Consider the following 114630-nt stretch of genomic DNA (forward strand, 5'->3'; position numbering starts at 1 on the left):
AGGTGTCCTGGACGGGCTCATTGACGATCATGGTGTGGATGACCCTCCGATCAACGGTGAGGACGGTCGCAGGACCGTGAGGATGTGCGCGGGGGCGCGGCCCGGTTCCAGACGCACGTAGTTGGCCCTGCCCCAGTGGTAGGTCTCGCCGGTGAGCTCGTCGCGCACCGGCACGGACTCGTGCCATTCCAGGCCGAGTTGCGGCATGTCCAACGAGACCGTGGCCTCCTGGGGGTGGTGAGGGTCGAGGTTGGCGACCACCAGAACCGTGTCCTGTCCCGCGCGCTTGCTGTAGACGATGACCGCGTCGTTGTCGGCTTCGTGGAAACGAAGGTTCCTGAGCAGCCGCAGAGCCGGGTGATCGCGCCGGATCCGGTTGAGCGCCGTGATCAGCGGGGCCAGCGAATGGCCCGCACGCTCGGCGTACTCCCAGTCCCTGGGCCGAAGTTGGTACTTCTCCGAGTGCAGGTAGTCCTCGCGGCCCGCCCGGGCCGGGGTGTTCTCGCACAGTTCGTAGCCCGCGTACATGCCCCAGCTCGGCGCGAGCGTCGCGGCGAGCACGGCCCGCACCTCGAAGGCGGCGCGGCCGCCGTCCTGGAGGTACCCGGACAGGATGTCCGGCGTGTTCACGAACAGATTGGGGCGCAGGTACGGGGCGGTCTCGACGGAGAGCTCGGTCAGATGTTCGGTGAGCTCCTGCTTGGTGTTCCGCCAGGTGAAGTACGTGTAGGACTGCTGGAAACCGGCCTGCGCCAGGGCTCGTACGACGGGCGGCCGGGTGAAGGCCTCCGCGAGGAAGACGACGTCCGGGTCGCGCCCGTTGACCTCGGCGAGCACCCGGTCCCAGAACGCGACGGGCTTGGTGTGCGGATTGTCGACACGGAAGATGCGCACGCCGTGCCCCATCCAGAAGCGCAGCAGCCGCACGGTCTCCGCGATCAGCCCCGGCAGATCCTTGTCGAAGCTGATCGGATAGATGTCCTGGTACTTCTTCGGCGGGTTCTCCGCGTACGCGATGGAACCGTCGGGGCGATGGGCGAACCACTCGGGGTGCTTCTCCACCCAGGGGTGGTCCGGCGAGCACTGCAGCGCGAAGTCCAGGGCGACTTCGAGGCCGAGGTCGGCGGCGCGGCGCACGAACGCGTCGAAGTCGTCGAGCGTCCCCAGATCCGGGTGCACGGCGTCGTGGCCGCCCTCCGGCGAGCCGATCGCCCAGGGCACGCCCACGTCGTCAGGACCGGCGGAGAGCGCATTGTCCTTGCCCTTGCGGAAGGTGGTGCCGATGGGGTGGATCGGCGGCAGATAGACGACGTCGAAGCCCATGGCCGCCACGGCGGACAGCCGCTCGGCGGCGGTGTGGAAGGTCCCGGGAACGGGCGGCGCCCCCTCCTCCACGCGGGCGCCCTCCGAGCGCGGAAAGAACTCGTACCAGGCCCCGTAGAGAGCCCGCTGCCGCTCCACGAGCAGGGGCAGTGCCTGCGAGCGCGAGAGCCGTTCGCGCAGAGGGTGCCGCGCAAGGACCGCGTCCACCTCCGGAGCGAGCGCGGCCGCCAGACGCGCGGCCGGGAGCCGATCCTCGTCCTGCAGCGCGGCGACCGCGGCCAGCAGGGCCTGCCTTCCCGCGCCTGCCGACGCCGCGAGCGCCGCCCGCTCGTACAGCAGCGCACCCTCTTCGAGCATCAGCCCGGCGTCGACACCCGCAGGGACTTTGATCTCGGCGGCGCGCCGCCAGTCCGTGACGGGATCCGCCCAGGCCTCCACCCAGTAGGTCCACCGTCCTTCGGCGTCCGGAGCGACCTCCGCGCCCCAGCGGTCACTGCCCGGGGAGAGCTCGCGCATCGGGGTCCGGGGCCCGGGGCGTCCGCCGGGCCCCCGCAGTACGACGTCGGCGCCGACCGCTCCGTGCTCCTCGGTGAAGACAGTGGCGGTGACCTGGAAGATCTCGCCGGGGACGGCCTTCGCGGGGCGACGCCCGCAGTCGACGGCGGGCCGGACATCCAGGACGGGTACGGGGACGGGCTCGGGCACCGGCATGGACGGATCAGGGGGGCCGGAGGTTATCTCCGAAGCTGACGTCATCGGTCCCTCCTACGCCGGGTTCGTGTGGTGCGCGTGGGCGGAGATACAGCTCGGCCGCGTCGGCGGCCTCCCGTGCTTTGCACTCGCCCATCACCACGCACAACGTGTGCGCGGCGTCCTCGAAGTGCATCCGCGCGGAACGGTCGGCGGGGTGGGCGAGCAGCAGTCGCTGCCAGGCCCGGTACTGGCGCAGATGCCGTGCGACGTCAGCTCTGGCGGGAGGCAGCTTCACGCTGGTCACCCCTTACCTCTGCGACGGCGTGCGGTGCACCTGACTCATCGTGCACGCAGGGGCACGCAACGTCCTGTTAGAGATTCAACTACTGGGGGCTGTCGGGGTGCGGTGCGTTCGAGCTCGCCTGTGCCTCGTGTTGCGCAAATGGAGTAGCGCTCTCACGCTGAGAATGACTCAGTAGTGATCAGTGCTCACGTTTCGTGTTCGGGGCTCGGCCGGTCGAGGCCGAGGTGGAGCGGCCCAGCTTCGCCGAGAGGAGCCAAGAGCAATGAAATCCGCGATCCCCTGCTACTACCACCTCGACGTCGAGGTAAGCCCGGAGCGGATCGACCAGGTCAGGCGCATTCTGACCGCGCATCTACGACACTGGGGGCTGGGGGTCCTCAGTGACTCCGTCTGCCATTGCACCGGGGTTCTGCTCCATGAGGTCGAGGAGCACGGAGCCGACAAGAAGACCGTCGTGGAGATGTGGTGGAACGGCCAGCACCTCATCACCGCCGTGTCGGACAGCAACCGTGACCTCCCCCGGCGGCACTACGGGCCGCAGGGCTGTCTGACGCAGATCGCCGCCCTCAGTGACGGCTGGGGCAGCTTCCCGGCGACCCACGGCAAGATCATCTGGTTCTCGCGCCGCGTCCGGGCGCCCGAACGCGCCCCGCTGGCCCCCACGACGCCCGCACCCAGCCTGCGCGAGGCACTGGAGCTGCCCCGCGAGGCCGCCCTCGCCGCCTTCGCGGGCCCCGTCGATGCGGATGCCCGTGCGGATGCGGATGCGGAAGCCGACGCTGAAGCTGCGGTTGCGGCCGCCACGGCCGAAGCGGAGGGCCCTGTCGCGGTCGTGTGACCGTCAGTCCCGCGTACCGGCCCCGCGCATCGGCCCCGCGCGGCGGCGCGACGCACCGGTTGCGGCCCCCGAACGGGCGGCCGCGACCGGCGCAGCGTGTCCGGCCCGATCCGCAATCCCCTTCCGTACGGAGGCAGTCGCGTGCGCACCTGGACCGGCACCCCTTTTCCCCTCGGCGCCACCTACGACGGCGAGGGGACCAACTTCGCCCTGTTCAGCGAGATTGCCGAGCGCGTCGACCTGGTGCTCTTCGACGACGACGGCACGCACCGCAGCGTCACCCTCTCCGAGGTCGACGGCTTCGTCTGGCACTGCTACCTGCCCGGAGTGGGCCCCGGCCGACGCTACGGCTACCGGGTGCACGGCCCCTGGAACCCCGCGGCAGGCCACCGCTGCAACCCGGCCAAGCTGCTCCTCGACCCCTACGCCAGGGCCGTCGAGGGCCAGATGGACAACGACGCGGCGCTCTTCGAGCGTGCGGCCGACGGGCCGGGGCGGGCCGACAGCGCGGGCCACACCCCGCTCTCGGTGGTGACCGACCCGTTCTTCTCCTGGGAGGGCGACAGGGCGCCGAGGCGCCCGTACGCCGACACGGTGGTGTACGAGGCACACGTACGCGGACTGACCCGGACGCACCCCGGCGTGCCCGAGGCGCTGCGCGGCACGTACGCGGGCCTCGCGACCGAGCCGGTGATCGAGCACCTCACGTCCCTGGGGGTGACCGCGATCGAACTGATGCCGGTCCACCAGTACGTGCAGGACGGGTTCCTGCGCGACCGCGGCCTGTCCAACTACTGGGGCTACACCTCCATCGGTTTCTTCGCCCCGCACAACGCCTATGCGGCACACGGCTCGCGCGGCGAGCAGGTCACCGAGTTCAAGTCCATGGTCAAGGCGCTGCACCAGGCCGGGCTCGAAGTGATCCTCGACGTGGTCTACAACCACACCGCCGAGGGCAACGAGAACGGTCCCACCCTCGCTTTCCGCGGCATCGACAACGCCTCGTACTACCGCCTGGCGGAGGACGATCCGGCGCACTACTTCGACACCACCGGCACCGGCAACAGCCTGCTGATGCGCCACCCCAACGTGCTCCAGCTGGTCATGGACTCGCTGCGGTACTGGGTCACCGAGATGCACGTCGACGGGTTCCGCTTCGACCTGGCGGCCACGCTCGCCCGGCAGTTCCACGACGTGGACCGGCTGTCGGCGTTCTTCGACCTGGTCCAGCAGGACCCCGTTGTCAGCCGCGTCAAACTGATCGCCGAGCCCTGGGACGTCGGCGACGGGGGATACCAGGTCGGCAACTTCCCGCCCCTGTGGTCGGAGTGGAACGGCAAGTACCGCGACTCCGTACGGGACTTCTGGCGCGGCGCCGACCACACGCTCGCCGAATTCGCCTCCCGGCTGACCGGGTCGTCGGACCTCTACCAGCACGACCGCCGCCGCCCGCGCGCCAGCGTCAACTTCGTCACCGCGCACGACGGGTTCACCCTGCGCGACCTGGTCTCGTACAACGACAAGCACAACGAGGCCAACGGCGAGAACAACCAGGACGGCGAGAACGTCAACCGCTCCTGGAACTGCGGCGTCGAAGGGCCCACCGAGGACGAGGGGATCCGTCGGCTCCGCGCGCGTCGGCAGCGCAACTTCCTGGCCACCCTCATGCTCTCGCAGGGCATTCCGATGCTCGCCCACGGCGACGAACTCGGCCGCACCCAGCAGGGCAACAACAACGCCTACTGCCAGGACAGCGAGCTCTCCTGGATCGACTGGGACCTCACGGACGAGCAGCGCGACCTCATCGGCTTCACCCGCCGGGCCATCGGGCTCCGGCTCGCCCACCCCGTCCTGCGCAGACGCCGCTTCTTCCGGGGTGACACGGCCACGCACCGGGGCCAGCCGCTCCCGGACCTGGTGTGGCTGCGGCCCGACGCGCTGGAGATGAGGGACCAGGACTGGCGGCGCGCCGACGCGCACGCCGTCGGCGTCTTCCTCAACGGCGACGCCATCGCGGAGCCCGACGCCCACGGCAGGCCCGTGGTCGACGACTCCTTCCTGCTGTTGCTGAACAGCTACCGGGAACCGGTCCTCTTCGTCCTGCCGGACGCCGCGTACGGCGAGCGCTGGACCGCGCAGATCGACACCTCGGAGCCACTGGGGGTGGCGGACGAGGTGGAACACAAGGCAGACGCCGAGGTCTGCCTGGAGCCCTACAGCCTGCTCCTGTTGTCCCGCCCCGCCCGCGTCACCGCTGTCAGCGCACGGTCACGTTGAAGACGGGGGAGGCCGTCGACTTGTTGACGACGCGCAGATCGTTCTTGCCCTTCAGGCCGAGCTTGACGCCCAGGGAGTAGGCGCCGTTGCGGGCGACGGGGGCGGAAGCGGGCAGGGAGACCCACTGGCCGCGCTGCTTCTGCTGCAGGGTCACCTTGCTGCCCGGCTTCAGGCCGGTCGCGGTGCCGGTGACGCGGAACAGCTGCCACGCCTTGACGGACTTCACCGAGGGCTTCGCGGTGATCTTGGCCGTCGCGGCCGGGGCCTTCTGCGCGACGGAAGCGGGGTGCGTGGCCGGGGTCGCGGCCGTGGCGGCGGTGCTCGCCATGGCGACGGAGACCGCGCCGATGATGCCCACGGCAGCGATGCGCAGGGAGTGCCGCTTGGTGACGATCATGGAGATGCCTTTCCGTAAGGACATGGGGAGTTCACGCAGAAGGTGCGCTATTTCCCATTGGGGCCAATCACGACTGATTAGACGGCTGAACTCCCGTTTGCGTTGTCCTCGCAATGTCACCGTCCTGCAACAGGCGCTGCCCCTGTCACCGCCGCCGGTGCGGCGATCCGCATGGGCCGTTGGCTTGGTCGTGGTCGGAGGCGGCGCGATTGAGTGGGCCAATGGACCAGCCGTGAGGGGCTCGGTTGAGCCAGATGGTGATGAGATGGTCTGATGGACCTGTCGATGGCGCTGCGGATCTCCGCGGCGCCTTTTTCATGCGGGCAGATCGAGACGGGCACGGAAGGGGCGGCGGAGTTTTGCTGAAGAAGGTGTTCGTGGCACCGGATCCGGGAGGAATCCGGTGGCGCTTCGCTTCGAGGGCCGTACTCGGCATCTCATTGGCAGTGGTCGTGTGCGGTCTGGCCGGACACTCGCTCGTCGCCGCGATCACGGGTGGGCTCGCCGCGCTCCTCGCCCTCTTCACCGTCACGGACACGACAGTGCGGGGGCAGGCGATCACCACGGCGCTGCTGCCCGCCGTCGGGTTCCCCGTGCTGGCCATCGCGGCGTCACTGCACGCCATTCCGGTGGCGCGGGACCTCGCCTTCCTCGCCGTGATGGGCCTCGGCGTGTACGCACGGCGGTGGGGGCCGCGCGGGCACTCGCTCGGCGTGTTCGCCTTCATGACCTTCTTCATCAGCCAGTTCCTCCACACCGAGCCGGCGCAGCTGCCCCAGCTCTTCGTCGCGGTCCTGCTCTCGCTCGCGGCTTCATCGACCGTGCGCTTCGGTCTTTGGTGCTACGAGCGCAGGCTGCCGCCCGGCGCCGTACCGCCCGCTCCGCAGGCCGCCGGGGGACTGGCCAGGGCCACCACCCGGCAGGCGATCCAGGCGGCCGCGGGCGGCGCCTTCGCGCTGGCCGTGGGGCAGCTGCTCTCCGGTGAGCGCTGGTACTGGGCAGTGGGAGCCACATGGTGGGTGTTCGTCAACACCACCTCGCGCGGCGAGACGGTCGTGCGCAGCTTCCGGCGAGTGCTCGGCACGCTGATCGGGATGGCCGCGGGCCTCGTCCTCGTCGTACCCCTTGAGGGCTCGCCCGTTCCCAGCGCCCTGCTCGTGGCGATCGGCGTCTTCGGCATCTTCTACACGGCCGCGGTGTCCTACACCTGGATGATGCTCTCGGTGACGGTGCTCGCCGGGTCGCTGTACGGCCTGCTCGGCGTGCTGGACGCGAGCCTGCTCACGCTGCGGCTCGCCGAGACCGGCATCGGCGCCCTCGGCGCGGTCATCGCCGTGCTGCTCGTGCTGCCGATCACCACGCACGCCACGACCGAGGCCTGGATCGAGAAGGCGCTCCGCTGCGTGCACGACTGCACCAAGGAAGCGGCCGCACGGCTCGCGGGCACGGAGTCCGCCGACCCGGCCCGCCGCATCACCGAACTGGAAGCGATCCTCGGGCGCGTGCGCATGTCCCTCGCGCCGCTCGTGCATCCGCTCAGCCCGCTGAAGACCCGGAAGGGGCGCGCCCTTCAGGTGGTCGCGCTGCTCGACAACTGTGCGCGCGAGGTACGGGGGTTGGCCGCCGTCGCCGCCGATCCGGAGGCGTCGCACGACGCCCGGCTGGCCGCCGCGTGCCACCGTGTCGAGGTCGCGGTCGAGGCCCTGACCACGCAGCAGGCGGCACCCGCCGAGGTCAGCGCCGTCGCCGACCTGCCGCACGCCGTCATGGAGCCCGCCCTCGCGCATCTGCACAGCCTGGAGCGGGCCCTGGTCGACCTCGCCACCCCCCTCCAGAGGTCGGGACGCGCTCCGTTGCTGGGGGCCTGACCCCGAAACCTCAGGTCCGGAGCGGGCCGCCGGTGTCCGGGTCGCCGCCGTTCTCGAAGGCGTGGCGCAGGCGCAGCAGGCCGCGCCGGGCGTGACTCTTGACCGTGCCGAGGGGCCAGCCGGTGACGACGGCGATCTGGGGCTGCGTGAGGTCGTCGTAGAACGCCAGGCGCAGGACCTTGCGCTGCGGTGACGGCAGGCGGGCCAGTTCGTGCTCGACGAGCAGCTGGTCCAGCACGCCGTCCAGGGAGTACGCCTCCTCGGTGCGCACGGCGAGCGCCGCGCCCGCGGCGTCCACCAGGGCGGCCCGACGGGTGCGCGCGGACAGCGCGTCGGCGACCTTGCGCCGGGTGATGCCGATGAGCCAGCCCGCCAGGGTGCCGCGGCTCGGGGAGTAACCGGCCCGGCCGCGCCAGGCGGCGATGAACACCTGCTGCGTCACGTCCTCGGCCTCCCGCGCATCCCCGAGCGAGCGCCGGGCGACACAGTTCACCAGCGCGGCCCACCGGTGATGGACGACGGCCAGGCAGGCCTCGTCCCCTGCCACGAATCCGGTGGCCAGGTCCTCCTCGTCCCGGTCGGCCGCGCGGCCCGGCAGGGGGGCGGGACGGCTCTCGGCGACCGGTCGGCTGGCGATCATGGGCGGCGGCTCCTTCTGCAGGGGCACCGCTTCTTCCGCCCCGGGGTGGTCCGGCGCGGGCAGGCGGCTTGGTGCCGATCCTTCGCGCGGGCAGCGGGTCGAGCAACGTGCATCGATTCTGCGTCGTATTTTGGAGGGCATGAACGATTCAGCAGGCACGGAGCCGCCGGGGCCGCCCGGGGCCGCGATGACCTCGGGAGCCGTCGCCCGGCGCCTGGGCGTCTCGCCGACGACGCTGCGCAGCTGGGACCGCCGCTACGGCCTGGGGCCCGCGGTCCGTCCGCAGGGGCGCCACCGGCGCTGGGCGCCCCAGGACATCGCCATGCTGGAACACATGTGCAGGCTCACGGCGAGCGGCATCCCGCCCGCGGAGGCGGCACGCCTGGTCAAGAGGTCCGCACCGGCTGCGCGAGCCGTACCTGCCACGGGAGCCGTAGCTGCCCCGGCTCCTGAGCCGCCCCCTGCTGCCGCAGCGCGAAACGATTCTCCGGAGGGAGGAGAGGGACCCGAGGGACCCCAGCCGTCGGCCGGGTTCGGAGCCCCGCCGCTCCGACGGCGCCACCGCAACGCCAGCACCGCGCTGCCCCTCGGTCACGTGCGTCAGGAGTGCCGCGGCCTGGCCCGCGCCGCGGTCCGGCTGGACGCGCACGAGGTGCAGAGCAGGCTGAATGCGCTGGTCGGTGAGCACGGTCTCGTACCCGTGTGGGAAGAGGTCATGGTGCCGACGCTGCGGGCGGTGGGGCGCAAGTGGGAGCTGTCGGACGACCGCTATGTGGAGGTCGAGCACCTCCTGTCCTGGCACATCTCCACCACCCTGCGCAGTGCCCCGCTGCTCCGGCCGCACACCGCACCCCTCATCGACAGTTCCCCGGTCCTGCTCGCCTGCATGGCGGACGAGCAGCACACCCTGCCTCTGGAAGCGCTCAACGCTGCCCTGGGTGAGGAGGGGGTGCCGACCCGCATGCTGGGTGCGGCCGTTCCGGCGGAGGTGCTCGTCGCCGCGGTGCGGCGCACCGGGCCCGCGGCCGTCGTGCTCTGGTCGCAGGCCCGTCGCACGGCCGGGGAGGCGGTCGCCCGCCGGGTGGCGGCCATGGAGTGGGGGCCCGCGGGGGCCCGCAGGCGCGCCCTCGTGCTGCCGTCGGGGCCGGGCTGGGGACGGGCCGCGCTCACCGGGCTGGCCCGCTGCACCAGCCTCCGGGACGCCGTCACCCTCCTGAGCACGCCCCACCGCACGGCCGACGCCCTGCCCTCGGCCCGCGAGGTCCTCGCCGACCTGCGCAACGGCCGCGCCTAGGGACCTTCCTTCGGGACCCTCCGACGGGACGTCCGACGGATCTCCGCGCCGTCGGTGCATCCAAGTGGCGGTCCCGTGCGGAAAGCTGGGCATGGGCGGACGACCGGCGAGGGGCTTCATGCAGGACACGGACATCGCCATCGTGGGGGCAGGTGCGGCGGGCCTGTCGCTCGCCTACCGGCTGGCTGTCGGCCGTCCCGGTGGCCGGACGCCGTCGGTGGTCCTGGTCGACGCGCCCGCGGGGCCGCTGAAGCCCGCGGAGCGCACCTGGTGCTTCTGGGAGGAGCCGCACGGCGAGTTCGACGCCGCCCTGACCGCCGTCTGGGACACCCTGCGCGTCCGCGCCCCCGACGGCGCCGCCGTCGCCGCCTCGCCCGCCCCGCTGCGCTACAAGATGCTGCGCTCCAGCTCCTTCGAGTCCCTCGTCGGCGACCGCCTCGCCGACGAGTCGAACGTGGCACGCCTGGAGGCGGTGGTCGAGGAGATCCGCGACGTCGGCAACGGCGCCGAGGTCCACACGCGCACACCCGGCGGGCGCCCCCTGACGCTGTGCGCCCGATGGGTGTTCGACTCGCGCCCGTTGAGAGTCCTGCCGCCGGGCAGGACCACGCTGCTGCAGCACTTCCACGGGTGGTTCGTCACGACCGACCGGCCCGCCTTCGACCCCCTGGTCGCGGACCTGATGGACTTCCGCACCCGCCAGCCCTCGCACGGCCTCTCCTTCGCCTACGTGCTGCCCACCAGCCCGCACCAGGCCCTGATCGAGTACACGGAGTTCTCCCGCCAGGTCCTCGACGACGAGGCGTACGACGAGGCGCTGAGGCAGTACCTGACACACGAACTGGCCCTCGGCGCCCACGAAGTCGTCCGCGTGGAGCACGGCGTGATCCCCATGACCGACGCGCGCTTCCCGCGCCGCGCAGGACGCTCCGTCTTCCGCATCGGCACCGCGGGCGGCGCGACCCGGCCCTCGACCGGGTACACCTTCGCCGCCATCCAGCGACAGACACGCGCCATCGCCGCCGCCTACCACCGGGGCCGCACCCCACAACCGCCCCCCGCGCACTCGGCGCGGTCACGGGCCATGGACGCCGTACTGCTGCGTGCCCTGGACACCGGCCGGGTGAGCGGGGCGTCGTTCTTCACCCGCCTCTTCCGCCAGGTCCCCATGGAGCGGCTGCTCCGCTTCCTCGACGGGCGCACCAGCGTCCGCGAGGACCTGACGATCGGCCTGCACACCCCCGTGGGCCCGATGCTGTGCACGGCCGCCGAGCTGCCCCGGCTGCCCAAGTACCGGGCCCACGCCCCCGCTTCAGCCCCCACCCCCACCCCCGCGCCCGGGTCGGCCGACCGGAAAGAGAACTGAGATGACCGTGCTGCGCGACGACACGCTGTCCGCCGCGTTCGACCACGCCGCCCGCACCTACGACCGGCTGGTCGCGGCCAACCCCGGCTACCACGCGCACCTCCGCCGCTCCGCCCGGCGGCTGCAACTGCCAGGTGCCGGAGCCGGGTTGCGGCTGCTCGACCTGGGCTGCGGCACCGGCGCCTCCACGGCGGCGCTGCGCAGCGTCGCGCCGCTGGCCGAGATCGTCGCGGTCGACGCGTCGGCGGGCATGCTGGAGCGCGCCGAGGCCAAGCCCTGGCCGCCCACCGTGACGTTCGTGCACGCCCCCGCCGAAGGGCTCGAACAGGCGGGCGTGGAAGGCCCCTTCGACGCGGTCTTCGCCGCCTACCTGTTCCGCAACCTCGCCGACCCGGACGCCGTACTCGCCACGGTCCGCGCGCTGCTCGCCCCGAACGGCCGACTGGCCGTGCACGAATACACCCTCAGCGGGCGCCTGACGGACCGTCTGGTGTGGACGGCCGTCTGCAAAGCGGTGGTGCAGCCCGCGGGCACCCTGGCCGGTGACGGCGCCCTCTACCGGCATCTGTTCCGCAGCGTGTCCGGCTTCGACACCGCCGACGCGTTCGCCGCACGCACCCGAAGGGCCGGGTTCACCCGCGTACGCGTCCTGCCGATGCCCGGCTGGCAGACCGGCATCGTGCACACCGTGCTGGCCTCGGCCGACGACTCCGGCGAGGCGGCCCGATGAACCGTCACGTCACGGCACCGGCCGCGGCGGCCCGCCGCGGCCGCGACCGCCGCGCCCGGGTGTGGCAGGCCCCGTCAGGACTCGCGCGCGTGCCGCAGGGCCAGACCCGCACGACGGCCGTCGTGGGCGGCGGCCTCGCCGGTCTGGCCGCCGCCACGGCCCTGGCCGAACGCGGCGTCGAAGTGACCCTGTACGAGCGCGAGTACCAGCTGGGCGGCCGCCTCGCAGGCTGGCCCATCGAGCTCGCCGACGGCTCCACGGCCACCATGACCCGTGGCTTCCACGCCTTCTTCCGCCAGTACTACAACCTGCGCGGCCTGCTGCGCCGGGTGGACCCCGGCCTGACCACGCTGACCGGCCTGCCCGACTATCCGCTGCGGCACAGCGCGGGATTCCGGGACAGCTTCGCGAAGGTGCCGCGCACCCCGCCGTGGAGCGCACTCGGCTTCGCCGCGCTGAGCCCCACCTTCGGCGTGCGCGACATGGCCCGGATGAACCCCCGCGCCGCACTGCCCCTGATGGATGTGCGCGTCCCCGAGATCTACCGGCAGCTCGACCGCACCAGCGCGCAGGAGCTCCTCGAACGCATCCGGTTCCCCGAAGCGGCCCACCACCTGGCCTTCGAGGTGTTCTCCCGCAGCTTCTTCGCCGACCCCCGCCAGCTCTCGGCCGCCGAACTCGCCCTCATGTTCCACATCTACTTCCTCGGCTCCAGCGAGGGTCTGCTCTTCGACGTACCGCAGGAACCCTTCCCGGCGGCCCTCTGGGAGCCGCTGGCCGACTACCTCACCGGTCACGGCGTCGACATCCGCACCGGGGACCCGGTGGAGAGCCTGCAACCGGCACCGGGCGGCGGGTTCCGCGTCACCACCGAGAACGGCGGAACACAGCACGACACCGTGGTGCTCGCCCTCGACACGGCGGGCCTGCAACACGTCGTCGCACGGTCGCCCCGGCTGGCCGACCGCCAGTGGCGGGAGCGGATCATGCGGCTGCGCACCGCCCCGCCCTTCCTCGTCTCCCGGCTGTGGCTCGACCGCCCCGTGGCCGCCGACCGCCCGGGGTTCATGGGAACCAGCGGATTCGGGCCCCTGGACAACGTCAGCGTGCTGGAACGGTGGGAGGGCGAGGCCCTGCGCTGGGTCGCCCGCACCGGCGGCTCGGTGGTCGAACTGCACGCCTACGCGGTGGAGTCGGGCACCGACCGGACAGCGGAACAGGAACGCCTGCGGGTGCAGTTGCAGCGCCTCTACCCCGAGACGCGCGACGCCAAGATCGTGGACGAGCGGCACGAATGGCGTGCCGACTGCCCGCTGTTCGAGGTGGGCGGCTACCAGGACCGGCCCACCGTGCACACCGCGGACCCGGCCCTGACGGTCGCGGGCGACCTGGTCCGCGCCGAGCTGCCCGCCGCCCTGATGGAGCGTGCCGTGACGACGGGATTCCTCGCCGCGAACGCGCTGCTCGCACGCTGGGGGCTGAGCGGCCAGACACTGTGGTCGGTCCCGGACCGGGGGCGGGTGCGGGCGCTGCGGGCACTCAACCGGCTGGTCGGCACATGAGAGCCTGAGGCCGAGAACGCCGCCCCAGTGATCACGCGACCGGGTGATCACCCGATCCGACATCCAGACGACCGGTGGAGAGTGTCCGCATGGCAGGCAGCGTTCCGGAGCCCGACGACCTGTTCGTCGGGCGGGCGGCCGAGCGGGAGCGGCTGGTTCCGGCCCTCACCACGCATCGGCTGACCACCCTCACCGGACCGGGGGGCGTGGGCAAGACCCGGCTCGCCTCCCACACCCTCCGCTTCTTGTCGGACCCGGAGTCCGAGGCGCTGGGCGAGGCCCGCTGGGCCGATCTGGGAGCCCTGCCGGACGAGCGGCGGCTGGTCGAGACCGTCGCGGAAGCCGTCGGGTTCGCGGACCACACGCACGGCAGACCGCTCGAGGCGCTCTGCGGCTGGTTGTCCGACCGGCGGATCCTGCTGGTGCTCGACTCCTGCGAGCACCTCGTCGCCGCCTGCCGCGAGTTGCTCGGCGAGCTGCTCACGGTCTGCCCGCGGCTCACCGTCCTGGTCACCAGCAGGCAGCGGCTCGACATGCCCGCCGAAACCGTCATCGAGGTCGACCCGCTGCCCCATGAAGGGGACGCGTTCGCGCTCTTCATCGACCGTGCCGTCGCCGTGGCTCCCGCCCTGAGCATGCGGACCGCGCAGCAGGACGAGGACGCCGAGGAGGTCTGCCGACTGCTCGACGGCGTCCCCCTCGCCCTGGAGCTCGCCGCCGGACAAGTCATGCACCACACCCTCAAGGAACTGCGCAGCCGTCTGCACGCGCAGGAGCCCACGCTGACGGCCGTGCGGCCCGTCTGGCCCCGCCGCCATCGCTCCCTGCGCACCGCCATGGGGTGGAGCCACGAACTCTGCGATCCGCTGGAGCGGTTGCTCTGGGCGCGTCTTTCGGTCTTCCGGGACACCTTCGACGAGGACTCCGCCCGCAGCGTCTGCTCAGGGGGGCCGATGTCCGCGGAGGCGGTCGGGATCGCGCTGCGCGGGCTCACGGCCAAGTCGGTGGTCACCCGCAGGCCGGACGGCCGGTTCCGGCTCCTGGGCAGCGTCCGCGACTACGGCTGGATGTGGCTCGGCGAGCTCCAGCAGCGCGAGACCGTCCGGAACCGCCACGCCGCGTACTTCCTCGCGCTGGCCCGGTCCGCCGACGCGGGCTGGTTGGGCCATGACCAGGCCGCCTGGTACCGGACGATCGGGGAGGCCCACACCGATCTGTGCGCCGCCCTCGACCACCTCATGGACACGGCGCCCCACCGGGCCGTGGAACTCGCGGGCCTGGTCGGCTTCTTCTGGAGCTGCTGCGGCCACCTCCGCGAGGCACGCGCCTATCTGACCCGGGCCCTGCCCCTCTCCCCGTCCCACACCCCGGAACGGGCCAAGGCCCAGTGGGCGCTGGGGGTGGCCGTACTGTTGCAGGGAGACCACCGCACGGCCACGGACCTCGGCCGCCGGTGCGCACGGGACGCGGCACGTTCGGACGACGCGGAAGGACGCCTCGCGGCCGCCTATCTGCTGGGCATCACCCACCTGTTGTCGGGCCGGGCCGACAAGGCGCACACGGTCGCCGTCGACGCGCTCCGGCAGGCACCGGCATCACCCTTCGCCTCGCCCTCGGTCCTGCGCTGCCATCTCGTCGAGGTGTTCGCCCTCACCGGTCTCGGCCGGCTGACGGAGGCGGCGAGCAAGGCCGCCTCGCTGCGGGCGGGCTGCGCGGCGCGCGACGAGTGCTGGACGCGGGCCTACAGCGATTACCAGCTGGCGCTCATCGCGCTCATCCAGGGCGAACCGGAGCGGGCCACCGAGTGCGCCCGCGCCATGCTGGCGGGCAAACGCCGGGTCGGGGACAGCTTCGGCATCGCGCTCGGCATGGACCTGCTGGCCGCGGCGGCCGCGGCACAGGGCCAGGGGGAGACGGCCGCGCTGCTCTCCGGTGCGGGCGAGTCGTGCTGGCGCTCGGTGGGACACACCCAACGGGGCATGCCCGAACTGCGCGACGTACGCGAGACGTGCTGGCAGACGGCCCGCGCCACCGTGGGCGAGACGCTCTTCGAGCAGGCGTTCCAACGCGGCATGGAGGCCGACACCGGCGCCGTCGTCACCCTGGCGGTCGAAGGGCGCCTCTCCAGCGGGGTGTGACGCGCCCTTTCCCGTACGCAAACGACGCTCAGCCCGGAAACCGGCCCGAGCTGCGCAGGGTCCAGCGGCGCTCCGCGTACGCCAGGTCGTCGCGCCACAGACGGCCCGCCGCCGCCCGCATCAGGGGCCGCAGCGCGGGCGCGGCGGCCTTGGCGGCGAGGAAACCGGGGCGCCCGGACGTGGCGATCACCGCTTCGACGACCGCGGTACGGGGGTGCCCTGCCCGGTCCGTGCCCAGCGGCGTCGCATGGGTCTCCACCACGGAACCCGCGCCTTCGCCATGGGTGATGTGCATGATGACGGTCCGCGGCTCCGGGGCGGTGAAGACCGCCCGCACCGGCACGACCGCGCGCCCCGCCACCTTGAAGGACACGTCGACGGTGAACGCGTCGTGCTGCGGGTCGTCCTGGTCGTCGTCCGGGAGGGGGGCCACGGTCAGATCGACGAAGGAGTACGGGTGGAACCACGCGCCGTGCCAGGGGTCGAGCCGGTTGGCGACGACGTCCTCGGGCTCGCAGCGCCCGCCCACCGTCATCACGGCCGCCACGCTGTGCGCGGGGTCGGGGCGCGGGGGGAGGACGGGCCGGTCCAGCGGCCGTTCGCCGCCGATGTCGTCGAGCCTGACCCAGAGCAGTACGCCGTCGTCGAAGGCCGGGTAGGGGCTCCAGCCCGCGAACGGCTGCCCGTCCAGGGACATGCCGTGCCAGTGACAGATCAGCGTGCCGCAGCGCACCGGGCTGTCCTTGAGCGGTGCGCCCAGGTGCGGGCAGGCGCCCGGGCCCGCCCGCAGCACCCCCTCGGCGTCACGCCACAGGACGAGCTCCCGCCCTGCCACCGTGCGGCCCAGCGGACGGTCGTCCCTGAGCTGCCGGGTAGCGCCCACCACGTACCAGTTGCCGGAGGGGCGGCTCTGGGCGCGCTTCAACGCGGCGGCGATGACGGCCGGTCGGGCTTCGCGCCACGTCGGGCGCTGGTCCTCCCAGGCGACGGGGCGACGGCGCAGCCGCAGGGGGTAGCGCCCGGGCTCGGGGGAGCGGCTGCCGCTCATACCGGTTCCTTCCGGGACGGTGGGGTGCACGCGCCGTCGGGCGACGGCGCGTGTCCGTGCGGGGCGGGCGGCAGCGCGGGGCCGCCGTCCTGACGGTGCCTCAGCCGTGCGGCGGCCACCCGGACCAGGCCGTCGCAGGCGACCATGGCGCGGCGGCGCCGGGCGACGACCGCCCGTCGGTGCAGGACGGCGTATCCGTCGTCGGCGATCGCGTCCAGGATCGCGCCGTACAGCACGAAGGCGGTGCGGATGCAGGGGCGTGCGACGGGATCGAGCATGGCCAGGCCCGGTGCCGCCGTGCGGTAGACGCCGCGGGTGAAGGAGGCGGCTGCCCGCAGCGCCTCGGTGACCCTGGGGTCGGTGCGTCCGGTGGTGCGGCTCCAGTGCAGCAGCGCGCGGTCGACGCCGTGCGCGGCGAGCAACTCCTGCGGCAGATAGGTCCGGCCGCGGTCCAGGTCCTCACCCACATCCCGCAAGAAGTTGGTGAGCTGGAAGGCGACACCGAGGGCGGCGGCGTGCGGGGCGGCCTCGGCACGGGGGACGACGGTGCCGAGCACGGGCAGCATCTGCAGACCGATGACGGCGGCCGAGCCGTGCATGTACCGCTCCAGATCCTGATAGGTGGGGTACTCGGTCACCTCCAGGTCAAGCCGCATGGACGTCATGAAGTCACTGAAGTGCTGCGGGTCGATGGCGTACCGGCGGGCGGTGTCGGCCAGGGCCGTCACGACGGGTTCGCTGCTCGACCCGGTCCGCATCCCCCGCTCCAACTGGTCCTGGAGCCGCCGCAGTGCCAGGGAGCGCTCGGCGGGTGCGGTGGTGACCTCCAGGTCGTCGACGATGTCGTCGGCCCACCGCGCGAAGCCGTACAGGGCGTGCACGGCGGGCCGTCGCTCCGGCGGCAGCAGCCGGGTCGCCAGGAAGTACGTCTTGCCGTGGCGGGCGTTGAGGCGTCGGCAGTGGCTGTAGGCGGCGCGCAGCACGGGGTCGGTGATCGCCGCCGCGTCCAGCTCCCGGGCGCTCATCCGTTCCCTGCCGTGATGCGCGCGGCGGCCAGCTTGCCGGAGATCAGGACCGTGGGCACGCCCACACCGGGCGTGGTGCCGCAGCCCGCGAGGACCGCGTTGTCCGTGCCCCGCACCAGGTTCCGGGGCCGGAAGGGGCCGGTCTGCGCGAAGGTGTGGGCGGCGGAGAACGGGGTGCCCGCGGCATGGCCCTGGGCTGTCCAGTCCGCGGGGGTCACCAGGCACTCCTCTTCGATGGCCGCGCCGATCCCGGTCAGTCCGCGCCGCTCCAGTTCGGCCAGGAGGCTGTCGCGGTAGCGGGGCGCGAGGTCGGTCCAGTCCCGTGCGGCGGGACCGATGGCGGTGTTGGGGCAGGGGGCAAGCACGTAGTGCAGATGGCGGCCCGGCGGGGCCAGGGCGGGATCGGTGGCCGTCGGCCGGGTGATGAGCAGGGACGGGTCGGACATGAGGTTCCCGGTGCGGGTCAGTTCGTCGAAGGTGCGTTTCCAGGCCGACCCGAAGGAGATCGTGTGGTGGGCCAGTCGGGGCCAGGTGCGGTCGGTGCCGAGGTGCAGGACCACGGCGGACGGCGAGTGCCGCAGCGGCGTCGGACGGCGCGGTGCGCGGCCCAGGAGTCCGTACGCGACGGGGAGGTCCGGGGTGAGGACCACCGCGTCGCAGGGGATGCGGTCCCGGTCGGTGACGACGGCCGTGATCCGGGAGCCGGACCGCTCCAGGTGCTGGACCGTGTGCCCGTACCGGAGGTCGGCGCCCGCGTGCGCGGCGGCGTCCGCCATGGCCCGCGGCAGGGCGTGCATGCCGCCCCGCGGGAAGTACACCCCGGCGACGGTGTCCATGTAGGCGATGACCGCATAGGCGGCCAGGGCCCTGGCCGGTGGCACGCCCGCGTACAGCGCCTGGAAGGAGAAGACCCGCCGCAGCCGCTCGTCGGAGATGAACGAGGCGATGCGTGCGTCCAGGCGCCCGAAGCCGCCAAGGGCGGCGAGCCGGGCCAGATCGGGGGTCAGCAGTTGCAGCGGCGAGTCGAAGTTGGCGTCGATGAACCGGCGCATCTGGAGGCGGTAGAGCCGCGTCAGCCAGGCGCGCAGCCGCCGGTACCCCACCGCCTGCCGGGCACCGGCGAAGCGTTCGATCTCGGCTTCCATGGCCTCTGGGGAGGTGTGCACGTCCAGTGCGCTGCCGTCGGCGAACCGGGCCCGGTAGGCGGGGTGCAGCGCCACGAGGTCCAGCCGGTCGCGCAGGCTCTCGCCCACCGCGGCGAAGGCGTCCTCGACGAGTTCCGGCATGGTCAGGACGGTGGGGCCGGTGTCGATCCGGTAGCCCGCCCGCTCCATCAACCCGGCCCGGCCGCCCGGGTGGTCGGCGCGTTCGACCACCGTGACCGCGCGGCCCGAGCCCAGCAGGTGCAGGGCGGCCGACAGGCCCGCGAGCCCCGCGCCCACGACGACGACATGGTCGGTCCGCCCAGGAATGGTCCTCATCGGCTCCCGCTCTCGGTCCGGGGGATGTGCAGGGCCGCCGTACCCTCGGCCGCGGGCAGACCGGCCACCCGGAGGAAGAGGTCGTGCAGTCGCCGTTCCGCGTGGGGGACCAGGACGCCGGAGGCGAGGTGGCGGTGCGCCTGCCGGACCAGACGGCGGATCTTGTCCTCGACGATCTGGCGGGCCCCGGTCGAAACGAACGCCTCCCGCACCCTGTGCACGTCGTCGTCGTCCAGGTCGGCCCGGCCCACACAGCGGGCGAGGAGCGCCAGCACGTCGTGGTCCGCCGCGGTCTCGGCCCGGGCGGTGGCCACGGCCAAGAGGTACGTTCCTTTGCCGTCGCGAATGTCGTCCCCGGAGGGCTTGCCGGTCTCCCCGGGCTCGCCGAACGCGCCGAAGAGGTCGTCCCGCAGCTGGAAGGCGATTCCGGCACAGCGACCCGCCGAGCACAGGGCGCGAGTCGCCGCCTCGTCGGCACCGGCCAGCGCCGCGCCGAACGCCAGCGGGCGTTCCACCGAGTACAGGGCGCTCTTGAGTGCGGCCGTCCGGACGGATCTGATCATCGACCGCGAACCGGTGGCCTGTGCCTGGAGGTCGAGGTACTGGCCCGCCACCATCTCCGCCCGCATGGCCTGCCACAGTCCGCGGACCCGGGGCGCCTGCGCCGCGTCGAGACCGGTCGCGGCGACCACGTCGTCGGCCCAGCTGAGCGCCAGATCACCGGCGAGGATCGCGGCGGCCACTCCGAAGGGCTGAGCCTGCCGTATGGAGGGGCCGTACTGATTCTGGAGTTGTACGTGGATGGCGTCCCGGCCCCGGCGCAGCGGTGAGCCGTCCATGACGTCGTCGTGCACCAGAGCGCACGTCTGGATGAGTTCGAGTCCCGCGGCCAGCTGCAGGGCCGCGTCCGCCTGACCGGGCCCGGCACCTCCCGCACACGCCCGCAGCCCCCACCACAGGAACCGGGAGCGAATGCGCTTTCCGCCGCGCAGGGTGAACCGGGCCACGCGGGCCGCGATGTCCCCCGCGAAGGTGGGGTCGATGGCCCTGGCTTCCTCCAGCCGTTGGTGGAGGATCTCCTCCAAAGTGCGCTGCACCGCGGCGGACACGTCGGCGTCGATGGCATGTGCGCCCTCGCGTGCGCCCTCGTGTGTGCTCTGCCGTGCGCCGTCGTGTGCGCCCTCACCACCCAGGGTGTTCTGCTTCGTCCCCTCTGCGGATCCCGAGCGCATGGAGCGTCCTCCCAGCCGTGGCACTGATCGATACGGGCTACAGAACGCTTCGGCCGCCGAGGGCCCCCCGGATGCACCCGCATGCCATGAACCGGCCCGTCACCGCCACGGCACGGGCGGAGGCGCCGCTACCGCCGCGCCCGCCCTCAACCCGCCGACATGGCCGTGGATTTGGCCATTTCATTACCGAATTTGGGTCGAAATCGCGTCACGCATCCGGACGTCGGCACGGCGGCCCCGACTCCGGGTCGTGGGTGCCCGCGAGCGGGGGGACCCGCATATGCCCTGGTCACAGGGCGTGTCCTCACCGTTACAGACGTGTGAGCGTTCACGGAATCGCCGATCCGGCGCCAAAGGGTGGCCACAAATTCCACACATCCCCTCTCCATGTCCGTCCCCATGCTCTAGATTGTCCGTGCTTCAGCTGTTCGGGCACGAGGCGACCATTAACTGATCAATAAGTCCGGCGCTACGGACGGCGAGCAGTCGCGTCTCCGGTGCCAGACGTGGGGGTGATCAATTTCCGGGGCCCGATTAGGGGCCTTGGGTGCGGGGAGCATCCGGGGTTTCGACGGGTTCCGGCACCGGTTCGAGAGTCTGGCCAGGCGTGCATTCGGTTGCCGCCAGGGGTGGGTTTTTCAAATAGCGCTGGAATAGCCGGGAAGTCATGCGCGTGGGGCGCGGTCTTCCCGCGGGGAGGAACGGCGCGGTGCGGGAGGCGGGGGCCTCCCGTGGGGAGGAAGAGAGCGGGGGGCGGGGGCCTCCCGGGGGGAGGGGACAGTGCTGGGCGAACACGTCGAACCACTGGGGACCTGGGGGGTTCTGTGCGGCAGGGGGGATTAGTCAGCCCGTTTCCGTCGGCGCGCAATCGTCTGACGAATGGAACAATCAACCAACCCGACCAACCCGCGACCGAATGGGAGCAGCGGTACCGACGTGCCGTGATCATCAGCGATACCGTAGCCACCGCTTTCGTAGTGGCGGGAATCGGTATCTTCTTCGGGGCCCGGGACGCGGCCAACTGGCACGAGAAGTGGGGCATTCTCGCATTCGGCACCGAGTTACTGGTGCTGGCAGCGCTTGCTATGAGCCGTGCGTGGGCTCCGTCCGTGCTCGGTCAAGGCGCCGAGGAATTCCGGCGGCTCGGACGCTCGCTGTTCACGGCCGTTGTCGTACTCGCGCTCGGCGGAATCGCCCTCACATCGCGGAACATCAAGCTCTGGATCTTCGTCGCGATCCCCGCGATCGGGCTCCTCACGATGACCGCGCGGTATCTGCTGCGTCTGCGGCTGCACAAGCAGCGGCAGGACGGCCGGTGTCTGCGACCGGTGCTCGCCGCCGGGAGCCCGGCCACCGTGCTGGACCTGATCAGCAGGGCCCGCAAGTTCCCGCATCTCGGCTGGCGGGTGGAGGCGGTGTGCACGGCGGACGGCCTCGGGCCCGACGGCGACCATCTGGACGGCGTGCCGATCGTCGGCGGCCTCACGGACGTCGCGGGCCACGTGCGCCGCGACGGCTACCGGGTCGTCGCGGTCACACCGGATCCGCACTGGTCACCTGACCGGCTCCAGCGGCTGGCCTGGAACCTCGAAGGCAGCGATGCCGAGATGGTCGTGGCCCCCGTCCTGATGGAGGTGGCGGGACCGCGGCTGCACGTCGACGCGGTGCTCGGCATCCCGCTGCTGCGGGTCAGCATGCCGACCTTCACCGGCGGCCGCCGGGTCGTCAAAGGGGTCGTCGACCGGATGGGCGCGGCGATCCTGCTGATGCTCTTCGCGCCGCTGATGGTGCTCGTCGCGCTGTTCGTCCTGGCGGACAGCCGGGGCGGGGCGGTCTACCGGCAGCGAAGAGTCGGCAAGGACGGCCGCGAGTTCACCATCTTCAAGTTCCGCACCATGGTCACCGGGGCACACAGCGCGCGTGCCCAGCTGGCCGACAGCAACGAGGGCGCAGGGCTGCTGTTCAAGCTCCGCCGTGACCCGCGGGTCACCCGGGTGGGAGCAGTGCTGCGCCGGTACTCGATCGACGAGCTCCCGCAGCTGTTCAACGTCCTCACCGGATCGATGTCGCTCGTCGGGCCGCGGCCTCCGCTGCCGGAGGAGTCCGCCGCGTACGGCCCGGACATCCGGCGGCGGTTGCTGGTCAAGCCGGGGCTCACCGGACTGTGGCAGATCAGCGGGCGCAGCGACCTGCCGTGGGAGGAGGCGGTCCGCCTCGACCTGAGGTACGTCGAGGACTGGTCGCTCGCACTCGACACGGTGATCTTGTGGAAGACACTGCGCGCGGTGATCCACGGGCAGGGGGCGTACTGATGCGCGGGGACCGGCGTCCGACAGGGGCGCGTACAGCAGGCCGGTAGGGCCTGCCTGGGGGGAGTAAGCAGTCATGAAGATCAGCGTTTTCGGGCTCGGCTATGTGGGCTGTGTGTCGGCCGCGTGCCTGGCCGGTATGGGGCACGAGGTCATCGGTGTCGACGTGAACCAGGTGAAGGTCGACCTGGTCAACGACGGCAAGGCCCCGGTGGTCGAGGAGCGGATCGGCGAGCTCACCGCCGAGGCCGTGCGGACCGGTGCGCTGCGCGCCACCGCCGACGTCCGCGAGGCGATCATGAACAGCGAGGTGTCGCTGATCTGCGTCGGCACGCCGTCGGAGCCCAACGGCAGCCTGTGCACCACGTACTTGGAGCGCGTCACCGAACAGATCGGTGCCGCGCTGGCCGAGCGGGGCGGACGGCAGACCGTCGTGTTCCGCAGCACCATGCTGCCCGGCACCTGTCTGAACCTGCTCGTGCCGATCCTGGAGAAGCACGTCGGTGGCACGGCAGGGGCGGACTTCGGGGTCGCGGTCAACCCGGAGTTCCTGCGCGAGGGCACGAGCGTGCGGGACTTCTTCGACCCGCCCAAGACCGTCATCGGCGAGCTCGACCCGGCGAGCGGCGACGCGGTGGCGGCACTGTACGAAGGGCTGCCCGGCGAGGTGTTCCGGGTGCCGGTCCCGACGGCCGAGGCGATCAAGTACGCGGACAACGCGTTCCACGGCCTGAAGATCGGCTTCGCGAACGAACTGGGCGCGGTGTGCCAGGCGCTCGGTGTGGACTCGCACCAGGTCATGGACGTGTTCATGGCCGACCGCAAGCTGAACATCAGCCCCGCCTACCTGCGGCCCGGCTTCGCCTTCGGCGGCTCCTGCCTGCCCAAGGACCTGCGCAGCCTGGTCCACGCCGCGCAGCGGGCCGACGTCTCGGTGCCCATCCTCGCCCATGTGCTGCCGTCCAACGCCGACCATCTGCAGCGCGCGGTGGAGCTGGTCGAGCGCACCGGCAAGCGCCGGGTGGGCCTGTTCGGCCTCTCCTTCAAGCCCGGCACCGACGACCTCCGCGAGAGCCCACTCGTGGAACTGGCGGAGAGACTCTTCGGCAAGGGTTACGACCTGCGTATCTACGACGCCAACGTAAGCCTGTCCCGGCTGATCGGCGCGAACCGCGAGTACATCGAGACCCGGCTGCCGCACCTCGCGCAGCTGCTCGCGGACTCCGTCGACGAGGTGCTGGAGCACGCCGACGTATGCCTGGTCGGAACCAGGGATCCCGCCGTGCTCTCGGCCCTGCCTCACGGCGAAGGACCGGTTCTCATCGACCTCATCCACCTTCCCGACGCCGCTGCGCGCCGGGCCGAACCTGGGTACGTGGGCCTTGCTTGGTGATGCAACACATGGCGGCCGGACCGGCCGCCGAGCGCTGATTCTGGTGGAGAACCTGTCCGTCCCGTTCGACCGGCGGGTGTGGCAGGAGTGCACGACGCTTCGCGACGCGGGATGGACGGTGCACGTCATCTGTCCCCAGGGGAGCAAGCGGGACACCGAGCCGGAGGCGGTGATCGACGGGGTGCGGATCCACCGCTACCCGTTGCGCGCCGCCACCGGAGGACCGGCCGGCTATCTGCGGGAGTACGGCTCGGCGTTGTGGCACACGGCCCGGCTGGCCCGCAAGGTCGGCCCGGTCGATGTGGTGCACGCCTGCAACCCGCCCGACCTGTTGTTCCTGCCTGCCCTGTGGCTGAAGCGGAGCGGTGCGCGGTTCGTGTTCGACCAGCACGACCTGGTGCCCGAGCTGTACCTCTCCCGGTTCGACCGGGGCGAGGACCTGCTCTACCGCGGTGTGTGCGCGCTGGAACGGATGACCTACCGGGCCGCGGACGTCGTGCTCGCCACCAACGAGAGCTACCGGGACGTCGCGGTGCGCCGCGGCGGCAAGAAACCGGCGGACGTCTTCGTGGTGCGCAGCGCGCCCCAGGTCGACCGGTTCCAACCGGTGCCGCCCGAGCCGGAGTTGAAGCGCGGCAAGCCTCATCTGCTGTGCTATCTCGGCGTGATGGGCCCGCAGGACGGCGTCGACTACGCCCTGCGGTCCCTCGCGAAGCTCCGCGACGACCTCGGCAGGACCGACTGGCACGCGGTGTTCGTCGGCGCGGGCGACGCCTTCGACGCGATGGTGGAGCTGTCCGGGCGGCTCGGACTCTCCGAGCAGGTGCAGTTCACCGGGCGCATCCCGGACGCCGACCTGGTGCGCTACCTCTCCACCGCGGACGTCTGCCTCTCGCCCGACCCGCGCAATCCGCTCAACGACGTGTCGACCATGAACAAGGTCCTGGAGTACATGGCGATGGGCCGCCCGATCGTCTCGTTCGATCTGCGGGAGGCCCGGGTCTCCGCCGGTGACGCCGCCGTCTACGCGCCCGCCAACGACGAGGCGCGGTTCGCCGAGCTCATCACGGTGCTGCTCGACGACCCGGAGAAGCGGGCCCGGATGGGCAAGATCGGCCAGGAGCGGATCGGCGGACAGCTCTCCTGGCAGAACTCCCAGCGCTCGCTGCTCGCCGCCTACACCGCCGCCTGCCGTGACCGTGCTTCGGTGCCGACGGGCGCCCCGGGACGTATGGGGAGGAGGCCGCACCGTTGAGCGACGACACGATACGCCTGGCCACGATCGGCCGGATCCTCCGTCGGCGCTGGCGGCTCCTGGCCGTACTCGCCGTGGTGGGCGCGCTCTTCGGTTACGGCACCTCGGTGCTGCTCTTCCCGCCGCGGTACACGGCGTCGGCATCCGTCCTGCTGCCCGGGCAGTGGGAGGAACGCGAACTGCTCACCCAGGCGCAGGTCGCAACGAGTTCGTCGGTGGTCGACCGCGCGGCCGCCGAGCTCGGCTGGAAGGGCGTCAGCGCCGCCGAGCTGAAGGACAAAGTGAGTGCCAAGGCCACCGACGGGAACATCATCAAGATTTTGGGTACGGCCGAGAGCCCGGAGCGCGCACAGCAGCTCTCCGACCGCATGGCCCAGCAGTTCGTCGCCTTCTCCGCACGGCTCACCGGCGGCAACACCGACAGCGGAGCGGACACCGGTCCCGAGGCGCTGCGCAAGAAGATCGAGGCGACCAACCGCCGCATCAGCGACCTGGCCGAGGCGGCCGACCCGGGACGGACCGTGGAAGGCGTCCAGGCCCGCACCTCGCTCGAGAAACTGCGCGCCTCGCTGGAGGAGGCCATGAAGAAGCTGGACCAGGCCGAAACCGTGTCCAGCAAGGCAGGCATGGTCGTCATGGGGCCCTCGCCCCGGCCGACCGGCGAGGCACCACCGACGAGAAACCAGCTCATGATCGGCGGGGCGGCGCTGTTCCTGGTGGCCGCCGTCATCGGCCACCTCGCCGCCGCCCGCATGAACCGCAGGCTGCGCACGGAACCCGAGATCGCCGCGGCGCTGAGCACGGAGCTGCTCGGCACCGTCGACGTACCCGGGGACCGGCACATCCACGCGGAGGGCGGCGGCATGCGGGCCCGAATCCGCCGAATCCTCGGCACCGACACCCGGTGGGACACACCGGTCCCGCAGCGATCGGGCGACGAGGCGAGCAGACGGATCCGCTACCGGCGCGTGTGCGCCCGCCTTCGCAACAAGCTGCCCGCCCCCCGGCGCCTGCTGGTCGTCGTCCCCGACGGCGACGAGATCGCCCGCCGGGCCGCGGACCAGCTCGTCACCGAGGCCGCGAGTGACCCCTCGGCCACCGGCGCGAACAGGGGACACCCCATGCTCCGCGTCGTCGAGGTCCCGGTGACCCGGCCGATGGTGCCGGACCGCGACACCGAGTCCGGTGCCCTGGTCGTGCTCAGCGCGGGCAGCTGGACCGCGGGCGAGCTCGCAGGCATAGCCGAGGCGTGTGCGGACGGCAGGCACGAGGTCGTCGGCGTCGTCGTCGCCGGCGCCGTCCGGGCCCGACCGGCACGCTCCGCCGACCAGCCTCCGGAGAAGGCCACCCTGGCCCTCGCCGTGCGCGGCGACGCGACGGGAGGTTCGGCGTGATGACGAGCGCGACCGCGGACGCGCCGACGGCCACTCCGCTCTTCGACCTCCAGGCGCTGGTGGTGTCGGTGCGCAGGCGCCGCCGCCTCTGGTGCTCCCTGGCACTCCTCGGACTGCTGATCGGCGCGGTGCTCGCGGTCGCGATGCCGCCGCCGCCCAGCGCGGCGACCAAGGTGCTTGTCGCGCACCAGGAGGACCAGCCCAACGACACCGGAACACTGATCCGCACCGACGTCCAGCTGCTGGGGACCACCCGGATCGCGGGCGAGGCCCTGAAGTCCCTCAAGTCCTCCGAGAAACCGGCAGACTTCCTCCGGGACTACCGGGGCACCGGCCTCACCAACAACCTGATGCAGATCGATGTGACGGGTGCGAGCGAAGCCGACGCGGTGGCCCGGGCCAAGGCGCTGGCCGACGCGTTCGTCGCGGACCACGTGCGGCGGATGCAGAAGGCCGCGAAGGCAGAGGCCAAGGCCCTGCGCGACCAGCGTGACCGCATGCGGGAAGAGCTCGCCCAGGTCAACAAGGCGATAGGAAACAGGTCGCCGGAGAGTGCCCCGCAGGACTCGGCGAGCATCGAGTCGCTCTTCTCCCGGCGGGCCGAACTCACCTCGCGCATAGCCGACTTCGGCCAGCGCGCCGAGGAAGCGGGCATGGGCACGCCCAAGCTCGTCGCCGGTACGCAGATCGTGGACGCCCCGCGCGCGGTGCAGTACTCCATGCCCAGGTCCGTCGCCACCAAGGCCGGGATCGGGCTCGTCCTCGGGCTCGTCCTCGGTCTCGCGGTCGCCGCCGTCAGTTCGGTGGTGGCGGACCGCCCCGTGCTGCGCAGGGAGATCGCGGCGAACCTGGGCGCCTCGGTCATCGCCGAAATGCGCAGGGTGCACAGCAGGCCGGGCGGACTGTGGCCGTTCCGAAGCGCCAGGGCGGCCCGCGAACGGCTCACCGTGACCCTGGCCCGCACCGCACGCCGGTCCAGAGAACCGGTGTCGCTGCTGGAGCTGGGCTGTGCGCGCAGTGCGAGCGCCATCGCCCTGGACGTCGCGGGGGAACTGGCGACGGAGGAACCCGTGGTCGTCATCGACGGCCTGCCCGGCACGGAGCTCGCCAACAGCCGCCGGACACCGGGGGACGTGACCGTGGTCAGCGGCGCACGTGCCGCGGGCGTGTCGCACCAGACGCGCAGGCTCGGCGTCGGCTCGGTCGCGCCCGGCACCGCGTGGACCGACCTCCAGTACCTCGGCAGCCAGACCGTGCTCGTCGTACGGGCCGGGCACGGCAGCGCCGCATGGCTGCACACCGTGGCGCGGCAGCTCGCGGACCAGCGCATTCCGGTGATCGGTGTGGTGCTGATCGACCCCGATCCGCGTGACCGGTCCGACGGCACGCTGTGGGACGGGCTGCACACCGCGCTGCGCGGCCCTCATGAGCGGCCGGTCCGGCAGAGCGGGACGAGCCAGCAGCGGACGGAACGGTCGTCGATGTCGGCCGCACGGGTCCCGTACAGCGATCAGGAGGCCAGGTAGACATGTGCGGCATCGCAGGGACTTACCTATGGCCGGACGGGAAGGCCGTGACCGACCGGCTCACCGACGTCCTGGCCCACCGCGGTCCGGACGCGGCGGGCCGGTACGGCCACCCCGTCGGTGACGGCGAGGTGCAGCTCGGGCACCGCCGTCTCTCCATCATCGACCTGACCGAGACCGGCGCCCAGCCGATGGTCTCGGACGGCCTCTGCCTCACCTACAACGGCGAGTTGTACAACGCGCCCGAACTCCGCGCCGAACTGGCGGGCGCCGGGGTGCGCTTCCGCGGCACCTCCGACACCGAGGTGCTGCTCGAGGCCTGGCGGCGCTGGGGCACGGACTGCCTGCCCCGGCTGCGCGGCATGTTCGCGTTCGCCGTCTTCGACGAGCGCACCGGTGAACTGGTGCTCGTCCGCGACCAGCTCGGCATCAAACCGCTGTTCCTGCTCAGACGCGGCGGGGGCCTGGTGTTCGCCTCCGAACTGAAGGCGCTCGCCGCCGTCACCGGCGGATCGCTCGAGGTGGACCAGGCGGCGCTGGTGGCCTCGCTGCTCTACTACTGGGTGCCGGACTCGCGCTGCGCGTACCGCGAGGCGGAGAAGCTGCCGCCGGGCAGCTGGCTCAAGGTCGGGCCCGACGGGCGGGTGGAGCGCGGCAAGTTCTGGAACCTGAAGGACGTCGCGGCCGAGGGGCAGGAGCGGGCCCGCGGCGGCGAGTTGCCGGACCTGGCCGCCGTCGTCGAGGAGTCGACGAAGCAGCACCTGCTCTCCGACGTCCCCGTGGCGACCTTCCTCTCCGGCGGTCTCGACTCCAGCTACCTGACCGCGCTGGCGGCCCGCCACCAGCCGGGGATCTCCGCCTACACCATCGGATTCCGCGCCGAGGACGCCAAGTTCGAGGCGATGCCGGACGACCTGCGCTACGCCCGGCAGGTCGCCCGACGGTTCGGCGTCGACCTGCACGAGATCGAGATCGCGCCGAACGTGCTCGACCTGCTGCCGCAGATGACGCACTCCCTGGACGAGCCGATCGGCGACCCCGCCGCGATCAACACCTATCTGATCTGCACCGCCGCCCGGGAGGCCGGGGTGAAGGTGATGCTCTCCGGGATGGGCGCCGACGAGCTGTTCGCCGGGTACCGCAAGCACCTCGCCAACAAGATCGCGCTGCGCTACCAGCGCGTCCCACGGCCGCTGCGGCGCGGGGTGTACGCGGCCGTGGACCGGCTGCCGGTCGCCACGGCCCGCCGCGGGTACCGGTCGGTGCGGTTCGCGAAGCGGTTCCTCTCCTTCGCCGAACTGCCGGAGGAGACCGCGTTCCGGCGCAGCTACACCATGTACGACCAGGACGAGCTGCTCGCCCTGGTCAATCCGGACCTGGCAGGGACGGTCGACGACGTACTGACCGAGCACGCGGACATCTACGCGGACAACGAACTCGACGACTTCGTCAACCGCATGTGCCTCGGTGACTCCAGGATGTTCCTGCCGGGCCTGAACCTCACCTACACCGACCGCTCCAGCATGGCCGCATCGACCGAGGTCCGGGTGCCCTACGTGGACGTCGAGGTGGTCAGGGCGGCGTTCGCGTTCCCCGGCGCCCGCAAGATCGCCGGGCGGCAGGGCAAGGCCGTCCTCAAGGAGGCGGCCACCTCGATCCTGCCCAAGGAGATCGTCTATCGGCCCAAGGGCCTGTTCAGCGCCCCGCTGCGGGCCTGGATGAGCCGGGACCTCGCGCCGCTGGTGCGCGAGGTGATCAACGAAGGCGAGCTCGTCAAGTCCGGTTTCCTGCGCCGCGACGCGCTTCGGCGGATGGTCGCCGAGGACGCCGCCGGGCAGCAGGACTTCTCCAAGCATCTCTGGCATGTGCTGACCCTCGAGTACTGGTACCGCGCTGCCGTGTCCAAGCAGTCCAAGGAGTTCGTGTGAAGCAAGTGGTGCAGAACTACAAGAGCGGCGAGCTGGCGCTGCTCGACGTGCCCGTGCCGGGCTGCAAGCCGGACGGTGTGCTGGTGCGGAGCGCCTACTCGCTGATCTCCACCGGAACCGAGCTCATGAAGGTGTCGGAGGCCGGGATGTCGATGGTGGGCAAGGCCCGCTCCCGGCCCGACCAGGTGGCCAAGGTGATGCAGAGCGTGGCCACCAACGGGGTGCCCGCCACGTACCGCAAGGTGATGGGCAAGCTCGACTCCTACACGCCGCTCGGCTATTCGCTGTGCGGGGTGGTCGAGCAGGTCGGCGCCGGGATCGACGACGTGAAGGTCGGCGACCTGGTGGCCTGCGCGGGCAACGAACACGCGTTGCACGCCGAGCTGAACTGGGTGCCGAAGAACCTCTACACCCCGGTGCCGGAGGGCCTCGCGCCGCGGCACGCGGCCTTCGGCACCGTCGGGTCGATCGCGATGCAGGGCGTCCGCCAGGGCGAGCCGCAGCTCGGCGAGGTGGCACTGGTGATCGGCCTCGGGCTGATCGGCCAGCTGGTGGTGCAGCTCCTCACCGCCGCGGGGGTCCGCGTCGTCGGGGCCGACCCCGACCCGGCGCGCTGCGAGCTCGCCGCCCGCCTCGGCGCCGCGGCCTGCGGCGATCCCGCGTCCGCGGCCGTGGAGGCCGCCGTCGTCGAACTCACCGCCGGGCACGGAGTGGACCAGGTGTATCTGGCCGCGGGCGGCGGCAGCAACCAGCCCGTCGAGCTGGCCGCCCACCTCAGCAGGGACCGCGGCCGGGTCGTCGACATCGGCAAGTGCCGCCTGGACCTGCCGTGGAACGCGTACTACGAGAAGGAGCTCGACGTCCGGTTCTCCCGTTCGTACGGCCCCGGGCGCTACGACCCGGCGTACGAACTCGAAGGGCGGGACTACCCGATCGGCTATGTGCGCTGGACCGAGCGCCGCAACCTGGCGTGCTTCCTCGACCTCGTCGCCCGCGGCAGCGTCGACGTGGAGCCCCTGATCTCCCACATCGCCGACTTCGACGACGCCGTCGCGACGTACCAGCGCCTGAAGGACGGCGACCTCAAGGCCGTCGCCGTGCTGTTCCGCTACCCCGAACACACGGAAGAGGCGCAGGAAGCGGCGGCCCCGGCGGGGGCCGTGCCCGCGGTGAAGCTGCGCAGCAGCTCCGTGCCCGCATCGGCCCGCGCCCTCAAGTCGCCGGTGCGGCTCGCGTTCGTCGGCGCGGGCAACTACGCCACGTCCATGCTGCTGCCGCACCTGACCGGGCGCGACGGCGTCAAACTGTCGACCGTCGTCACCACGACGGCGCTCTCCGCGGCCAACGCGAAGCGCAAGTTCGGCTTCGACGAGGCGACCACCGACCTCGACGCCGTGCTCGGCGACAAGTCCATCGACGCGGTCTTCGTGGTCACCCGGCACAGCTCGCACGCCGAACTGACCAAGAAGGCGCTGCACGCGGGCAAGGCCGTGTTCGTGGAGAAGCCCCTGGCCCTCGGCGAGGACGAGCTGGCCGGTGTCCTCGAAGCGGTGGAGGAGTCCGGCAACGACCGGCTCCAGGTGGGCTTCAACCGCCGGTTCGCACCGCTGCTGCAGGAGGCCAGGAAGCGCTTCGGCGCCCGCACGGGACCGGCCAGCGTCCGCTACCTGGTCAACGCGGGCCGTCTGCAGCACGGCAGTTGGTACCTCCAGCAGGGCAGCGAGGGCACGCGGTTCGCCGGTGAGGGCGGGCACTTCATCGACACGGTGAGCTGGCTGCTCGGGGCCGATCCGATATCGGTGTACGCGCTCGCCACGCCCGGCAACGAGGACCTCCAGGTCGTGCTGAGCTACCCGGGCGGGTCCACCGCCACCATCAGCTATGTGACCTCGGGACCTGCCAGCCTCCCCAAGGAGACGCTGGACCTGGTCGCGGACGGCAAGGCGCTGCGGCTCGACGACTTCGTCCGCGCCTCGGTGTTCCTCGACGGCACGGCAGGCCGCAAGCGGTGGGTCAGCTCGCGGCTGCCCAAGGCCAGGGACAAGGGCCAGGAGGCCGAACTGGCCGCGTTCATCAGGGCCGTGCGGACCGGCGGGCCGATGCCGGTGCCGCTGGAGTCACTGGTCGCCACCACGGCGGCCACCCTCGCCGTGCAGGCCGGTCTGGCCGCCGGTGCGCCGGTGACGCTGGCGGGGGCGCGATGACCGTGAGTTCGGGAGGTCCAGGCTGGTACCTGCGGCGGCTGTCCCGGATGGGGCCGCGGGAGATCGGCGGCCGCGTCGGTGACGCGGTGCGCAGGCGGCGGTGGCGGTCGGCGCCGCCCGCCTGCCCGACCCTGGCAGACCCCCGGTTCACCTCGGTACTGCCCGCGGGGGCGCTCGCCGCCGTGCCGCCGGAGGCCGCGAAACGGCTCGTCGCCGAGGCGGACCGGCTGATGGCAGGGCACGTCACGTACTTCGGTGTGGACCGCGACGACCTGACCGAGCCGGACTGGTGGTACGACCCGAAGACCGAGCGCCGCGCTCCGTGGGGCTACGCCTTCGACGTGCCGTACCGCAACGAGGACGCGGTCGGCGACATCAAGCAGATCTGGGAGCTGTCCCGGCACCAGTACCTGACCGTGCTCGCCGCCGCCTACGCGATCACCGGGGAGGAGCGGTACGCGGAGCGCGTGGCCGAGCACCTGCGGTCGTGGTGGGCGGCGAACGCGCCGCTGCGCGGGGTGCACTGGATCAGCGGCATCGAGCTGGGGATCCGGCTGCTCTCCTGGGTGTGGATCCGCAGGCTGCTCGACGCCTGGCCGGGCGCGGCCGAGTTGTTCGAGAAGAACCCGGTGGCGATCAATCAGATCTGGCACCACCAGCGCTGGCTGGCCGCCTTCCCGAGCCGCGGGTCGTCGGCGAACAACCACATCATCGCCGAGGCCGCCGGACAGGCGGCCGCGGCCTGCGCGTTCGACTGGTTCCCCGCCTCGGAGCGCTGGCGCGACGGCGCGCTGCGGTCGCTGGAACGGCACCTGCGCAGCAACACCTTCCCCTCCGGCCTCAACCGCGAGCTGGCCAGCGAGTACCACGGGCTCGTCCTGGAGCTCGGCCTGGCCGCGGTGGCCGAGGCGGATGTTGCAGGTGTGCCGGTCCCCGGGGCCACGCGCCTCGTGCTGCTGCGCATGACCGACGCGCTCGCGGCCGTCGTGGACAACCGGCTGCGGCCGCCGCGGCAGGGGGACGCCGACGACGGGCACGGACTGATCGTGGACGGCGCGGGCACCGACCGCTGGGCCTCGCTCCTCGCCACCGGCGACGCCGTGTTCGGATCCCTCCCTTGGTGGCCGGAGGCGACCGGCTCCGATGTGCGCACCCCGCTCCTTGCCGCGCTGATCCGGCCGTACGCGAAGGGGGGAGCCGCGCCGACGGTGACCCGTCCGGCCGACAGGCCCGCCCACTTCGCCGACGCGGGCATGACGATCCTGCGCGGCCCGGCGGGGATCTGGTGCCGCTGCGACGGCGGTCCGCACGGCTTCCTCTCCATCGCCGCGCACGCCCACGCGGACGCGCTGTCCGTGGAGGTCCGGCACGACGGGGTCGACGTGCTCGCCGACCCGGGGACGTTCTGCTATCACGGGCAGCCCCATTGGCGGCAGTACTTCCGCTCGACCCTCGGCCACAACACCCTGGAGCTGGACGCCGCCGACCAGTCCGTCTCCGGCGGCCCGTTCCTGTGGACCCGGCAGGCCCGCAGCCGCGTCCTGGTCGCGGACCCCACCGGTGAAGGAGCGGCCCGCTGGTGCGCCGAGCACGACGGCTACCAGCCCTCCGTGCACCGCCGCCGGGTGGAACTGGCCGCCGAGAGCGGGGAGTTGCGGGTCGTCGACGAGGTGCGCGGTCCGCACCGGGCCGTGCGGCTGGCGTTCCACCTCGGCCCTGCGATCACCGCGGAGCTGGCGGGGAACCGGGCCGCGCTCACCTGGACCCGGGACGGCGAGGAGCGCTCCGCGGTGCTCGACCTGCCGGGGCAGCTGCACTGGCGCGAACACCGCGGCGAGAGCGACCCGCCGCTCGGCTGGTACTCCGCGGGCTTCGGGCGCAAGGAACCCTCCACCACGCTGATCGGCACCGGTTTCGCCGACGGCGTGCAGGGGTTCACCACCGTACTCAGGTTCCGTGGTTAGGAGGGGACGAGTGGCGATCAAGTGGCGGCACTGGGCGCTGCCGGTGGCACCGGTGGCGCTGGCCCTGCTGGTGGCGACCGGCTGCGACAGCTCGTCGAGCGCGCCGGGCACGTCGAGCGCGCGGCCGAAGTCGACCGGCGGTCCTGCCGCGTCCGTGGCCCGGGTGTGCGCCAAGCCCGCCGCCGGTCCCGAGAAGGCACCGGCGGGCGCGGTGAAGGTCGACGCCTCGGTCGTCGGCGACCTGGTGGCGAAGACCAAGAGCAGCCCCCCGAACACCACGTTCTGGCTCGGCCCCGGCAAGCACAGGCTCGAGTCGGACCGCTACGCCCAGGTCATGCCCAAGAAGGGCAACCGCTACCTCGGCGCGCCCGGCGCGGTGCTGGACGGCAGGAAGAAGAACCAGTACGCGTTCAGCGGCGCCGCCCGCAACGTCACCATCAACGGCCTGACCGTGCAGCACTTCGTCGCGCCGCACAACGAGGGCGTGGTCAACCACGACATGGCCGACGGCTGGGTGATCGAGCACGCGAAGATCCAGTACAACTCCGGCGCCGGGCTGATGGCCGGGGCCAGCCAGCAGGTACGCGACAGCTGCCTGCGCAGCAACGGCCAGTACGGGATGAACGCCTACAAGACCGGTGACTCGATCAAGGACCTGGTGGTCGAGGGCAACGAGATCGTGGGCAACAACACCGGCGACTGGGAGCGGCGGCGGTCGGGCTGCGGCTGCACCGGAGGCATCAAGTTCTGGGCCGTCGACGGCGCCGACATCCGCGGCAACTGGGTGCACGACAACCGCGGGGCCGGACTCTGGGCGGACAACAACAACAACGACTTCCGCATCGAGGGCAACGTCCTCGAGGCCAACGACGGCGCCGCGCTGATGTACGAGACCAGCTACAACGCGGTGATCCGCAACAACACGTTCCGGCGGAACAACTGGGTCGAGGGCCGCAGGTACGCCGACCGCGGGGACGACTTCCCGTACGCGACCATCTACGTCTCCGAGTCCGGCGGCGAACCGCGCGTCCGGGCCCGCACGGACAAGATCGAGATCTCCCGGAACGTGCTGGAGAACAACTGGAACGGGATCACCCTCTGGGAGAACGCCGACCGGTTCTGCAACAGCCCGGCCAACACCTCCACCGGCTACTGCACGCTGCTGGTGAAGGACACCGACCGCTGCAAGCGCCCGGCCATCACCAAGGAACCGCTGTACGCCGACTGCCGGTGGAAGACCCAGCGCGTCGACATCCACGACAACCGCTTCGTCCTCGACCCGTCCGTCGTCAAGTGCGCGGACGAATGCGGCCGCATGGCGGTCCTCGCCAACTACGGCACCTACCCGAAGTGGTCGCCGTACAAGGGCAAGGGCGTGTCCGAGGCGATCACCGACAAGCAGGGCAACCGCTGGCGCGACAACGACTACCGCGGCCCGTGGAACTTCGTCGCGGGCGACCAGACCCGGAAGCTCGACTCGGGGCAGTGGCAGGACACGCCGCACCGGCAGGACGCGGGCAGCACCTTCGTCCGACAGGCCGGTGATTGAGATGGAAGGGGACCTGCGGTACGGCGGACCCGGCGGGACGGACACGGCAAGTGCCCAGCCCGGCAGGGAAGTTCGCCCTGCCGGTACGCCGAGGGCCGTCGGGATCTCCTGGGCGCTGCTCGGCCTCAACACGCTGGGCTCCGCCGGGGCGAAGACCATCGTCACCCTGCCCCGCTCCCTCATCCAGATGGCCACCATGGGCGCGCTGGTCGCCGCGTTCGCGCTGGCCCTCGCCCTCAACCTCCGACTGCGCATCCGGCCCAGCGCCTTCGTGTTCCTGCTCACCCTGCTGCTCATACCGAGCGTGATCGCCAGCGCGCACCTGGAGGTCGGGTACGGCGCGCTGTTCCGCTGCGCCAGGCTCGCCCTCTTCGTCGGCACTCTGTGGCTGCTCAGCCGCTGGTGGGACGGGAGCATGACGTTCGTCCGCTACCACATCCGGATGTACTTCGTGGCGCTCGGCACAGTCGCCGTCGGCCTGGCCGTCTCACCGGGCACGGCGATGCCCGAGTACTACGGCGGACGCCTCGTCGGCGCGCTGTGGCCGCTCACGCCGCCGCAGATCGGACAGTACGCCGCCGTGATCATCGGGCTCACCGTGCTGCTCGTCATCGGCCGCAGGACCACCGGAGGCAGCGCGGCGCTGGTCATCCTGCCGTCGCTCTTCCTGCTCGCCCTGACCCACACCCGCACGGCCACGGTCGGCATGCTCATCGGCCTCACGCTGGCGATCGGCTCGCTCGTCCTCACCAGCGCCGCCGCCCGCCGGTTCTTCGTCTGGACGGTCGTCTTCACCACGGTGGCCGGGGTGGTGTTCTACTCCGCGCTCCAGTCGTGGTTCCTGCGCGGCCAGAGCCAGGAGAGCTTCTCCAACCTCACGGGCCGGGCCAAGGTCTGGGACGCCCTCCTCGCCGCGCCCCGCACGGGCGGCGAGAAGTGGTTCGGCGTGGGCCTGAGCGACAAGTCGTTCGGCGGGCTGCCGATCGACAACAGCTGGCTCGCCGTCTACCAAGAGCAGGGTCTGATCGGCGTCACCATCGTGGCGGCGATCATCCTCGTCCTCGGCGGTGTCGCGCTGCTGCGACCGCCGTCGCTGGCGAGGGCCTGCGCGATTTTCCTGATCAGCTACTGCGCGATCTCGTCGTACACCGAGGCCGGTCTGGGTGACGCCTCGCCGTACCTGCTGCATCTGGCCCTGGCCGCCGCACTCCTCGCGGCACCCGCCACGGCCACGCCCGCCCCGGCGGCCGCAGTACCCGGACGACATGTCCCGCGATGGGCACGGAGGTGACTTCACACATGCACGACATGCGCGTCCTGGTGGTGCACAACCGCTACTCCTCGGCGCAGCCGAGCGGGGAGAACAGGGTCGTCGACGAGGAGGTGGCGCTGCTGCGCGCGGCAGGCCACCATGTCGACCTGTTCGAGCGGCGCAGCGACGACATCGCCGCCCGGTCCCTGCTCAGCAAGGCCACGGTGCCGCTGCTCGTGCCGTGGAACCCGGCGGTCCGCGGGGAGCTCACCAAGCGGCTCCGCGCCGAGCGGCCGGACGTGGTGCACATCCACAACGTCTTCCCGCTCCTGTCGCCCGCGGTGCTCGCCGCCTGCGCCGACGCCGGGGTGCCCGCCGTCGCCACGCTGCACAACTACACCCAGGTCTGCGTGCCCGGCACGCTGCACCGCGACGGCCTGCCGTGCAACGAGTGCGTCGGATCGAAGACGTCGCTGCCCGCCGTCCGGCACGGCTGCTACCGCGACTCCCGCCTCGCGACGGTGCCGCTCGCGGTCAGCCTCTCGGTCAACCGGCGGCGGTGGTGGTCCGGCGTGGAGCGGTTCTTCTGCATCTCCGCGGCGCAGCGCGACATCCTGGCGCGGTCCGGCATGCCTGCCGAACGGCTCGTGGTGAAGCACAACTTCGTGCCCGACCCGGAGGCCCGCCGCTCGGGCGACGGGGAGCACCTGCTCTATCTCGGCCGCCTCGCGGAGGCCAAGGGGATCCGGCTGCTGATGGCCGCGTGGGACGAGCTCGCCGCGGCCGGTGGGGTGGGCGTACCGCTCGTGATCGCCGGTGCCGGGCCGCTGGCGGACGAGGTGACCGCCTGGGCGGCGGGCCGGGACGACGTGCGGTACGTCGGCCTGTGGGACGCGGCGAAGTGCCAGGAGGCCGTCGCGCGTTCGATCGCCGTGGTGGTTCCCTCGACGGCTCTGGAGACGTTCGGTCTGGTGGTCGCGGAGGCGATGGCGGCCGGGGTCCCGGCCGTCGCCGCCGCGCACGGCGCCTTCGTCGAACTCGTCGAGGACGGTGTGACCGGGCTGCTGCACCGGCCGAGCGACTCCGGCTCGCTCGCGTCCTGCCTGCGGCGGGTCGCGGCCGAGCCGGGCGCCAACCGGGAGATGGGCCGGGCGGCCCGGCGCCGGTACGAGCAGGGGTTCAGCCCGGCCGTCGGCCTCGAACGCCTGGTGGAGGGGTACCGGACCGCGATCGCGGGCCGGTCGGGCGGCGGGGAGAGCCCGTCGCCGACAGGAAATGGAAGCACTGGCTCGCGGTGGGGGACACGCGCGAGCAGATATGGGGGGAACCGATGACACGATGCCGACTCTGCGGTTCGGCGACGCTGGCGAGCGTCGTCGATCTGGGGGCGACACCGCCGTGCGAGAGCTTTCTCGCCGCGGACGAACTGGACCGGCCCGAGCCCGCGTACCCGCTGCACCTGCGGGTCTGCACCGACTGCTGGCTCGCACAGATCCCTCCGCTGATCACGCCGGAGGAGACGTTCACGCAGTACGCGTACTTCTCCTCCTTCTCCACCTCCTGGGTGGAGCACGCGCGCACGTTCGTCGCCGACGCCGTGGAGCGGACGGGGCTCGGCCCGGACGGCTTCGTGGTCGAGGTCGCCAGCAACGACGGATATCTGCTGAGGCACGTGGTGGACCGCGGGATCCGCTGCCTCGGCGTCGAGCCGTCCGTGAACGTCGGCGCGGCGGCGCGGGACGCGGGCGTGCCCACGCTCACCGCGTTCCTCTCCCCGGACACCGGCTCCGAGGTCCGCGCCGAACACGGCCCGGCGGACCTGGTCGTGGCGAACAACGTGTACGCGCACATCCCCGACGTCGTCGGGTTCACCCAGGGCCTGCGCGCGCTGGTCGCCGACGACGGCTGGGTCTCCATCGAGGTGCAGCACCTGCTGACCCTGATCGAGGAGAACCAGTACGACACGATCTACCACGAGCACTTCCAGTACTACACGGTCGCCTCCGCGATCCGGGCCCTCGCCAGCGGCGGACTCGCCCTCGTCGACGTCGAGTTGCTGCCCACACACGGCGGCTCCATCCGGCTGTGGGCCCGCCCGGCCGAGGTGGCGGGCGAGCCGAGCCGCGAGGTCGCCGACGTACTGGCCCGAGAGAAGGCCGCCGGACTGCAGGAGCTGTCCGGGTACACCGAGTTCTCCGCCCGGGTGGCCAAGGTGCGCAGGGACCTCCTCAAGTTCCTGATCGAGGCGGCCGAGCGCGGCGAGACGGTCGTCGGCTACGGCGCCCCCGGCAAGGGCAACACCCTGCTCAACCACTGCGGCATCCGGCCCGACCTGCTCGCGTACACGGTCGACCGCAACCCCTACAAGCACGGCAGGTACACCCCGGGCACCCGCATCCCGATCCTGCCGCCCGAGCAGATCGCCGCGGACAAGCCGGACTACGTCCTCGTCCTGCCGTGGAACCTGCGGACCGAACTGGTCGAGCAACTCTCCTTCGTGCACGACTGGGGCGGCCGCCTCGTCTTTCCCATCCCGGAACTGAGCATCGTCGAGGTGCCCGCGAAAGAGGTAACAGCATGAAGGTCGTTCTGTTCTGCGGCGGCTACGGGATGCGGATGCGCAGCGGTGCCGCGGACGACGTGCCCAAGCCGATGGCGATGGTCGGGCCGCGGCCGCTGATCTGGCACGTCATGCGCTACTACGCGCACTTCGGGCACAGGGAGTTCATCCTCTGCCTCGGATACGGCGCCCACCACATCAAGAACTTCTTCCTCAACTACGAGGAGACGACGTCCAACGACTTCGTCCTGCGCGGCGGGCAGACCGAACTGCTGTCCACCGACATAGCCGACTGGACGATCACGTTCGCCCAGACCGGCATCGAGTCGCCGATCGGCGAGCGGCTGCGCCGGGTGCGCCACCACCTGGACGGCGACGAGATGTTCCTCGCCAACTACGCCGACGTGCTCACCGACGCCCCGCTGCCGGAGATGATCGACAAGTTCACCCGGCGCGACGCGGGCGCGTCGATGATGGTCGTGCCGCCGCAATCCTCCTTCCACTGCGTGGAGCTGGGCGACGACGGCCTGGTGGGCGGCATCACCCCGGTCAGTGAGCTGCCCATGTGGGAGAACGGGGGCTACTTCGTGCTCCGCCAGGAAGTCTTCGACCACATCCCCAAGGACGGCGACCTGGTCGCCGACGGATGCGCCCAACTGGCCAAGAGCGGCCGCCTGGTGGCGCACCAGCACCGCGGCTTCTGGAAGCCGACCGACACCGTGAAGGAGCGCGCCGCGCTCGACGACGCCTACACCCGGGGCGACCGCCCGTGGGCCGTGTGGGAGCGGGACAACGCCGGGGTGAGTGCGTGATCCGGCTCGGGACAGGGTCCCTGGAACGGATCGTCGCGGTGGGCGCACACTGCGACGACATCGCCATCGGCGCGGGCGGCACCCTGCTCGCGATGTGCCTCGCACGGCCGGGCGTCCGCGTCGACGCGCTGGTGCTCTCCGGCGGCGGCAGCGAGCGGGAGCAGGAGGAGCGGGCCGCGCTCGCCGCCTTCTGCCCGCGCGCCGACCTGCACCTGACCGTCCTCAAACTGCCGGACGGGCGGATGCCCGTGCACTGGGACGAGGCCAAGGCCGCGGTCGAGGAACTGCGCGCGCGCACCGAGCCGGACCTCGTCCTCGCCCCGCGCACCGACGACGCGCACCAGGACCACCGCGGCCTGGCGCAGCTGATCCCCACCGCGTTCCGCGACCACCTCGTACTCGGCTACGAGATCGTCAAGTGGGACGGCGACCTCGGCCGCCCGGTGGCGTACCAGCCGCTGTCGCCGGAGATCGCCGAAGAGAAGGTGCGCCTCCTCCAGGAGCACTACCCCTCACAGCGGCACCGGCCCTGGTACGACCGGGAGGCCTTCCTCGGCCTCGCCCGGATCCGCGGAATCGAATGCCACGCGCGCTACGCCGAGGCGTTCGCCGTCACCAAACTCACTCTCGACCTGGGGGATTGAACCTTGCGCGTACTGCTCACCGGACACCAGGGCTACCTGGGCACCGTGATGGCCCCGGTGCTCACGGCCGCCGGCCACGAAGTCGTCGGCCTGGACTCCGGCCTGTTCGCCGACTGCGTCCTCGGCCCCCGGCCCGCCGACCCGCCGGGACCGCGGGTCGACCTGCGCGACGTCACGGCCGAACACGTCGCCGGGATCGACGCCGTGATCCACCTGGCCGCGCTCTCCAACGACCCCCTGGGAGCGCTGGCGCCCGACCTCACCTACGACATCAACCACCACGCCTCCGTCCACCTGGCCCGGCTGGCCCGCGACGCCGGAGTGCAGCGCTTCCTGTACGCGTCCACCTGCTCGGTCTACGGCGCCGCGGGCGGCGGCGAGCTGGTGGCCGAGGACGCCCCGCTGCGTCCCGTGACGCCGTACGCGGAGTCCAAGGTGCGGGTCGAGGACGACCTGCACGAGCTGGCCGACGGCGACTTCAGCCCCGTGTACATGCGCAACGCCACCGCCTTCGGCTACTCGCCCCGGCTGCGCGCCGACATCGTGCTGAACAACCTGGTGGGCCACGCCCTCCTGTCCGGCCAGGTGCTCGTCCTCTCCGACGGCACGCCCTGGCGCCCGCTGGTGCACGCCGTCGACATCGCGCGGGCCTTCACCGCCGCGCTGGCCGCACCCCGCGACGCGGTGCACGACCGGGCGTTCAACATCGGCAGTGAGACCAACAACGTCACGGTCGCCGAGATCGCCGAGCAGGTCGCCGAGGCGGTGACCGGCGCGGAGGTGGTGATCACCGGGGAGACCGGCGCCGACCCGCGGTCCTACCGGGTGGACTTCTCCCGGTTCCGCGCCGCGATCCCCGGCTTCGAATGCGAGTGGACCGTCAAGCGGGGCGCGCTCGAACTCGCCGACGCCTACCGGAAACACGGGCTGACCCGGGAGGACTTCGAGCAGCGCTTCACCCGCCTCGCCGTGCTGCGCGCGGCGACCGACGCAGGTACCGTCGACGAGACCCTGCGGTGGCGCCGATGACCGAGGCAGGTCGGCAGATGCACGAGCTGGTGGAGCGGCTGTACCCGCTGTGCCGGAGCATCACGGGCGACGGAGTGCGCGCCACCCTGAAGATCGTCGACGAGTACGTCCAGCTGCGGATGCACGAGGTGCCGACTGGGACGCAGGTGCTCGACTGGACGGTGCCGCAGGAGTGGAACATCCGCGACGCCTACATCGCCGACCCCGCGGGCAACCGGGTCGTCGACTTCGCCGCGTCCAGCCTGCACGTGCTCGGGTACAGCGTGCCGGTGGCGACGACCATGCCGCTGGCCGAACTCCGCGCCCACCTGCACACCCTGCCCGACCACCCGACCTGGGTGCCGTACCGCACCAGCTACTACAAGCCGGAGTGGGGGTTCTGCCTGGCCCAGGAGACCCTGGACGCGCTGCCGGACGGCGACTACGAGGTGCGCGTCGACTCCACACTCGCCGACGGCCACCTCACCTACGCCGAACACGTGGTCCCCGGGCAGGTCCCCGAGGAGGTGATCGTCTCCTGCCACGTCTGCCACCCGTCGCTGGCCAACGACAACCTGGCCGGTATCGCGGTGGCGACGTTCCTGGCCAGGGAGCTGGCGGAGCGGACGCCGTACTACACCTACCGGTTCATCTTCGCGCCCGGCACCATCGGGGCGATCACCTGGCTGGCCCGCAACGCGGAACGGATCGAACAGGTAAGGCACGGGCTCGTGTTGGCCTGTGCGGGCGACTCGGGCGACCTGACGTACAAGCAGAGCAGACGCGGCGACGCGGAGATCGACAAGGTCCTCCGGCACGTGCTGACCGCGTCCGAACGCCCGCACACCGTCAACGAGTTCACGCCGTACGGCTACGACGAGCGGCAGTACTGCTCGCCCGGGTTCGACCTCGGCGTGGGCTCGCTCAGCCGGACCCCGTACGCGGGCTATCCCGAGTACCACACGTCGGCGGACAATCCGGACTTCGTCTCCCCGGAGGCGATGGCGGACACGCTCGCCGTCTGCCGCGAGGCGTTCGCCGTCCTCGACCGCAACCGGAGGTACCAGAACCTCAGCCCTTACGGCGAACCGCAGTTGGGGCGGCGCGGGCTGTACGACGCGCTCGGCGGCCGCAGCGACACCAAGGAGGCCCAGATGGCCATGCTCTGGGTGCTCAACCTCTCCGACGGCGAGCACAGCCTGCTGGACGTCGCCGAGCGGTCGGGGCTGCCGTTCGACACCGTCGCCGTCGCGGCCGACGCCCTGCACGACGCAGGGCTGCTCAAGGCATGACGCCGATGACCACCGAGGGGGAGAAGACGACAGCGGCCGGAACCGCAAGGCCGAGCGCCCGGCGGGCCATCGCCGGGCGGCTGTCCTGGGGCCTCGCCGACCAGGCGGCCTCCAGCATGACCAACTTCGCGGTGGGCATCTACGTCGCACGCTCGCTCGGGCTGACCGCCTTCGGCGTGTTCAGCCTGGCCTGGGTGACCTACGGCGTGGTGCTCAACGTCTCCCGCGGAGTTGCCACCGACCCGCTCGTGGTGCGCTTCAGCGGTGTGCCGGAGGACTCCTGGCGCGCGGCGGTGGCCAGGTCGTCGGGCACCGCGCTCGGCGCGGGTGCCGCCCTCGGCGCGGTGTCCGTGGCGGCCGGTCTCGCACTCGGCGGCCGCATGGGGCCCGCGTTCCTCTGCCTCGGGATCGTCCTGCCGGGGCTGCTGCTCCAGGACGCGTGGCGGTTCGCGTTCTTCGCCGCGGGCACCGGGCGCAAGGCGTTCGTCAACGACCTGGTTTGGGGCGTCGCGCTCGTCCCCGGCATGGTCGTGGCGGCCCACGCGGGCAGCGTGGCCGCCTTCGTCCTCGCCTGGGGCGGGTCCGCCGCGGTGGCCGCGGTGTACGGCTGCTTCCAGTCGGGCATCCGGCCCCGGCTGTCCGGCGCGCGCGAATGGCTCCGCACGCACCGCGACCTCGGCTCCCGGTACCTGATAGAGAACGTCAGCAACAGCGGCGCAAGCCAACTGCGGGCGTACGGGCTCGGCGCGATCGTCGGGGTCGGCGCGGTCGGCGTGATCCGGGGCGCCGAACTCCTGCTCGGCCCGTTCATGGCCGTGCTGATGGGGCTCTCCCTGGTCACCGTCGCGGAGGCGGCACGGGTCCTGCGCAGGGCCCCGCACCGCCTCGGCACGTTCTGTCTCATGCTGGGCGGCGGACAGGCCGCCGCCGCACTGCTCTGGGGCGGGGCGCTGCTCCTCGTCCCTGACCGGGCAGGCGAGCTCGTGCTCGGCGACGTCTGGGGCGCCGCGTCCGAGCTCATCGTGCCGGTCACCCTCGGCGTCGTGGGCGCGGGCCTCGGCACCGGCGCGGCGGCGGGACTGCGCGCGCTCGGCGCGGCCCGGCGCAGCCTGCGCAGCCAACTGATCGCCTCCGCCTGCTACGTCACGGGCGGGCTCGGCGGGGCGGCCGCGGGCGGCACGGTCGGCTCGGCCTGGGGCGTCGCCGCCGCGACCGTCTGCGGCTCCGCCGTGTGGTGGCTGTACCTGCGGGCGGCCCTGCGCGAGCACCACCAGAACACCCTTCGTGAAGTGAGGACGTCATGACGGCAACTCAGGGCAATCCCCGGCTGAGCATCGGCCTGCCCGTGTACAACGGCGAGGAGTACCTCGCCGAGGCGTTGGACGCCCTGCTCGGCCAGACCTACGAGGACTTCGAGCTGGTCATCTCCGACAACGCATCGACCGACACGACCGAGGACATCTGCCGCAAGTACGCGGCGCAGGACCCGCGCATCCGGTACATCCGGCTGACCAGGAACATCGGCGCCGCACCGAACCACAACTACGTGTTCACCGAGTGCCGCGGCGAGCTCTTCAAGTGGGCCTCGCACGACGACCTGTACGCCCGCACCCTGCTCGAGCGCTGCGTGGACGCGCTGGACGAGCGGCCGCACGTGATCCTCGCCCACGCCGACCAGGCGGTCATCGACGGCGACGGCCAGGTGAAGGTCCCGTACGAGTACACGCTCGCCACCGACTCGCCGCGCGCGCCCGAGCGCTTCCGCAGCATGCTCTTCGAGCCCGGCGGCGACGACTTCTACGGAGTGATCCGGGCCGACGCGCTGCGCCGGGTGAAGCCGCACGACAGCTACCACCACGCGGACCGCACGTTCGTCGCCGAGATCGGTCTGCACGGGCCCTTCCACCAGGTGCCGGAGCTGCTGTACTTCCGGCGCGACCACCCCACCCGCGCGGAGCGGGCCAACCCCTCCAAGCGCTCCCGGTGCGTCAACCTGGACCCGCGCAGGGCGGGCCCGCTGCACCCGACGCCCCGGCTGCTCGCCGAGTACGTCCTGGGTTTCGTCGCGGCGATCCGGCGGGCGCCGCTGTCCGCCGCCGACCGGCGTGCGTGCTACGGGCACCTGGCCGCCTGGATGACCAGCCGGGCCCGCCCCGGCGCGGGCGAGCGGGTCGAGGACCGCGCCCCGGTCGACCCCGCCAAGCTCACCGTCTCCCTCGACGACATCGTCGCAGGCCGTGAGGGGAGGCGGGGATGACTCCCGCACGCGTCGGGGTGTTCGGCCTGCTCGGCTCCGGCAACCTCGGCAACGACGGGTCGCTGGAGGCCGTGCTCGGCTACCTCCGCGCCGAGCACCCGGAGGCGGCCGTGGACGCGCTGTGCGGCGGGCCCGAGGCCGTCGCCGCCCGGTACGAGATCCCCGCGACCCGGCTGCACTGGAACCGCGGGGAGTACCGGACCGCGTCCCGTGCGCGCTCGATCGCGGCGAAGGGCCTGGGTAAACTCGTCGACGTCGCCAGGACCGCCGCCTGGGTGCGTCGGCACGACGTGGTGATCGTGCCGGGCATGGGCGTCCTGGAGGCCACGCTGCCGCTGCGGCCGTGGGGCTTCCCGTACTCGCTGTTCCTGCTCTGCGCGAGCGGCCGTCTGTTCGGCACCCGGGTCGCGCTGGTCGGCGTCGGCGCCGCCCCGATCGCCGACCGGCCGACCCGGGCCCTGGTGCGCTGGTCGGCGCGGCTCGCCACGTACCGCTCGTACCGGGACACCCTGTCCCGCGACGCCATGCGGACGATGGGCGTGGACACCGCGCGCGACGAGGTCTACCCGGACCTCGCGTTCGCCCTGCCCACACCCCCGGCGAGTGCCGCATCGGACCCGCCGGGCCAAGTCTGCGTCGGCGTCATGGACTTCCACGGCGGCAACGACGACCGCGCCCGCGCCGAGGAGATCCACCGGCGCTACCTCGAAGGGACGACCCGGTTCGTCCGCGCACTGGTCGAGGACGGCAGGCCGGTCCGGCTGCTGACCGGTGACGCGTGCGATGCCGTGGTGGTCGACGCGATCCTCGACGCGGTGGACTCGCCGCTGGTCACCGCCGCGGAGACGGACTCGCTCGCCGACCTGATGAAGGAGATGGCGGCCGCCGACACCGTGGTGGCGACCAGATACCACAACCTGGTCTGCGCGCTGAAGGCCGGGACGCCGACGCTCGCACTCAGCTATGCGGCCAAGAGCGACGCGCTCATGGACCGGATGGGCCTCGGCGCGTACTGCCACTCGGCCCGCGAGGTCGACGCCGACCGGCTCCTCGAACAGTTCCGGGCGCTGGAGAAGCAGTCCGCGGAGCTGCGGCGGACCCTCACCGAGCGGAACCAGGTCGCCGCCCGGCAACTCGCCGACCAGTTCGCCGAGTTGACCAGAACCCTGTTCCCGAAGACCGACCACACCCACGCCCACGCCCTGCGGGAGACCCCTTGAAAGCGACCGAAGTCCCGGAGATCGACGGCGCGTACCTGTTCGAGCCGACGCCCTACGGCGACGAACGCGGCTTCTTCTGCCGCACCTTCGACGCCGACGTGGTCCGCTCGGTGGGCATCGACCCGAACGCCTTCGTCCAGGACAGCCTGTCCCGCTCCGCCCGGGGCGTCCTGCGCGGCATGCACCTGCGCTCCGGCGACGGCGAGGCCAAGCTGGTGCGGTGCTCGTACGGAAAGGTCTTCGACGTGGTCGTGGACCTGCGGAAGGACTCGCCGACGTACCGCAACCGCGCCTTCTTCGAGCTGTCCGGCGAGACGCAGCTGACCCTGTACATCCCCGCGGGGTGCGCACACGGCTTCCAGGCACTGACCGAGACCGCCGACACCTCGTACCGGATCGACCGCCCGCACGATCCGGCCGAGGACGTGACGATCGCCTTCGACGACCCGGAGCTCGCCATTCCGTGGCCGCTGCCCGCCGCGTCGGTGTCCCAGCGGGACCGGGAGGCGCCGAGCCTCGCCGAGGTCCTGAAGCAACAGGAGAGTTGAGGCCGACGTGGACACCGAGCACACCGAACACACCATGGGCGCCGACGAGTTGCTCCTGCCCCGGTCGCAGGAGGCGAACGAGCGGCTGCACGCCATGATCCCCGGCGGCGCGCACACCTACGCCAAGGGCGACGACCAGTACCCCGAGAACCTGGCCCCGGTGATCAGCCACGGCCGCGGTGCCCACGTGTGGGACATCGACGGCAACCGCTACATCGAGTACGGCTCCGGTCTGCGGTCGGTCAGCCTCGGCCACGCCCACCCCCGCGTCACCGAGGCGGTGCGGCGCGAGATCGACCGCGGCAGCAACTTCGTCCGGCCGTCCATCGTGGAGGCCGAGGCCGCGGAACGCTTCCTGGCCACCGTGCCGACCGCCGAGATGGTGAAGTTCGCGAAGAACGGCTCCGACGCCACCACCGCAGCGGTGCGCCTCGCCCGCGCCGTCACCGGTCGGCAGCGGGTGGCCATCTGCGGCGACCACCCGTTCTTCTCCGTCGACGACTGGTTCATCGGTACGACGCCGATGCCCGCGGGCATCCCGGGGGCGACCACCGAGCTCACCGTGGCGTTCCCCTACGGGAACCTGGCCGCCACGGAGGAACTGCTCACCCGGTACGAGGGCGAGATCGCCTGCCTGATCCTGGAACCGGCCGGTCACACCGAGCCCCCGCCCGGGTACCTGGCGGGCCTGCGCGACCTGGCCGACCGGCACGGCTGCGTACTCGTCTTCGACGAGATGATCACCGGCTTCCGCTGGTCCGAGGCGGGCGCCCAGGGCCTGTACGGCGTCACCCCCGACCTCTCCACGTTCGGCAAGGCGCTGGGCAACGGCTTCGCCGTCTCCGCGCTCGCCGGGCGCCGCGAGGTGATGGAGCGGGGCGGGCTGCGACACTCCGGCGAGCGGGTGTTCCTGCTGTCCACCACGCACGGCGCGGAGACACACTCCCTGGCCGCCGCGATGGCCGTGCAGACGGTCTACGGGGAGGAGGGCGTCACCGCGCGACTGCACGGCCTCGGCGAGCGGTTGGCCGCCGGTGTCCGGGACGCCGCGGCCAGCATGGGTGTCGGCGACCACGTCGTCGTACGGGGTCGGGCCAGCAACCTGGTCTTCGCCACCCTCGACGAGAACCGGCAGCCGTCGCAGCAGTACCGCACCCTGTTCCTGCGCAGGCTCCTCGCGGGCGGGGTGCTGGCCCCGTCGTTCGTGGTGAGCAATGCGCTCGACGACACCGACATCGACCACACCGTCGACGTGGTGGCCCAGGCGTGTGCGGTGTACCGGAAGGCACTGGACGCCGCCGATCCGACGCCCTGGATGGTCGGGCGACCGGTGAAGCCCGTCTTCCGCCGCCTGGCCTGATGTGACGTCCTCTCATGTGGTCTGGGCAGGCGCTGTCCCCGAACCCGCACCGACCTGACCAGACCGCACGAGTGCTGACAAGACGAGCTACACCGCTCCAGCCCATCTCATACATGTCATCTATGCACCAATAGGCAGAAGAGGGCTATTCAGATACTTTTGCGCCAAATAACCTCCTCAGATCTAGGGCTCCACAAGATCGAGGAATCATGCGTTTCAAGAAGATGGCTCACGCCGCTGCGGACGAGCCACTGGTTCAGGGCGAGCCCGGCGACAGGGATCAAGAACCTCAGGGCGGGCAGGCCGCCAGCAGTCTTCCTCTTGTGTCTCTGGAGCCGTCCCCGGGCCCTTTGGTCCTGGCAGGACGTACAGCCCAGATGACTGGCGAACTCGCGCACACCGGTGCCAAAGCGACCAGTAATTGGATTCTCACATGAGACGCAAGGCGGGACGCCCCGGCCTGGGCGTGTGGCACGGCCCCATGTGGGAGGCAGGTCGGCCCAGTTGGCGCGGGCGGGATGTGGAGGACCGGGCCATGGGGCCGGGATCATGGATGAAGGATGGAGAGAATGTTCGACCGGTGGGGCGTGTGGGATGTGCTTCCGGACAGCGGGCGGCGGCGTTGGTCGCTGGAACCGTTCGAGAGTGTGGGGCCGCTGAGTTTCGGGATGCGGCCCGAGGAGGTCACCGCAGCGCTGGACGGCATCGTGCGTAACCCCCAGCGGCACACGCGTGCGGCACTGTCACCGGGCCGGTACGGCACGGTCAAGGGGGAGTGCTGGGGGCTGGGGCTGACCTTCTACTACGGCTTGGAGGAGCGGCTGCGGGGCATATCGGTCGACGCCCTGAAGGGTCCTCAAGTCCATGCGGACGGCGTCGCGTTGGTCGGCCGGACGCCCTCGGATCTCGAGCAGTGGATCGTCGACCGAGCCGGGGTCCGCGAGCCCTTCTCCGAACTGTTCTACGCGAACCTCGGTGAACCCGGATCGCGAAGCCTGGGCGTGGTGATCGGCGTCCAGCGGGCGGGGGACCGCCTGCTCACCCGACCGGTGTTCCTCCCCGCAGACGCGATCGACGCACCGGTGAGTTTCCTCCCTTCCGAGGCGTGGGCAACCCACTGAGATTGTCCTCTGACCACGAACGCGGCTGCGTACTCCTTGAGTGAGAGCTTCGGCAGCCGCATCACCCGGTCACCGCGGATCCGTGCGACCAACTCCACGGGCAGAGCTCGCAGGACCCAGGCCAGACGGGTGACGTCATAGCTGACATCCATGACGATCGTGATGTCCGGGTCACCGGGCGTCCACTGACCGGCTGCATGAGCCGCTCGCCCACGGCGCGGAGCTGGACGGCCCGCGCCAGCAGCCCGCGGCCGATATCAGTGCCAGGAACTCCGTCGCCCGCGCTCGCTACGGGGTGCCGTCGGGTTGAGGCGGCATGGCGCCGTCTTGTTCCCGGACGAGCTCCATGCCGAATCTGCAACTCCCCCTTCCCGCCGCCCTCGCTCTGCTGCGCGCGCTGAGCGTTGTTGGCCGCGCCCACCGCACTCTCGTCCGGTTCGACCGGGCCGAGGATGCCGTGTTCCTGGCGGCCTCCGTTTTCCCGGCTCCTGAACTGAAGGACACCACATGGTCCATAGACACCTCTGCCGGTTCCTGATCATCATCGCGGCCGTTACGTTCGTCGTCTCCGTCCTCGTGGCCTGGCTCCTTCTCCGCGACTCGGAGTCCACACGGCCCACGCTCGTCAAGGGTGAACGGACCTGGTCCGGCCTCGCCCGCAACCATGTGACCACCAAGGTCAGTTACCCGATGAGCCCGCCTGTCGGCGGGGACCACCACCCGGTGTGGCTCGACTGTGACGCGAAGGTCTACACGAAGGAGGTCCCGAACGAGCACGCCGTGCACTCGCTGGAGCACGGCGCGGTATGGGTCTCGTACAACGACAAGGCGTCACCGCGCGACGTGCAAGCGCTCAGCGCAAAGGTCGCCACCACCCCGTACTCCTTCATGAGCCCCTACAAGTCCCAGGACGCGCCCATCATTTTGACCGCGTGGGGCCATCAGCTGAAGTTGGACACGGCGTTCGACCGCCGGTTCGGGGAGTTCATGGAGAAGTACGTCCTGGGCGAGCAGACTCAGGAACCCGGTGCCCCATGCGCCGACGGAATGACCCCGTGAGCCATGCGGACACCGGTGGCAGGTCGTGGCGGTCTCGCCCCTGCTTCGCAGCCCGGTGTTCCGTGTCGGGCGCGGCAGCTCACCCGGCGTGGCTCTGTTCACGAGTCGGGAATCCGACACGGTCGCGTGGGCCACCGTCTGCGGGATGGCAGGGAGTCGTCCTTCCTCGACGGTCCAAGGTGCAGCCTATGACTGCATAAGTAGGTACAGGGTAGTGAAAAGTTGGACAACTGTGAAGGATGGGTGACTACACCTCACAGCGACAGATTTGGTTTTCCCTTGAAGCGCATACGTATGGCAGTCCTGGCCGCTGTCTCGATGGCCACCCCGACGCTGTTGGCCGCTGCACCCGCGGCGGCGGCAGAGGTCAGCCCGCCGGCCCTCTCCATGCCAGAGCCTGACCCGGAGGCCGGGAACCCGGAGCCCCCGACAGGGGAAAGAGGGCCGTCGGCTGGCGATCTGGCCAGCCCCCGTGTTGCGAAATCGTCCCGGGCCCCTGTGGCGCCCGAGGCAGGAACGAGCCCGGCAACGCCCCCCGCCAGTGGTCCCGCCGGGTCGACGCAGGGCCCCGTCGGCCCGGAGCGGGACGACGTCCCCACCGCCCAGCCCGGAACCCCCGGCACCCATGACGAGACCACCCCGGACGGCACAACCGAGCCGACCAGGGGTGCCGAGCCCACCGCCGAGCCGACCCACGAATCCGAAGAAGAACCGGACTCTGCTCTTCCAGCGGACGGAAACCTCATTACTACGCTGTACGGGCTGCCCCACAAGGTCGTGGCCGGCTCCGGCTGGAACAACTTGACCTTGCGCGTCTACAACATCTCTGGCACAACGATGAAGACGGTCGCCCTCGCCATAGATCGGACATTCAGCGACCATCCACACCTGCTCACCGTGCAGTGGTACGACGAAGAGGCCAGTGCCTGGAAGACGGTCGACCCCATGAGTGGTGTATTGGGTGAATTCACCGTCCTCGACGGTGTTGCGTCCGGTCGGTACGCCGAAGTCGCCTTGCGCCTGAAGGTCGACGTCAGCGCGCCAAATGGCGAAGGCACGCTCACCACGGCCGCCTCGTACTACGACGACGAGAACGACGACTGGCCCAGGTCGTCGGATTCTTGGTATGACTTCGACATCGTGGCCGCGGGCAGCGAGCCGGGCAGTAAGCCGGGCAGCGAGCCGGGCAGTAAGCCGGGCAGCGAGCCGGGCAGTAAGCCGGGGAGCGAGCCGGGCAATGAGCCGCCGACCAAGGGCAAGCCGGACACGGGCAACAAGCCGGATCCGCACGGGGACTTGAAGGAGCGTCCGGACACCGGCACCAGCAAGCCCACCGGGAGCGGGAACGACAAGCCCAGCGCCACCGGGACCGGGAGCGGCGACGTCAGGCCGGTCGCCGGGAGGTCCGGTGCAGCCGATGATTCCGCCCGCCGGACCGACCCGGACGCCACCTTGGCCGAGACCGGCAGCGATGCCGCCTCCGGCTGGATGCTCGGGGCCGGTGGCGCCTCGATCGCCCTGGGCGCGACGCTGGCCGCCGCCGCCCGCAGGCGTCACCGTCACACCTCCTGACCGGCGATCGACGTGGAGACCGGGAGGGACCGGCACGTGGCCGGAACCCTCCCGGCAGCCAGGGTCTTGGACGGCCCTGGCTGCCGGGGTTGGTCGACGAATCCTGTTCCGGGGGCGGTATTGGGTACTGGTACGGGGTGGACACCACCGTTCTCCCGCCCTTCAGTACGCGTAGAGGACCTTGCCCCCCCGCACCGGGACCGCATGGGGTTCTCGGGCCGGCTCGTGGGGCAGGTGTCCGCACGATGGGAACGGGCCAGCATGCACCGATGGCCCTCGGCTGGACCGAACTGGACGGTGGGACGGGACAGTTCACCTGCCTGCACTGGATGTGGAAGGACAGTCTGGCCTGAACGGAGCGGACGAGGGGAGTGCTGCCCGACCGGGCGGCCCCCTCGCGGGTGCGTGTGTCAGGCGGCCCCATCGCTGCCGCGGCGGCGGCCGAGGGCGAAGACGACATCTGTGCCGACGAGGATCGCCACCCCGCTGATGGTTGCGGTGAGGGGCAGGTCGAGTCGGAGCCGGTCTGGGCGAGGGTGCCCTCGGGCTTGATCTCGGTGTTGCCCACGGGCTTCTCCGGGAGCGGCTTCTTGTCGGCTTCCTGGGGCTTAGCCTCGTTCGGGGCGCCGACCTCGGTGCCTGTGGCAAGGACGTCGAAGTCGTAGAAGCCCGGGCTGCGTCCGGAGAGTGAGGTCCGCAGGTTCTTGTCGACGTCGTGTTCGCTGTCCTCCTCGCTGTCGCAGATGTCTACCGGCAAGGGGGGCGGGCCGGGGATCGCGAGGGCGGCGGGGGCCGTGAGGAGTCTGGGTGCACCAGTTCTTCAGGCTCTGGGCATTTGGGCTCGGGACGCGATGGCTGCAAGGTCGCGGGCAGGGCCGGAAAGAAGCTGCCCTGTGGGCCATATCGCCCGCAGGGTCCGCCGCATGTCCAGTTCGCGGACCGGTACCGAGACGAGAGTCCTGTCTTTGAGTTCCTTGTCGACGGCCAGGGAGCTCAGTACTGCGGGACCGATCCCGCCCGCTGCCGCGGCTTTGATCGCGCTGGTGGAGGAGAGTTCGAGCAATGACGCGGATCGCCAGCCGGGCAGACGTGCGGTCATGGCTTGCTCGAAAGCCAGCCGGGCCCCCGATCCCGGCTCGCGCTGGACCAGGGCTGCCTCTGCCAGCTCGTCGGGCGTGATCGTGCTGCGGCGTGCCCAGGCGTGTCCGGGGGCGACGACCACCAGCAGCCGATCGCGTGCGACTGCCGTGCTGTCCACCCCTTCGGGTGCCGCAGGGCCCTCGATGAAGCCAAGATGGGCGCGCTGTTCCAGTACGGCTGTGCACACCTGCGCGGAGTTGCACGCTGCCAGCGAAACGGCGACGTTCGGATTCCGCGCCCTCAAGGCAAGGAGCCACTGGGGGAAGAGGCACTCCACGATGGTCTGGCTTGCCGCCACATGTAGCTGCGAGTCCCGCCGATCGCGCAACGTGGTGATGCCGGAGTCCAGTTGCCCCACCGCCTCGAGTACGTCACGCGCCCAGGCGGCGAGCAGCGTTCCTGGCGGGGTGGGTCTGGAGCCGAGGGTTGTGCGATGCAGTACGGGAACGCCTACCAGCCTCTCCAGGCTGCGGATCCGAGCGCTGGCCGAGGGCTGACTGATTCCGTGGGCCTGTGCGGCCCTGCCCAGGCTGCCCAGTTCGATGACACTGAGCAGGAGATCGAGAGCCTGCAGATTGGGGATACGGGATGAGGGGCGCACGCAATTCACCTACTTTGATTCTGGCTGTCTGCTCGCTGAGCCTCGTGCCTCGTGCGGGGGCAGAAATTCCCCCGCCCGAGGTTACGCAGTGATTCAGATGACCTCATTCGCCTGGATTCGCTATGGCGTCATCATGTCGGAGGGTGTGGTTTCGGTGCTCAGCTGTTCGGTACGACGGCAAGAACCCGCCAGCCTCCCTCCCTCGTGGGGCCTGCGGAAATACTTCCGCCCAGGAAGCGGATCCGCTCCTCCAAGCCGATGAGGCCGAACCCTCCGCGCGGATCTGTCCCTGATCTGAAGCGGCTCGCCTGTCGTCCTGTCTTCTCGTTGGTGATGCAGACGGATACCTTTTCGTCAATCGTCAGATGCACGGACACCGGCGATCCCGGAGCGTATTTGAGGGCATTCGTCAGTGACTCCTGGGTTATCCGGTATATCGCGAGAAAGACTTCCGCATCTGCACCTTCTTGGGTCTTCTGGCTCGTGAGGGTGAAGGTTATGTCGGAGCCCGACACCCTGACGGTGTCGATAAGTTCCTCAAGGTCGCTCAGCTTGCTCCCGATCAAGATGGTCTCGGAAGGGTCCCGAAGAGTGGAGAGCACCTCGCGCAGGTCTTGCATGGCGGCTCGTGCCGTATCGCCTATGGAGCGGGCCAGTTCTCCCTCTTTCGGCTGGCATTCCCTCGTCACTGCCTCCAGCGCTCCGGCATGCATGGCGGTGATGGCGATGCGATGGCCCAGAACGTCGTGCATATCCCGCGCCAGTCTCAGGCGCTCGGCCATCTTCTCTTCATCCGCACGGCGCCGGTTCTCCGCCGCCAGGACCTTTTCCCGCGCATGCAGGGTACGGATGGTTTTCTCGTACGCTGCCGCTCCCAGCCCGGTGAGGACGGGTAGCGCCATCAGGACCGATGTGGACAGGAGGTCCTCGGTGTCACTTTCGGTGGTTACCAGGGTTGATATTCCCATGCCGCCCGGAATGAAAATAGTCAGTGGCACATAGGCGGCCACGCAGAGAAGAATCGCGGTGAAACGGTGGCGTCCGCCGTACTTCGCCAACGCATACAGGGCGAAGAATACGGGCACGCGAGCCCCATTGAATATGAGCCCAGCCAGCGACAGCAAAGCCACCGCGCAAGGTGCATGCTGACGCCAGAGGAAGGAGGCGGCCACCACCGTCCCAACAGCCGCGCTGGGAAGGACGGCGGACAGGATTCCTGGTGTCCGTTGAAAGGCGACGTACAGGGTCTGGGCGATGAGTGCGGTGACGATCAGGACGTCGATACCGCTCCACCGCGATGCGCGCAGGGGTGCCCGGACGGCAAAGTACAGCCGCTCGAACGTATCGACCGGACGCCACCCGGTGAAGTCCCTGTCGTGCGGGAAGTCTTCTGCGGACATGCTCCACCGCCTCCAAGGTGTGGTCAGCGGGATTCGCTCCCGACCCGGCACGCCGGGGCGGGAGCGGCGTGTTCGTTGAGCAGTCCGGCCTGGTGGGCGAGGACCGCCGCCTGGGTGCGGTTGTTGAGCCTGAGGGCGGCCAGCAACCGGGATACATACGTCTTGACCGCACTTTCGCTCACGTACAGCCGATGCGCGATCTCAGCGTTGGACAGCCCTTCGCCGAGATGCCGCAGGACGACACGGAGGTTCTCGGGCAGGTGGTCCAGGCGGTGGCGCTGCTCGGTCGGTATCCGGCCCGCCGGATGCGTGCCATCGGCCCTCGGGGCGTTGACCAGGCGGGTTGCGGACGTTGGTGCCAACACGGTGCCACCGGCGGCGACCGCACGGATGGCACTCACCACCTGCTCCGGGGGCGCATCCTTGAGCAGGTACCCGCTCGCTCCCGTCTGGAGTGCTTCGATCACGCCCTCGTTGGTGTCGAACGTCGTCAGGATCAGCACGGCGGGAGGGTTCGGCAGCTCCAGCAGGCGGCGGGTTGCTCCGATGCCGTCCAGCCGGGGCATCCGCAGATCCGTGAGCACAAGGTCCGGGACCAACTCGCCCGCGAGGGCCAACGCTTCCAGACCGTCACTCGCCTCACCGACCAGCTCGACGCCGTCTGTGGCATTCAGCAGTGCCCGCAGGCCGAACCGCATGAGTGGCTCGTCGTCGGCCACCACGACCCTGATCATCTTGCTCCTTGTTGCCTTCACGGGTGCCCGGCGTCACTGAGGGGGCGGCACGCGCCTGGTCGACCGCATCCGCGGCAGCGTCCGGGTGCGGATGCTGCCGGTGCGCGACCGCGCAGGCCCCGCCTGCGGGCACAGGCAACTGGACCTGTCAGTCCTCACCATGCCGCCAACCTCTCATCTATCTAGACATGACTCACCTAGATGGGTCAAATCGGGATCCCTTTGGGGTCAGGTTCCAGTGCCAAGGTCAGAGACCCTTACGTATCCGCCGACGCAGTGGCGTGCGCGGACCGCCCGCCGCCCGCCGCTGGCCCTTTCCGCGACGGCCGCCGGCGGACCCGCGCGGCCGCGGGGGCGGGCCTGCCGGGGGCGTTTCTTCAGCGCCCCGCAGATCCTTTCCGTGGGCGCGTGAGTAGCGGTCCACGTGGCCGTACCAGCCCCGCAGGCAGGCCGGTTGATTGATCACCTCACCTGAGGGGCGCTGTCCACGCTAGCGAGCACGATCGTCCAAAGCGGCGACCGGACGTCTCGGATGCTGCAACTTTCGTCCTCGACATCACCACCGAAAGCAGTGCGGCCTCCCGCCTCCCTGGCGCGGGCGGCACTTGCGGATCCAGCCGCCAACGGGGCGGGCTGCCGGTCATGGGCCCGCCCGCCCAGGCGTGCCCCTGGATGACGGCAGATGTCGGGCAACCAGATCTGTCAGATCTAGCCGTGTAGGGTCGGGGTATGGATGAGACACCCCTCTGGCTCGGGGAGCTGGCCGACGACGCACCCGGGGACGGCGCCTGGACCCGCACAGAGATCGCACACGGCAACTTCGAGGTCTGGTGCCGATTCCGCGTGGACTCCGCCGCCATGGCCCCCACCCATGTGGTCATCCGCCCCGTCGAGGGGGGCGACACCGCCGCACAGGCCCGTGGGATCACCACCACAGTGCTCAGAGAACTCAACCCGGCCAAGGAGATCAGAGACTTCCAGCAGCAGCGCAGGGAGCTCGACGAACGGGAGAAGTACCCCCTCTCCGAGCAGGTCGACGCCCACTTGACGGGCTCGAACCGCCCCACCGACGCCTACCTGGCCGCCCTGGCGCTCAGATACGAACGGCTCGCCGAGTCGGGTGAGCGCTCGCCCGTCCGGAAACTGATGACCATCACTGGACGAACGCTGGGCACCGTGAAGTCCCACCTCCAACTCGCCAGGAAGAAGGGCTTCCTCGAAGCAGTGGGCAGCAAAGCAGGAGGCCGGGCGACCGACAAGGCAAAGCGAGCCGCCGCCGAAACCACGTCAGCCCCGAGCGACGAGAGCATCGCCGAGTAGTACTGTCCCCGGCTGCCGAATCGAGCGTCCAGCCTCGTGGGGTTTGGGCAGCAGAAGGTATGGGTGACCGCGACGAGTGTGACGTGGTGGTGCCAGCCCGGCCAGGTCCCGCCTTCGAAGTGAGCCAGGCCCAGGGCCTGTTTCAGCCGCTGCCCGGCCTTGAGCCCTTCCGCCACTGACGTGACAGGACGTCAGTGAGGTTCCCGGCGACCGGCGTCGGCCGTTCGATCGGCCCGCCGGTCGGCTGCCCGGTCGACCAGCCACGCGGTCACCGGGACCACCGCCAGCGCCGTGCACCAGCCACCGAGGACGTCGGTGGGATAGTGCGCGCTCAGCGAGACCTGCGCCCAGCCCATCGCGGCGCCGACGACCAGCGCCGCGCCGAGCACGAGTGACAGTCCTGCCGCCCTGCCGAGGCCGAGCCTGCCGGTCGCGAGCAGCGCCACCGTGACGGCGAGCGCGGTGGCGAAAGCGGTGTGCCCGCTCGGGTAGGACAGGTTGTCGTCGCCGTGAATGGTCCGTCCCACCAGGGACTTGACCACCATGGTCGACCCCACGGCCACGGCGGCGCCGGCCACGATGAGCACCGCCCCGCGAGGAATCCGGAGCACGAGACAGCCTGCGACGGCGGCCACGACGAGCAGCGCCGATCCGGCGGGCTCTCCCCAGAAGTCCATGGCCAGCGCGACGTTCCGCCACGGCGGTCGCACACTGTCCGCCGTCGGGTCGATGAACCACCTGTCGACCCGGCCGGCCTCACTGTGACCGGCGTACTGCGCGCCGATCACGACGACCACCAGTGCGGCGAGGGCCGAGAGCAGCCCGAGCCACCCGCGCAGGGGCGAGGGCAGCAGTGGGGGCGCCACCGGTCGGCCGGTCACGGGCCCGTTCGAGGCAGGGCGATGCACCTTCCCCTCCTGTCAGGGCCGTTGACGCCGCTCTGCCCGCCACCCTAGCCAACATCTGTGCCTGCGCCCCCGGTTGGCGGGGGAAAGGCCTGTTCGGTCCAGATGGTCTTGCCGGAGCGGGTGTAGCGCGTGCCCCATCTCTGGACGAGCTGGGCGACGATGAGCAGGCCGCGCCCGCCTTCGTCGTCGTCGGCGCTGTGGCGCAGATGCGGTGAGGTGTGGCCCGTGTCCGCGACCTCGCACAGGAGGGTGCGGTCACGGATGAGGCGTACTTGGATGGGCCCCGCGGCGTATCTGACCGCGTTGGTCACCAGCTCGCTGACGACGAGCTCGGTCGCGAACGACAGCTCTTCGAGGCCCCATGCGTGCAGCTGCCGGGTGGCCAGCTCCCGTGCCCGGCCCGCCGCGACCGGCTCCGCGGGCAGCTCCCATTCGCTGACCTGCGCCGGGTCGAGTTCGCGGGTGCGGACGAGCAGCAGGGCGGTGTCGTCGGCCGTCGGGCCGCTCGGCAGGAGTTCCGCCACGGCACGGTCGCAGAGTTCTTCCAGCGACGCGTCCCGGTCGCCGAGCACACGGCCCAGCGAGTCGAGTCCGTGGTCGATGTCGCGGTCGCGGGCCTCGACCAGGCCGTCGGTGAAGAGCGCAAGCAGGCTGCCCACCGGCAGCTCGATCTCCAAGGACTCGAACGGCAGGCCGCCGAGGCCCAGCGGCGGTCCGGCCGGTAGGTCAGGGAAGGAGAGACGGCCGTCCGGGTCGACGACCGCGGGCGGCAGATGCCCGGCCCTGGCCATGACGCAGCGCCGCGACACCGGGTCGTAGACCGCGTAGAGACAGGTCGCCCCGGTGGTCACGTCGGCGTAGGCGCCGTCGCCCGCCCCGGGCCCGCCCCACTGCTCCTCCGCCGACTGCCCCACCAGATCGTCGAGCCGCGCGAGCAGCTCGACGGGGTCCAGGTCCATCTGCGCGAACGCACGTACGGTCGTGCGCAGCCGTCCCATGGTGGCGGCCGCCTGCAGCCCGTGACCGACCACGTCCCCGACCACGAGCCCGACCCGGGTCCCGGAGAGCGGGATGACGTCGAACCAGTCACCGCCGACGCCTGCCACATCGTCCGTGGGCAGGTAGCGGTAGGCCAGGTCGACCGCCGACTGCTCCGGCACCTTCTGCGGCAGCAACTGACGCTGGAGGGCCAGGGAAGCGGTGCGCTCGCGGGTGAAGCGGCGGGCGTTGTCGATGGACACGGCCGTCCGCGCGACCAACTCGTCGGCCAGCGCCACTTCGCCGCCGTCGAAGGAGGCGGAACCGGTGCCGCGCAGGAAGGTGACGAGCCCCAGCACGCTGTTGCCCGCCCGCAGCGGCACGACGAGCGCCGAGTCGTCGAGCACGAGGCCGCCCGAGGAGAGGGTGCGGTCCTGCGGCGAACCGGGCGGGTACCGCACCGGTGCCGGGTCCCCGGGGCGGTCGGCGTCCTCGGCCGGGCAGCGGGCGACCCGCACCAGCGACGTCGCCGCCTCGCCGCCGGTGGCGGGCACCTCGCCCTCCAGCACCGCCTTCACCAGGTCGACGGTGACCACGGCGGCGAACTCAGGCACCGCCACCTCGGTGATCTTCTCTGCGGTGACCTGCACGTCGAGGGCGGTCCCGATTCCGCGGCCCGCCTCTACGAGCAGGGCGAGACGCCGCTGGGCCCGGTGGCGATCGGTGATGTCGAAGGCGTCCTCGCACACGCCGATCACGCGTCCGGCGGCGTCCTGGAGCCGGTAGTAGGCGCAGGACCAGAGGTGCTCCGTCTCCGGGTCGCTGGGCGGGCGGGCCTGGAAGTGCAGGTCAAGGAAGGGCTCGCCGGTCTCTAGTACGTGGCGCATGACCGCGTCGAGCGTGGGCGGATGCCCCCTGGTCACGAACTTCCCTTCGGAGTACAGCTGATCGGCCCGAAGGCCGCGGAACTCGGCGAACGGCCGCCCTATCTCCCGTTCGTACGCCGTGTTGCACCAGGTCAGACGGAGGTCCGTGTCGTAGATGCCGAGGCCGACGGGCGACTGGGTGGCCAGCCCGTGCAGCAGGGCGAGGCGGGACTCCCACAGCCGGAGCTCCGTCAGCTCCGTCACGACGAGGACGCGCACCGCCGCCCCGGCGCCCGGCAGGGCGCACACCGCGGTGGCGACGGTCAGCTCACGCCCGTCGCGGTGCCGGGCGACGCGGATCTCGTTCCCCTGGAACTGGAGCGGCGGCCCGGCGGCTGTCGCGCCCGGCACCAGGAAGGCGGCCACCGGCCGCCCGACGATCTCCTCCGCCTCATAGCCGAGGAGCCGCACGGCCGCGGGGCTCCACCCGATGACCGTGTCCTGGGCGTCGATGACCGCCGTGGCCGCCCTGGTGACGTCGAGGGGACCACGAAAGTCGGCTTCCGCCGGGTTCCCTGCAGTCATCGCGCCACACCAGCCCCGTTCGTCTCCTACAGAATCCGCTGTCACCAGAGCGTGCACAACCGCGGCACGCCCACCCGGCAGAGCGGACGGGAAAAGACGAACGCGGTCCGGCCCCCTCTTGGTCTAGACCGACTGCTAGCGTCAGCCGCAGAGCGGCGTGACGGATGTGGCGCCCGGGTCGAGAGGGGACAAGACGTGGTCGTCGGCAGGCAGGCGGGGCGGGCGGGGCGGGCGTACATCGGATCCTTCACCGCGGCCGGAGGGGCCGGTGTGCTCACCGCGGCCGTTGCGCCCGACACCGGGGCCCTCACCGTGCTCGGCGCCACGGACGCGGTCGCCGACCCGTCCTACCTCGCGCTCTCGCCCGACGGCGGGACGCTCTACGCGGTCAGTGAGACCTCCGACGGCGGCGTCGCGGCGTTCCGCACCGCGGGGGACAGGGCCGAGCTCACGGGGAAGCCCGTCGCGGTCGGCTCGGCGCCGACCCACCTGGCCCTGTACGGCGGGCACGTGCTCACCGCCAACTACCGCTCGGGCAGCGTCACCGCGGTGCAGGTGCGCGCCGACGGCAGCCTCGCCCCCACGCCGTCCAGCGAGCTCCGGCACACCGGCTCGGGCCCGCACCCGCAGCGGCAGCAGGGTCCGCACGCCCACCAGGTCCTCGCGGACCCGAGCGGCCGCTGGGCGGTCAGCGTCGACCTGGGCACGGACTCCGTGCGCGTCTGCGCGTTCGGGGAGGACGGACTGACCCTGCATCGCGAGGTGGCGCTGCGTCCGGGGTCAGGACCGCGGCACCTGGTGTTCCACCCGCGCGGCGACCGTGCGTACGTCCTGAACGAGCTCAGCCCCACCCTCACCGTCTGTGCCTGGGACGCCGTCGAAGGATCGCTCAAGCCGCTCGGCGAGCTGCCCGTCCTGGCGGAGGCCCCGGAGGGCGACACCTACCCCTCCGAGGTGGTCATCGCGCCCGACGGGCGGTTCCTGTGGACCGCCACGCGCGGCCCGGACGTCATCTCGGTGATCGCTCTCGACGAGGCGGGCGACGCGCCGAGCCTCACCGCGACCGTGCCGTGCGGCGGGAAGTGGCCGCGCGACTTGGCGATCGACCCGGCGGGACGGCACCTGTACGCGGCCAATGAGCGCTCCGGGGACGTCACCTGGTTCACGATCGACCGGCAGACGGGCATCCCGAGCCGGGCAGGCTCCGTCGCGGCGCCCGCGGCCTCCTGCGTGGTCTTCGACTGACGCGCCCGGACAGCCGTACCCGTACGACGACGGGCCCGCCCCCACATCGGGGCGGGCCCGTCCTCGTACGCGCGAAACCGGTTCAGTGCACCGGCGCACCCGAGGGCTGCTGCGGCGTGATGCCGAGGGTCGTCGTGTACTTGGCGAGCGCGAGCTTGCCGATCGCCGGGTAGGGGCCGAGCGGCTCGGCGACGGAGCAGCCCGCCTCCTTCGCGGCCGCGTCGAGCAGGGCGGAGTCGAGCTCGGGGCCGATCAGGTACGGCGCGAGGGCCAGCTGGGTCGAGCCCGAGCCGCGCAGCTGCTCGGCGGTCGCGGCGATGGCGCCCTCCTGGTCGAGCGCGGCGGCCATCACCGGCACCGCGAGGCGCGCGGCGAGCAGCATGCCGGTGATCCCGGCGGCCTGCACGGCCTCCTCGCCGCCGACCGTGGCCAGCACGATGCCGTCCGCGGCCGTCGCCACGGTGAACAGGCGGGCGCGGTCGGCGCGGGCGAGACCGGCCTCCGAAAGGCGCACGTGCAGGGCCTCGGCGAGCAACGGGTGCGGGCCGAGGACGTCCGTCAGCTCGGCGGCGGCACGGCTGTCCATGACGGCCTGCCGGATGCGGCGCATCAGCGCGGCGTCGGGGCCCGCGAGCAGCGGCACGACGACGGCGACCGGGCCCTCGGGGTCGGCCACCTCGGCGCCCGCCGCGCGCGCACGCTCGACGCGGGCGATGCGCTCGGCGGCCGCGTGCGCGAGCACGGAGTGCAGCGAGGGGAACTCGGGGAAGGACGTGACGGTGGCGTCCTCCTCACCGTCGACGTAACCGATCCTGGCGTCGAGGCCGGGCAGCTCGGAGCGGGCGATGCTCACGACTTCCTCGGCGAGGCTGCGCGTGGTGGTGCTGGGGGCGCCCGGCACGGCGAGAACAAGTGCGGGCGCGCCTTCAGGAGCCGCGACGGGCTCCGGACGGCGGTGCCGGCCCGGCTGACGGGGGCGCGGCATTCGTACAGGCAGGCCGGATGCGGGCCCAGTGGGGGAGCTCATGCGCCCGCATGCTACTGGCTTGCGGGCCATCCCTGTTCGGGGAGGGTGCAGGTGGGCGGTATAAGTCCGTTTTTGTCTGATGAATTACGAAGAGGTCAACTGTCACCTTCTCCGTGGACGGAGAGCATGCGTGAGTCGAGCGGCAGCCGCAACCGGCCCGCGGCGATATCAGCCGCTATGCGCAGCGCCCCGTCCAGCGGGTCGCCCGCCGCGGGAACGGGCCGCGCGTGCGGCAGCTGGTCCGCGACTTCGGCGCGCAGCGGGGCGAGCAGTGGCTCGCCGAGCCGGAACAGACCGCCGGTGAAGGCGACTTCGCAGGCGTCGGCGGAGGGGCAGACGGCAGCCGCGGCCTCGGCGATGTGGCGGGCCGCGGCCCGCAGGATGCCGTCCGCCACGGGGTCGTCCGCGGCGCAGGCCGCGACGTCGGGTGCGAAGGAGGCGAGCACCGCGGGCCGGTCGGTGCGGGGATAGAGCTGTCCCGGCAGCCCGGCGGGCGGACCGAACACAGTCTCGGCGCGTTCGAGCAGCGCCCGCGAGCCGCCGCGTCTGCCGTCGTGCGCCCGCATCGCCGCTTCGAGCCCCGCGCGGCCGATCCAGGCGCCGCCGCCGCAGTCCCCGAGCAGGTGCCCCCAGCCGTCGGCGCGGTGCCAGGCGGTCAGGTCGGTGCCGATCGCGATCATGCCGGTGCCCGCCGCGACGACGGCGCCCGGACGGTCGCCGAGCGCCCCCGCGTACGCGGTGACGGCGTCGGCGGCCAGCGCCGTGCGGCGTACGCCCAGGGTCCGGCCGAGCGCGGACGGCAGCGCGGCGCGGAGGTCGTCACCGAGGGTCGCGAGGCCCGCGGCGCCGACGGCGACGGCCGTGATCCGGCCGCCGCCCGCCTTCTCCAGCAAGCCCCGCGCCATGGGCAGGAGTTGCTCCATGAAGTGCCCGGCGTCGATGCCGCGCGGCCCGGTGCGCACCGGCTCGGCGGAGCGCACCGGGTCGGGGCGGCGCAGTCCCGGCGGCACGAGCAGGGCCGCCCGCAGCCCCGAACCGCCCGAATCGACACCCAGCACGCACTCCCCGGACTCCCCGGGCTCCTCCGATGTCACGGCAGTCGCCAGTCCACCGGCTGTGCCCCCTGCTGGACCAGCAGGTCGTTGGCCCGGCTGAAGGGGCGCGAGCCGAAGAAGCCGCGGTCCGCCGACATGGGGGAGGGGTGCGAGGACTCCACCGAAGGCAACTGCCCGAGCAGCGGCCGCAGATTGCGCGCGTCACGCCCCCACAGGATCGACACCAGCGGCTTGCCGCGCGCGGCAAGCGCCCGTATGGCCTGCTCCGTGACCTCCTCCCAGCCCTTGCCGCGGTGCGCGGCGGGCTTGCGCGGGGCGGTCGTGAGCGCTCTGTTGAGCAGCAGGACGCCCTGCTGGGTCCAGGGGGTGAGGTCGCCGTTGGTGGGCGCGGGCAGGCCCAGGTCGCTGTTCATCTCGCGGTAGATGTTGATGAGGCTGCCGGGCAGCGGCCGCACCTCGGGCGCGACCGAGAACGACAGGCCCACCGCGTGACCGGGCGTGGGATAGGGGTCCTGGCCGACGATCAGGACGCGGACGTCGTCGAAGGGCTGCTGGAAGGCGCGCAGGACGTTCGCCCCCGACGGGAGATAGGTGCGTCCCGCGGCGATCTCCGCGCGCAGGAAGTCCCCCATCGAGGCGATCCGTTCGGCCACCGGTTCCAGGGCCTCGGCCCAGCCGGTCTCGACGATTTCATGCAAGGGTCGTGGTGCCACGGCGTCACCCTACTGCCGTAACGGCAGGGGCGATCAACCGATGGCCGCGGCCCGCACGCAGAGCACGTCCGGCAGGTGCGAGGCGAGTTGCTGCCAGCTGTCGCCGTCGTCCGCCGATGCGTACACCTCCCCGTTGCGATTGCCGAAGTAGATGCCCGCCGGGTCGCAGTCGTCGCTGCACATGGCGTCGCGCAGCACCGTGCCATAGTGGTCCTCGTGGGGCAGGCCCGTGTTGAGCGGCTCCCAGCTCAAGCCCGCGTCGGTCGTGCGGTAGACGCGACAGCGGTGGTCGGCGGGGACGCGGTCGCTGTCCGCGGTGATCGGGAAGACGTACGCCGTGCCGCCCCGGTGGGGGTGCGCGACCACCGCGAAACCGAAGTCGGAGGGCAGACCGCCGCCGATGTCGGTCCAGTGCGCGCCCGCGTCGTCGCTGCGGTACACACCCCAGTGGTTCTGCAGATAGAGCCGGTCCGGGTCGGCCGCGTCCCGCGCGACCTTGTGCACGCACTGCCCGAACTCCGGGTTCGGCTCGGGCAGGAACACCGCGGAGACGCCGTCGTTCGAAGGGGCCCAGCTCGCCCCGCCGTCCTGGGTGTGGAACACCCCGGCGGTGGACACCGCGACCGTCACCGCGCGGGCGTCGCGGGCGTCCGTCAGCACGGTGTGCAGGCCCTCACCGCCGCCGCCCGGCACCCACTTGGAGCGGGTGGGGTGCTCCCAGAGCGGACGGACGAGAGAGAAGGACTCCCCGCGGTCCTCCGAGCGGTACAGCGCGGCGGGTTCCGTGCCCGCGTACACGACGTCCGGCTCGGCGGCCGCCGGGTGCAGCTGCCACACCCGCTCCAGGGAAGCACCGGTTTCCTTGGGGAACTTCACGGCGGGCTTCGACGGCTCCGTCCAGGTCCGCCCCAGGTCGTCGGAGTGGAAGACGGAAGGGCCCCAGTGCGCGCTGTCACCGCCGACCAGGAGGCGCGGGGTCGGGCCCCGGGTGTCGATGGCGACCGAGTACACCGCCTGTGCGTTGAAGTACGGGCTGTCGTCGAACTCCCAGGCGCCACTTCGCCTGCGGCCGATGAACAGGCCCTTGCGCGTGCCTACGGTCAGGATGATGTCGGCCATGCCGACCACCTCCGGGACGTCGTTGTCTCAGGTACCGGCCAGTCTGCACCCCGGCACTGACAGTCACCCCCGGAGATGGCATCCGCGCAGGTCAGCGCCGTGTCTACCGGCCGGGCCCGGCCCCCTGCGAGCCATCCCCCGCCCGCCCCCGCGCCAGCTCCCCGGCCACCTCCGCGATCACCGCGGGCCCCACCCGGCAGCACCCGCCGATCAGCCGCGCCCCCGCTGCCCGCCACCCCGCGGCCTGCCCGGCCGCGAACCGGGACGGCCCCCGCCAGGAGCGGGCTGCGGCGTCCCACGTCTCGCCGCTGTTCGGATAGACGACCACGGGCTTGCCCGTGACCCGGGCGGCGAGCGCCACCGCGGCGTCGGCGTCCCTCGGGTCGCAGCAGTTCACGCCGACCGCGATCACCTCGTCCGCGTCGGCGGCGAGCCCGAAGGCCTCTTCGAGGGGCTGGCCCGCGCGCGTGTGCGTGCCCGCGACGCTGTACGAAAGCCAGGCGGGGACTCCGAGGCCGCGCACCGCCCGCAGCAGGGCCCGCGCCTCGTCGGTGTCGGGCACGGTCTCCAGGGCGAGGACGTCGGGCCCGGCCGCGGCGAGGGTTTCGAGCCGCGGCCGGTGGAAGCGCTCCAACGCGTCCACCGAGAGGCCGTAGCGCCCCCGGTACTCGGAGCCGTCGGCGAGCATCGCCCCGTAGGGCCCGGCGGATGCCGCCACCCAGGTCTCCCGCCCGGTCGCGGCCCCGGCACGCCGGGCCAGCCTGACGCTCAGGCCGAGGAGCTCGCGGGTACGGTCGGCGTCGATGCCGTGCCGCGCGAACCCCTCGTACGTCGCCTGGTAGCTCGCGGTGATCGCGACCTCGGCGCCCGCCTCGTAGTACGTGCGGTGGGCGGCCTCGATCGCCGCGGGCTCGTCGGCGAGCAGCCGCGCGGACCACAGGGCGTCGCTCAGGTCGTGCCCGGCGGCCTCCAACTGGTTGGCGAGGCCGCCGTCGAGCACGACCGGGCGCTGGGCAAGGACATCGGCGAGTCTCACACCGCCGACGCTAGCCGAGGCGCGGCCAGCGGGAAGTGACAGGCCACCTGGTGTCCCGTGCTGTTCGGCGTGCTGACCGGCGGTTCCGTCGTGGCGCACACGTCCTGGGCGAGGGGGCAGCGGGTCCGGAAGCGGCAGCCCGACGGGGGTTTCGCGGCGGAGGGGGTCTCGCCCTCCAGCGGCGCGCGTTCCGTGCCCGAGGCGGCCGCGGCCGCCTCCGGGTCGGGGACGTTGACCGTGTCCAGGAGCCCGCGTGTATAGGGGTGCAGCGGATGCGCGTACACCTGCTCGGCAGGACCCGACTCCACGAGCTTGCCCAGGTACATCACGCCGACGGTGTCCGCCAGATGGCGTACGACGGCCAGGTCGTGCGAGATGAACAGATAGGTCAGACCGCGCTCGCGCTGCAGCTCCCGCATCAGGTTGAGGATCTGCGCCTGCACGGACACGTCGAGCGCGGACACCGGCTCGTCGGCGACCACCAGATCAGGCGAGAGCGTCAACGCCCTTGCCAGGCCGAGGCGTTGGCGCTGGCCACCAGAGAACTCGTGCGGGTAGCGCTGCACGGCGCCGCGCGGCAGGCCCACGGCGTCGAGGAGCTCGGCGACCAGCTTCTCCTGCTCGGCGCGGCTGCCGACGCCCTGGATGACGAGCGGTTCGCGCAGGATCTCGCCGACCCGCATGCGCGGATCCATCGCGGCGGTGGAGTCCTGGAACATCAGCTGGACGCGCCGCCGGTGCGCGCGCCGTTCGGCCCGCGACATCCGTGACGGGTCGGCGCCCTCGAAGCGCACCGCGCCGCCGGTCGGTTCGTCGAGGCCCGCGACGATCCGGCCGAGCGTCGTCTTACCGCAGCCGGACTCGCCGACCATGCCGAACGTCTCGCCCCTGCGGATGGACAGGGACACCCCGCCCACCGCGCTGACCGTCCCCCGGCTGCGCGAGAACGCGCCTCCCTTGAGGGGGAACTCCTTGACCAGCGAGTCGAGTTCGAGCAGTACCTCACCTGGGGCTGCGGCAGCGGGCACGGCCGCGGGCACCACCACCTCGTCCTCGAACGCGGCGTCATCCGGAACCGGGTGGAAGCACGCGAACCGGTGCTCCGCGCCCTGTGTCCCGTCGTCCACGAGCGGCGGTTCCTCCGCACGGCACTGGTCCGTGGCGAACGTGCAGCGCGGTGCGAAACGGCAGCCCGTGGGACGCACCGCGAGGTTGGGCGGCAGTCCGGGGATGGTGTGCAGTTCCGTGCCGCTGTCGGCCGCGCGCTCGGGCAGCGCGGCGAACAGCGCCTCGGTGTAGCGGTGGCGCGGGCGCGCGAACAGGCCGCTTACGTCGGCCTGTTCGGCGACCTTGCCCGCGTACATCACCGCGACCCGGTCCACCCGGTTGGCGATGACCCCGAGGTCGTGCGTGACCAGGATCATCGCCATGCCGAGACGGGCGCGCAGATCGTCGACGAGCTCCAGGATCTGGTGCTGCGTCGTCACGTCGAGGGCGGTCGTCGGTTCGTCCGCGATCAGCAGCTTCGGCTCGCACACCAGCGCCATGGCGATGGCCACGCGCTGCCGCATGCCACCGGACAGCTGGTGCGGGTAGGCCTTCATGCGCTCGGCGGGCTGCGGCATGCCGACCAGGCGCAGCATCTCCTGGGCGCGCGCCCACGCCTCCTTCCTGCCGATGCCGGGGCGGTGCAGGAGCAGCGGCTCCGCCACCTGCGTGCCGATGGTCATCGTCGGGTTGAGGGAGGTCAGCGGGTCTTGGAAGACCATGCCGATGGTGTTGCCGCGGACGTCCTGGAGGACGGGCGCCGGGGCCGCGGCGAGGTCCTGTCCGTCGAACAGGACGCGGCCCGCGGTGATCTCGCCGCCCGGCGGCAGCAGGCCGAGGACGCTGAGCGCGGTCATCGTCTTGCCGCAGCCGGACTCGCCGACGATGCCCAGGGCCTCACCGGGGGCGAGGGAGAGGGATATGCCGTCGAGGGCGTGGACGGTCCGTTCGCGCGAGACGATGTCGACGCGCAGGCCGTCGAGGGTGAGCAGGGGCTCGGTCATCTGTCAGGTCTCCTGTTACTTCCGCAGCCGCACGTCGAACGCGTCCCGCAGTCCGTCACCGATGAAGTTGAACGCGGCGACGACCAGCACGATCGCGATGCCCGGCGGGAAGATCAGCCACCAGTAGCCGTTCTGGGTGTAGGTGATCCCGGCCGACAGCATCGAGCCCCAGTCGGCGGAGGGCGGCGGGATGCTCAGGCCGAGGAACGCGAGATAGCTGACGTAGAGGATGGCGTCGGCGATCTGGAACGTGCAGTTGACGATGACCGTGCCGATGGCGTTCGGCACGATGTGCTTGAAGACGGCACGCGTACCGCCGCCGCCCATCATCCGCATGGCCTGGACGTACTCGCGGTTGCGCAGCGACAGCGCCTCGCCGCGGACCAGGCGGGCGGGGGACAGCCAGGCCACCGCCGCGATGATCATGATCAGGACGCCCTTGCTCGGCGTGATGATCGCGGCCACCACGACGAGCAGGAACATCGCGGGGATGGCGAGCGCCGCGTCCGTCACACGCATCATCGCCGCGTCGACCCAGCCGCCGAAGTAGCCGGAGATCGCGCCGTAGACGGTGCCGAAGAGCGTGGCCAGCAGACCGGCCGCCAGGCCGATCTCCAGCGACGTCTGTCCCGCGACCATCAGACGGCCGATCATGTCGTAGCCGAGGTCGGTGGTGCCGAGGAGATGGCCGGAGCTGCCCGGCGGCAGGTTCGCCTGGGACAGGTCGGTGTGGACCTGCTCGGTGTCGTACACCAGCGGGCCGAGGTAGCTGAACGCGAGCAGCAGGAGCAGCACCACCACGCCCGTCAGGGCGAGCTTGTTGCCGGTGAAGACCCGCAGCGTGCGGCGGGCCAGCGACGGCGTGGCCTGTGCGGCGTCCTCGTGGCCTGGCGCGGTGACAGGGGCGACCGTGGTACTCATGCCACGCTCCGTATCCGGGGGTCGAGGACGGCGTACAGCACGTCGGTGAGCAGCGAGCCGACGACGGTGGCGACACCGACGACGAGCGTCACGCCGAGCAGTACGGGGAAGTCGGAGCCCTGCGCGGCGTTCCAGAACAGCAGCCCCATGCCGGGGTAGTTGAACATCGACTCGACGACGAGGGCGCCGCTGAACAGGGTCGGCAGATAGAGGCCGAGGAGCGTCGCGAGAGGGATCAGCGCGTTGCGCAGGACGTGCCTGACCATGATCCGGCGGCTCGACTGGCCCTTCGCCATCGCTGTGCGGACGTATTCCTCGGTGAGGTTGTCGAGCACCGCCGACCGCATGTAGCGGCTGAACATCGCGACGATGCCGAAGGCCATGGTGACCACCGGCAGGATCAGCCCGGTGAAGTCGCCGAGGAGCGCGCCGATCGTCTCGCCCTGTGGCGCCTCCGCCGGGAAGATGGGCATGACCTGCGCAAACAGGATGATCATGATGAGGCCGAGGAAGAACACCGGCGTCGCGTACATCAGGAACGCGAGGCCCGTCAGGGCGTAGTCCGAGGCCTTGCCGCGGCGGACGGCCTGCAGCAGGCCGAGCGGAACGGCGATGACGACCGCGAGGACGGTGGAAAGGACCGTGAGGAGCAGAGTCTTCGGCAGGCGCTGCGTCAGCAGGTCGAAGACGGGCGAGTTGAGCTTGAAGGAGTCGCCGAGGTCGCCCGTGAGCAGCCGCTTCAGATACATCGCGTACTGCATCGGCAGCGAACGGTCGTACCCCTGCTGGTGGTTGAAGTGCTCGATCTGCTGCGGCGTGCCCTTCGGGCCGAGGATGGCGCGGGCGGGTCCGCCCGGGAGCATGTGCAGGAGCACGAAGACGATGACCGACACGAGGAAGAGGACGACGATCGCCTGGAGGAGGCGCTTGACCAGAAAGCCGGTGAAGCCGGTCACTTCTCGGCCCCCTTCTTCTTGACGTAGTACCAGTGCTGGGGCGCGAAGGTGACGGTCGGGTTCTGCGAGACGCCGCGCAGGTCGTTGCGGATCACCGAGACCTGGTACGCGGGGTTCGGCATCCACATCACGGGGAGCTGCTCGGCGAGGTACTCGCCGTACTCGTGCACGGCCTTCATGTCGGGGGAGTACTGCACGCCCCGGATGATGCGGTCCGCCTTCTTGTCGCTGTAGTTGCCGAAGTTGGCGGAGGCGCCCGTCGAGAAGAGCTGCTCGCCGCTGGGGTTGAGCGGGTAGTACCAGCTGCCGGCCGTGCCGAAGAACGACATGTCCCAGTTGCAGCCCGGGTCCTTCGCCTTGCACGGGACGGAGTTGCCGAGCACCGAGTTCAGCGGCTGCTGACGCACGGTCAGGTCGATGCCGCCCTTGGAGAGCGACGACTTGAGCTCCTGCATCATGTTCGTCGTCTCGGTCGACCCCGACTGGGAGAGCAGGGTCAGTTCGAGCGGCGCGTTTTTCCCGATGCCCTTGCCGCACTCGTCCGCGCCGGTCCCGGGGCGCACACAGCGCGCCGTGCCGTCCTCGATCCGCCAACCGTGCTGCTCCAGCAGCGCCTTGGCCTTGCCGACGGAGAACGGGTACTGGTTCTTCTCCATCTTCCCGGACAGGTACTGGCTCTTCGGCGTCACCGGCACCGGGCCGAGCGTCGGTGTCGCGCTGCCCTGCCAGATGACGTTGCTCATCGCCTTCTGGTCGACGAGGTGCTGCATGGCCTGACGGATGTACAGCTGGTCCATCTTCGAGCCGCCGTGCGTGGAGTTGAAGTTGTAGACGATGTACGTCGCCGCCCAGCCCTCCCACGGATCGACGCGGTACCCCTTCTCCTCGAACTTCTCCTTCTGCGCCATCACCGACGGCGGGATGTAGCCGTAGTCGACGCCGCCCGAACGCAGCACGTTGTACTCGGAGTCGGCCGTCGTGAACGGCTTGAAGACCACCTTGTCCAGGTGCGGGCGCTCCGCCTTCGGACCGGTGAACTTCTCGTTCGGGACGATGGTGACCTGCCCGCTGTCGCGCCAGCCCGCCAGCCTCCAGGGCCCGTTGACCGTCTTCCAGAGGGGATCGGAACCGTACGAGCCAAGGCTCTTCGCGTGCTGGGTGAGCCGCGCGAAGACGGCCTTGGCGCCCGCGTGGGTGCGGTCCCAGTCGCCGATCTTCCCACCGTCCGTCTTCGCGTCCCAGGCGTGCCGGGGCAGTGCGCGCATCAGGGTGAGCTGGTTGGCGGTGAACCAGTCGGGGTTGTACGCGCGGGTCAGGTGCAGCCGCACGGTGTGGTCGTCGAGCATCTCGAACCGCTTGACGTTGTCGGGCATCGTGCCGACCGAATAGTTGCCCCAGTCCGCCTTGTTGGCCTTCACCAGGTTGAACCAGAACTCCAGGTCGCGGGCGGTGACGGGCTTGCCGTCGGACCACTTCACGCCCTCGCGCAGCGGCACGGTCACCGTCTTGTTGCCGTCGCTGTACGTCGGCTTCAGGCCGAGCGTGCTGGGGCCGTGTGTGGTCAGCTCGCCCTTCGCCTTGTCCTGCACGGCGTCGTAGACCGGCATGAAGAGCAGGGACTGGATCCCGTAGTTGTACGAGGCGCCGTAGCCGGGCGCGCCGATCGGGAAGATCCAGTTGGGTGTCGCCGCCGGTGGCAGAGCCATCGTCGCGGTCCCGCCCTTGACGGGGGTGCCGCCGGTGGGGCCCATGTCGATGCGGCCGCCCTCACGGGTGCAGCCGGTGAGGGCCGCCGCGAGGACGAGCAGCGCGGCCGCCGCGGACCTGATTGAGCGCATGGCGATGGGCCTCCAAGGGGTACGGGGCCGGCCCGTGCCGGAGTACGACGGGGCGGCGCCCGAACGCTAGGCCGAGGGTGAAAAACAAGTCAATAGCTTCATTCGGCAAAAAGTGAATAAGCGGGAAGCTCTGGCCAACTTGGTTCGACTGGTCTTAGTGTTCGTCCTGTTGTCGAACAAACACATCGAAGCAACGGGCAAGCACCTGGGGGCGGCCGCATGACCGGAACACCACTCGGCGAGCCGGGCTCGGGGCAGCACATCGTGCACCTGGTCTCGTCGGGGGCGGCCACGTCGCGCGCCGATCTCGTGCGCGAACTGGGCCTCGCCCCCTCGACGGTCTCCCTGCGGGTGCAGGAGCTGGTCGACGCCGGGCTGCTCACCGAGTCCGGCGAGGGAGCATCGCGCGGCGGGCGCAGGCCCAGGCTGCTGCGGGTGGCCGCGCGGGGCGGCGTCGCCCTCGCCGCGGACCTCGGCAGCCACCACGCACGGCTCGGCGCGGTCGACCTCGGCGGCACCGTCACCGACGCCGTCGACCTGCCGCACGACATCACCGCGGGTCCCGAGTCCGCCGTCGACTGGCTCTGCGAGCAGGCCGACGCGCTCGTCGCCCGGCAGCGCGCGGAAGGGCGCACGGTGCGCGCCTTCGGAGTCGCCTTCCCCGGCCCCGTGCAGCCCGGCACCGGCCGCGTCCTCAGCCCCTCCCGCATGCCCGGCTGGCACCGCTACCCCCTGCGCGACGTGCTCGCGGAACGGCTCGGCATCCCCGTCACCGTCGACAACGACGCGACGATGATGGCCGTCGGCGAACACCGCGTGGCCCGGCCGGAGCTGGCGCACCTCGTCGTCGTCAAGGCAGGCCGCGGCATCGGCAGCGGCGTCATCTCCGCGGGCCGCCCGCACGACGGCGCCAACGGCAGCGCGGGCGACATCAGCCACGTCCGCGTCGACGCGGCGGGCGACCGCCCCTGCAGCTGCGGCAACATCGGCTGCCTGGAGACCGTCGCCAGCGGCGCCGCCCTGATCCGCGAACTCGCGCTGCAGGGCGTCGAGGTGTCCGACACCAGCGATCTACTGCGGCTCGTCGCCGACGGCGACCCGCAGGCCACCACCCTCGTCCGTACCGCGGGGCGGCACATCGGCACGGTCCTCTCCGTCGTCGTCAACTTCTTCAACCCGCAGGCCGTGGCCCTCGGCGGCGTACTCGCCACCGCGGAACCGCTGGTCGCAGCCGTGCGCGGCGTCCTCTACGAACGCTGCCTGCCGCTCGCCACGGCCGACCTGGAGATCACCACCACCGTCACCGGCGTCGACGCGGGCCTCCTCGGCGCGGGCCTCACCGCACTGCGCAGGAACCTGCCGACCTCCCCGACGCCCGCGACCTCCCCGACCGCCCCCGCACCCCAGGAAGAGAGCGCACCCGCATGACCCCCTCCGCCTCCGCGAACCCCCGCCGCCTGCGCATCGGCATCGGCGGCATCGGCATCGAGTCGTCCACGTTCTGCCCGCACCGCTCCACCACCGACGACTTCCGCCAGACCCGCGGCCAGGACCTCCTCGACCGCTACACGTGGACGAGGGCGGACTCCGACCTCGCCGCCACCGTCGAATGGGTGCCCCTGCTGCACGCGACCTCGCTGCCCGGCGGACCGGTGGAGGCGGAGTCGTACCTGATCCTCAAGAACGAACTCGTCACCCGCATCAGGGAGGCGGGCCCGCTCGACGGCCTCGTGTACGACATCCACGGCGCGATGAGCGTCATCGGCCTCACCGACGCCGAGGCCGACCTCACCGAAGCGGTGCGCGCCGCCGTCGACGCCGTGGGCACCCCGGACGGCACCGGCCGCCCGATGATCTCCACCGCCATGGACCTGCACGGCAACGTCTCGCGCCGCTTCGCCGAGCCGATCGACCTGCTCACCGCCCACCGCCTCGCCCCGCACGAGGACGCCTGGGAGACCCGTGAGCGCGCGGCCCGCAACCTCGTCCGCTGCCTCCTCGACGGCACCCGCCCGCACCGCGCCTGGGTCCAGGTCCCCGTGCTGCTGCCCGGCGAGAAGACCAGCACCCGCCTGGAGCCCGCCAAGTCCCTCTACGCCTCGCTCGCCGAGATCGAACAGCTCCCCGGCATCCTCGACGCGGCCATGTGGGTCGGCTACGCCTGGGCCGACGAGCCGCGCTGCAAGGCCGCCATCGTCGTCACCGGCGACGACGCCGATCGAGCCGCCGCCGAGGCCGAGAAGCTCGCCCGCCGCTACTGGGACGCGCGCCGCGACTTCGTCTTCGTCGGCCCGACGGGCTCCGCGCAGGAGTGCATCGAGAAGGCGGCGGCCTCGACCGCACGGCCCTTCCTGATCAGCGACTCGGGCGACAACCCGACGGCGGGCGGCGCGGGCGACCTCGCGTACATGCTGGAGAAACTGCTCGCCAACGACGACGTCCGCGCCGGCCGGGTCACCGCGGTGCACCCCGGCATCACCGACCCGGTGGCCGTCGCCCGGTGCTTCGAGGCGGGCGTGGGCGCGGAGGTCACGCTGAGCGTCGGCGGCAAGGTCGACGCGAACCACGGCGGTCCCTATGACCTCACCGGCACCGTCGTCGCCCTGCAGCGCGCCGCCGACCAGAAGGACCGGGCGGAGGGCGGCGCGTACGACCGCGGTGTCGACATGGCGGCCGTGCGCCACGGCGGTCTCACGGTGATCCTCGTCGAGCGCCGCAAGCCGTTCCACACGCTCGCCGACTTCATGGGCCCGGCGGAGGGCGGCCTCGGCATCGACCCCCGCACGTACGACCTCGTGATCGTGAAGATCGGCTACCTGGAGCCCGAGCTCCACGACATGGCCGCCGACTGGCTCCTCGCCCTCACACCGGGCGGCGTGGACCAGGACCTGCTGCGGCTCGGCCACCACCGGGTGGAGCGGCCGCTGTATCCGTTCGACGAGGATGCGTACGACGCGCACGACGGCGGGGCGCCTGACCTGACGCCGGTGCGGCTCGCCCCGCTCGGCCAACTCACCCCGTTCGCACCGTGAGAAGGGGGTTCAGCTGCGGGAACGGGTCTGCGAAGGTGATCCCTTCGAGCCGCCCGTAGCGCAGAGGAGCCCCCGTGAAGCGTGCCGCCACCCTGTCCGCCCTGGTCTGTCTGCTGGCCGTCACCGCCGCCGCGCCCGCCTCGCCGGACGCGGCCCGGCGGCCGGACCGGCACCAGGGGACCCTCCTCGACTCCGTCCCGAAGAAGGGCGTACTGAAGGTCTGCACGACCGGCGACTACGCCCCGTTCACGAAGCTCGACCCCGCCGACGGCACGTACAGCGGCGTCGACATCAAGATGGCGCAGGACCTGGCGAAGAGCCTCGAAGCCAAGCCGAAGTTCGTGGCGACGACCTGGGCGAACCTGACCAAGGACGTGGCGGCGGGGCGCTGTGACGTCGGCGTCGGAGGCGTCTCGATCACGCTGCCGCGCGCCCGGCAGGTCTACTTCAGCGAGCCGACGCGCGAGGACGGCAAGACCCCAGTCGTGCGCTGCGCCGACAAGGACAAGTTCGGGGCGGGCGCCCTCGCGGACATCGACAAGCCCGGCACGACTGTGATCGTCAACCCCGGCGGCACCAACGAGCAGTTCGCGCGCGCCCACATCAAGAAGGCGACGATCAAGCTGCACCCGGAGAACACCACGATCTTCCAGGAGATCATCGAGGGCCGTGCGGACGTGATGATGACGGACGCGAGCGAGACGCTCTACCAGTCGAAGATCCACCCCGAACTCTGCTCCCTCCACCCGGAGAAGCCCTTCACCTTCTCCGAGAAGGCGTATGCGACGCCGCGCGGCGACGACGAGTTCAAGGAGTACGTCGACCAGTTCGTGCACCTGGCGAAGCACGACGGGACGTACGCGAAGTACGAGGCGGAGTGGATGAAGTGAGCCGGCAGGGCTGGGGCGTTCAGTACACCTTGACGGTGCCGACGGAAGGCGCGGCCGGGGAGGCGGCGGCCGCGCTCGCCCGGCACGGGCACCGGCTGACCGCCGTGCGCGAACACGGTCCCCTGCCCTTCGAACTCGGCGACTGGTACGGCAAGTCCGTCCGGGGCGAGGAGCTCCGGGGCTGGTGGCAGGTGTTCTCGCTTGCGGTGTACGTCACCGGGGGCGGGGGTGAGGCCGACGGCGGCGCGTTCGCGGACCGGATACCGGTCTTCAGGCCGTACCTGAGTGGTCAAGCGCGGTGGGTCGCTGCCGTCGCACGGTCGCACGGCGGATTCAGCGAGGGTTGTGCCGAGGGCCACGAGTCGACCATGGAGGGGACGTTCGACAGGTCGGGGCTGCTCCATGAGAGCTCCGGGGCGGTGGTCGCCGTGCCGGAACCTGAGCTTCCCGGGGCGGAGGAGGTGGCTGGGCCTCAGGCACCGGCGTGGATCTTGCCCGAGCCCGGCGACCCGGCGCCTCTCGTCGCGGCGGTGGTCGAGGTGGCGGGGCGCATGTACGGGAGCGCGGCGGAGGGTGCCCCGGAGGCGGTGGCCTGGCTGCTGGACGAGGACTTCGCCTTCGGGGACCCGTACGAGTCCGGCGGCGATTTCCTCGCCGACCTGGACGACGCGGTGGCACACCAGGGAACGTGCGTGCCCGGGACGGCGGAGGCGGTGCCCTTCCTGGTGGCGGTCGCCACGGAACCCGCGGTACCGGCGGGCGCAAGGTCGGCGGTCCTCCTCGACCTGCTCCGGCACTCGACCGCGGGCGCGGCGGACGACGTGGCCCTGGCCGACCGCCACGCGGCGCTGGGCCACACCACCGCGGAGACCGAGGCGGAACGCGCCGTCCGAGATGCGGTGGGCGCTGCGGTGCCGCACCTCCTGACGCGGTGGGACAAAGCCCTCGACATCGAGCGCTTCGTGCTGGCGGCACTGGCCGCGGCACACCATCGCCCCGGGGCGGGGGTGGACGCCGTCTGCGGAGTCCACCTGGCCGACCTGCCCGCTCCCACGGGCACGGACCGCGCGGACACGGTGGCGCTGATGCGGGTGTTGCTGGACGGGGGCGACCACGGGGAGGTCGGCGGTCGTGGCGGTGCCAGCCCCCATGCGCGCCTCAGGGACGTGTGGGTCGCGGACCTTACGGGCCGCGTGTCGCGCGATGCCGGGCGGGATGTCGGCGCGCTATGAGGTCGGTTTCTGGCCTCTAGGTGGGGGAGACCTCCGGGATCCGTGGCGTCCATGCGGCGGTGAGCAGCGAGGCGGTGGCCGCGCCGGTGTAGAGGGACGCGGCCAGCCACGCCTCCGCGTACGCGTCGGGGTCGGCGGGGCGCAGTCGGCCGAGCGCGTCGTGGGTGCGGTCGGCGGCCGTGTCCGTGAGGCGCCGGGCGCACAGGGCTCCCGTGGTGAGGCCCACCGTCCTTAGGCGCCGGGGGAGTTCTCCGCCGGTGTCCGCCGCGGCGACGGGGCGGCCACCGGCCACCGCGCGGTCCACGGCGCGGCGGAGGAGTCCGAGCTCCATGGGGAGCGATGGGGGCGGGGTCGGGGACGGATACGGGGTCGGGGGCTCGACGGTCGGCGGTGCTGACGGCTCTCCTTCGGGCGGCAGCTGGGCGGTGTGCAGACGACGCAGCCCCAGGTCGGCGCGGAAGGTCCGGCCGTCATGGCCGGTCCAGGCGGCCGCCAGGGCGAGGACGCCACCGGGCCGGTCGGGGGAGACGCGCCCAGGCGGGGAACCCGAGCGACTGGCGCTGCACCCGCCCGACCGTGGCGGCCGTGGCCGCGCCGAACCCCAGGTACTCCAGGGCGAGATCCTCGGCGGGACCGATCGCCTCGGGCACCAGCCGCACCACCGTGCGCCCCTCGAGCACCGGGTGCGCGTACGCCCGAGCGGTCAGCGTGTCCCCGGCCTCGCCACCGGCCCCCGGCAGCACCGCCCCCGCCTCCAGCAGCCTCTGATCCCTGCTCACAACTGTGCTCACAGCCGTACTCACAGCCCTGCTCGCGACCCCGCTCACCGTTCCCTCGCCCCGTCCTCGTCGGACTCGTCGAACTCATTGCTCACCACGCGCGCCGCGTGCACCAGGGCAGCCATCCGGACCCCCTCCGACCAGGCCACCGGCCCCACCTCGCCGAGCGGCACCCGCCGCCCGCCGACGGCCCGCCACTCCAGCCCGCCCGTGCGGGTCTCGTTCTCGGGATAGTCGTCACCGAGCCAGTACGCCGCTTCGAGGGCGCGGCCGTCCTCCGTCAGCGCGCACACCGCGTATCCCCCGCGCACGCGGTAGCCGTACGCCGCCACTCTCGCCGTCGCGTGCCGCAGCTCCTCGAACTTGGCGTCGGCGAAGGCCCCCCATTCCAGCGCCGCCCCTTCGACCGTCTCAGGGCGCGGCCAGACCTCGCGGAACAGCTGGTCCAGGCCCTGCTCGACGCCCAACTCGGCGGCGAACTCCCGCAGGTCCGCCAGGTCGTCGAGGAGCACCGGATGCGGTATCAGCACCTGCTCGGCGTCGAGCCGCACCGAGTCGCCGTCCAGGTCCACGATGCCGAGGCCCCGCTCGGGATCGGCGTCCCGCAGGAACCCGGCGCGCTCCACATCGGCGCCCCCGTCGGCCCCCCACCGGCGCCACCACCAGGTCGCGCAGCGCCCCCTGCCAGGCCGCGTCGGGCCACACCTCGGTGAGGAGCCGGGCGGGCACGGGCAGGGAGCGCACCAGCCAGGTGTCCACCTGCTCCCGGCACTCCCGCTCGTGCCGCTCCAGCCATTCGGCGAGCTGCCGCAGCCGCACCACTTCGGCGTCGTCGCGCAGCTTCGCGGGGACCTGTTTCAGCGTGCGCCCCGCGGCGCTCCTGCACAGCACCCGAGTGCCGTCCAGGGTGACCGCATACCCGCCCGCCGCCTCGACCCAGCCCATGACAGGACCCCTCCCAGGCCTCCTGCTTGCCATGTCGATCACAGTAGGTGAGGGGTCTGACAATCCCGCCGCCGGAGGCGAGGTGAGGGGGACGCGGCCGTTTGATCGCGGCGGCACGGGGGACCCGGTCGGCATGACCGTCCACAAGAACACCGTGCTCGTACTGGACTGCTCCGAGCCCGAGCGGCTCGCCGAGTTCTACGCCGGACTGCTGGGCGCCGATGTCAGGTTGAGCAAGGACCCGGACTACGTCGAGGTCACGAACGACAGCGGGGTCTGCCTGGCCGTGCACCGGGAGCGGGACTACATCCCGCCGAGCTGGCCCCGCCCGGAGGACTCGCAGCAGGCGCACCTGCGGATCATGGTGGCCAGGAACGACATGGACGAGGCGGAACGCGAGGTGGTCGGTCTCGGCGCGCGTCCCGTCGACACCAAGAACAACAACGGCCCCCGGGACACTCGTACTTACTCCGATCCGGCAGGGCACTCCTTCACCCTGGCGGCGATACCCGAGTAACCCGGGGGCGCGGATCAGCTGTTGTTGCCCGGGATCAGGAACAGGTGGATCGACTGGTCCTTGTCACGGAACCGTGCACTGTCGGGGCCCTTCTTCGCCCGGTCGGACACGATCACCACGTGGTCGCTGGAGACCCAGGACACGCCCTCGGGGTTGCCGTAGACCGTACGGCCCTTGCTGTCGGTGGGGAGACGGTGCACCTTGCCCTCGTCGACCTGCCACTTCTTGGTGTCGATGCGGCCCACCCACAGGGCGGACGACGACTGCGACAGGACGGCGATCCGGCCGTCGCGCACGGACACGCTGCTGTAGTCCTCGAACGGCAGCGACTTGGGCAGCCGGATCGTGGCCGTGTTGGTCCAGCGCTTTCCTTCACGCCGGAAGACCTGGATGCGCCCGCCGCCCGGCGTGCGGCCCTTCTTGCCGCCCGCGCACAGGTTTCCCTCGCACAGGGCGAGCAGGTGGCCGGTGCCCGAGCGGTCGACCCACTCCAGGCCCTCCATGCCCTTGTTGGCGTCCGCCAGCTCGAAGTCGAGGTGCGCGGACCCGATCGGGCGCAGCTTCGCGTCGTACTCCTGGACGCGGGCACGGAAGCCCTTGGGCTTGACCGGCTCGGCCTCGCTCAGCGTGTAGTAGTGGTCGCGCGCCTCGTCGTGGGCGAGGTCCTCGAACCCTTCGGCCGCCGCCGAACCGCCCTTCTTCGTGTCCTTCTTCGCGTCCTTCCGTGCGCCCTTGTTGCGGGTGAGGACACCGTTCTCCGGGGCCTTGGGCGACAGCTCGCTGCTGACCCGGATGAGGGAGGACAGGTTGTCGCAGACGATCAGGAAGGCGCCGTCGCGGTAGAGGACGCCGCTCGCCTCCAGACGGGTGCCCGCGCCGTCCCCGATCAGGTCCTGGATCTTCGCTTCCTTGACCAGCCGGAGCTCGCTCGCCGCTTTGCCCCCGGACTTCTGCTGGGCACCGGCCTTGGCCTTGGTGGACTTCTTCGTCGCGGTCATGAGGGCAGTACCTCCGTCGCACCCGGGAACGTCGCCCCACTGGCGCCGTTGGGATAGGTCTTGCGCAGCTCGGCAAGCTGCTGACGTGCGTGGTCGTAGCGCATGCGCGTGTAGTGGAAGATGCCGTGCGTGAACTGCGAGCCCCGGCTCAGCTCCCACTGGCGGTACGCCGCGCGGTACACCTCGTCGTTGGTGAACTGCCGCCCGGTGAAGGGCTGTCCGTGCGGGGTGGTGGACTCGGCGTACGCGGCGGACGAGACGAGCTGCCACAGTCCGTCGGCCCGTCCTGAGCCTTCCGCGCCGAGCAGCGCGGCGACCCGCTCGGGTTCGAACTCCGTGTCCAGGAGGTACTCGAGGTGGTCGAGGTAGTACTGGCAGAAGTCGTGGTGCCGCAGCAGGTTGGTGAAGAGCGGCAGGCGTGAGACTTCGTGCGGCGCGTGCGTGATCCGGCAGTAGTTGCGGCTCATCGCGGGCCAGTCGAGCAGGTCCGTGTACTGCCATGGCGTCGAGAAGAAGTCGATGCCCGAACTGTTGTCGTAGTCCCAGGGGATGAAGGTGAAGTACGGGCGGGACATGAAGCCCGAGGCGTCGCCGAGCCTGCCGGAGTTGTACAGGTAGTAGTTCGACGGCGTCGCGAAGTAGTTGTCCCAGCTGCCCAGGAGTACGTTGGCGCCCGCCCAGCGCAGGAAGGCCGGTACGTTCAGGATCTGCTCGACCGACTCGCGGAACGCGTCGGACGTGAACTTCCGCTCGTCACCCGGAAGGTGCGCCGCGTTGATGATGCGGACGAGGGCGGCGAGGTCGTCGTAGGTGGCGGCCTGCGGATCGTCCTCGTTCGTCTTCAGGCGGTAGGTGCGGTCGTCCTCGCGGCTGCCCGCCGTGAAGTACTGCCGCCCGCTGTCGACGCCGTCGGAGCCGGAGCGGTGCTCCAGCGTCGCGCAGCCGACGTCGCCGCAGTACGCCTTGTAGAGGTTGCCCTCGGAGTTCTTGCCGAAGTGGTCCTTCAGGAACTTCTTGTCGACCTGCTCGATGACCGAGAAGAGGCCCATGTAGCGGTCGTTGATCGAGAAGGTGGCGTACGTGTGCTGCGCCGCCGGGATGCCCGCGCGTTCCAGCAGCCGCCAGGCGACGGCCTCGCGCATCTGCGACGGGTCGTTGTACATCGCCTTGAGGTTGATCCGCTCCATGCCGAAGAGCCGGTCCTCGCTCGCGCCGACCTCGAAGTCGATCTTCCAGGAGCGCTTGGGCGCGTGCGCCGTCAGGTTGCCGCTGTTGACCATCGAGAACGACGGGGTCGCGAGCAGCGGGTCGTCCGGGGCGCCGTGCTTCGCCAGGGACAGCCGGGCGCCGGGTGGCGCCTCCATTACGTCGTCGGCCGTCAGGACGCCGGGCGGCCAGCCGGTGACCTTGACCTGATACATGTCCTGAGCGAAGAACTCCGTTTTGTTCTCCGCCGAGTCGAGGTACTGGTCCATGATCCGGCCGATCGCGGTCGACTGCCCGTCCGCGTCGCGAAGGACGAGGCTGCCATCTCCCGAGATGTCCGACTGCTCGGCGAGCAGCAGGTCGTACAGCGTGCTGAACTCGGCTTTGGTCCGCAGCGCCGCGTCGGCCGGGCCCGCTGTCGCGTTGGCCCGCTCGGCGAGCCGCCGTGCCGTGCCCGGTGGCAGCGCGGATACCGCGATGGCCTGGTTCTTGAAAGCGTCCCGGAACGTTGCCTTGCCGATGGTTCTGTCCACGTCGGCCTCCCTGGGGGCCCTGGGTGAACCTCTCTCTCTACGCCCGGCACCACATGACCGCCAGACCGAGAATCGGCCTGGCGGTCATGGCTCGGTCCACCGGCACAGCACCCGCACGAACCCGGCCAGGGTGAGCGACCACACGAGGGCGAAGGCCCAGACGATGCCGGGGCTCGACGTGCGGATGCCGATGAACAGGAGCGTGCAGGACACCGCGGCGAAGAAGGCCACGGTGAGCGGGTGCGGCCTGTTCGCGAGGGCGGTGCGCAGGCGCGGCCCGAGCCGCAGGATCCACAGGCGGGCCGTGAGCTGCCGGTCCTGGCGCAGGACCAGTTCCATCTCGTCGAGGATGCGCTGCTCGTGCTCCGGAAGTCGATCTGTCGACATCGTCGCCCCTCTTACGCAGTCGTCCGCGGCCGGGCCCTGGTGCCCACCATGGCCCATCATGACGAGAATGCGCGAGAACTTGGGGCGACGCGTTCTCAGACGGAGCGGTGGTACTGGTCAGGCACGTGCACCTCCGCGCCGAGCTCACGCCCCGCGCGCCGCGCCCACGAGGGGTCGCGCAGCAGCTCACGGCCCAGCAGGACGGCATCCGCCTCGCCGTTGGCGACGATCTTCTCGGCCTGCTCGATGTCGGTGATCAGGCCGACCGCGGCGACCGGCAGCTCCGTCTCGGCCTTCACCCGCGCGGCGAACGGGACTTGGTAGCCGGGCTCGACGGGGATCCTGACGCCCGCCGCGTTGCCGCCCGTGGAGACGTCGAGCAGGTCGACGCCGTGCTCCTTGAGGTCGGTGGCGAAGCGGACCGTGTCGTCCGCGGTCCAGCCCGCCTCCTCCAGCCAGTCGGTGGCGGAGATGCGGAAGAACAGCGGCTTGTCCTCGGGCCACACCGCCCGTACGGCGTCGACGACTTCGAGGGCGAAGCGCGTGCGGTTCTCGTACGAGCCGCCGTACGCGTCGGTGCGCTTGTTGCTGTGCGGGGAGAGGAACTCGCCGATCAGATAGCCGTGGGCGCCGTGGATCTCGGCGATCTCGAAACCCGCGTCCAGCGAGCGCCGGGCGGCGTCGGCGAACTGCGTCACGATCTCGTGGATCCGCTCGACGGTGAGCTCCGTCGGCACGGGGTGGCGCTCGTCGAAGGGGACCGCGCTGGGCGCGACGGCCTGCCATCCGTACTGGTCCGGGCCCACCGGGGCGCCGCCCTTCCAGGGGCGGTCGGTGGACGCCTTGCGGCCCGCGTGGGCGAGCTGGATCGCAGGGACGGTGCCCTGGCTCTTCAGGAAGTCCGTGGTGCGGCGGAACGCGGCCGCCTGGGTGTCGTTCCAGATGCCCAGGTCGTACGGGCTGATGCGGCCCTCGGCGCTGACCGCGGTGGCCTCGACGATGATCAGGCCCGTGCCGCCGGTGGCACGCGCCGCGTAGTGCGCGAAGTGCCAGTCCCGCGGCGCCCCGGCCTCGGCGCCCTCGGGGGCCGCCGAGTACTGGCACATCGGAGGCATCCAGACCCGGTTCGGGATGGTCAGGGATCGCAGGGTGTACGGCTCGAACAGCGCGCTCACGGCGGGCTCCGTTCCTCATGGGTGATGTGCTGCTCGTACGATAGTCCTCGTAGTACGGCGGATGTCAAACTACGACGCCTCTCGTACAATGAAGGGCAAGGAAAGCCGGGCACAGGATGAAGTGGAGCCGCCATGACGACCGCCGCCGAGACCGGCAGCGCGAGCAGCAGGACGCTCGCCCACCCCGAGCCCGAGGACATCCGCCTCGAAGGCGTGCTGCACGCCCTCGCCGACCCGATGCGGATGCGGGTGGCGCGGGAGTTGGCCCGGGAGGAGGGCGCGGCCGGACTCTCCTGTTCCTACTTCGCGCTGCCCGTCACGAAGTCGACGTGCACGCACCACTTCCGGGTGCTGCGCGAGAGCGGCGTCATCCGGCAGATCTACCGCGGCACGACCAAGCTGAACGTGCTGCGCCGCGACGACCTGGACACGCTCTTCCCCGGCCTGCTGGACAGCGTCCTGGCCGCGGCCGCCCGCGAGGAGAGCCGCCTCGGCGGCTAGCGCACTAGCTGCCGGTGGCGCCGGGTGCGTCGGGCGCGAGCACCCCGCGGAACTCGTCCACCAATGTGTTCCTGGCATCGCGCAGGGCGTCGATGGCCGGATGGAGCCGGTCCCCGAAGGACTGCTCGTCGACCGGCAGCGTGCCCGCCCGCAGCGCCGCCAGATAGGGCCGCAGCTCCATCTCGAACCGGTCGCACCGGTCGACCACGTCCTGCGCCGCCGCCGCGATGACCGGTGTCCCCAGGAACGACACGGTTCCCGAACAGCTCCCCGCGAGTTCGCCCACCGCGCGCAGGGCCGCTTCCTCCTGCTCAGGGGTGGGCAGTTCGCCCCGGCAGACGGCCGCATAGACGGGATAGAGGCTCACGCCGATGGCCGAATAGGCGGTGCACACCTGGCCATAGGTCGTCGTACGCTCCTGACGCACCCACAGCGCATGCGACTCCGCGGCCGCGATGGTCGCCCCCAGCCGCGTGCCCTCCGTCGCCGCCCGCCCACCGAGCCAGGCCCCCAGAACCGCTCCGACGAGCCCCGCACCCCCGGCGATCACCGCCGCCAACCCCTGGTCCATGACGCCAGTGTGCCCGCCCCGGCGCCGGGACGGCAGGCGGACCGGAGGACATCGCGAGCGCCCGTAGAGGCAACGGGGTCTGCCCGGTCGGCTCCTGACGGCGGCAGACCGCCCACCTAGCGTCATGGGGTGAGCCTTTGGACCTCCCTCGAACCTGCCTCCGTGACCGTCGAGCCCGGCAGCACCACCACGGTGCAGCTGCGGGTGCGCAACACCGGCGACATCGTCGACGCGTACCGCTTCGAACCGGTCGGTGACCTCGCCCCCTGGACCACGGTGGAGCCACCCGTGCTCCGCCTCTATCCGGGCACGACCGGCACCGTCGAGCTGACGTTCGCGCCGCCGCGCACGCCGGACGCCACCGTCGGCGCGCATCCGTACGCGGTACGGATCACCCCGGCGGAACACGCGGGCGGCATCGTCGTCCCCGAGGGGAACGTCACGGTCAACCCCTTCACCGAGGTCCGCGCCGAACTGGTGCCGCCGACGGTGAAGGGATGGTTCCGGGGCCGCCCGCAGCTGGCGGTGGACAACCTCGGCAACACCACCGTCACCGCGTCGCTCGGCGGCAACGACAACGGCGACCGGCTGTCGTACGACATCGAGCCGGGCAACGTACAGATCGAGCCGGGCCGGGCGGCGTTCGTGAAGGCGACGCTGCGGCCCAAGCAGATCACCTGGTTCGGGTCGAAGCAGGAGCAGCCCTACTCGCTGAGCGTCCGCCGTTCCGGCACCGAGCCGCTGGCCGTCGACGGAACCTTCGTGCAGCGCAGCGTCCTGCCGGGCTGGCTGGTGGGCACGCTCGGCCTGGTCCTCGCGCTGACGATCGCGTTCGTGACGATCTGGCTGACCAACCGCCCGCAGATGCAGAGCGTGGCGCGGGAGAAGCCGCAGGAGTCCGGCGCGATCGCACCGGACAGCCCGCCCCCGCCGAAGAAGACCGCCCCGCCCGCACCCGACGAGGAGAAGAAGGAAGACCCTCCCGCGGAGTCCGACAAGGGCGGTGCCGAGGAGCCGGCGGACGGCGGAGGCGGCGGGGAGGACGAACCCGAGGAGAAGACGGCGGCCGACGCGGTCAACGAACTCGCCCAGAGCAGCGAGGGCCGCCACATCTGCTACCGCGCCTTCGTCGGGGACAGCTGGCAGGAACCCGTGTGCGACGGCGCGGAAGCGGGCGCGGCAGGCCAGGGCACCCCCATCAAGTCCCTGAACATCGCGGTGACCGGCACGCAGGGGGTCACCGGCACCGGCGCCTTCGTCGGAGAGGGCTGGCGGAAGGGCATCCCCTGGTCGGACGCGGAGGACGGCAAGGACATGTTCTTCGGCAGCACCGAGAGCGCCGACCCCGCCCTGGAGGGCTTCACCTACAAGGTCTTCGACGGCTCCGTGTGCAGCGACGCCTTCGTGACGGAGAAGGACTGGATGGGCGAGGTGTGCACCGACCCCGGCCAGTTCAAGTACCACGGAAGCCCGATGGAGCTGAACCTCTCCCTGGAGGCGGTCCGGCTCACGGTCTGACGGGCCGGTCGACGGCACGCACCCGGACCGTCACGCCCTCGGTGACCGGCGGCCCCGCGTCGTAGTCGGGGTACGCCGGGAACGGCACGGTCACCGTGACGTCCAGGGACGGCTTGAGCTCGTTGTCCAGCGCCGACCAGAGATCGGCGAGGGAGCGGGCCTCCGACGGGTCGACGGCCACCGTCACCAGCACCGAGAGGCCGAGCCGCCCGAGCGGGCCGGGGAGTTCCTGGGCGGACAGCAGCTCGTGCGGCAGCAGCGTCGCCAGGACGGCGGACAGCAGCCGGTGCTCGTCCTGCGGAGTCTTCGTCCAGGCCGTCACGAGATAGGAGAGCCGGAACCAGCGCGGGGGACGGCGGCGCCGGACGACGATGCCGCGGTCGTCGCGCACCCCGGTGTGGCCGCGCTGCCGCAGGGACACGTCCTCCCGGATGTCGTACAAGTAGGCGTTGACCACGGGCGCGTTGCGCCGGGCCGCCCAGTCGCGCGAGGGCACGTCGAAGGAGACGTCGATACCGGCCCCGGTCAGCGCCCCGCCGCCGATCAGGCCCTTGAGGACCTCGTCCACCTCATGGATCACTTCGCACTCCCACCCCGCCGCTCGCCAACCCGCTGCCCTGTCGCCCGATCGGATACGTCCGGAGCCCGGCCCGGTCAGATGAAGCCCTCGCGCAGGGCGTACGCCACGACGTGCGCGCGGTTGCGCAGGTGCAGGCGCGTGGTGAGGCCGTGCATCACGTTCTTGACGGTGCGTTCGGAGTACGCGAGCTTCGTGGCGATCTCCGAGGTGTCGAACCCCTCGGCCACCAGCCGCACCACGTCCACCTCGCGCTTGGTGAAGCTCAGGAAGAACCCCGGCTGGTCGGGGCCGCCCTGATGGAGGCGCCGCACCTGGCCGATGAGCTGGCCGAGCAGGTCGGCGGGCAGGTCGCCGCCGCCCTTGGCGGTGGTCAGGACCGCCTGCACCAGGCGGTGCGCGGTGGCCTCGCGGCGCCAGACGACGGCTCCGACACCGCACTCGATGACGTCGAGGAGCTCGTGCTCGCGGACCGAGCCCGTGACGAGCACGGCATACGCGCCCTCGCTGCGCACGGCGCGCCGCAGCCGGGTGAGCGCGGCCTCGTCGAGGGTGTCCTCTATGAGCAGGGAGACCCCGCCGGGGCCCGGCTCGCCGCACACCTCGACCTCGGGATGGCGGCGCAGCTGGCTGAGGACTCCCTCGCGGGTGATCGGGTCGGGGGCGGTGACGGAGACCCGCACGCGGTTCGTCTTCGGTGCGGAGAGAGCGGCGGGGCCGGTCGGGGTGCTGGGCGTGGTGGGCGTGACGGGCGCGGGGGCCACGAGCGCCGGGGACGTGCTGGACAAGCGATCTTCCTCATTTCAGCGACGGGAGGCACCCCGGACGGACCGGGGGCGCCGCCGGTCCGGAGAACCGGCGGCGCCCGATGCGGCGGTCAGGAGCGGGTCGAAAGAGACCGGGAAATGCTCAGGAACGGATCAGGTAAGGACCTGGAACGGATCAGGTAAGGACCGGAACGGATCAGGAGCACGACTTGTAGAAGTGCTTCCAGCCGTCGCCGGGCATGGTCGGCGGCTCGGCCGGGGTGCCCCAGGCGCCGTACTTCTGCTCGTCGTCCTGGTTGTACTTGCCCGGGCCGCTGTTCGCCTTCGACAGGCGTACGTTGCGCTCCAGCACCCCGTCACCAGCGTTGCTCAGGATCGCGAGGTCCGGGTACGCGTCGTCGCCGTAGTTGGCGATCCGCAGCTCCTTGGCCTCGCGGGCGTCGCCGATGTCCAGGTGGCGGGTGCCCGTCGAGCTCAGGTTCGTGCGCTTGAGCGGTCCGGGACGGTAGTCGGCGACGCGTGCCGTCGCGGGGTCGTCGACGCCGGACGGCTCGACGATGTTGACGACCAGGTCCAGCTTGCCGTCCTTCTGGAAGTCGGCGACCGCGGCGGTCGTGACCTCGCCCTGCTTGGTGCCGACCAGCTTGCTGACGTTCTGCTTCGTGCCGAACGAGCCGTCGGCGGCCCCCCATGCGACCGTCATCTTCGTGCCGGTGAGCCCGGGGTTCGCGATCTTGTCCGGGCGGCCGTCGCCGTCGAGGTCGCCGATCAGGGTCGTGGTGCCGGACAGGCACGGGGCCGCCGCACGGGCGGACTTGGCGGACCGTCCCGCGTCGTCCGAGGCCGACGTCCCGGCCGCACTGGCCTGGTAGCCGGCGACGGTCAGGGTCAGGGCGACCGCCGCGACCGGGGCGGCGATCAGACGTGAACGCTTGCGAAGCATGTACGAACTCCCATATGTCGTTGCTGCGAAACCGTGCTCGAGAAGCCGGTGTTCTCTGCCGCGCCGCACGAAGTGGCGGTCGCGACGCGGTCTCGATCCGGGGTACGACCGGTATCCGAGAGGAACGTCCGGCGAGCACGGTTCAACACTGCGGGGCCACCCGTCCCGACCGCCACGAATGCCGGGCAGATGGGGACACTGGAACGCCAAAAAGGTCTTTGACCTGCACAAACGCAAGGTGCCTGGAATGCGCGACTGGGACGCGCCGGATCGCGGGGGGCAGCCGGGGGACGGCGGAACGGGTGCGGGAGAGGCACAGGGGGCACCCAAAAGCCTGCCCCTTCGGGCGGATCACGGGGATGCCCGATGGCCCACCCACCGACACCGCGTCCACCACCGCTGTCCACCACCTCGAACACCGTGCGATGCTCGGCCCCGTGCACAGCAGTCACATGAACCCCGTCTTCGTCGGGCGCGACGCCGAACTGGCCGCCCTCGGCGAGGCCCTGTCCCGGGCCGACGCCGGGGAGCCCCGCGCCCTCGTCGTCGGCGGCGAGGCAGGCGTCGGCAAGACCCGGCTCCTGGAGGAATTCCTCGGCAGGGCCGCCGCGGACGGGGCCGTCGTCGCCCTCGGCGGCTGCGTCGAAACAGGCGCCGACGCCCTGCCGTACCACCCCGTATCCACCGCCCTGCGCGCACTGCGCCGCCGACTCGGCACCGAGGTCGACGCCGCCGTCGCCGGTCAGGAGGGCGAGCTCGCCCGGCTGCTGCCCGAGCTCGGCGAGATGGACCGGGAGCGCCCCGAGACCGACGGCCGCGCCCGGCTCTTCGAGCTCACCGTCCGCCTCCTCGAACGGCTCGCGAAGGACCGCACGGTCATCCTGGCCCTGGAGGACCTGCACTGGGCCGACCGCTCCACCCGCGAGCTGCTCAGCTATCTGCTGCGCGCCCTCACCGCCAGCCGACTGCTCATCGTCGCCACCTACCGCGCCGACGACCTGCACCGCCGCCACCCGCTGCGCCCCGCCCTCGCCGAGTACGAGCGGCTGCGCACCGTCACCCGCCTCGAACTGCCCCGCTTCGACCGCGCCGAGGTCCGCAGCCAGCTCACTACCCTCCGCGGCGAGACCCCGCCCGACGAGGTCCTGGACCGGGTCTTCGAACGCTCCGAGGGCAACGCGTTCTTCGTCGAGGAACTGGCCCGCAGCCTCCTCGAAGGCTCCCCGGGCGGCATCAGCGACTCCCTGCTGGACCTTCTCCTTGTCCGGGTCGAGGCGCTGCCGGACGAGGTGCAGCGCGTGGTGCGGATCGCCGCCGAGGGCGGGTCGGAGGTGGAGTTCCGCCTCCTGGCCGCCGTCACGGGCCTCGCCGAGGACGAGCTGATCGAGACGCTGCGTACCGCTGTCGGGGCCTCCGTCCTGCAGCCCTCCGGCGAGGGGGAGTCCTTCCGCTTCCGGCACGCACTCATGCGGGAGGCCGTGGTCGGCGACCTGCTGCCCGGCGAGCGCTCGCGGCTCAGCCGCCGCTATGCCGAGGCCCTGGCGGCCGACCCGCTTCTCGTACGGTCCGAGGACCGGGCCGGACGCCTCGCCGGTTACTGGTTCGACGCCCGCGACCCCGCGCGCGCCCTGCCCGCCGTGATCGCCGCGGCGGCCGCCGCCCGCGGTCGGCACGCGTTCGCCGAGCAGCACCACCTGCTGGAACGGGCGTTGGAACTGTGGGACGACGTCCCCGACGAGCTGCGCCGCGAGGCGATCAGGCGCGGCTTCGAGGACGGCCTGTCCCCGGCCATGTCAGAGGGCCCGCCGGGCGGCTTCGTGGACCTGCTCGCCGAGATCACCGTCGCCGCGCGCCTCGCGGGCGAACGGGAGCGGGCGCTCGCCCTCTGCAAGCGGGCGCTGCGCGAGCTGGACGGCGATCCGGCTCCTGCCTCCGGACCGCGCCCGGCCGCGAACGACCCCGTCCGGGCGGCCTGGTTCCTGACCGAGCGCTACCAACTGCTGCGCGACCTCGCCCGCTCCGACGGCTGGGAGGAGATCTCCCGGGCCCAGGCGCTGATGGAGGGCCTGCCGCCGTCCCCCGTGCACGCCTATGTGCTGACGCACGTGGCGAACTGGAATGTCGTGCACCGGCCGGGACGCGAGGCCATCGGGATCGCGGAGCGGGCGGTGGAGCTCTGCCGGACGACGGGTGCCGACATCATCGGCATCACCGCGCAGCAGACCCTGGCCTGGCTCACCATGCACACGGGCGACGTCGAGGCCGGGCTCGAATTGGCCCGCGACGCGTTCACCGGCGAGCTGGTGCGCGCCAACGTCGCTGTCGTGGTGCGTGGCTACGGCAATCTGTCCACGGCCCTGCACGGCATCGGCCGCTACGCCGAGGCCGTCGAAACCGCCGAGCAGGGCAGCGACCTCGCCGAGCGGCACGGGGTGCCCGACATCGCCTCCTTCATCGACGGCAACCTCGCCGAGTCCCTCATCCAGCTCGGCCGCTGGGCCGATGCCGACGACGTGCTCGACCGGGCCGTCGGCCGCCGCGGGGTGAGCGTGCGCACCCGGGGGCAGGCCGCCGGGCAGCGGGCTGAACTGGCCCTGTCCCGTGGCGCGTACGACGAGGCCCGGCGCCGGATGGAGGAGTCCGACCACTGGATCATCGGCCCGTACCCGGAGCCGCAGCACACCCTGGCCATGGCCCGCGTGGCGATCGCCCTCGCCTCCGCCGACGGCCGGATCCTCGACGTCCGCTCCCTCCTGGAGACGGCGATCGGCGAGGCCATCCCCTTCGGCCACCAGCGCTACGGCTGGCCGCTGCTGTACGAGGCGGCCGCGGCCGAGGCGAGGGCCCGTGGGCTCGCGGTGGCCCAATCGGGGCGCGGGGCGGCGGTGGAGCGGATCCGCGAGGCGATGAAGGGCCAGCCCGTCTTCGCGCCGCTGTGGGCCGCGTACGCCCTGATGATCGAGGCGGAACTGCTCGGCGCGGAGGGCCGGGACGCCACCGCATCCTGGACGGCGGCCGTTACGGCCACGGAGCAGCTGGAGCCCCCGATGCTTGCGGCCACGGCCCGCTTCCGCCTCGCGGAGGCGCTGCTGGCCCAGGGCGGCACGGGCTCCCGGGACGCGGCCGGAGAGCTGTTGCGCCGGGCCTGGGCGGTGGCGCACGAGCTGGGCGCGGCGCCCCTCGCCACGGAGATCACCGCGCTGGCCGGTCGTGCGCGGGTCCCGCTGCGGCAGGACGAGGAGGAGTCCGCCCCGTCCCCGGCGGCGGCGCTGGGGCTGACCGCCCGGGAGCGGGACGTGCTGCGGCTGGTGGCCGCGGGGCGGAGCAACCGGCAGATCGCGCAGGAACTGTTCATCTCGCCGAAGACGGCGAGCGTCCACGTCTCCAACATCCTGCCGAAGCTGGGCGCTTCGGGCCGGGGCGAGGCCGCGGCCGTCGCACACCGGCTGGGGCTTCTCGACGAGTGACGGGGCGTCGGGACGTACGAGACCACGTCCCACAGACCGTCCGGGTCGGGCAAGAAGGGCAGACGGCAGGCGCTAGCCCGGCACTCCCCACGCCGCCGCCCGCAGCCCCTCCCAGTCCGGGATCTTCACGATGCGGCGCCCGAGCGAGTGGCCGAGCTCCGCCTCCGCGCGTTCGATCGCCAGCCAGCCCGGCCACTCGATCGGCCGCAGCCCCGCCGCCCGCAGCCCCGTCAGGGGATCCTCCGGGACAGGCCGCCGTACGAGAGCGGGGGCGTCGTCAAGCAGGGAGAGCACCGTCTCCTTGGAGCAAGGGCGGTTCGTGCCGATGACACCGGTCGGGCCGCGCTTGATCCAGCCCGCCACGTACTCCCCGGGCGAGGGCGCACCGTCGCGCAGCACCCGCCCCGCCGCATGGGGCACCGTGCCCCGCCGCGCGTCGAACGGCAGCCCTTCGATGGGCACCCCGCGGTAGCCGACCGAGCGCAGCACCAGTTGCGCCGGGACGTCCTCGTACTGCCCGGAACCCGTCACGCCGCCCGAGCCGTCCGGCAGCGTCCGCTCGAACCGGGTCCCGGCCACGTGTCCCGTCGCCCCTGCCGCCAGGGAGACCGGCCGCAGGAAGAAGCGCAGCCTGATCCGCCGGGCCAGGCCCCGCTCGGGGCGCTCGGCCCAGCCGCGCAGCACCTCCACGTTGCGACGGTTCGCCGCGGGCAGCCCTGACGGGTCGGTGAACGCGGGGTCCAGCGCCAATTCCGCCGGGTCCACCAGGACTTCGGTGTCCGGCAGTGCGCCGAGCTCCCGCAGCTCCTTGGTGGTGAACCGCGCCTGCGAGGGTCCGCGTCTGCCCACCATCGACACCTCGCGGACCCGGCTGCCCGCGAGCACGCCGAGCGCGGCGTCCGGCATGTCGGTGGGGAGAAGTTCGGTGGCGCCGCGGACCAGCATCCGGGCGACGTCCACCGCGACGTTGCCGACGCCGATGACGACGGCGGACTCCACGTCCCGTACGAACCCGTCCTGCGCGTACGTGTCCGCCGGCGCGTCCGGGTGCGCGCTGTACCAGGAGACGAAGTCGGTCGCAGAGAAGCTGCCCGGCAGGTCCTCGCCCGGCACCCCGAGCCTGCGGTCGGCCGCCGCGCCGACGCAGTAGACCACCGCGTGATAGAGGCCGAGGAGCCGGTCCGGGGGCAGGGCGCCAGGGCCGATCTCGACGGAGCCGAGGAAGCGCACGCGCTCGTGTTCGAGGACCGTGCGCAGGCTGTTCTGGAGGGACTTGATCTTCTCGTGGTCCGGCGCGACCCCGTAGCGCACCAGGCCGTACGGGCAGGGGAGCCGGTCGAGCACGTCGACCCGCACATCCGGCACCAGGTCCTGCTGGACGAGGGATTGCGCGGCGTACACACCGCTGGGGCCCGAACCGACGACGGCGACCTGCAGCACGGTGGTACTCCTTCCGCGAGACGAGCCCGGGACGGTCTCAGGATCGCACCAGGGGCCGTGTGATGTCAGGGGTGTGCGTCCGTCTGTGCGAGTCGTCGTGCGTGCCGTCCCCAGGGGGACGCGACGACGCGGATAGCGTGCGCATGTGCGGAACAGATCATTTGCTGATGTTTCTGATCACTATCGACCGGATGTCGCTGCACCGGACGGGCCGGACGGGTCGGCCCGGCTGGCCCGGCTGGATCAGCCGACCTGGCCGGAGCCGCCGGGGCCCTCGTTCCGCGTCAGGCTGTCCTTCAGTGACGGGGCCGACGTCGACGTGACCGCCGTGGTGTCGCACGGCCGGGTCGCCATCGAGGACCTGCACGCCCAGCCACCGCTCTCCCCGGACGACTTCGCGGCGCTGGTCGACTGGATCGAGCGACCGTTGGAAGACGACGGGCCCGTGGCGGCGGAGCCGACCCGCCGCGCCCGCCCCGCCTGGCCGCGCGGCAGCGCCGGGCGCCGGATCGTGGCCGAGGCGTACCGCACGGCGCAGCACGAGGGGCACGACCCGGTGCTCGCCGTGATGTGCGCGACCGGGCACAGCCGCCGCAAGTCGCTCAGACTCATCGCGGGAGCGCGCGACGCGGGCCTCTTGGCGCCGCGTCACCATCGCAGGTAGGGAACGAGCACCGCCTCGCAGGTAGGGAACGAACCTCGCCCATGGCGTCGGCGGCCTCAGTCCATCTCCCGCATCCTGCTGATCTCGGTCGACTGCTGCGCCACCACGTCGTTCGCCATCTCCTCGACCTGGATGTTGTTGCCCTCGGAGAGCACATCCGTGGCCATCGTGACGGCACCGCTGTGGTGAGTGATCATCAGCTTCAGGAAGAGCTCGTCGAACGCCGTGCCCTTCGCGGCGCGCAACTGCTTCAGCTGCGCCTCGGTCGCCATGCCCGGCATGGTCGCGTGGTCGTGCCCCGCGTGCTCGCGCGGGCCGCCGTACTTCTTCAGCCAGCCCTTCATCGCGCCGATCTCGGGCTTCTGTGCGGCGGTGATGCGCGACGCGAGCCGTTTGACGCGGCTCGACTCCGCCCGCTCCGGAGCGAGTTCGGTCATCTTCAGGGCCTGGCCGTGGTGCACGATCATCATCTGTGTGTACGTGAAGTCGGCGGTGTTGGGGGAGTCGTCCTCGGTTCGCTTCTCCGCGGCGTCCTTCGCTGACATCGTCGCCGCCGTCTCGCCCGGCTTGCCCGGCGCGATCACCGAGGGCCCCTCCGACGCCTTGCGCCCGGCGTCGGACCCGCCCCCGCCGCCCCCGTCGGAGTCACACCCCCCGAGCACGAGAACGGCTGTCGCCATGAACGCGGTGACGGTGGACGTACGACGGTTGAGCACAGAAACCTCCTGCGGCACACGGCGACGAGTTGGGGTCCGTACTAGCACGCGGATGACCACCCGCGATCGAAAACTCTCGTTACGGGTCCGCTTCCCCCTCTGTTGATCTGTGCATGATGAGCACGATACTGCGGGTGTCCGTGAACCGTTCGACTGCGAACGGCGACAAGGGAGGACACAGTGACCCTGTTGAACAATTCCCGAACTCGGCGCAGACACCTGGGAGTCGGAGCGGTGGCAGCCGGACTGCTGGCCGCGCTTCTGACCGCCGCGCCCGCGGGAGCCGTCCCCGACCCCGGCGACACCCCCGCCGCCCCGAAGAGCGTCTCCAAGAGCGACGAAGCCCGGACCGAGAAGGCCATCGAGCGCGGGGAGATCCCCGGGCCCGACGAGGTCGTCCACTCGGACAACATCGAGCACTTGGCCAACATCCCCAAGGACGCGCTGCCGGGCCTCAACACGGACATCGCGTTCCAGGGCAAGTACGCCTTCGCCGGAAACTACGACGGCTTCCGTATCTACGACATCAGCAACCCCAAGGCCCCGAAGACGATTTCGCAGGTGCTGTGCCCGGGATCGCAGAACGACGTCTCCGTCTCCGGCAACCTGCTCTTCCTCTCCACGGACTCCTCGCGCAGCGACAACTCCTGCAACAGCACCACGCAGCCCGCCACGGAGAAGTCCTCCTGGGAGGGCATGAAGATCTTCGACATCAGCGACAAGTCGAACCCCAAGTACGTCTCCGCGGTCGAGACGGCCTGCGGCTCGCACACGCACACGCTGGTGCCGGAGCGCAGGAACGTCTATGTGTACGTCTCCTCGTACTCCCCGAATGCGACGTTCCCGGACTGCAAGCCTCCGCACGACGGGATCTCGGTCATCAAGGTGCCGCGCAAGGCCCCGCAGGAGGCCGCGGTCGTGAACTTCCCCGTGCTCTTCCCCGGTGAGGGTCCTGACGGCGGCGGCAACCCCGGCGGGCCCACCAACCCGGGCGTCTCCAAGACCACCGGCTGCCACGACATCACCGTGCTGCCCTCCGAGGACCTCGCGGCGGGCGCCTGCATGGGCGACGGCATCCTGTTCTCCATCAAGGACCCGGAGAACCCGAAGGTCATCGACCAGGTCCAGGACAACACCAACTTCGCGTTCTGGCACTCGGCGACCTTCAACCAGAAGGCGAACAAGGTCGTCTTCACCGACGAGCTCGGCGGCGGCTCCGGCGCCACCTGCAACGCGGCCACCGGGCCCGACCGCGGCGCCAACGGCATCTATGACATCAAGGGACAGGGCGACAAGCGCAAGCTGGTCTTCAAGAGCTACTTCAAGATTCCGCGCCACCAGGCCGACACCGAGAACTGCGTGGCCCACAACGGGTCGCTGATCCCGGTCAGGGGCAAGGACCTGATGGTCCAGGCCTGGTACCAGGGCGGCGTCTCCGTCTGGGACTTCACCAACTCCGAGAAGCCCAAGGAGATCGGCTACTTCGAGCGCGGCCCGCACACCACCGACAAGATCACCACGGCGGGCGCGTGGTCGGCGTACTACTACAACGGCCGGGTCTACTCGAACGACATCGAGATGGGCCTCGACGTCCTGAAGATCAACGACAAGCGGACCGACTCCGCCCAGCGGGTCCGCCTGAACGAGCTCAACGTCCAGACCCAGCCCGACTACTTCGACTAGTCCACTCCATGGGGGTCCCGTCGGGCGGTGCGCCGCCCGGCGGGACGCCGAGCTTCCAGTCGAGGTCGTACCGCTGGAACAGTTCGGCGCGCAGCGTCTCAAGCGGCATCGGTGCCCCGGGGATGAGCAGCGCGAAGACCGCGCCCATCAGGAGCGCCCGCAGCAGCGGGTAGTCCCGGTCGGGGTCCTGCGACCCGTACCGCACGACGGTGTCGCGCAGCAGCTCCGCGAGACGCTGCTGCTCCGGACATTGCACGAACCCCTCCGCCTGCAGGATGCCCGCCATGTGCGTGCGCATCAGCAGCGGTTCGTCGAGGGCCAGGCCCAGGATCGCGTCGATGGCCCGTGCCAGCCGCTCGTGCCCGTCCTCGGTGTGCGGCTCTCGCTCCAGCCCCTCGTCGAGCGTGCGGTGCATGAGCCGGTGCACCGCGGACTGCAGCAGCTGGCGCTTGCCCGGGAAGTAGTACGACACGAGGCCGCGGGCGGCACCGGCCCGGTCCGCGATGTGGCCGAGCGTCGTGGCCTCGTACCCGTGTTCGCCGACCAGGTCCACCGTCGCCTGCAGCAGCCGCTCCCGGGAACGTCTGCGCAATTCTTCATTGACCGATGGGCTACGCGGGGACATTCTGTAACTCCTGCGTTGACTGGCTCCGAGCCAATATACTCAGTGCGGGCTCGGGGCAGGCAGCACCGCGGGGGAGTGTTGCCTGCCCCGGTCCCATGTGCCGATCCACAGACGCGGAGACCCCCTCGGCCGATACGGTCCCCGCCAGGACGCGCGGACACCGTTCGGCCGCTCGGCGTAAAACCCCCTGCTCCTGTCCCGATCAGTGCCCCGAGCCCGCCAGCTTCGCGCGCAGCTGCAGCACGGACTTGGTGTGGATCTGACTCACCCGGCTCTCGGTCACACCGAGTACGTTGCCGATCTCGGCGAGCGTCAGACCCTCGTAGTAGTAGAGCGTGACGACGGTCTTCTCACGCTCCGGCAGCGTGTTGATGGCCCGCGCGAGCAGCCTGTGCAGCTCCCGGTCCTCGGCGACCTCCACGGGGTCGTCGGCCGCGGGGTCCTCCAGCGTGTCCCGCAGACCGAGTCGGCCACTGCCGACGCCCTCCACCTGCAGCAGCTCTTCGAGCGCGTCCATGTTGACGAGCGACAACTGGCTGAAGACCAGGTGCAGTTCCTCCAGCGTGATCCCCGCCTCGACCGCGACCTCGCTCTCCGAGGGAGTGCGTCGTAGCTGCGCCTCCAGCGTGGCGTAGGCCCGCTCGACGTTGCGGGCCTTCTGCCGCACCGAGCGCGGGATCCGGTCGAGCGCCCGCAGTTCGTCGATCATCGCCCCGCGGATGCGGGTAAGCGCGAAGGTCTCGAACTTGATGGACCGCTCGATGTCGAACTTCTCGATCGCGTCGATCAGCCCGAACACCCCCGACGCCACGAAGTCGGCCTGCTCGACATTGGGCGGCAGCCCCACGCTCACCCGGCCCGCGACGTACTTCACCAGCGGCGAGTAGTGCAGGATCAGCTGCTCCCGCAGCCGCCCGTCGCCCGTGTCCTTGTACGACCGCCACAACTCGTCCAGCGACGCGGGTACGGAGGGCTGCCGGGTGCTATGGGCGCCCGAGGGAGGGGCCGCGACGCCGACGCCGACCCCTCGTGCGGGCGGCCCGTCGCCACGGGACGCACTCGCCCACTGCTGCCGCCGCTCCTGGGTCGAGGGTGCTTCCTGGACCGAGGGCGCTTCCTGGACCGCGGAGACGTCCTGGGCCATCCACTGCCGCAGCTCCCGCAAGCCCTCAGAGTTGCTGGGGGCCGGAAGCTGCACATCGACCACGCGGTCGAGCTGCTTCACCACGTCGTCAGCGCCCACGGGGATTCCTGAGGAAGAAGGGGCGCCGGGTGCGTCGGCCCTGTCCTGGCCGTTACTCATCCTCTGCCTCCTCTCCCGGACTCCTGTCCCTCCACTCGGAGGGAAAGACGACCTCGCTCCCCAGCTCCGTGGCCAGGGTCCGCCGCGCATTGCGCAGATGTACCCGCACGGTGCTCTCAGCGATGCCCAGATGCTTGGCGATCTCGTCGTTGGCCCATTCGCCCTGCCATTTCAAGAGTGCCACCCGGCGCTGGGCAGGAGGCATGCTGTCGATGATTTTCCAGCACTTCCGCAACAGCAGATGGGAGACCGCGGTCCGCGGCGTGTCCAGGTCGGCCACCAGATCGTCGCTGAGACCGCCGACTTCCGAGCGTCTGGCCGCGCCCCACTGGTCGAAGACCTTGTTCTTCAACACCCGGTACAACCAGGCCCGTTGCTTGTCCTCCGCACGGGTGCGCAGCGTGCCCCAGCGCAGGGCTGCGGCCTTGAAGACCTCCTGGACCAAGTCGTGAGCCAGGTGCTGCGCACGGCCGAGCAGCCGCGCCGCGAAGCGGACCATGTCGTCGCGGAACCGCACGTACAGCTCCGCGACCTCTTCCCAGTGCTCCGGTGGGATCTGGGACGTCATGACTCCCGCTCCGGAAGCGGCGCCGCCCCGCCTCCCACCCGAATCCACATGCTCGGACCGCCCGATCCCCGCTCCTGCGCCACCACGGTGCCCGGCGGCGCCTGGACGGTGATGGCCAGCAGTGTCCTGCGGCGAGACCTCTCCGCGAGAAGCCGCAGCACTCCGACGACGAGCAGGACGCAGCAGCCGGACCACGGGATCACCCGCAGCACGAACACTGCCCCTTCAACTGCCCACCCTGGCACCAGGGCTGTCATGGCGTTCATGCTTCTTCATCTCTCGCCGCACCAGAAGTGTTTAGCCCTCGTCAACACAGCGTGACCGGGTCCGCCTTCCGGGCCCGTACGCGTACGTCGCGACGGCCAGCGCGACCATCATGGCGCCGAGCAGCGAGCCGCCCACGACGTCCGACGGCCAGTGCACGCCGAGCCAGATCCGGGTCACCCCGACCCCGACGATGGAGATCACGGCGAGGGCCAGACAGGTGCGCCACAGGGCGGGGCGGGCGCCGTGGAGGTGCAGCACCCACAGGAGCAGACCGCAGACGACCACCGCCGTCATCGCGTGCCCCGACGGGAACGCCGCGTAGTGCGCGGAGTCCACCGGGTCCGGCCAGACCGGGCGCGGCCGGTCGACCGCCGCCTTGAGCCCCTGCTGCAGCGCGGAGCCGACCGCGCAGGTGCCGGTCAGCCAGAGCGCGAGCCACCAGGCCCCGCGCAGCGCCAGCCAGATCACCGCCACCGCGCACAGGGCGCGCATCGTCCAGGGGTCCCACACCCAGTCGGTGAGGATGCGGCTGACGCGCGTGATCCCGGATTCGTCCACCGCCCAGCGGTGGGTGGTGCGCGCGATGTCGGCGTCCAGCGAGAGCAGCGGCCGCCACTCCAGCGCGACCAGGAGGAGCAGCAGGAGCGACGGCACGCCGAGGGCCGCGGCGGTGAGCGCGGCCCGGGCGCCGGGCGGTCGGGTCGGGGTGTCGGTCGGCGCGGGGTACATGCAGTGATCCTCGCCGACGGGGCGGGGCCGAGGCCATCCCGGGGCGGCAGGGTGTGTTCCGGCGGGGCTTGCGGCGGGGAGTGTCCCGACCCGCCGGTGACGTACTGGTGACGTACTAACCCAGTGCGCGCAGCCCCGGTACGAAGGTGACCAGGACGGGGGTCACCGGGACCAGCGCGGCCGTCGCCGTCAGGCGGAGCCGGTGTCCCGCGGTGAGGCGGGGGCGGGCCGCGAGGAGGCGGTGCACGCGCTGCGGGACGTGTGCCTGGTGGGCCGGGCAGGGGCCGAAGACACCGCGGTCCTCGTTGAGTTCGACCAGCGCGAGGGCGATCGTCAGACGGCCGAAGCGGCGCGACGCCACGTCGTCGGCGGCCAGCTCCACCAAGCGGTGCATCTCGTCGCGGAACGCCGCGAACACCCGCACCTGCGGGAACCCGATGGCCAGCGCGCCCGAGCAGTGCAGCAACCAGTCGTGCCTGGCCTGCGCGTGGCCCTGTTCGTGGGCGAGCACCGCATCGAGCTGACGGCCCTTCAGGCGGCGCAACGCGGCCGTGGTGACGACCAGTTGGGGTGCCTGGCCCGGCAGCCACCAGGCGTCGGGGCGCTCGCCCTCCAGGACGACGAGACGGTTGCTGCCCGGCTCCTCGCCGGGCAACAGCGGTGAGCGTTCGAGCAGTTCGGCCCGGCTCCCGGAGCGCCGCGTCCGCGCCCGCACGATCTCCCTGGCCAGCATGGCCGCGGTCCACACGCCGCCACAGGCCAGGACCACGGCGGTCGCCGCCGCCCAGGGGCCGGTCGCCTGGAGCGCGTACGCCTCGACCACGGCGTGCGGTGCGGGCGCGAAGATGTGACCGCGCACGGCCTGCCACGCGGCGGCCGCGCTCAGGGTCATCGAGAGCGCGCAGCAGAGCAGTACGCCCGCCACCACACACTGCCAAGCCCACAGCGCGACCACGGGTTCGCGCTCCGGCCAGTCGGCCCGCGCGAGCATTCGGGGGGCGACGACAGCGGTCAGGGCGCCCAGCAGCAGCAGTGCGACGGGGACCATCATGGCGCCCAGCCTATGAGGGTCGGGCTACCCGAGGGTATGGGCTGTCACCCCAAGTGACGCACGCCACGGCCGACACGGGCGTAATTCTCGTACGAGTGACGACCGCGGACGGGGCGCCGGGTCGCCGTTAAGGTGCGGATGATGATCGAGACCATCGTGTTCGACGTGGGGGAGACCCTCACCAAAGACGACCGCTACTGGGCATCCTGGGCGGACTGGCTGCAGGTGCCGCGCCACACCCTGTCCGCGCTCGTCGGAGCCGTCGTCGCGCAGGGCGGGGGCAACGCGGACGTGCTGCGGCTGATCAGCCCGGACATGGACGTGGCCTCCGCCTGCCGTGCACGCGAGACCGCGGGGCGGGGTGAGCATCTGGGCGAGGCCGACCTCTACCCGGACGTGCGTCCCGCCCTCGGCGGGCTACAGAAGCTGGGCATCCGCGTCGTCGTGGCCGGGGACGGGACGGCGCGCGCGGGCGCGCTCCTTCGCGACCTCGACCTGCCCGCCGACCACATCGCCACGTCGGGCGACTGGGGCGTGGCGAAGCCGGACCCCGCCTTCTTCGCCCGGGTGCTCGAAGTGGCCCAGGCCGACCCCCAGGAGACGCTCTACGTCGGCGACCACCCCGCCCACGACGTCTTCCCCGCCCAGCGGGCCGGACTGCGCACGGCCCACATCCGCCGCGGCCCGTGGGGGCACTACTGGGCGGACGACCCCGACGTCGCCGACACGGCGGACCGGCGGATCGACAGCCTCACCGCACTGGCCGCGCTGACCGGACGCTGAGACGCGGCTACGAAGCCGAGGCGCGGTGAAGACGCTGAGGCGCGGCTACGAAGCCGAAGGACGGTCAAGACGCTGAGGTGCGGTCGAGACGCCTAGGCACGGCTACAGCGTCAGCAGCATCGCCACCATCCCGATCCCCATCGACAACCGGCACGCCAGTGCCACCTCGGAGCGGTCCGCCCACCCCAGCGCGGCCGCGCCGCCCGCCGCCGAGGAGACCGCCCGGGGGGCCAGCCGGGCGCCCGACCACAGGACGTACCCCACGAAGTACAGCAGGAGCGCGCCGGTCAGCAACGGGATGCCGGCGCCTCCGTGGCCCGCGTGCGCGCCCGGAACCATCGCCATCGCCACCGACATGTAGGCCATCGCGAACGCGCCGACCAGGTGGTGGAGGTGGTGCGGGTGGCTGCGGGCCGCCCACAGGGTGTGCAGCGCGGCCGCGCCGAACACCGCGGCGTAGACCAGCCACGCCCAGCGGGGCGGCGCGAGCACGGCCGCGGGCACGGCCATCACCGCCATCCCGAACCCCATGAGCGCCTCGCCGCCGGCCGTGCGGCGCTGTTCCTCGATCCTGCTGCGCATGCGCAGCAGGCAGTAGGCCCCGGTCCCCGTGCAGAGCGCGACGAGCAGCCAGGCGGCCTGTGCCGGTCCGTGCACCGCACCCTCCCCTGTCGGTGATGTCGAGGTGTCAAGGTGTCAACGGTCTCGTCGGGTCGATGCCCGGGTGTGTGGCGTCGTACGCGAGCGCATGGGGGTGCACGGGGAGCACAGCATGGGGAGCGCGGGGGCGGGCGCGCCTCCAGTACCTCTGTCGGACCCAAATCATTTGCGAGTAAAACACTTGCTAACCTTTTGGGTATGAGCAGTACGCCGCCGTCCCCGCACCCCGAATCCCGCCCCGTCCGCGCCCGCAGGCTCCCGCTCGCCGGTGTGCTGCGTCCGGGCAAGCCGTCCGACATCTGGTTCAAGCCCGCGAGCAGCGTGGTCGTCGCCACCGCCCTGCCGAACCTGACGCTGCTCGCCCTCGGGCGGCTCGACCTCGTGATGTACACGATGGCCGGAACGTTCTGCGCCCTGTACGCCCACAACTTTCCCTACGCGGCCCGCGCCCGGATGCTTGCCGGAGTGGTCGCGGGCATGACCGCGAGCATCGCCGTCGCCCTGGTCACCGCCTCGCTCACGAGCTCCGCCGTGGTCCTCGTCGCGGTCGGCGCGCTGCTCGCCGCGGCGCAGAAGACGCTCTGCGACGCCACACGCGTCGGGCCGCCCGGACACTTGATCTTCACCTTCATCAGCTCGGCGAGCCTCTTCGCGCCGCAGTCCCTGGGGCAGGTCCCCGGCCACCTCGCGCTCACCCTCGCGGGCGGCGCCGTGGCCTGGCTCGTCGGCATGGCGCCCGCCCTGGTGCGGCCGCACGGACCCGAGCGCCGGGCCACCGCACGCGCCCTGAACGCCGCCGCCGCGTACGCCGACGCGCACGCCGCCGTCGGACGCGACGACGCCGCGGGGCCCGGCGCCGAGCGGGCCCGCGCCGCCGCGGCGGGAGCCGTGCACGCCGCCTGGCAGTCACTGCTCGCCACCGGCGCACGGACCACGCAGGCCCGGCGCGCCCTGGCCCGTCTCGTCGTCCGCGCCGAGGAAGCCCTCGCCGTGCCCGAAGCCGCGGACCCCGACACGCTGCGCACCTGGGCGGCCGGGCTGCGCGGCACGGGCGCCGTCCCGCGCCCCCGCGGCACACACCCCGGCGAGGAGGAGGAACTCCTCGGTGTCGACGCCGAACTCGCCGGGCCGAAGGTGCCGCTGCGGCGGCGGCTCGCCCCCGGCTCCCCGCTGCTGCCCGTGGCGCTGCGCACCGCCGTCGGCTGCGCCCTCGCCGGATACGGCTCGCTCGCGCTCGGCATCGGCCGCCCCTACTGGGCCCTGGTCACGGCCGCCTCCCTCTACCAGGCCAACGTCACCCTCACCTGGAACCGGGGCGTGCAGCGCGTGGTCGGCAACCTCATCGGAGTGCTCGCCTTCGCCGCCATCGCGCCGTTCGCGCACCTCGGCCACGCCGAGCTCATCGTGTGCTGCCTGGCCCTCGCCTTCGGTGCGGAGGCCCTGATCACCCGCAACTACTGGCTGGGCAGCGTGTGCGTGACGCCGATGGCGCTGCTCGTCACCGAGTTCGGGCGATTCCAGCAGCCCGGCGAGCTGATCCTGGACCGCGTCGTGGACACCCTGGTGGGCGCCGTGCTCGGCGTCGCGGCCGCGGTCCTCGTCACCAACCGGCGCGCCACCGACCACATGGAGAACGCCATCACGGCCGCCGACCGGGCCAGGGAGGCCGCCGAGGCGGGACTCGCGGGGGTGGGCGCGGTCGAACCCGCCCGGCGCCGCCTCGCCGCGGCCCTCGTCGAACTGCGGGCCGCCGCGGACGCCGCCGCGGGCGAATGGTGGCAGCGCGCCCTGCCCGAACAGCGCGTGCTCGCCGCCGAACGCGCCGGACACCGTACGCTCGCGGCGACGGTCCGCAGGCTGCACGGCCAGGGCGGAGAGAACGGTCAGGGGGCGCGGCCCCGCGCGGGAGCCGCCGACGCCTGGGAGGGCGCACGAGCATGACGACGCAGAACGGTCCGGTGGCCGGTCCCGGTGGGGACACCGTGGCCGCGGTGGTGCGGCAGTGGCAGACGGTGCGGCCCGACATCGACACCGGACCCATGGAGGTGATCGGACGCATCAACCGCTGCGCCGCCCTCCTCCAGCAGGCCGAGGACGCGCCGCTGCGGCGGGCGGGCCTGACCCGCGCCGAGTTCGACCTGCTCGGCGCGTTGCGCCGCACCGGGCACGAGCTGACCCCCGGCGAGCTGGCCCGCGAGACCTTCTCCTCCGGGGCCGCCGTCACCAAGCGGCTCAAGCTGCTGCAGGAGCGGGAACTGGTCGAGCGGCGCGCCGACGCGCGGGACCGCCGGGTCGCGCACGTCGGACTGACCGGGGCCGGGCGTGACCTCGTCGACGCGATCCTGCCGGAGCAGCTCGCGTACGAGACGGTCGTCCTCTCCGTGCTGGACGGTGCGGGGCAGGGGCAACTCAGCGAACTCCTGGGGGAGTTGCTCGCGCAGCTTGAAGGGCGGCTCGGGGTGCGGAAGGGCTGAGAGTCCTCAGGCCGCCTCCACCCGCTTGGTGATCTCCTCCTGCGTCAGATAGGCGTCGGTCATCTCGAAGTCCTTGAGCGTCGCGGGCCGTTGGCTCTGGAAGCTGGTGCGTACGTAGTCGTTGCCCGCGACCGCGTTGAGTCCCCAGTTCGCGGCCGTCCGGAAGCGGGCCGTCAGTGTGCGCAGGGCACCCAGGTGGTAGCCGCGCGCCACGATCTGGGCGGGCAGCCCGGTCAGCTGCACGCCCATCGGCTTCGACACCGCCTGAATGCCGCCGAGGTCGACGACCAGGCCCATGTCCTTGTGCTTGTAGTCGGCGAGCGGGAAGCCACGCAGGGCGGAGACGACGTTCCGCGCGGCGGCCCAGCCCTGCCGCATGGCGTGCTGCGCGGTCGGCGGGCAGATCGCGTCGCCGCCCTTGGCGAGGTCGGGGACGGCCGCCGCGTCGCCGAGCGCGAAGACGCCGTCGAGCCCGGGGACCGTCAGATCGGGGCTGACGACGAGCCGCCCCCGGTTGGTCTCGGCGTCCAGCGTCGCGATGAGCGGGCTGGGCGCCACCCCCGCGGTCCAGATCAGCGTCCGGCACGGCAGGACCCGGTCGTCGGTGAGCGTGACGGTGTCCTCGGTCGCCTTGGCCACGGACACCCCGAGCGAGACGTGCACGCCCCGGCGCTGGAGGATCTCCATCGCCTTCTCGCCGAGCCGGTCGCCCAGCTCCGGCATCAGCTTCGGGGCGACGTCCACCACGTGCCACTTGATCTGCGACACGTCGAGCCCCGGATAGCGTTTGACCGCGGCGCACGTCAGACGCTGCAGGTACGCGGCCGTCTCCACGCCCGCGTATCCGCCGCCGACCACCACGAACTGCAGCCGCTGCTCGCGCTCCTCCCAGCTGGAGCTCGCCGCGGCCAGGTCCAGCTGGGAGATCACGTGGTCGCGGATCCACGCGGCCTCGGCGAGCGTCTTGACGCCCACCGCGTGCCGGTCGACGCCGGGGATGTCGAACTGCCGCGTGACGCTGCCGGGCGTCAGGACGAGGTAGTCGTAGCGCTCCACGACCTCCTCGCCGTTGATCTTCCGTACGACCACGGCCTTGGCCTTGGGATCGATGCCGACGGCGCCGCCAGGCACGATCGCGGTGCGGCGCAGCATCCGGCGCAGCGGCACGGCCACCGACTGTGGAGTGAGCACTCCTGAGGCGACGTGTGGCAGCAGCGGCAGATACAGCTGGTGGGCCGTCGGGCTGATCAGCCGCAGCTCCGCCTCGTGGGGCGAGAGCTTCTTCTCCAGCTTGTGAGCGCACTCCAGGCCGGCGAAACCGCCGCCGACGATGAGGATCCGGGGAGCTGCCATGTGATGTCTCTCCTGAGCGGTTGGAGATCGACTTCAGGGCTGTCGGGCCGGTCGGGTCCGGGGGGGCCGTCGGGCCCGTCAGGGCTGTGGAAGATCTTCTGCGGACCGTACCCGTGGCCTTGTACCCCTGCATCCTGGATGGATTGCTCGTGTGACGTGCTTCACACATCTGTACTCGATCTGCGCAACTTGCGTAAATGGTTGGCGCCGGATCAGCGGAGAGCGGGATGCTCCGTGGTGTCCGGGCGGCGCTGGTCCCTGTGACCGCGGCCCGTCTGCCCAGAGGGGGAGTTGCGATGAGCGTCGACGGTTCCGGTGCGTCCCGGTCCCGGCCCGAGGTCCGCACGGCGGCCGGGTCGGTGCGCGGCAGCAGGGAGGCGGGCGTCGCGGTCTTCCGGGGCATCCCGTTCGCCGAGCCCCCGGTCGGCGCGCTGCGCTTCGCGGCGCCGCGTGCGGTGCGCGGCTGGAGCGGGGTGCGCGAGGCCGTCGCCTATGGGCCGCCGCCCCCGCAGGGCGGTCACTTCGGCATGGACGCGCTGGCCCGGGAGGCGGTGGGCGACGACTGGCTGACCGTCAACGTCTGGTCGCCCGATCCAGGCCCCGGCGCGGCGCTGCCGGTGATGGTGTGGATCCAGGGCGGCGCCTTCACCATCGGGATGTCCGGCCTTCCCGAGTACGACGGCGGGCGTCTGGTGCGGGACGGCGGGGTCGTCCTTGTGACGTTCAACTACCGGGTGGGGCTTGAGGGCTTCGGCCAGATCGAGGGGGCGCCCGCCAACCGCGGCCTGCTCGACCAGATCGCCGCCCTGGAGTGGGTGCGCGAGAACATCCGGGCGTTCGGCGGCGACCCGGACCGGGTCACGGTCTTCGGGCAGTCGGCGGGCGGGGGATCGGTCGCCGCGCTCCTCGCGGCGCGGGGCGCGGACGGACTCTTCGGCCGGGCCGTCGCACAGAGCGTGCAGGGCACGTTCTTCGCGCCGGAGCTCGCCGCCGACATCGCCGCCGCGTGCGCGGCCGAACTGGGCCTGCGGCCCACGGTGGCCGACCTCCGCGAAGTGGCGCCGCACCGGCTGTCCGCGGCGGGCGACGCGGTCGGCGCCGGGGCGGCCCGGCGGGCCGGGCGCTGGGGCAGGCCCGCGCTCCGGTCGATCACCTTCGCACCGGTCCTCGACGGCACGACCCTGACGGTCACCCCGTGGCAGGCCCTGGCCGACGGCGCGGCCCGGCACATCGACCTCCTCGTCGGCCACACCCGCCACGAACAGCGGCTCCTCACCGCGCTCGACGGACTCCTCGGCCAGGTCGGCGAGGAGACCGCGGCGGCCGCCCTGGACACGTTCGCCCCCGGCCCGGACGGCGCCCGCGCCTATCGCGACGCCTATCCGAAGGCGGGCCCGGACGAGCTCTACGAACTGGTCCTGTCCGACTGGCTGTTCCGCATGCCGAGCCTCCATCTCGCCGAGGCGCAGGCTGCCGCCGGTGGCCGCGTCCACGCCTACGAGCTGACCTGGCCCGCCCCCGGCATGGAGGGCGTACTCGGCGCCTGCCACGGCCTGGACGTGCCCCTCGTCTTCGGCAACCTCGACCGCGGCCAGCCCGCCGCACTGATCGGCGGAGCGCCCTCCACCGGAACCGAGTCCGAGGCGGAGGTCCTGTCCGCCCGCATGCGCTCCGCGTGGACGGCGTTCGCCGCCCACGGAGACCCCGGCTGGCCCTCGTACGACCGCGACAAGCGCCTCGTGCAGCTCTTCGACGCCCTGCCGACCGTCGCCGCCTACCCGGAGGAGCCGTCCCGCCTGATCTGGCGGGAGCACGCCTTCGCCGTGCTGCCGCTGCTCCCGGAAGGTCAGATCCCGGGCCGGTAGCGGATCGGGTGGTCGTGCGGGACCTCGACGAGAACGATCCTGACGCCGTCCGGATCCGCGATCCACATCTCGACCAGGCCCCACGGCTCCTTGACCGGCGGCCGCAGCACCTCGACGCCGCGCTCCACCAGCTCCTCGTGGGCCGCCGCGACGTCCGCGACCTGGAGCCAGAGCTGGAGACCGGGCGCGGGCGGGGCGTCGGAGCGGCCGGACACCTCCAGGAACCCGCCGCCGAGGAAGTAGACCGTGCCGCGCTCGGGCCCCGTGCCGAACTCGCGGTGGATGCCGAGGCCCAGCGTCTCGCCGTAGAAGGCGCGGGAGCGCTCCGGGTCGGTGGGGCGCAGAAGTGTCCTGCTGCTCAGTACGTGGACCATGCGGCCGCACCCTAGCGCCCGCGGCGGCGGGTTAGGCTCGACGGCGCCCCATACCGCGCCAAGATTCGGAGAGCCAGGTCCATGGACACCGCCCCGCGCCCCAGCTCAGGAGAGCTCATCTTCCGCGACGCCGATGCGGGCGACGTGGATGCCGTCGTCGCGCTGATCGAGTCGGCGTACCGCGGTGACGCGAGCCGGGCCGGGTGGACCACCGAGGCCGACCTCCTGGAGGGGCAGCGCACCGACCCGCAGGGTGTCGTCGACGTCATCGAGTCGCCGACGAGCCGACTGGTCGCGGTCGAGCGGGACGGCGCGCTCGTCGCGTGCTGCCAGCTCGAACACCGTGGGGACCACGCCTACTTCGGGATGTTCGCGGTCAGTCCTGCCCTGCAGGGCGCGGGCCTCGGCAAGGTGATCATCGCCGAGGCCGAGCGGGCGGCACGCGAGGCGTGGGGCGTCCGCGAGGTGCACATGACCGTGATCTCCGCCCGCGACGACCTCATCGCCTGGTACGAGCGGCGCGGCTACCGCCGTACGGGAAAGATGACCCCCTTCCCGTACGGCGACGAGCGCTTCGGCATCCCGCAGCGGGACGACCTGCAGTTCGAGCTGCTGGTCAAAGAACTGGAACTGGACCTTGCCTAGGCTCGCCTAGGCCGTGAAGCGGCCCGTCCGCTTGATCTCCGGATAGTCGGTGGTCGCCCCGTCCAACTGCAGGGCCCGCACCAGGCGCAGATCGTCCTGGGTGTTCACGACCCAGCCGATGATCCGCAGGTCGGCCTTCTTGGCGCGCTCGACGATCTCCAGCGTCAGGCGCCGGATGTTGAGGACGAGGGTGGTCGCGCCGACCGCGGTGGCGCGCTCCACCACGTCGGTGCCGTAGCGGCTCGCGACGAGCGCGGTGCGCACTCCGGGGACGAGCCGTGCGATCTCGGCGATCGCCTCGTCGTGGAAGGAGATCACTTCCACTCGTGCGACCAGATCGCGGCGGTGCATGACCTCCGCCAGGGCCCGCGCGGCCGCGACGTCCTTGATCTCGGCCTGCAGCGGTGACTTCACCGCGTCCAGGACCTCTTCGAAGACGGGGATGCGCTCGCCGCGGCCCGCGTCGAGTTCCCGCAGCTCGGCGAGGGTCTTCTCGGCGATCGGCCCCCTGCCGTCGGTCGTACGGGCCACGTCGGCGTCGTGCATGACGACGAGGGCGCCGTCCTTGCTCAGATGCAGATCCAGCTCGATGAGGTCGAGGCCCGCCGCTTGCGCGGCGACGAAGGACCGCAGGGTGTTCTCGGGCTCGACACCCATGACCCCGCGATGACCGATGGTGAGGAAGTTCAAGATCCACTCGCTTCCGTCGACGGAGGCTCGGCGACCGCACGGCGGAGGAAGCCGCGCGGCAATGTCGCAGCCTAATGGCCCGCCTCGGTGAAGGAACCGTGTGGACGCGGGTGAGTGGACTCGTCCTCTCTGGTTCCCGCGATCCCGAGGAGGAGCCCGGTGATGAGGGCGGCGACAAGGACGGCACGGGTGCTCACGGGTGCGCTGCTCCGTACGGCGGGGACGGCTGACTCCGTCCGTCCTACCGGCAGGAGCGCCGCCGGGGCGAGTCGCTTCACCCGGGGGTGGGCGAGTCCTCCACGGGTTGACCCGGCGGCTCCGCGGACGGCTCCACGGGCTCCGCTCCCGCCGCCACGGAGGTGTTGCGCGGCGCGTGCGGCGCCTCGAACCCCCCGCCCGCTTCCAGTACGGCGAGATCGTCGAGCATCGCCTCCGCCAGCTCCACCTCCGACTCCAGACGCCGCTCGCTCCACCGCAGCGCGACCTGGGGGTGGGACCACGCCTGCGCCCCGTCCACCCGCGCGAGCGCATCCCTGGCCTCCTTCAGCTCCCCCCTGGTCTGCTCGATGTGCCCGGCGACCAGCTCCCGCAGCCGGTCCGGGGCCGTGAGGTGACCGAGCCAGATCCGCAGCAGCAAGGGGTGCTTGAGGACGGGCGGGCCCACGTCCCGCCCGGCATCCGCCCACCCGGCCAGCGCGGCGCGGCCCTCGTCGGTGATGGCGTAGGCGCGCTTCGCGCGGGGCTCCTCGGGCCCCGAGCGGCGCGATGTGGCGTACCCGAGCGCTTCGAGGCGGCGCAGCTCGGCGTAGATCTGGCTGATGGCGGGCGACCAGTAGAAGAAGCGGAGGGAGGCGTCCGCCCACTTCTTGAGCTCGTAGCCGGTCCGCTCCCCGGGAAAGGAGAGCAGCCCGAGCACGGCCCACGCGGTCGGCGGCAACACGCCGCCACTGTCAGCGGATTCGATGGATCCCTGCTGCTGCGAGGTGCTTCTACGGGCCGCCATAGGGCGCATTGAAGTGAACGGGACGGTACGGGCGCAAGGGTGGGCGGCCAGACCGTCACGCACAGGCGCCCAAGGCATCACCCGGCAGGCAGCGGGCCACTCGCACCACCCCCGAACGACCGCCGCCACCGGCCCGGACCGCGGCCCGGACGGCGGTTCGCCGCCAGCGTGAGGGTGCGGGCCCGCTGGGCGATCTCGTCCAGCGGCGCGGCGGGGCTGTAGACCGTCAGCGCGGAGGGCAGCTTGTCGAGGAGCAGGGCGTCCGGCGCCGGGGCGGTCTCGCCGTCATACGCGAGTCTCGCCACGTCCTCCAGGCCGCTGAGCCTCAGCTGCTCGACGCGTTCGGTGCGGAACACCCTGGAGCGCCGCAGCGCACCGCCCAGGGAGGAGAGGGCGACGCGGGTCCGGGCCAGCGGCGCCTCCGCGTCGACCGTGCGGATGTCGAGGAGGCCGTCGTCCATGCGGGGCCGGTGCGTGGGCGCGAGGCCGTCCGGCGCGTACTGGCCGTTTCCCGCGAACAGCAGCCACAGGGCACGGTCGTGACCGTCGAGCCGGATCCGCAGCGGAGTGGCGGTCCGCAGCACCTCGATGAACGACACCGCCGCCGCGGGCCATTTGCCGATGCGCCCCTCCAACTTCTCCCGCTGTCGGACGAGTTCCGGATAGAGCCCGATGCTGAAGGTGTTGACGAAGCCGGTGACGTCCTTGCCGTCGCCGTCGCGCACCCGCGCCAGGTCGACGCGGACGGCCTCGCCCCGCAGGACGGCGTGCGCGGTGTCCTCGAAGGTGGGCGTGCCCGCGTCCAGGGCGAAGTGGTTGAGGGTGCCGCCGGGGAAGACCGCAAGCGGCAGCCCCGCCTCCGCGGCGCGCCGGGCGGTGGCGTTCACCGTGCCGTCCCCGCCGCAGACGCCGAGCACCCCGGCCGTAGCCGTGGCCCGCGCCACGGCCTTGTCCAGGATCTCGCCGAGGTCGTCGCCCGGGCCGCACGCCAGGACCTCGGCCTTCGGCAGCAGCAGCTCCACGTGCTCCTGCGCGGGCAGCCGCCCCGGAACGCCCTTCCCGGAACCGGAGTTGAGGACCACGACAAGCCCCTCGCCCTCGGGCAGCGCGGGAGCCTTCACCCTGGACCGCCGGTGCTGCGCGGGCAAGGGGCGCGGCGGCCACCAGTAGCAGGTCACCGCGGCGGCCGCCGCGCCCAGCGCGCAGCCCGCGAGGACGTCACCCGGGTAGTGCACCCCCACGTACACCCGGGAGAACGCCACGGCCGCGGCGACCGGGGCGAGCAGCGCCCCGTACCGGGGCGTCTCCAGCGCCACCCCCACGGTGAACGCCGCCGCCGACGCGGCGTGCCCGGACGGGAACGAGGACGTCCACGGTTCCTTCGAGAGGCGGCGCATCGCGGGGACGGCGTCGAGGACGGGGCGGTGTCGGCGTACCGCGTACTTCGCCACGGTGTTCGTGGCCACCGAGGCCAGCGCGAGGGCGCCGACCCCGCGCCGCGCGGCACGCCGGGCCGCCGGGCCCCCGACGACCGCGAGGGCGCCCGCCACACCGAACCACAGCCGCCCGTGGTTCGCCGCCGAGCTCAGCGGCGGCAGCACCTGCTCCGCGCCCGGCAGCCGCGCCGACGCCACCCGTTCGAACCATCGTCGGTCGATGCTCCCGATCCGTCGTTTCATGGCCTCACTTGAGCAGGGCGACGCGGCGGAAGCCCGCAATGCTCGCCCGAACGGGGTACGTGTCGCAGTCTTGGGGCCGGCCCCCGACCTGCGGGTGGCAGCCGACCGGACGGAGAACCGCATGGCGCCGAGCCGCTCCCTCGACGTGCAGGTCAAGCGCGTCTACGACGAGGCGTCGCCCGACGACGGCACCCGCGTCCTGATCGACAGGCTCTGGCCGCGCGGGGTGTCCAGGGACCGGGCCCGGCTCGACGCCTGGGACAAGGAGCTGGCGCCGTCGAACGAGCTGCGCCGCTGGTACGACCACGACCCCGACCGCTTCGACGAGTTCGCCGAGCGCTACCGCCACGAGCTCGCCGACCCGGAGAGAACGGCGGAACTCGACCGGCTGCGCAGCCTCGCCCGCGCAGGCCGACTGACCCTACTGACGGCCACGAAGGACCTCCCGCACGGGCACGTACGCGTGCTCGTCGACGTGTTGGACCCGGGCAGGCGGGACAAGGGGGAGAAGGGGTAAGCATGGAGGCAGTGGGGACACCGGAGGCACGCCGGAGGGCACGCCCCTGGCGTACCCGTGGCACGTCAGAGGCACGACAGGAACTCCAGGAGGTACGCACCGTGCTCGTCGACCTTTCCGGCAGGACCGCGCTCGTCACCGGCTCGACCCAGGGAATCGGCGCGGCGATCGCCGCCGGTCTGGCACGGGCGGGCGCCCGGGTGGCGGTCAACGGACGGTCCCGCGACTCCGTGGACGCCGCCGTCGACCGGCTCAAGGGCGAGTGCGACGGCGCCGAGTTCCTCGCGGCACCGGGGGACATCTCCACCGACGAGGGCGCGGAGCAGGTCTTCGAGGCCGTTCCGCGGGCGGATGTCCTCGTGAACAACCTCGGTGTCTTCGGCGCCGAGCCCGCCCTCGACATCAGCGACGCCGAGTGGCGCCGCTACTTCGAGGTCAACGTTCTCACCGCGGTGCGGATGATCCGCCACTATCTGCCGGGCATGAAGGACGGTTCCTGGGGCCGGATCCTGAACATCGCCAGCGACTCGGCGCTCGTCACGCCCGCGGAGATGATCCACTACGGCA

General features: G+C 71.7%; 96 protein-coding genes and 3 pseudogenes (1 of these 99 only partly in view). 51 read left to right on the forward strand and 48 right to left on the reverse strand.

The window, feature by feature from the left end; all coding sequences use genetic code 11:
- Positions 1 to 27 precede the first annotated feature (27 nt).
- Together AC068B_RS19080 and AC068B_RS19085 are read right to left on the reverse strand one after the other, a co-directional pair.
- On the reverse strand, positions 28 to 2034 hold the full coding sequence (locus AC068B_RS19080; protein ID WP_478672747.1) for an alpha-1,4-glucan--maltose-1-phosphate maltosyltransferase: 2007 nt from the start codon (positions 2032 to 2034) through the stop codon (positions 28 to 30).
- A 7-nt stretch (positions 2035 to 2041) separates the two neighbouring features.
- Positions 2042 to 2311: a DUF5133 domain-containing protein gene (locus tag AC068B_RS19085; RefSeq protein WP_478672748.1), complete on the reverse strand. Its 270-nt coding sequence runs from the start codon at positions 2309 to 2311 to the stop codon at positions 2042 to 2044.
- A 271-nt stretch (positions 2312 to 2582) separates the two neighbouring features.
- Between AC068B_RS19085 and AC068B_RS19090 the strand changes: the two genes are divergently transcribed.
- Both AC068B_RS19090 and glgX read left to right on the forward strand, forming a co-directional pair.
- The gene (locus AC068B_RS19090) at positions 2583 to 3158 is read left to right on the forward strand and encodes a pep a2 (RefSeq protein WP_478672749.1); all 576 of its coding nucleotides are present in this window, start codon (positions 2583 to 2585) and stop codon (positions 3156 to 3158) included.
- A 141-nt stretch (positions 3159 to 3299) separates the two neighbouring features.
- The gene (gene glgX, locus AC068B_RS19095) at positions 3300 to 5435 is read left to right on the forward strand and encodes a glycogen debranching protein GlgX (RefSeq protein WP_478672750.1); all 2136 of its coding nucleotides are present in this window, start codon (positions 3300 to 3302) and stop codon (positions 5433 to 5435) included.
- On the opposite strand, the gene AC068B_RS19100 is transcribed toward glgX, so the two are convergent.
- Positions 5416 to 5832 (reverse strand): hypothetical protein, encoded by a 417-nt coding sequence (locus tag AC068B_RS19100; protein WP_478673270.1) that lies wholly within the window; start codon positions 5830 to 5832, stop codon positions 5416 to 5418. The two genes, glgX and AC068B_RS19100, sit on opposite strands and share 20 nt — an antisense overlap.
- Before the next feature lie 359 nt (positions 5833 to 6191).
- On the opposite strand from AC068B_RS19100, the gene AC068B_RS19105 reads away from it, so the two are divergent.
- Positions 6192 to 7700 (forward strand): FUSC family protein, encoded by a 1509-nt coding sequence (locus AC068B_RS19105; RefSeq protein WP_478672751.1) that lies wholly within the window; start codon positions 6192 to 6194, stop codon positions 7698 to 7700.
- Between the two features lie 10 nt (positions 7701 to 7710).
- On the opposite strand, the gene AC068B_RS19110 is transcribed toward AC068B_RS19105, so the two are convergent.
- The gene (locus AC068B_RS19110) at positions 7711 to 8340 is read right to left on the reverse strand and encodes a sigma-70 family RNA polymerase sigma factor (RefSeq protein ID WP_478672752.1); all 630 of its coding nucleotides are present in this window, start codon (positions 8338 to 8340) and stop codon (positions 7711 to 7713) included.
- Positions 8341 to 8479: 139 nt separating this feature from the next.
- On the opposite strand from AC068B_RS19110, the gene AC068B_RS19115 reads away from it, so the two are divergent.
- From AC068B_RS19115 to AC068B_RS19135, 5 genes are all read left to right on the forward strand, one after another.
- The gene (locus tag AC068B_RS19115; protein ID WP_478672754.1) at positions 8480 to 9634 is read left to right on the forward strand and encodes a MerR family transcriptional regulator; all 1155 of its coding nucleotides are present in this window, start codon (positions 8480 to 8482) and stop codon (positions 9632 to 9634) included.
- Positions 9635 to 9752: 118 nt separating this feature from the next.
- Complete coding sequence (locus tag AC068B_RS19120) at positions 9753 to 11000, forward strand: lycopene cyclase family protein (RefSeq protein ID WP_478672755.1); 1248 nt, start codon at positions 9753 to 9755, stop codon at positions 10998 to 11000.
- Between the two features lies 1 nt (position 11001).
- Complete coding sequence (locus tag AC068B_RS19125; RefSeq protein ID WP_478672756.1) at positions 11002 to 11730, forward strand: class I SAM-dependent methyltransferase; 729 nt, start codon at positions 11002 to 11004, stop codon at positions 11728 to 11730.
- Complete coding sequence (locus AC068B_RS19130; protein WP_478672758.1) at positions 11727 to 13292, forward strand: FAD-dependent oxidoreductase; 1566 nt, start codon at positions 11727 to 11729, stop codon at positions 13290 to 13292. Before AC068B_RS19125 ends, AC068B_RS19130 begins: the two co-directional genes overlap by 4 nt.
- An 89-nt stretch (positions 13293 to 13381) precedes the next feature.
- On the forward strand, positions 13382 to 15430 hold the full coding sequence (locus tag AC068B_RS19135) for an ATP-binding protein (protein ID WP_478672759.1): 2049 nt from the start codon (positions 13382 to 13384) through the stop codon (positions 15428 to 15430).
- Positions 15431 to 15458: 28 nt separating this feature from the next.
- Here the strand turns inward: AC068B_RS19135 and AC068B_RS19140 are convergent, their stop codons facing one another.
- The 4 genes from AC068B_RS19140 to AC068B_RS19155 are packed head-to-tail and all read right to left on the reverse strand — an operon-like array spanning position 15459 to position 20216.
- A complete protein-coding gene (locus AC068B_RS19140; protein ID WP_478672761.1) occupies positions 15459 to 16478 on the reverse strand; it encodes a Rieske (2Fe-2S) protein in 1020 nt (339 codons plus the stop codon).
- Positions 16475 to 17503, reverse strand: coding sequence for a phytoene/squalene synthase family protein (locus tag AC068B_RS19145; protein ID WP_478672762.1), 1029 nt, complete (start codon positions 17501 to 17503; stop codon positions 16475 to 16477). The genes AC068B_RS19140 and AC068B_RS19145 overlap by 4 nt, the downstream gene beginning before the upstream one ends.
- A complete protein-coding gene (locus tag AC068B_RS19150; protein ID WP_478672763.1) occupies positions 17500 to 18984 on the reverse strand; it encodes a phytoene desaturase in 1485 nt (494 codons plus the stop codon). The genes AC068B_RS19145 and AC068B_RS19150 overlap by 4 nt, the downstream gene beginning before the upstream one ends.
- Complete coding sequence (locus AC068B_RS19155) at positions 18981 to 20216, reverse strand: polyprenyl synthetase family protein (protein WP_478672765.1); 1236 nt, start codon at positions 20214 to 20216, stop codon at positions 18981 to 18983. Before AC068B_RS19155 ends, AC068B_RS19150 begins: the two co-directional genes overlap by 4 nt.
- Before the next feature lie 824 nt (positions 20217 to 21040).
- Here AC068B_RS19155 and AC068B_RS19160 point away from each other — a divergent pair.
- The 22 genes from AC068B_RS19160 (at position 21041) to AC068B_RS19265 (ending at position 49812) form a co-directional block, all read left to right on the forward strand.
- A complete protein-coding gene (locus AC068B_RS19160; protein WP_478672766.1) occupies positions 21041 to 22528 on the forward strand; it encodes a sugar transferase in 1488 nt (495 codons plus the stop codon).
- Between the two features lie 73 nt (positions 22529 to 22601).
- Entirely contained in the window at positions 22602 to 23918 is a 1317-nt protein-coding gene (locus tag AC068B_RS19165) for a nucleotide sugar dehydrogenase (protein WP_468561737.1), read from the forward strand.
- A complete protein-coding gene (locus tag AC068B_RS19170; RefSeq protein ID WP_478672767.1) occupies positions 23908 to 25173 on the forward strand; it encodes a glycosyltransferase family 4 protein in 1266 nt (421 codons plus the stop codon). The genes AC068B_RS19165 and AC068B_RS19170 overlap by 11 nt, the downstream gene beginning before the upstream one ends.
- The gene (locus AC068B_RS19175) at positions 25170 to 26567 is read left to right on the forward strand and encodes a Wzz/FepE/Etk N-terminal domain-containing protein (RefSeq protein ID WP_478672769.1); all 1398 of its coding nucleotides are present in this window, start codon (positions 25170 to 25172) and stop codon (positions 26565 to 26567) included. The genes AC068B_RS19170 and AC068B_RS19175 overlap by 4 nt, the downstream gene beginning before the upstream one ends.
- Positions 26567 to 28093 carry a Wzz/FepE/Etk N-terminal domain-containing protein gene (locus tag AC068B_RS19180; RefSeq protein WP_478672770.1) on the forward strand — a complete coding sequence of 509 codons (1527 nt, stop codon included), beginning with the start codon at positions 26567 to 26569 and terminating at the stop codon, positions 28091 to 28093. The genes AC068B_RS19175 and AC068B_RS19180 overlap by 1 nt, the downstream gene beginning before the upstream one ends.
- 2 nt (positions 28094 to 28095) lie before the next feature.
- A complete protein-coding gene (gene asnB, locus AC068B_RS19185) occupies positions 28096 to 30021 on the forward strand; it encodes an asparagine synthase (glutamine-hydrolyzing) (protein WP_478672772.1) in 1926 nt (641 codons plus the stop codon).
- Positions 30018 to 32225: a bi-domain-containing oxidoreductase gene (locus tag AC068B_RS19190; RefSeq protein WP_478672773.1), complete on the forward strand. Its 2208-nt coding sequence runs from the start codon at positions 30018 to 30020 to the stop codon at positions 32223 to 32225. The genes asnB and AC068B_RS19190 overlap by 4 nt, the downstream gene beginning before the upstream one ends.
- Entirely contained in the window at positions 32222 to 34189 is a 1968-nt protein-coding gene (locus AC068B_RS19195; RefSeq protein WP_478672775.1) for a heparinase II/III family protein, read from the forward strand. The genes AC068B_RS19190 and AC068B_RS19195 overlap by 4 nt, the downstream gene beginning before the upstream one ends.
- Before the next feature lie 10 nt (positions 34190 to 34199).
- Complete coding sequence (locus AC068B_RS19200; protein WP_478672776.1) at positions 34200 to 35738, forward strand: right-handed parallel beta-helix repeat-containing protein; 1539 nt, start codon at positions 34200 to 34202, stop codon at positions 35736 to 35738.
- A 1-nt stretch (position 35739) separates the two neighbouring features.
- Positions 35740 to 37029, forward strand: a complete 1290-nt coding sequence (locus AC068B_RS19205) for an O-antigen ligase domain-containing protein (RefSeq protein ID WP_478672777.1) — start codon at positions 35740 to 35742, stop codon at positions 37027 to 37029.
- Between the two features lie 17 nt (positions 37030 to 37046).
- On the forward strand, positions 37047 to 38324 hold the full coding sequence (locus tag AC068B_RS19210) for a glycosyltransferase (protein WP_478673271.1): 1278 nt from the start codon (positions 37047 to 37049) through the stop codon (positions 38322 to 38324).
- On the forward strand, positions 38321 to 39571 hold the full coding sequence (locus AC068B_RS19215; protein ID WP_478672779.1) for a methyltransferase domain-containing protein: 1251 nt from the start codon (positions 38321 to 38323) through the stop codon (positions 39569 to 39571). The genes AC068B_RS19210 and AC068B_RS19215 overlap by 4 nt, the downstream gene beginning before the upstream one ends.
- Entirely contained in the window at positions 39568 to 40362 is a 795-nt protein-coding gene (locus AC068B_RS19220; protein ID WP_478672780.1) for a sugar phosphate nucleotidyltransferase, read from the forward strand. Before AC068B_RS19215 ends, AC068B_RS19220 begins: the two co-directional genes overlap by 4 nt.
- A complete protein-coding gene (locus AC068B_RS19225) occupies positions 40359 to 41006 on the forward strand; it encodes a PIG-L deacetylase family protein (protein WP_468561717.1) in 648 nt (215 codons plus the stop codon). The genes AC068B_RS19220 and AC068B_RS19225 overlap by 4 nt, the downstream gene beginning before the upstream one ends.
- Before the next feature lie 3 nt (positions 41007 to 41009).
- Complete coding sequence (locus AC068B_RS19230; RefSeq protein ID WP_478672782.1) at positions 41010 to 42035, forward strand: NAD-dependent epimerase/dehydratase family protein; 1026 nt, start codon at positions 41010 to 41012, stop codon at positions 42033 to 42035.
- Entirely contained in the window at positions 42032 to 43306 is a 1275-nt protein-coding gene (locus AC068B_RS19235; protein ID WP_478672783.1) for a DUF4910 domain-containing protein, read from the forward strand. The genes AC068B_RS19230 and AC068B_RS19235 overlap by 4 nt, the downstream gene beginning before the upstream one ends.
- Positions 43303 to 44610 carry a hypothetical protein gene (locus tag AC068B_RS19240; protein WP_478672784.1) on the forward strand — a complete coding sequence of 436 codons (1308 nt, stop codon included), beginning with the start codon at positions 43303 to 43305 and terminating at the stop codon, positions 44608 to 44610. Before AC068B_RS19235 ends, AC068B_RS19240 begins: the two co-directional genes overlap by 4 nt.
- Positions 44607 to 45563, forward strand: a complete 957-nt coding sequence (locus AC068B_RS19245; protein WP_478672786.1) for a glycosyltransferase family 2 protein — start codon at positions 44607 to 44609, stop codon at positions 45561 to 45563. Before AC068B_RS19240 ends, AC068B_RS19245 begins: the two co-directional genes overlap by 4 nt.
- Entirely contained in the window at positions 45560 to 46783 is a 1224-nt protein-coding gene (locus tag AC068B_RS19250; protein ID WP_478672787.1) for a polysaccharide pyruvyl transferase family protein, read from the forward strand. The genes AC068B_RS19245 and AC068B_RS19250 overlap by 4 nt, the downstream gene beginning before the upstream one ends.
- Positions 46780 to 47331 carry a dTDP-4-dehydrorhamnose 3,5-epimerase gene (gene rfbC / locus AC068B_RS19255; protein WP_468561705.1) on the forward strand — a complete coding sequence of 184 codons (552 nt, stop codon included), beginning with the start codon at positions 46780 to 46782 and terminating at the stop codon, positions 47329 to 47331. The genes AC068B_RS19250 and rfbC overlap by 4 nt, the downstream gene beginning before the upstream one ends.
- A gap of 34 nt (positions 47332 to 47365) precedes the next feature.
- Entirely contained in the window at positions 47366 to 48691 is a 1326-nt protein-coding gene (locus AC068B_RS19260) for a glutamate-1-semialdehyde 2,1-aminomutase (protein WP_478673272.1), read from the forward strand.
- A gap of 569 nt (positions 48692 to 49260) precedes the next feature.
- Positions 49261 to 49812 (forward strand): hypothetical protein, encoded by a 552-nt coding sequence (locus AC068B_RS19265; protein WP_478673294.1) that lies wholly within the window; start codon positions 49261 to 49263, stop codon positions 49810 to 49812.
- Between the two features lie 20 nt (positions 49813 to 49832).
- On the opposite strand, the pseudogene AC068B_RS19270 reads toward AC068B_RS19265, so the two are convergent.
- Positions 49833 to 50044, reverse strand: a pseudogene (locus AC068B_RS19270) (transposase); the annotation flags it as partial.
- Between the two features lie 275 nt (positions 50045 to 50319).
- Between AC068B_RS19270 and AC068B_RS19275 the strand changes: the two are divergent.
- Together AC068B_RS19275 and AC068B_RS19280 are read left to right on the forward strand one after the other, a co-directional pair.
- Complete coding sequence (locus tag AC068B_RS19275; protein ID WP_478672789.1) at positions 50320 to 50871, forward strand: DUF3105 domain-containing protein; 552 nt, start codon at positions 50320 to 50322, stop codon at positions 50869 to 50871.
- An 837-nt stretch (positions 50872 to 51708) separates the two neighbouring features.
- Complete coding sequence (locus AC068B_RS19280) at positions 51709 to 52443, forward strand: hypothetical protein (protein ID WP_478672790.1); 735 nt, start codon at positions 51709 to 51711, stop codon at positions 52441 to 52443.
- 820 nt (positions 52444 to 53263) lie between these two features.
- Here the strand turns inward: AC068B_RS19280 and AC068B_RS19285 are convergent.
- From AC068B_RS19285 to AC068B_RS19295, 3 genes are all read right to left on the reverse strand, one after another.
- On the reverse strand, positions 53264 to 54184 hold the full coding sequence (locus AC068B_RS19285; protein WP_478672791.1) for a LysR family transcriptional regulator: 921 nt from the start codon (positions 54182 to 54184) through the stop codon (positions 53264 to 53266).
- A 158-nt stretch (positions 54185 to 54342) separates the two neighbouring features.
- Positions 54343 to 55584, reverse strand: coding sequence for a sensor histidine kinase (locus AC068B_RS19290; protein ID WP_478672793.1), 1242 nt, complete (start codon positions 55582 to 55584; stop codon positions 54343 to 54345).
- A gap of 23 nt (positions 55585 to 55607) precedes the next feature.
- Positions 55608 to 56318, reverse strand: coding sequence for a response regulator (locus AC068B_RS19295; RefSeq protein ID WP_478672794.1), 711 nt, complete (start codon positions 56316 to 56318; stop codon positions 55608 to 55610).
- A gap of 729 nt (positions 56319 to 57047) precedes the next feature.
- On the opposite strand from AC068B_RS19295, the gene AC068B_RS19300 reads away from it, so the two are divergent.
- Positions 57048 to 57638 carry a hypothetical protein gene (locus AC068B_RS19300; RefSeq protein ID WP_478673295.1) on the forward strand — a complete coding sequence of 197 codons (591 nt, stop codon included), beginning with the start codon at positions 57048 to 57050 and terminating at the stop codon, positions 57636 to 57638.
- A gap of 191 nt (positions 57639 to 57829) precedes the next feature.
- Here AC068B_RS19300 and AC068B_RS19305 read toward each other — a convergent pair whose 3' ends face one another.
- Positions 57830 to 58519 (reverse strand): phosphatase PAP2 family protein, encoded by a 690-nt coding sequence (locus tag AC068B_RS19305; RefSeq protein WP_478672795.1) that lies wholly within the window; start codon positions 58517 to 58519, stop codon positions 57830 to 57832.
- A gap of 71 nt (positions 58520 to 58590) precedes the next feature.
- Positions 58591 to 60975, reverse strand: coding sequence for a SpoIIE family protein phosphatase (locus AC068B_RS19310; RefSeq protein WP_478672797.1), 2385 nt, complete (start codon positions 60973 to 60975; stop codon positions 58591 to 58593).
- Between the two features lie 195 nt (positions 60976 to 61170).
- Here AC068B_RS19310 and AC068B_RS19315 point away from each other — a divergent pair, with 195 nt between their 5' ends.
- Complete coding sequence (locus AC068B_RS19315; RefSeq protein WP_478672798.1) at positions 61171 to 62220, forward strand: lactonase family protein; 1050 nt, start codon at positions 61171 to 61173, stop codon at positions 62218 to 62220.
- An 82-nt stretch (positions 62221 to 62302) separates the two neighbouring features.
- Here AC068B_RS19315 and AC068B_RS19320 read toward each other — a convergent pair whose 3' ends face one another.
- From AC068B_RS19320 to AC068B_RS19360, 9 genes are all read right to left on the reverse strand, one after another.
- Positions 62303 to 63247 carry a sirohydrochlorin chelatase gene (locus tag AC068B_RS19320; RefSeq protein ID WP_356254172.1) on the reverse strand — a complete coding sequence of 315 codons (945 nt, stop codon included), beginning with the start codon at positions 63245 to 63247 and terminating at the stop codon, positions 62303 to 62305.
- Between the two features lie 95 nt (positions 63248 to 63342).
- Positions 63343 to 64341, reverse strand: a complete 999-nt coding sequence (locus tag AC068B_RS19325; protein ID WP_478672799.1) for an N-acetylglucosamine kinase — start codon at positions 64339 to 64341, stop codon at positions 63343 to 63345.
- The gene (locus AC068B_RS19330; protein ID WP_468561697.1) at positions 64338 to 65015 is read right to left on the reverse strand and encodes a uracil-DNA glycosylase; all 678 of its coding nucleotides are present in this window, start codon (positions 65013 to 65015) and stop codon (positions 64338 to 64340) included. Before AC068B_RS19330 ends, AC068B_RS19325 begins: the two co-directional genes overlap by 4 nt.
- Positions 65016 to 65048: 33 nt before the next feature.
- Entirely contained in the window at positions 65049 to 66134 is a 1086-nt protein-coding gene (locus AC068B_RS19335) for a WD40/YVTN/BNR-like repeat-containing protein (protein ID WP_478672800.1), read from the reverse strand.
- Between the two features lie 103 nt (positions 66135 to 66237).
- Entirely contained in the window at positions 66238 to 67170 is a 933-nt protein-coding gene (mmuM, locus tag AC068B_RS19340) for a homocysteine S-methyltransferase (protein ID WP_478672801.1), read from the reverse strand.
- A complete protein-coding gene (locus tag AC068B_RS19345) occupies positions 67167 to 69221 on the reverse strand; it encodes an ABC transporter ATP-binding protein (RefSeq protein ID WP_478672802.1) in 2055 nt (684 codons plus the stop codon). The genes mmuM and AC068B_RS19345 overlap by 4 nt, the downstream gene beginning before the upstream one ends.
- A gap of 15 nt (positions 69222 to 69236) precedes the next feature.
- The gene (locus AC068B_RS19350) at positions 69237 to 70142 is read right to left on the reverse strand and encodes an ABC transporter permease (RefSeq protein ID WP_468561689.1); all 906 of its coding nucleotides are present in this window, start codon (positions 70140 to 70142) and stop codon (positions 69237 to 69239) included.
- Positions 70139 to 71098, reverse strand: coding sequence for an ABC transporter permease (locus tag AC068B_RS19355; RefSeq protein WP_356254151.1), 960 nt, complete (start codon positions 71096 to 71098; stop codon positions 70139 to 70141). Before AC068B_RS19355 ends, AC068B_RS19350 begins: the two co-directional genes overlap by 4 nt.
- Positions 71095 to 72936 carry a peptide ABC transporter substrate-binding protein gene (locus AC068B_RS19360; RefSeq protein WP_478672804.1) on the reverse strand — a complete coding sequence of 614 codons (1842 nt, stop codon included), beginning with the start codon at positions 72934 to 72936 and terminating at the stop codon, positions 71095 to 71097. Before AC068B_RS19360 ends, AC068B_RS19355 begins: the two co-directional genes overlap by 4 nt.
- Positions 72937 to 73155: 219 nt before the next feature.
- On the opposite strand from AC068B_RS19360, the gene AC068B_RS19365 reads away from it, so the two are divergent.
- The 4 genes from AC068B_RS19365 to AC068B_RS19380 all read left to right on the forward strand — a co-directional run bounded on the left by AC068B_RS19365 (position 73156) and on the right by AC068B_RS19380 (position 78090).
- A complete protein-coding gene (locus AC068B_RS19365; RefSeq protein WP_478672805.1) occupies positions 73156 to 74364 on the forward strand; it encodes an ROK family protein in 1209 nt (402 codons plus the stop codon).
- Positions 74361 to 75968 carry a M81 family metallopeptidase gene (locus tag AC068B_RS19370; protein ID WP_478672806.1) on the forward strand — a complete coding sequence of 536 codons (1608 nt, stop codon included), beginning with the start codon at positions 74361 to 74363 and terminating at the stop codon, positions 75966 to 75968. Before AC068B_RS19365 ends, AC068B_RS19370 begins: the two co-directional genes overlap by 4 nt.
- A 74-nt stretch (positions 75969 to 76042) precedes the next feature.
- Positions 76043 to 76858: a transporter substrate-binding domain-containing protein gene (locus tag AC068B_RS19375; RefSeq protein WP_478672807.1), complete on the forward strand. Its 816-nt coding sequence runs from the start codon at positions 76043 to 76045 to the stop codon at positions 76856 to 76858.
- Positions 76859 to 76893: 35 nt separating this feature from the next.
- Positions 76894 to 78090 (forward strand): hypothetical protein, encoded by a 1197-nt coding sequence (locus AC068B_RS19380; protein WP_478672809.1) that lies wholly within the window; start codon positions 76894 to 76896, stop codon positions 78088 to 78090.
- A gap of 16 nt (positions 78091 to 78106) precedes the next feature.
- Here the strand turns inward: AC068B_RS19380 and AC068B_RS19385 are convergent, their stop codons facing one another.
- From AC068B_RS19385 to AC068B_RS19395, 3 genes and pseudogenes are all read right to left on the reverse strand, one after another.
- Positions 78107 to 78421: a hypothetical protein gene (locus tag AC068B_RS19385; RefSeq protein ID WP_478672810.1), complete on the reverse strand. Its 315-nt coding sequence runs from the start codon at positions 78419 to 78421 to the stop codon at positions 78107 to 78109.
- A gap of 139 nt (positions 78422 to 78560) precedes the next feature.
- Positions 78561 to 78869 (reverse strand): hypothetical protein, encoded by a 309-nt coding sequence (locus AC068B_RS19390; protein WP_478672811.1) that lies wholly within the window; start codon positions 78867 to 78869, stop codon positions 78561 to 78563.
- A gap of 44 nt (positions 78870 to 78913) precedes the next feature.
- A pseudogene (locus AC068B_RS19395) lies at positions 78914 to 79814 on the reverse strand (DUF4132 domain-containing protein).
- Positions 79815 to 79947: 133 nt separating this feature from the next.
- On the opposite strand from AC068B_RS19395, the gene AC068B_RS19400 reads away from it, so the two are divergent.
- Positions 79948 to 80331, forward strand: coding sequence for a VOC family protein (locus tag AC068B_RS19400; RefSeq protein WP_478672812.1), 384 nt, complete (start codon positions 79948 to 79950; stop codon positions 80329 to 80331).
- A gap of 14 nt (positions 80332 to 80345) precedes the next feature.
- Here AC068B_RS19400 and AC068B_RS19405 read toward each other — a convergent pair whose 3' ends face one another.
- From AC068B_RS19405 to AC068B_RS19420, 4 genes are all read right to left on the reverse strand, one after another.
- On the reverse strand, positions 80346 to 81329 hold the full coding sequence (locus tag AC068B_RS19405) for a hypothetical protein (RefSeq protein ID WP_478672813.1): 984 nt from the start codon (positions 81327 to 81329) through the stop codon (positions 80346 to 80348).
- The gene (locus tag AC068B_RS19410; RefSeq protein ID WP_478672814.1) at positions 81326 to 83068 is read right to left on the reverse strand and encodes a CotH kinase family protein; all 1743 of its coding nucleotides are present in this window, start codon (positions 83066 to 83068) and stop codon (positions 81326 to 81328) included. Before AC068B_RS19410 ends, AC068B_RS19405 begins: the two co-directional genes overlap by 4 nt.
- An 84-nt stretch (positions 83069 to 83152) precedes the next feature.
- The gene (locus AC068B_RS19415; RefSeq protein WP_478672816.1) at positions 83153 to 83455 is read right to left on the reverse strand and encodes a DUF3040 domain-containing protein; all 303 of its coding nucleotides are present in this window, start codon (positions 83453 to 83455) and stop codon (positions 83153 to 83155) included.
- 95 nt (positions 83456 to 83550) lie between these two features.
- A complete protein-coding gene (locus AC068B_RS19420) occupies positions 83551 to 84630 on the reverse strand; it encodes an NADH:flavin oxidoreductase/NADH oxidase (RefSeq protein WP_478672817.1) in 1080 nt (359 codons plus the stop codon).
- Between the two features lie 132 nt (positions 84631 to 84762).
- Between AC068B_RS19420 and AC068B_RS19425 the strand changes: the two genes are divergently transcribed.
- On the forward strand, positions 84763 to 85131 hold the full coding sequence (locus tag AC068B_RS19425; RefSeq protein WP_478672818.1) for an ArsR/SmtB family transcription factor: 369 nt from the start codon (positions 84763 to 84765) through the stop codon (positions 85129 to 85131).
- 4 nt (positions 85132 to 85135) lie between these two features.
- Here the strand turns inward: AC068B_RS19425 and AC068B_RS19430 are convergent, their stop codons facing one another.
- A complete protein-coding gene (locus AC068B_RS19430; protein ID WP_478672820.1) occupies positions 85136 to 85702 on the reverse strand; it encodes a hypothetical protein in 567 nt (188 codons plus the stop codon).
- 129 nt (positions 85703 to 85831) lie between these two features.
- Here AC068B_RS19430 and AC068B_RS19435 point away from each other — a divergent pair, with 129 nt between their 5' ends.
- Positions 85832 to 87220 carry a COG1470 family protein gene (locus AC068B_RS19435; protein ID WP_478672821.1) on the forward strand — a complete coding sequence of 463 codons (1389 nt, stop codon included), beginning with the start codon at positions 85832 to 85834 and terminating at the stop codon, positions 87218 to 87220.
- On the opposite strand, the gene AC068B_RS19440 is transcribed toward AC068B_RS19435, so the two are convergent.
- The 3 genes from AC068B_RS19440 to AC068B_RS19450 all read right to left on the reverse strand — a co-directional run bounded on the left by AC068B_RS19440 (position 87210) and on the right by AC068B_RS19450 (position 89507).
- Complete coding sequence (locus tag AC068B_RS19440; protein ID WP_478672822.1) at positions 87210 to 87800, reverse strand: Pvc16 family protein; 591 nt, start codon at positions 87798 to 87800, stop codon at positions 87210 to 87212. The genes AC068B_RS19435 and AC068B_RS19440 overlap by 11 nt on opposite strands.
- 74 nt (positions 87801 to 87874) lie before the next feature.
- Positions 87875 to 88480 carry a helix-turn-helix transcriptional regulator gene (locus tag AC068B_RS19445; RefSeq protein WP_478673273.1) on the reverse strand — a complete coding sequence of 202 codons (606 nt, stop codon included), beginning with the start codon at positions 88478 to 88480 and terminating at the stop codon, positions 87875 to 87877.
- 280 nt (positions 88481 to 88760) lie between these two features.
- Positions 88761 to 89507, reverse strand: coding sequence for an FG-GAP repeat domain-containing protein (locus AC068B_RS19450; RefSeq protein ID WP_478672823.1), 747 nt, complete (start codon positions 89505 to 89507; stop codon positions 88761 to 88763).
- A 359-nt stretch (positions 89508 to 89866) separates the two neighbouring features.
- On the opposite strand from AC068B_RS19450, the gene AC068B_RS19455 reads away from it, so the two are divergent.
- Positions 89867 to 92974: a helix-turn-helix transcriptional regulator gene (locus tag AC068B_RS19455; RefSeq protein ID WP_478672824.1), complete on the forward strand. Its 3108-nt coding sequence runs from the start codon at positions 89867 to 89869 to the stop codon at positions 92972 to 92974.
- 72 nt (positions 92975 to 93046) lie between these two features.
- Here AC068B_RS19455 and AC068B_RS19460 read toward each other — a convergent pair whose 3' ends face one another.
- On the reverse strand, positions 93047 to 94414 hold the full coding sequence (locus AC068B_RS19460) for an FAD-dependent oxidoreductase (RefSeq protein ID WP_478672826.1): 1368 nt from the start codon (positions 94412 to 94414) through the stop codon (positions 93047 to 93049).
- A 229-nt stretch (positions 94415 to 94643) separates the two neighbouring features.
- Between AC068B_RS19460 and AC068B_RS19465 the strand changes: the two genes are divergently transcribed.
- Positions 94644 to 95078 (forward strand): DUF6214 family protein, encoded by a 435-nt coding sequence (locus tag AC068B_RS19465; protein ID WP_478673274.1) that lies wholly within the window; start codon positions 94644 to 94646, stop codon positions 95076 to 95078.
- A gap of 56 nt (positions 95079 to 95134) precedes the next feature.
- On the opposite strand, the gene AC068B_RS19470 is transcribed toward AC068B_RS19465, so the two are convergent.
- Entirely contained in the window at positions 95135 to 95758 is a 624-nt protein-coding gene (locus tag AC068B_RS19470) for a DUF305 domain-containing protein (RefSeq protein WP_478673275.1), read from the reverse strand.
- Positions 95759 to 95974: 216 nt separating this feature from the next.
- On the opposite strand from AC068B_RS19470, the gene AC068B_RS19475 reads away from it, so the two are divergent.
- The gene (locus AC068B_RS19475; protein WP_478672827.1) at positions 95975 to 97477 is read left to right on the forward strand and encodes an LVIVD repeat-containing protein; all 1503 of its coding nucleotides are present in this window, start codon (positions 95975 to 95977) and stop codon (positions 97475 to 97477) included.
- Here AC068B_RS19475 and AC068B_RS19480 read toward each other — a convergent pair.
- The 6 genes and pseudogenes from AC068B_RS19480 to AC068B_RS19505 form a co-directional block, all read right to left on the reverse strand.
- Positions 97443 to 98102: a TetR/AcrR family transcriptional regulator gene (locus AC068B_RS19480; protein ID WP_478672828.1), complete on the reverse strand. Its 660-nt coding sequence runs from the start codon at positions 98100 to 98102 to the stop codon at positions 97443 to 97445. The genes AC068B_RS19475 and AC068B_RS19480 overlap by 35 nt on opposite strands.
- 202 nt (positions 98103 to 98304) lie before the next feature.
- A pseudogene (gene whiG, locus AC068B_RS19485) lies at positions 98305 to 99117 on the reverse strand (RNA polymerase sigma factor WhiG); the annotation flags it as partial.
- A 280-nt stretch (positions 99118 to 99397) separates the two neighbouring features.
- Positions 99398 to 99973 (reverse strand): RNA polymerase sigma factor, encoded by a 576-nt coding sequence (locus tag AC068B_RS19490; RefSeq protein WP_478672830.1) that lies wholly within the window; start codon positions 99971 to 99973, stop codon positions 99398 to 99400.
- Positions 99970 to 100239 carry a hypothetical protein gene (locus tag AC068B_RS19495; RefSeq protein ID WP_478672831.1) on the reverse strand — a complete coding sequence of 90 codons (270 nt, stop codon included), beginning with the start codon at positions 100237 to 100239 and terminating at the stop codon, positions 99970 to 99972. Before AC068B_RS19495 ends, AC068B_RS19490 begins: the two co-directional genes overlap by 4 nt.
- Positions 100240 to 100270: 31 nt before the next feature.
- The gene (locus tag AC068B_RS19500) at positions 100271 to 100969 is read right to left on the reverse strand and encodes a phosphatase PAP2 family protein (RefSeq protein WP_478672832.1); all 699 of its coding nucleotides are present in this window, start codon (positions 100967 to 100969) and stop codon (positions 100271 to 100273) included.
- 115 nt (positions 100970 to 101084) lie between these two features.
- Positions 101085 to 102020: a M56 family metallopeptidase gene (locus tag AC068B_RS19505; RefSeq protein WP_478672834.1), complete on the reverse strand. Its 936-nt coding sequence runs from the start codon at positions 102018 to 102020 to the stop codon at positions 101085 to 101087.
- A gap of 141 nt (positions 102021 to 102161) precedes the next feature.
- On the opposite strand from AC068B_RS19505, the gene AC068B_RS19510 reads away from it, so the two are divergent.
- Positions 102162 to 102803: an HAD family hydrolase gene (locus tag AC068B_RS19510; RefSeq protein ID WP_478673276.1), complete on the forward strand. Its 642-nt coding sequence runs from the start codon at positions 102162 to 102164 to the stop codon at positions 102801 to 102803.
- 102 nt (positions 102804 to 102905) lie between these two features.
- Here the strand turns inward: AC068B_RS19510 and AC068B_RS19515 are convergent, their stop codons facing one another.
- Positions 102906 to 103460 carry a DUF5134 domain-containing protein gene (locus tag AC068B_RS19515; protein ID WP_478672835.1) on the reverse strand — a complete coding sequence of 185 codons (555 nt, stop codon included), beginning with the start codon at positions 103458 to 103460 and terminating at the stop codon, positions 102906 to 102908.
- 201 nt (positions 103461 to 103661) lie between these two features.
- On the opposite strand from AC068B_RS19515, the gene AC068B_RS19520 reads away from it, so the two are divergent.
- Both AC068B_RS19520 and AC068B_RS19525 read left to right on the forward strand, forming a co-directional pair.
- Positions 103662 to 105404, forward strand: coding sequence for an FUSC family protein (locus AC068B_RS19520; RefSeq protein WP_478672836.1), 1743 nt, complete (start codon positions 103662 to 103664; stop codon positions 105402 to 105404).
- On the forward strand, positions 105401 to 105937 hold the full coding sequence (locus AC068B_RS19525) for a MarR family winged helix-turn-helix transcriptional regulator (RefSeq protein ID WP_478672837.1): 537 nt from the start codon (positions 105401 to 105403) through the stop codon (positions 105935 to 105937). Before AC068B_RS19520 ends, AC068B_RS19525 begins: the two co-directional genes overlap by 4 nt.
- 6 nt (positions 105938 to 105943) lie before the next feature.
- On the opposite strand, the gene AC068B_RS19530 is transcribed toward AC068B_RS19525, so the two are convergent.
- Positions 105944 to 107290 carry an NAD(P)/FAD-dependent oxidoreductase gene (locus tag AC068B_RS19530; RefSeq protein ID WP_478672838.1) on the reverse strand — a complete coding sequence of 449 codons (1347 nt, stop codon included), beginning with the start codon at positions 107288 to 107290 and terminating at the stop codon, positions 105944 to 105946.
- 296 nt (positions 107291 to 107586) lie between these two features.
- On the opposite strand from AC068B_RS19530, the gene AC068B_RS19535 reads away from it, so the two are divergent.
- A complete protein-coding gene (locus AC068B_RS19535; RefSeq protein ID WP_478672839.1) occupies positions 107587 to 109155 on the forward strand; it encodes a carboxylesterase/lipase family protein in 1569 nt (522 codons plus the stop codon).
- On the opposite strand, the gene AC068B_RS19540 is transcribed toward AC068B_RS19535, so the two are convergent.
- Complete coding sequence (locus tag AC068B_RS19540) at positions 109137 to 109529, reverse strand: VOC family protein (protein ID WP_478672840.1); 393 nt, start codon at positions 109527 to 109529, stop codon at positions 109137 to 109139. The genes AC068B_RS19535 and AC068B_RS19540 overlap by 19 nt on opposite strands.
- 81 nt (positions 109530 to 109610) lie before the next feature.
- Between AC068B_RS19540 and AC068B_RS19545 the strand changes: the two genes are divergently transcribed.
- Positions 109611 to 110174 carry a GNAT family N-acetyltransferase gene (locus AC068B_RS19545; protein WP_478672842.1) on the forward strand — a complete coding sequence of 188 codons (564 nt, stop codon included), beginning with the start codon at positions 109611 to 109613 and terminating at the stop codon, positions 110172 to 110174.
- Positions 110175 to 110180: 6 nt separating this feature from the next.
- On the opposite strand, the gene AC068B_RS19550 is transcribed toward AC068B_RS19545, so the two are convergent.
- From AC068B_RS19550 to AC068B_RS19560, 3 genes are all read right to left on the reverse strand, one after another.
- On the reverse strand, positions 110181 to 110864 hold the full coding sequence (locus AC068B_RS19550) for a glycerophosphodiester phosphodiesterase (protein WP_356254038.1): 684 nt from the start codon (positions 110862 to 110864) through the stop codon (positions 110181 to 110183).
- Between the two features lie 274 nt (positions 110865 to 111138).
- Positions 111139 to 111867: a helix-turn-helix transcriptional regulator gene (locus AC068B_RS19555; RefSeq protein ID WP_478672843.1), complete on the reverse strand. Its 729-nt coding sequence runs from the start codon at positions 111865 to 111867 to the stop codon at positions 111139 to 111141.
- 77 nt (positions 111868 to 111944) lie between these two features.
- Complete coding sequence (locus tag AC068B_RS19560) at positions 111945 to 113546, reverse strand: phosphatase PAP2 family protein (RefSeq protein WP_478672844.1); 1602 nt, start codon at positions 113544 to 113546, stop codon at positions 111945 to 111947.
- A gap of 121 nt (positions 113547 to 113667) precedes the next feature.
- On the opposite strand from AC068B_RS19560, the gene AC068B_RS19565 reads away from it, so the two are divergent.
- Both AC068B_RS19565 and AC068B_RS19570 read left to right on the forward strand, forming a co-directional pair.
- On the forward strand, positions 113668 to 114063 hold the full coding sequence (locus AC068B_RS19565; RefSeq protein WP_478672845.1) for a DUF488 domain-containing protein: 396 nt from the start codon (positions 113668 to 113670) through the stop codon (positions 114061 to 114063).
- Positions 114064 to 114164: 101 nt separating this feature from the next.
- Positions 114165 to 114630 carry the 5' portion of an SDR family NAD(P)-dependent oxidoreductase gene (locus tag AC068B_RS19570; protein ID WP_478672847.1) on the forward strand. 329 nt of this gene lie beyond the right edge of the window, so 466 of the gene's 795 nt are visible here — the first part of the coding sequence; its start codon is at positions 114165 to 114167; its stop codon lies beyond the right edge, outside the window.

It is taken from the genome of Streptomyces sp. NPDC042371 (assembly GCF_056437465.1).

Excerpts from the sequence above, each read along its gene's own strand:
- AC068B_RS19165 (WP_468561737.1), top strand. The coding sequence starts at position 22,602 with ATGAAGATCAGCGTTTTCGGGCTCGGCTATGTGGGCTGTGTGTCGGCC.
- AC068B_RS19540 (WP_478672840.1), bottom strand. The coding sequence starts at position 109,529 with ATGGTCCACGTACTGAGCAGCAGGACACTTCTGCGCCCCACCGACCCG.
- AC068B_RS19235 (WP_478672783.1), top strand. The coding sequence starts at position 42,032 with ATGACCGAGGCAGGTCGGCAGATGCACGAGCTGGTGGAGCGGCTGTAC.
- AC068B_RS19510 (WP_478673276.1), top strand. The coding sequence starts at position 102,162 with ATGATCGAGACCATCGTGTTCGACGTGGGGGAGACCCTCACCAAAGAC.
- AC068B_RS19090 (WP_478672749.1), top strand. The coding sequence starts at position 2,583 with ATGAAATCCGCGATCCCCTGCTACTACCACCTCGACGTCGAGGTAAGC.
- AC068B_RS19155 (WP_478672765.1), bottom strand. The coding sequence starts at position 20,216 with ATGCGCTCGGGATCCGCAGAGGGGACGAAGCAGAACACCCTGGGTGGT.
- AC068B_RS19480 (WP_478672828.1), bottom strand. The coding sequence starts at position 98,102 with ATGTCCCCGCGTAGCCCATCGGTCAATGAAGAATTGCGCAGACGTTCC.
- AC068B_RS19295 (WP_478672794.1), bottom strand. The coding sequence starts at position 56,318 with ATGATCAGGGTCGTGGTGGCCGACGACGAGCCACTCATGCGGTTCGGC.
- AC068B_RS19240 (WP_478672784.1), top strand. The coding sequence starts at position 43,303 with ATGACGCCGATGACCACCGAGGGGGAGAAGACGACAGCGGCCGGAACC.
- AC068B_RS19310 (WP_478672797.1), bottom strand. The coding sequence starts at position 60,975 with ATGACTGCAGGGAACCCGGCGGAAGCCGACTTTCGTGGTCCCCTCGAC.
- AC068B_RS19280 (WP_478672790.1), top strand. The coding sequence starts at position 51,709 with ATGAAGACGGTCGCCCTCGCCATAGATCGGACATTCAGCGACCATCCA.
- AC068B_RS19405 (WP_478672813.1), bottom strand. The coding sequence starts at position 81,329 with ATGACCGCGACGAAGAAGTCCACCAAGGCCAAGGCCGGTGCCCAGCAG.
- AC068B_RS19180 (WP_478672770.1), top strand. The coding sequence starts at position 26,567 with ATGACGAGCGCGACCGCGGACGCGCCGACGGCCACTCCGCTCTTCGAC.
- AC068B_RS19220 (WP_478672780.1), top strand. The coding sequence starts at position 39,568 with ATGAAGGTCGTTCTGTTCTGCGGCGGCTACGGGATGCGGATGCGCAGC.
- AC068B_RS19560 (WP_478672844.1), bottom strand. The coding sequence starts at position 113,546 with ATGAAACGACGGATCGGGAGCATCGACCGACGATGGTTCGAACGGGTG.
- AC068B_RS19530 (WP_478672838.1), bottom strand. The coding sequence starts at position 107,290 with ATGGCAGCTCCCCGGATCCTCATCGTCGGCGGCGGTTTCGCCGGCCTG.
- AC068B_RS19565 (WP_478672845.1), top strand. The coding sequence starts at position 113,668 with ATGGCGCCGAGCCGCTCCCTCGACGTGCAGGTCAAGCGCGTCTACGAC.
- AC068B_RS19300 (WP_478673295.1), top strand. The coding sequence starts at position 57,048 with ATGGATGAGACACCCCTCTGGCTCGGGGAGCTGGCCGACGACGCACCC.
- AC068B_RS19145 (WP_478672762.1), bottom strand. The coding sequence starts at position 17,503 with ATGAGCGCCCGGGAGCTGGACGCGGCGGCGATCACCGACCCCGTGCTG.
- AC068B_RS19210 (WP_478673271.1), top strand. The coding sequence starts at position 37,047 with ATGCGCGTCCTGGTGGTGCACAACCGCTACTCCTCGGCGCAGCCGAGC.
- AC068B_RS19110 (WP_478672752.1), bottom strand. The coding sequence starts at position 8,340 with ATGATCGCCAGCCGACCGGTCGCCGAGAGCCGTCCCGCCCCCCTGCCG.
- AC068B_RS19370 (WP_478672806.1), top strand. The coding sequence starts at position 74,361 with ATGACCCCCTCCGCCTCCGCGAACCCCCGCCGCCTGCGCATCGGCATC.
- AC068B_RS19150 (WP_478672763.1), bottom strand. The coding sequence starts at position 18,984 with ATGAGGACCATTCCTGGGCGGACCGACCATGTCGTCGTCGTGGGCGCG.
- AC068B_RS19525 (WP_478672837.1), top strand. The coding sequence starts at position 105,401 with ATGACGACGCAGAACGGTCCGGTGGCCGGTCCCGGTGGGGACACCGTG.
- AC068B_RS19195 (WP_478672775.1), top strand. The coding sequence starts at position 32,222 with ATGACCGTGAGTTCGGGAGGTCCAGGCTGGTACCTGCGGCGGCTGTCC.
- AC068B_RS19500 (WP_478672832.1), bottom strand. The coding sequence starts at position 100,969 with ATGTACCCCGCGCCGACCGACACCCCGACCCGACCGCCCGGCGCCCGG.
- AC068B_RS19215 (WP_478672779.1), top strand. The coding sequence starts at position 38,321 with ATGACACGATGCCGACTCTGCGGTTCGGCGACGCTGGCGAGCGTCGTC.
- AC068B_RS19535 (WP_478672839.1), top strand. The coding sequence starts at position 107,587 with ATGAGCGTCGACGGTTCCGGTGCGTCCCGGTCCCGGCCCGAGGTCCGC.
- AC068B_RS19555 (WP_478672843.1), bottom strand. The coding sequence starts at position 111,867 with ATGGCGGCCCGTAGAAGCACCTCGCAGCAGCAGGGATCCATCGAATCC.
- AC068B_RS19360 (WP_478672804.1), bottom strand. The coding sequence starts at position 72,936 with ATGCGCTCAATCAGGTCCGCGGCGGCCGCGCTGCTCGTCCTCGCGGCG.
- AC068B_RS19275 (WP_478672789.1), top strand. The coding sequence starts at position 50,320 with ATGGTCCATAGACACCTCTGCCGGTTCCTGATCATCATCGCGGCCGTT.
- AC068B_RS19520 (WP_478672836.1), top strand. The coding sequence starts at position 103,662 with ATGAGCAGTACGCCGCCGTCCCCGCACCCCGAATCCCGCCCCGTCCGC.
- AC068B_RS19245 (WP_478672786.1), top strand. The coding sequence starts at position 44,607 with ATGACGGCAACTCAGGGCAATCCCCGGCTGAGCATCGGCCTGCCCGTG.
- AC068B_RS19545 (WP_478672842.1), top strand. The coding sequence starts at position 109,611 with ATGGACACCGCCCCGCGCCCCAGCTCAGGAGAGCTCATCTTCCGCGAC.
- AC068B_RS19450 (WP_478672823.1), bottom strand. The coding sequence starts at position 89,507 with ATGCTTCGCAAGCGTTCACGTCTGATCGCCGCCCCGGTCGCGGCGGTC.
- AC068B_RS19120 (WP_478672755.1), top strand. The coding sequence starts at position 9,753 with ATGCAGGACACGGACATCGCCATCGTGGGGGCAGGTGCGGCGGGCCTG.
- AC068B_RS19115 (WP_478672754.1), top strand. The coding sequence starts at position 8,480 with ATGAACGATTCAGCAGGCACGGAGCCGCCGGGGCCGCCCGGGGCCGCG.
- AC068B_RS19430 (WP_478672820.1), bottom strand. The coding sequence starts at position 85,702 with ATGGACCAGGGGTTGGCGGCGGTGATCGCCGGGGGTGCGGGGCTCGTC.
- AC068B_RS19290 (WP_478672793.1), bottom strand. The coding sequence starts at position 55,584 with ATGTCCGCAGAAGACTTCCCGCACGACAGGGACTTCACCGGGTGGCGT.
- AC068B_RS19470 (WP_478673275.1), bottom strand. The coding sequence starts at position 95,758 with ATGGCGACAGCCGTTCTCGTGCTCGGGGGGTGTGACTCCGACGGGGGC.
- AC068B_RS19345 (WP_478672802.1), bottom strand. The coding sequence starts at position 69,221 with ATGACCGAGCCCCTGCTCACCCTCGACGGCCTGCGCGTCGACATCGTC.
- AC068B_RS19505 (WP_478672834.1), bottom strand. The coding sequence starts at position 102,020 with ATGATGGTCCCCGTCGCACTGCTGCTGCTGGGCGCCCTGACCGCTGTC.
- AC068B_RS19320 (WP_356254172.1), bottom strand. The coding sequence starts at position 63,247 with ATGAGCTCCCCCACTGGGCCCGCATCCGGCCTGCCTGTACGAATGCCG.
- AC068B_RS19400 (WP_478672812.1), top strand. The coding sequence starts at position 79,948 with ATGACCGTCCACAAGAACACCGTGCTCGTACTGGACTGCTCCGAGCCC.
- AC068B_RS19425 (WP_478672818.1), top strand. The coding sequence starts at position 84,763 with ATGACGACCGCCGCCGAGACCGGCAGCGCGAGCAGCAGGACGCTCGCC.
- AC068B_RS19135 (WP_478672759.1), top strand. The coding sequence starts at position 13,382 with ATGGCAGGCAGCGTTCCGGAGCCCGACGACCTGTTCGTCGGGCGGGCG.
- AC068B_RS19260 (WP_478673272.1), top strand. The coding sequence starts at position 47,366 with ATGGGCGCCGACGAGTTGCTCCTGCCCCGGTCGCAGGAGGCGAACGAG.
- AC068B_RS19205 (WP_478672777.1), top strand. The coding sequence starts at position 35,740 with ATGGAAGGGGACCTGCGGTACGGCGGACCCGGCGGGACGGACACGGCA.
- asnB (WP_478672772.1), top strand. The coding sequence starts at position 28,096 with ATGTGCGGCATCGCAGGGACTTACCTATGGCCGGACGGGAAGGCCGTG.
- AC068B_RS19140 (WP_478672761.1), bottom strand. The coding sequence starts at position 16,478 with ATGAGCGGCAGCCGCTCCCCCGAGCCCGGGCGCTACCCCCTGCGGCTG.
- AC068B_RS19495 (WP_478672831.1), bottom strand. The coding sequence starts at position 100,239 with ATGAACGCCATGACAGCCCTGGTGCCAGGGTGGGCAGTTGAAGGGGCA.
- AC068B_RS19250 (WP_478672787.1), top strand. The coding sequence starts at position 45,560 with ATGACTCCCGCACGCGTCGGGGTGTTCGGCCTGCTCGGCTCCGGCAAC.
- AC068B_RS19385 (WP_478672810.1), bottom strand. The coding sequence starts at position 78,421 with ATGGAGCTCGGACTCCTCCGCCGCGCCGTGGACCGCGCGGTGGCCGGT.
- AC068B_RS19265 (WP_478673294.1), top strand. The coding sequence starts at position 49,261 with ATGTTCGACCGGTGGGGCGTGTGGGATGTGCTTCCGGACAGCGGGCGG.
- AC068B_RS19415 (WP_478672816.1), bottom strand. The coding sequence starts at position 83,455 with ATGTCGACAGATCGACTTCCGGAGCACGAGCAGCGCATCCTCGACGAG.
- AC068B_RS19335 (WP_478672800.1), bottom strand. The coding sequence starts at position 66,134 with ATGGCCGACATCATCCTGACCGTAGGCACGCGCAAGGGCCTGTTCATC.
- AC068B_RS19080 (WP_478672747.1), bottom strand. The coding sequence starts at position 2,034 with ATGCCGGTGCCCGAGCCCGTCCCCGTACCCGTCCTGGATGTCCGGCCC.
- AC068B_RS19490 (WP_478672830.1), bottom strand. The coding sequence starts at position 99,973 with ATGACGTCCCAGATCCCACCGGAGCACTGGGAAGAGGTCGCGGAGCTG.
- AC068B_RS19130 (WP_478672758.1), top strand. The coding sequence starts at position 11,727 with ATGAACCGTCACGTCACGGCACCGGCCGCGGCGGCCCGCCGCGGCCGC.
- AC068B_RS19350 (WP_468561689.1), bottom strand. The coding sequence starts at position 70,142 with ATGAGTACCACGGTCGCCCCTGTCACCGCGCCAGGCCACGAGGACGCC.
- AC068B_RS19100 (WP_478673270.1), bottom strand. The coding sequence starts at position 5,832 with ATGATCGTCACCAAGCGGCACTCCCTGCGCATCGCTGCCGTGGGCATC.
- AC068B_RS19125 (WP_478672756.1), top strand. The coding sequence starts at position 11,002 with ATGACCGTGCTGCGCGACGACACGCTGTCCGCCGCGTTCGACCACGCC.
- AC068B_RS19365 (WP_478672805.1), top strand. The coding sequence starts at position 73,156 with ATGACCGGAACACCACTCGGCGAGCCGGGCTCGGGGCAGCACATCGTG.
- AC068B_RS19455 (WP_478672824.1), top strand. The coding sequence starts at position 89,867 with ATGCCCGATGGCCCACCCACCGACACCGCGTCCACCACCGCTGTCCAC.